Consider the following 91,316-nt stretch of genomic DNA (forward strand, 5'->3'; position numbering starts at 1 on the left):
CTTGATATAACCTCGAACGTCAGTTTTCAAAGCGTTAACTGAATTATAAAAAACTAAAATATAATAATTATGAAATCAATTTTAAAAACAATTTTATTACTAGCAATTACACTTACTTTATTTAACTGTGATAATGATGATGGCAATGCTCCAAACATAAGTGTTTGTAGTTATGAAGGACTTACGGCAGACATACAAGGCACAATAACTTTAATACCAGAATCGGACTTAGTTACAGATTATTTTCCAAATAATGATGGGCCAGGTATTCCCGCAGTTGAGGTATATCACTCGGTCAGTCCAGGAAGTACATTTGTAGTAACAAGAGCACTTACGGTGGGGGCTGTAGATTCAAGTCCACAAATAGTAATTAATGGTACCACTCATTCAGGTGTGGTAACTTGTCAAAGAGCGGGGAGTGCTGTAGGAGATGAGCTTCGATTAGATATTGTACTAGCCTCAGGTGAAGAGGTAGAATTATGTGTTATAATTGATTATGTAGCCCCTTAAAAAAGTAGATTATGAAATTAGGAATAAACACCTTATTAATACTAGTTGTTGCTCTTACTTTTTTTAATTGTGATAATAACGATGATGCGACGTCAGCAGCTTCAACAGATGGATTTACAATAAATTCAACATTTTATGAAACTGTAAATGCATACGTCACTATAGATCAATTAGACAGCAATGCAGATGGTAATCCTGATCATTACAACTTTATTTTTACTGATGGAAGAATCACAGATACTTTTGGAGATGTAGGTCTTGGTTATGCGTATGCCTATTCGGTTAGTACCACTTCAAAATTGGCTTTAATAAAAATATCCGTAGATGATAATGCAAGTTTATCTACGGGTTTAATTTCTACTGGTAATACATATATCGGCTCTAGTTTAAGTACTGGTGTACCTAATTACTCAGCAGATTCTTTAATAGCTTATGATGGAGTCGTTTCTCCGTCCTTCGGAACAGAGAATGGAATTAATTATGGTCACCTTCCTGAAACAAGTGGAGTTTGGTATACTGTAGGAACTATAGGACCGACGGTGATCATAAATGAAATAAACATTGATACAAAATGTGCCAGCAAATAGCACAATCGATGTAGATTATACGTTTTTAGCTTCAGATGGCACCTCTATTACTGGTCATTACGAGGGCACTTTAGGAATAATATTAGATTAAAACAATTACTATGAAATCACTTTTTAAATCGATGCTTTTAATGGCATTAGTACTCTTGAGTTTTAGCTGTAATAGTGACGACGATACAATTACACCAACCTTAAATACGAATGAATATTTTAAATATTCAATAAATAATGGTCCTGACCGTATTTTTGATGCTTACGCTAGAGGACGGTATGAGCCAAATCCCAATTCTACGTTTGAGAAATTTTATTTTAGAGCAGGTGCGGCAACGGCAGATGGTTCGACTGTTATAGTTGATGCCGATTTTACGTTTCAAGACTTTACATCGTTCACAAATACATCTAGTTTTAATTGGGGAGTATCGGATGGTTTAACGGCTAATTTTTATTTCACAGAATTAACTCCTGGTCATACGTTTTTGTCTAGTTGGACGGTCATGCCAAGTAATCCTATTGTGTGCACAATTACCGTGCACCCAGTGAATGTAGGAGACTATATAGAATTTACTTTTCAAGGTGATTATTTACTTGCAACAGATAACTCTATACAAGGATCAATAGTAGGAGAGGGTAGAGTTTTAAGAGAATAAGTGATTCAAATAAATAATAAAAATTATGAAACGAGCATGTTAAAATTATTAATAACAAAGATCTGATTAATAACGAACAGCATGTGACCTTCGGAAAAAATAAACAGATGAAAACATATATAAAAACAATAGTGTCAACATTAGTCGTGTTATTGACTTTTAGTTGTAGTGATAATAGCTCTTCAAGCGGTTCTGGAAGCACAATAAATGCGGAGTATGCCTATATCACAGATGGTACAGATTTAAAAATTATTGATATTACGGTACCAACCGCACCAACTTTAGTAAATAGTATTGCGGTAAATACATCTTACTTTGTAAGTGTATCTCCGGGTGTGGCTTATGTTGCTCAGTATGATGCGACCGAACCTTATTTAAGTATTGTGGATATTAGTAATGTAGCGGCACCAAGTATTCAGGCAGAGATTCAAAAGAGTAATACGCTTGCTTTTAGTTTATTAAGTGATATGTACACGGTTAATAATGTGGCTTATTTAACAGATGTTTATAGAGGTTTACATGTTGTAGATATCGCTAGTTTTAATTTTACTAGTCAATTAAATTCTGGTGGAGATGCTATGAGTCTTACAAAAATTCAAAATGAATTATTTGTCATAGATCAAACTAACGGTCTACATTCTTACGATGTTACAGCACCTGGAACGCCTACGGCAACTGGAATAACAAATACCACAGATATTGATATGGCTTCTTATGGAGATGCCCCTTTTGGTCAATATCATTCATGGGTTGAAACTGATGGAACTTATCTTTTTGTTGCTAATACAATAGATAAGAAAATAAAACAATTCGATGCTGCAACACTTACGTTAGTTAACGAAGTTAATATAGAAGGATATCCTACAGCTTTCGCAATTCATAATGGTAATGCTTATGTAACCATGAAAGCCAGTGCAAATGCACCTCTGCAAAATAGTTCTGATAGTGTTAGAATGTATGATTTGGCAACACTTTCCTTACAAGATATGAAAATACTATCGCGATCAAGTGGTGTAGCATTAAATGGGAATTACGCTTATGTAACAGATGCAAATGGACTTTATATCTACGATATCAGTGCGAATGATTTTGTATTAGAATCGTCATTAGCCATTGGTTTTGGAAACTTTATAGCCCTTGGTCAATAACATTGAATAGGCTTACATAGCATTTTAAACATTTCAAAAACATAAATTATGAAAACAAAATTACTATTATTGGCTTTTCTCAGTTTAGCCTTTTCAGCATATGCGCAAGAAACTTACGTACCAGATACTATTTTTGAAAATTATCTAGAAACGCACAGCCTTAGTGGTGATATTGTAGCTTTAGGCGACCCAACAAGTATGGGAAATGGAATTGCTAACGATAGTTATGTAACCACATCTAAAATTAATAGCGTTGGTGTTTTATATCTCAGTAATCTAGGGATTTCAGATTTAACTGGTATTGCGGATTTTACAGACTTACAAGTGCTCTATTGTGACTATAATGAATTGACGGAATTAGATTTGACACAAAATAGTGCTTTAACGTCTTTAATTTGTTCTTATAATGAGTTAACTACGCTCAATCTTTATTATAATTATTATTTGTATTTTTTAGAGTGTCATAATAATCAGTTGATTACAATTGATGTTCGTCAGAGTTACAATTTAACATATTTATCCTGTTTTAATAATGAAATTATAGGCTTGGACCTTTCATCAAACATGGGTTTACAAACCTTATATGGTTATAATAATGATTTATATAGCTTGAAAATTAAAAATTTCAACAATACCGCTATAATGAATTTTGATGTGACAAATAATCCAAACTTAACCTGTATAGACGTAGATGATGCCAATTATAGTACGGCAAATTGGACTGATATTGATGCAACAGCTGTTTTTAGCGAAGACTGTGATACCTTAGGATTAACATATGTACCAGACGATAATTTTGAGAATTATTTAGAAACGCATACAGCTAGTGGTTCTGCTGTTAACATCGGTGATCCTAATAGTATGGGAAATGGAATAGCAAATGATGATTATGTTACTACTGCTAGTATTGACACGGTTACATATTTAAATATTCACACTCAGAATATTGTAGACTTAACAGGAATTGAGGATTTTACGGCTTTATTGCGTTTTTACTGTTTTAATAATCAAATTACTACCTTAGATTTGAGTTCTAACCTTTTAATAACGAACGTTTATTGTTATAATAATTTAATAACCAGTATCAATGTTACTCAAAATGCAAATTTGAAATTATTACAGGCAGGACAGAATCAACTAACAACTGTAGATGTTAGCCAAAATTTACTACTAGAAAATTTATTAGTAATTATGAATCAGATAACCAGTTTAGATGTTACTCAAAATCCTAATTTAATATCGCTTTCGTGTTCTGGTAATCAACTTGAAGCTTTAGATGTTTCCGAAAATTTGAATTTACTTGCTTTAATTTGTGGTGATAATCAAATTACCAGTTTAGACCTTTCTCAAAATACATTGCTTCAGTCTGTTTTATGTGAAGACAATCAGCTAACAAGTTTAAATGTAAAAAATGGAAATAATAGTAATGTGCTTGGAACAGCATTTAACGCATCAAACAATTCAAACCTTACCTGTATTGAGGTCGATAATGCTGCATGGAGTACCACAAATTGGATACAACTTGATGTAACGAGTAGCTTTAGCGAAAATTGCGATTTTAATGAAACATACGTTCCAGATGATAATTTTGAGAATTACTTAGAAACGCATGATGCTGCAGGTAATATTGTATCTCTTGGAGATTCTAACAGTATGGGTAATGGAGTCGCAGGAGATGATTATGTGACTACAGCTTCTATAAATTCTGTAATTAACTTGAATGTTACGTCGCAAGCTATTTTAGATCTAACAGGAATTGAAGATTTTGAAGCATTAGAAAATTTACACAGTGTTAACAACCAGTTAGCTAGTGTTGATTTAACTCAGAATATTTTATTAAAAAAATTATATTTAAATAATAATCAATTGGTTAATTTAGATGTGTCTCAAAACATCCTTTTAGAATTTTTAGATATAAGTTCTAATGAGATAAGCACTATAGATGTGACTCAAAATATAGATTTAGACCATTTCTATATAACTAATAACCCAATAGCAACTATAGATATTTCACAAAATATAGCGTTAGAATATTTTCACTGTAATAGTACTGAGTTAACGAGTTTAGATTTAACTCAAAATATAGTTTTATTTAGACTTTATTGTCAAAATAATTCTCTGACTAGTTTAAATATGAAAAACGGAAACAATAATAATTTAAACGGTCAATTCTTTAATTCTTCTAACAACCCTTACTTAATATGTATAGAAGTAGATGATGCGCTATACTCTGCAACAAACTGGACAAACAAAGACGCTGCATCAACATTTGTAAATAACCAAACAGAATGTGCTGCATTAAGCACATCAGAGTTTACTCAGACAGAATTTAATGTCTATCCTAATCCTGTAAAGCATGAACTTACGGTTTCAATAATTAATGAAGCTAGTTATAGTTTAATAACGGTAAACGGGCAGGTGATTAAAAGCGGACAATTTACGACTGGTGAAAACACTTTAAATGTCTCTGGTTTCTCAAGTGGTTTATACTTTTTACATGTGAAAACAGAAAGTGGGATTTCAACTAAAAAAATAATCAAAGATTAAATTTACAGTTATATTTAACCTTCATACAACTAAGAAATAGAGACAACTAATTTTATTGAAACATAACAAACTCCATATCACAATTTATTTTCTTCTGATATGGAGTTTTTCATTCGCACAACAATATACCAATTACGCTACAAAGGACGGTTTACCTAGTAATCACGTCTATACTATTATGCAAGATGCTAAAGGCTTTATGTGGTTTTTAACAGATAAAGGCATGGTTAGGTATAACGGAAAAACATTTAAAACTTTTACAACCAAACAAGGTTTACCTAATAATGATGTATGGGATGCGTTTCCTACACCAGATGGTAAAATTTGGTACATGTCTAAATCCGCACGTTTAGGATATATAGAAAATGATAGGGTTTATTCTTTTCCGAGTAAAAATAGGGAAGAGACTTTAAATCCTATATACACTATTCAGTTGAATAATAATGTTTATCCTGGTGGGCCAAAAAATGTTTATCATTTAAAAGACAATGTTTGGCACAGTTATAAAAACACGCCTAAAGCCAATAAACATAAAGATTATACCAGAGTTTTTAATGACAAAGTAGCTTACTTAGGTGTTAGTTTTGAAGATGAAAGTCTGACTGTTTATGATAAAAAAAATAATCTATTAAGCAAGAGCTCTACTAAACATATTATCAATCAAAATAGTACTAAAGGTCAGATAGGGGATAGCTTATTTTTTTGGGTGTCTGAAAAATCATACAGCTTTTTAAATCTAAAAACATTCGTTTTAAAAAGTTTTAAATTCAAAGATGAAGTTGGTATAGAAACACTAAAATATCCTAGAATTAATTTAGTAGGAAATTCAATTCAAATCAGTGGAGACCGTTTTGTTGCCAAACTTAATAAAGGTCTTCATGTAGAAAATCCTTTTATTTTTCCTTTAGAATTAAATGCTCATTTTGGTTTTATTGACCAACAGAATACCATATGGCTATCTACATTTACTAATGGCGTTTATAAATTACCGCATATAAAGCAAAAAATAGCTTACCGGTTTAATAATGAAAAAATTCAGAATTTAAATAGCATAAATAATCAATTATTTGCAAGTGTTTATAATAAAGGGTTCTTTAAATACAATGAGGTAAATAAAACTTTTCAATCTTATATAACATCTAAAGATTACAATTTTGGATCTGTGTATTTAGATAGTCTCAAACGTACTTTTTTCTTAAAGAAGTCTGGTTTAATCTCTGAAAGTAAAGGGAAAAGAGATATTATAAATTTTAATACAAGTGGAAAAGCTTCTTTATTTATTAACTCTTTTGTAAAGAAACTTACATTTTTTAACTCTAACTTATATGGGATTTATTCTTTCGGGATTTTTAAAATAGATTCTAAAACCTTTAATATTAAAAAAGATATTATTCTTAAAGGGTCTAATGATTTTCTAGTTTTTAATTCACGTTTAATTATAGCAACTAATAATGGTTTAAAAGAATTAGAAGATGATACTATTATAAAAGTAGATTTTAAAGATGAAAACTTCAATAAACCTATTTTAAGTATAAAACCACTTTCACAGACCGAAATATTAATTAATACCGATGGTTATGGAAGTTATATTTCAGATTTAAAAACAAATACAGCTTTAGATAATTCAGAGTTTTTAATTGTTCAAGATGCATTTATAAATGAAGATAATATTTGGTTAGCTACTAATTCAGGTATTTTACGTTATCGTAAAATCAATGATAAGTATAAACTTATAAGGTATTACGATGTCAATGATGGTTTGCCAAATAATAATGTTAACACAGTTTATGCTACAGAAAAAGACTTAATTATTGGTACTAATAACGGATTAGCCATTATACCTATAAATCAGACAAGAAAAGATTTGTTAATTGATGTTTTTATAAATGAAGCAACCTATAATCAGCAGCAGATATCTAAAAGTAATTCCATGTTTGATTATGTGAATAATAATACAATACAATTTAAATTTGAAAGTATTGATTTTTCTGAAGATAAGTTAAAGAATGCGGATTATTTATATAAGCTAGAACCATTGCAAACCAATTGGGAGAATACGGCAATTAACACCGTAAACTTTAATAATCTTAAACCAGGTGATTACACGTTTAATATTCACAATAAATCAATTTCTAAAAAAATAAGATTTAAAATAGAAGCCTTGTGGTGGCAAACCTTGTGGTTTAAAATCATAATTGTTGGAGTAAGTGTATTTGTTGTTGCATTAATTTCAAGATTTTTTGTGAAGCGTTCTCAGTTTAAAAAGAATAAAAAGGTATTTGAAGATAAACGACTAATTGAATTACAGTTAAAAGCCTTACGTTCTCAAATGAACCCACATTTTGTGTTTAATTCTTTAGCAGCTATTCAGTTTTATATTAATGAAAATGATTTTGAAGCATCAGAAAGGTATTTGGTGAAATTCTCTAAACTAATAAGACAATTTTTCGAACTCTCTAAAGAAAACGAAATCTCATTAGCTTCAGAAATAAGCTTGCTTCAAAGTTATTTAGAAATAGAAAAACTACGTTTTAAGGAGAAATTGAATTTTGAAATTAATGTAGATAAAAATCTTTATATAGAAGATCTGAAAATTCCAACGATGACACTGCAACCTATTATTGAAAATGCTATAAACCATGGAATATTCAATAAAGAAGACAACGGAATAGTTACCGTTAATTTTAAAAAAGGAGAAGGAGATATTGTAATTGTTGAAATTATAGATGATGGTGTTGGATTTGTAAATACTAAAAAAGGTCATCGAAAAGGAGTGAAATCATCTAGTGTTTTAAAAGATAGACTTCATTTTTTAAATAACTCTAAAAAATGGAATATTTCATATACAGAAGAAGAATTACATCCTGAGCAATACGAAAAAGGGAATAAATCCACATTTATAATGCAAAAACTATGATAGAAGAATTAACAGCTATAATCGTTGACGATGAAATATCGAATATCAAAGGTTTGCAGAAAAAGCTTAAAAACTTATTTCCAAATATAACTATTGTTGGCAGTTACCAAAAACCAGAAGCCGCTATTGTGGCTATAAAAGAGTTGAAGCCACAATTGGTGTTTTTAGATATACAAATGCCTAGAATTAATGGTTTTGAGTTGTTAAAAGCTGTCGATGTGATCGATTTTCAGGTCATATTTGTAACAGCTTACAGCGAATATGCGATACAAGCATTTAAGCAAAATGCGATTGATTATATTCTAAAGCCGATTGACAACATAGAATTAAAGTTGGCCGTTGAGAAAGCGATTAAAAGCGTGGAAGCTCAAGAGAATGTAGAACTGAATTCAAAGTTGTTAAAGTTAATTTCAACTACAGTTACAGAAAATAATAAGCTGATTGTTCCTACCGTTAAGGGCTTATCCTTTATTCCTCAAGATGAAGTTTTACATATTGAAGGCTATGAAGGTTATACTAAAATCCATTTAGAAGATAATTCTACTTTAATGAGTTCTTACAACTTAGGGAAGTTTGAAAAAGTGGTGTCCTCTAATTTTTTTAAATGCCATAAATCGCATATTGTAAATCTTAATAAGGTGAGACATTTTGAAAACGAAGGGTATTTAGTATTAGAAAATAAACAACGTATTCCAATTTCTAGAGCCAATAAAAAAGCGTTTCTAGAGCTATTTAATTAAAGCTGTACTTCAAAATATTATTAAAGCACAATACAATATAAAAGCGTTGATTATAAGGGTGTAATAATAAATTTTTTAAAAAATAGGGTAACAAATCGAAGCTTGTTTTGATATAAGGGTGATAATAAATTAATAACACTCTTAACTCAAAATAATATGAAAACAAGAAAAACTATTTCAAGAATTTCACTAGCATTAGTTCTAGTGTTTAGTGTACTATTTACTTCCTGTGAAAAAGAGGAAGGTTTCAACGATACATCTTCTGGCAGTGACCATAATAACATAGGTGCTATAGATCAAGGCGCAAGTATTCAAAGGGACTTTATAGGTAAAATAATAGATGAATCTTCTATGCCTTTAAGTGATGTAAGCGTCGTAATAGGAAGCAAGATAGCGACAACGGACGCCAATGGTATTTTTATGATTAAAAATGCTTCTGTTAATGAAAGACAAGCTTATGTAACGGCAGAAAAAGCAGGTTTTATTACAGGCTTAAAAACCTTAGTGCCTACAGAGGGTATAAGTAATGTGCGTATTATGCTTGTTGCTAAAAACCTAACAGGTTCTGTGTCTTCAGGAACAAATAGTGAAGTGTCTCTAGGTAACGGTGCTAAAGTAAAGTTCGATGGTGCTTTTAAAGATGAAGATGGAAATGCGTACTCTGGTAATGTTGATGTGTATATGTATCATTTAGACCCTGCGCATGCTAATGTATATGATGTAATGCCTGGAAATTTACAAGCTATAAACAATGACGATGATGAGCAATTACTAGAAACGTATGGTATGTTAAACGTGGAATTAAAAGGTGATTCTGGTCAGAAATTAAACATAGCAGACGGTCATTTGGCTGAAATACATATGCCATTAGATCCTGCACAAAGTGGAGTAGCACCTTCAACAATTCCATTATGGCATTTTGATGAGGTCAATGGGTATTGGGTAGAAGATGGAGAAGCCGATTTAATTGGTGGTGTATATATTGGAGAAGTTTCTCATTTTTCATGGTGGAATTGTGATGCTCCTTTTCCAACGGTATCGTTTTGTTTAAATGTTGTAGATGATGTAAACGTACCAATTTCTAATGTAAAAGTATCATTAGGAAGAGCAGGAGAGGTCTATCCTAGATATGGGTTCTCAAATGCAAATGGTGAAATTTGTGGATTAATTCCAACAAACGAAACCATAACGCTCACGGCATATGATCAGTGTGGAGCAATCGTGTTTTCAACACTTATTGGCCCATTTTCTACAGATACTAATTATGGCGATATTGTGCTTTCAGGTGCTATAACAGAAGTAATATCAGGTAACTTAGTAAACTGTAGTAATGCTAATGTTACGGACGGTTATGTGAATTTAACTTACGGAAATCAGGAGGCATTGGCTGAAGTTACTAATGGAGCTTTTGCAATGAATATTATTAAATGTGCTTCCATAAATACGTTTTCATTAGAAGGAGTAGATTACGATGCGTTTCAATCAACAACCGTTTTACCTTTTAATTTAAGCACTCCTAATGTTGGTAGTATTATGGCTTGTAGTACGGTTACGGAGTTTATTTCTGTGCAAGTAGATAGTGATCCTGCAGAATATCTTTTAATGGATCTCTATGCGTATCAAGAAGGACCAGTAGGTGGCATGTTTGTAGTGTCTAGTCAATCCGAAGATGGTTCAATTGGAGTAGGTGGTGATACAACGACACCAGGCACCTATACAAATCCAGACTTTTGGGTACAATCGTCTATCTTAGATATGGATTATAATGCACCAGATACTCTCCAATTTACTCTATCAAATTTTGGACCAATAGGAGGTTATGTCGATATGACTATAACAGGGACCTATACGGATACGAGCGGTGCCGTAAAAAACTTAGCAATCACTATTCATGTGCTAAGAGATAGTTAATAGAAAAAGAAGAATAATACCTAAAGAGCCATTTCATAGTTTGAAATGGCTCTTTTTGAGTTAACATAAATAGGGTATTGGTTAATAGTTTTAAAAGCGTTTAGGTAGATTCATCCATAATATTTCAGGACTGAATAAAATGACAAAACCAAAACATAAAAAAGCGATCATTGTAATAGCTATTATAATAATCGTTACTGTGCCACTATCATTCTTAGCAAATAGTTTTATTGAACAAAAAATAGGTGAGGAGCTTCAAAATGTTTCCGAATCCACTAAAATCGAGTATACAACTATTAATGCTAATATATGGACAGGTCATGTTGAGGTGGAATCGCCAACAATCCTTGTCTCAGGAGAAACAACTAACAAAACCATTTTAGACGCAAAACTTAAATCTATAGAAATCAATGATGTTGGCTATTGGGATTTACTTTTTAATGATAAAATAACAATAGAATCCCTTGTAATTGATGAGTTGGTAGCAAAATACAAACATAACTCAGTGGTGAAGAATGAGGATTACCAAAGCAGCTTTCTAGATAAAATCAAACAGGTTATTCATGCGGAAAAAATCGCAATTACTAAGGCTGATGTATTAATAACGAATTATGAAAGTGATTCTATAATTTTGAGTATTCCTAACTTTAATTTCGAAGTTCTCGATTTACAAATAGATCCTAAAGCATCAACAGCAAACAAGAAAATTACATATAATAATTTTGAATTAAAGGCTGAAAATCTAAAATGGGCAACCAATACTTATGATGATATTTTAGTTGATGACATTCATTTCACTAATAACAGCGCAATGCTTAAAGGTTTCAAATTAAAAACAAAATATTCAAAATCAGAATATTCTTCTATTTTAAATAAAGAGCGAGATCATTTTAATCTTTCAATTGCAGCGTTGAGGTTTGATCATTTAGACTTTGGTATTGATAATGCAGAGAAGTTTTATTTCAATTCTAAAAAAGTTTATTTAAAATCACCGGATGCGGAAATCTACAGAGACAAATTGGTTACAGACGATGTATCTAGGAAGCTTTTATACGGAACAGCGTTAAGAGCGTTAAATTTCAATTTAGGTTTAAAATCTATAGAGATTGAAGACGGAGCAATTTCTTATTTAGAAAAAGTAAAGACAGATGAGCAAGCTGGGCGATTAGATTTTAGTGAGATGAATGCTAAAATTTCAAATTTAGGAAACACGTTCGGAGATCAAGAAACTACAATCGCTATTCAAACTAAATTCATGAAAAATTCATCTTTAAAAGTTGATTGGAATTTTAAAGTTTCAGATACCACGGATCAATTTATGTTTAAAGCAAATCTTGGATCATTTAATGCAACTCAACTAGCACAGTTTACCAAGCCTAATTTAAATGTAGACTTAAATGGTGAATTAAATCAAACTTATTTTACCATAAGTGGAAATCCATATACATCACGAATAGATTTAAAAATTAAATACGATGATTTTGAAGTTTTAATTCTGAAAAAAGATGGTAGAGAGAAGAATAATTTTTTATCAACTTTAGTTAATTTATTTGTTTCAAAAGATAGTGACGAAGATAAAAGAGATTTTAGGTATGGTCAATCAGATCAAGTAGATCGCGATGTTACAAAATCTGTTTTCAATTTTGTTTGGTTAAATATCAGAGACGGTTTATTATCTGCCATGGCGGGTAATGGAGAAAAAGAGAATTAATATTGTTGCAAGTTTTATAAGATTATTTATAATTAATACCAAATCATTGCGGAAAACTATGAGACAATCCGTAATTTTACATCTTCAAAAAATTTCAGATTGGAAAAGTATCTTAGTCAGCTTAATGAGGCTCAATTAGCGCCTACTATACAGATTGATGGACCAATGATTATCATTGCTGGTGCAGGTTCTGGTAAAACACGTGTGCTTACATTTCGTATTGCTTATTTAATGAGTAAGGGAGTGGATGCCTTTAATATCTTGTCGTTAACCTTTACAAATAAGGCAGCCAAAGAGATGAAAGGCAGAATTGCAGATATCGTTGGTGATAATGAAGCCAAAAACCTTTGGATGGGAACTTTTCACTCGGTTTTTGCTAAAATTCTACGTTTTGAAGGGCACCATTTAGGTTTTCCGAGCAACTTTACAATTTATGATACGCAAGATTCTCAAAAATTAATGGGTTCTATCATTAAAGAATTGGGACTTGATAAAGATATTTATAAAACAAAACAGGTTTATAGCAGAATTTCATCTTACAAAAACAGTTTAGTTACTGTAAAAGCATATTATAAAAATCCTGAATTAATGGAAGCCGATGCTATGGCTCGTCGTCCAAGAATGGGAGAAATTTATAAAGAATATGTAGATCGTTGCTTTAAAGCAGGAGCTATGGATTTTGATGATTTATTGTTAAGAACCAATGAACTTTTAACACGTTTCCCTGCTGTTTTAGCACAGTATCAAGATCGATTTAGATACATATTAGTAGATGAGTATCAAGATACAAACCATTCACAATATTTAATTGTTCGTGCTTTAGCAGATCGTTTTCAAAATATCTGTGTGGTTGGTGATGATGCTCAGAGTATTTATGCTTTCCGTGGTGCAAATATTAGTAACATTTTAAACTTTCAAAAAGATTATGATGGTGTAAAAATGTACCGTTTAGAACAGAATTATCGTTCTACTAAGTGTATTGTAGGAGCAGCGAATTCTGTAATTGAGCATAATAAAACTAAATTAGATAAAATCGTTTGGACCGCAAATGACGTTGGTGAAAAAGTAAAAGTGCATCGTGCTTTAACTGATGCAGATGAAGGACGTTATGTAGCAAGTACCATTTGGGAAACCAAAATGAATGAGCAATTGCATAACAGTGATTTTGCAGTGTTATACCGTACCAACGCTCAGTCTAGAGCTATTGAAGATGCTTTGCGTAAACGTGATATTCCTTACCGTATTTATGGTGGGTTATCATTTTATCAGCGAAAAGAAATTAAAGATTTAACAGCTTATTTACGCTTAATTTTAAATCCTTCTGATGAAGAAGCTCTAAAACGAGTTATTAATTATCCGGCAAGAGGAATTGGTCAAACTACAGTAGATCGTTTAATTGTAGCAGCTAACGGTTATGGTAAAACTATTTTTGAAGTGTTACAGAATCTTGATAAGGTTGATATTAACATTAACGGAGGAACTAAAAATAAGTTAAAAGATTTTGTAACCCTTATAGAAAGTTACCAAGTGATGAATCAGACTGCAAATGCGTTTGATTTAGCAGAGCATGTAACTAAAACAAGTGGGTTAATTAAAGAAATGAACAAAGATGCTACGCCTGAAGGTGTAGTTAAAATAGATAACGTTCAAGAATTATTAAACGGTATTAAAGATTTTGTTGAAGGTCAATTAGAATTGGCTGATGCAGGCGACTCTTTAGCTGAATTCTTAGAAGATATTGCTTTAGCCACAGATTTAGATGGTGACAAAGGAGATCCTAATCATGTTGCTTTAATGACTATTCACTTAGCTAAAGGACTAGAATTTGGTCATGTATTTATTGTTGGTTTGGAAGAAGATTTATTTCCAAGTGGCATGAGTATGAATACGCGTAGTGAATTAGAAGAAGAACGCCGTTTATTTTACGTCGCATTAACAAGAGCAGAAAAACAAGCTTATTTAACTTATACCTTATCGCGTTACCGATGGGGAAAATTAATAGATGCAGAACCAAGTCGATTTATTGAAGAAATTGATGAGGAATTTGTAAATATAGTAACACCACTAAGAAAACAACATGTTAACCCAATGTTAGATGATTCTATATTTGGTGACATTGAACCTAATCGCATTCGATTCGCGAAACCAAAAACAGCAAAAATTTTGAGAAAAGATTCTAAGAAGAAACCTGAGAAATTTCAAATTAGTACACCTAAAAAAATGAAGCCCCTTGCAGAAACAGAAGATGCACCGAGCTCATTTGACACGAAGTTAAAAGAAGGAAACACAGTAAATCATGATAGATTTGGTAGAGGTGAAGTTTTAAAATTAGAAGGCAAAGGCCCTGACGCTAAAGCTGAAATTAAATTTCAAAATGGTGATGTGAAAAAATTATTATTGCGTTTTGCGAAACTAGATATTCTAAGAACAAAGTAAATTTAAAGGTTTTTTTATAAAACATCTTTAATTTTAAAATTATCATCAATACAAAGTCTAACCCAATTTTTGTCCTTTTAAGGATAAAAATTGGGTTAGTTTATATAACTAAATATCGTTACTTTGTATGGCGTATTTGAAAGACATATATTATGGCTGAATTTATTAAAATATATCCTGAAAACCCAAATCCAAGGGAGATTCAGAAAGTGATTAAAGTGTTAAAGAATGGTGGATTAATTATTTATCCAACAGATACTGTTTATGGTTTAGGTTGCGATATAACTAACGTAAAAGCTTTAGAACGTATAGCACAAATAAAAGGTGTAAAGCTCGAAAAATCTAACTTTTCATTCGTATGTGAAGACCTAAGTAATCTTAGCGACTATGTCAAGCAAATAGATACCACTACTTTTAAAATACTAAAACGTGCGTTACCTGGGCCTTATACGTTTATTTTGCCAGGTTCTAAAAATCTTCCAAATCCTTTTAAAAAACGAAAAACAGTTGGTATTAGAGTCCCCGATAATTCTATTACTTTGGCTATTGTTGCTGCATTAGGAAACCCTATCGTTTCTACGTCTATAAGAGATGAGGATGATGTTTTAGAATATACTACAGATCCAGAATTGATTCTTGAAAAATGGGATAATCTCGTTGATTTAGTTATAGACGGTGGTTATGGAGATAATGAAGCATCAACCGTTATAGATCTTTCTACTGATCCTCCTGAAATTATTAGAGAGGGAAAAGGTAGTTTAGATATTTTCTAAATATTATTAGCTTTTTACTCTTAGCGGTTTTTTTACGCTATAGAATAAAATAAGACCAATAATCCCTGTTATAAAAAAGCCTAAAAATAGTGGTAATACTGACGTTGTAATAAAACTGCCTATAAAATTAGCAATAGGTACTGCCATCACTGTAGATATAAATCCATTAAGCGCTGACCCGATTCCTGCAATGTGTCCCATTGGTTCCATGGCTAAAGCTCTATAGTTTCCAAATAAGAAAGCAACACTTGCAAACTGAACCATTAGAAAACCAATTAAAACTCCGATTGGTGGATTGACGCCAGACCAGAATAATATCACGTAAATTAAAGAAGAGATTATAAATACAATTAAGGCAATATGAACCAAATTCCACATACCAAATCGCATAACAATAGTACTGTTTAAAAATGTAGATAAGCCAATTGTTACAGCTAAACTCGCAAAAATATAAGGGAAGTATTCTCCTAAATCATATTGTACTTGAAATATTTGTTGTGAAGTACTCAAATATACCATAAAAGAACCCGTCACCAAACCAGAAAGTAAAGTGTAAACAACTGCAGATTTTATTCTGAAAAATGTAATAGTGCCAGACTTAAATATGGAAAGGTGAAATGTTTTTTGATAGGATTTATGTAGCGTTTCAGGTTGCCTTTGCCAAAACCAAAATATAACTAGAGATCCGAAGATTAAATTCACTATAAAAATAGATTCCCATCCAAAATGCATTAATAAAAACTGTCCTAACATCGGTGCAATTACAGGAACCAAAATAAATGTCATAGTTACAACAGAAAGTATTTTAGCCATATGATCTCCATTATATGAATCTCTAACAATGGCAATACTCATAGTTCTTGGTGAAGAAAGCCCTACGCCTTGTAAGAAACGACCAAATAACATCATTTCAAAATTACGTGTAGTCATACAAATAATGGATGCAATTATAAATATTCCAAAACCAAAATAAACCATAGGTTTACGTCCAAAACTATCGGAAAGTGGGCCAAAAAGAAGTTGTCCAAAACCAATGCCTAAAAAGATAGTGGTTATAAGTTTTTGATTTTCAGTATCTCCTGTGCTATTTAAATAACTTCCAATCTCAGGTAATGCAGGTAAAACGGCATCAATAGCAATGGCAACAATTGCCATCAAGGCAGCCATTAGTGTTACAAATTCTAGTTGCGATCTTTTTTGATTTTGCATTGTGCAAAAGTAGTTTAATTCCTGACGAATTTTTAATAGCTCAGATACTAAAATAAGATTTTTGGTTTATGCGATTAAATACGAACGCTCACTAAAAGATGAAACCCTTTATTATTCGTATAAAACAAATGACTAGAGCTTATATTTGCATAAAAATTAAGCGAAATGCAGCATTTTAAAGAAAGTTCTAAGAGTCCGAAAAATAGGAAACCAAAAGTAACAATGAAATCGGCTTTTAAAACCATTATTTGGCCAAGACGTAAATTGGTATTAATAGGATTAATCCTTATTGTTATCCGCAGTTTATCAGGACTTATTTTACCGTGGCAAAGTAAAGTGCTTTTAGATGATGTGGTACCGAACAAAGATTTCGATGGGCTTTACTCTTTAATTGGTGTTGTTATTGCTGCTATTTTGGTACAATCTGTTACTTCCTTTTTATTAACGCGTATTTTGAGTGTACAGGCGCAATATTTAATTTCAGAATTGCGGGCACAAGTGCAAAAGAAAGTACTTTCATTACCTATAAGCTTTTTTGATAATACAAAATCAGGTGCATTAGTTTCTCGTATTATGAGCGATGTTGAAGGTGTGAGGAATTTAATTGGTACAGGTTTGGTACAGCTTGTTGGTGGTACGTTTACAGCGATAGTATCATTGGTCATTTTAATAAAATTAAATGCATGGATGACTTTGTTTGTCTTTGTACCGCTTTCATTATTTGGAATTGTAGCTTTAAAAGCTTTTAAATTTATACGACCAGTTTTTAGAAATCGAGGAAAAATTAATGCTGAAGTTACAGGAAGATTAACGGAAACCTTAGCAGGTGTGCGTGTTATTAAAGCATTTAATGCTGAGGAGCAAGAAAATAAAACGTTTGAAGTAGGTGTAGAACGCCTATTTCAAAATGTAAAAAAGAGCTTAACAGCAACAGCTATAATGACGAGTTCTTCAACATTTTTAATAGGTGTGGCAACAACCGGAATTATGGGAATTGGTGGTTATTATATGATTATTGGTGATATGACTACAGGTGAATTTTTGTTTTTCACTTTAATTTTAGGTTTTATGATAGCACCAATTGTACAAATGAGTAACATAGGAAGTCAATTAACCGAAGCTCTAGCAGGTTTAGATCGTACGGAGGAGTTAATGAATATAGCAGCAGAAGATGAGCAAGAAGACCGAACGATTCAATTGGATAAAGTTAAAGGAGATATTAAATTTAATAATGTGTCTTTTGCTTATGAGGAAGGAAAACCGGTGCTTCATAATATAGATTTTTATGCACCTTCTGGTTCTGTAACGGCATTGGTTGGAAGTTCTGGTTCGGGTAAATCAACAATTGCAGGTTTGTCAGCTACATTTTTAAATCCAGAATCGGGAGAGATTACAATTGATGGTCAAGATTTATCTAAAGTTGTATTAAGTAGTTTTAGACAGAATTTAGGTGTTGTTTTACAAGATGAATTTTTATTTGAAGGGACTATTAGAGAGAATATTATGTTTCCGAGACCTAATGCAACTGAAACACAATTGCAGAATGCAGTAAAAGCAGCTTATGTTAATGAGTTTACAGATCGTTTTGATGATGGTTTAGAAACGTTAATTGGAGAACGTGGTGTGAAACTTTCAGGTGGACAAAGACAACGTATTGCTATTGCTAGAGCAATTTTAGCAGATCCTAAGATTATTATTTTAGATGAAGCAACTTCTAATTTAGATACAGAAAGTGAAGGTTTAATTCAGAAAAGTTTATCAGAATTAACAAATGATAGAACAACTATAGTTATTGCCCACCGTTTAAGTACGATTAAAAAAGCAGATCAGATTTTAGTGATCGAAGCAGGAAAAATAGCAGAACGAGGAACTCATGATGAACTTCTTGAAGCAAAAGGACGTTATTACGATTTATATACGTTTCAAGCAAAAATTTAAAAAAATAAACCTTTCAGGCTTTTATAAGTCTGAAAGGTTTTAATTATTATTTAATAAGCTTACGATTACAAAGGAATATTTCCATGCTTACGATCTGGCTTCGCAACATTTTTGTTTTCAAGCATACTGAATGCTTTTATTAATTTACGTCTTGTATCTTTAGGTAGAATAACTTCATCTATAAAACCACGTTCTGCAGCACTATACGGATTAGCAAAAAGTTTAGCATATTCAGCTTCTTTTTCTTTCAATTTAGCCTCTTTATCTTCCGCATTAGAAATCTCTCTTTTAAAAATTATTTCAGCAGCACCTTTTGCTCCCATAACAGCAATCTCTGCGTTAGGCCAAGCAAAATTCATGTCCGCACCAATATGTTTAGAGTTCATAACATCATAAGCACCACCATAAGCTTTTCTGGTAATCACAGTAATTCTAGGAACTGTAGCTTCACTAAATGCATATAATAATTTAGCACCATTAACGATGATTCCATTCCATTCTTGATCTGTTCCTGGTAAAAAGCCTGGCACATCTTCTAATACTAATAAAGGAATATTAAAGCAGTCGCAAAAACGAACAAATCGGGCTGCTTTTTTAGAGCTGTTTACATCTAGAACCCCAGCTAAAAACATCGGTTGGTTAGCAACAATACCGACACTTTTTCCGCCTAAGCGTGCAAAACCTACAATGATATTTTCGGCATAATCTTTATGAATTTCGTAAAAGGAATCTTCATCAATAATACCTGTAATAATCTTATGCATATCATAAGGTTTATTTGGGTTTTCGGGGACAATAGTTTCTAAATCATCTCTAAGTTCTTCTTTAAGTTCAAACGGAATGGCTTCTGGTTTTTCCTTATTACTTTGTGGCAAGTAGCTTAATAATTTTTTGATATCTTCTAAACATTCTACATCATTGGTTGATGTAATATGAGCAACACCAGATTTTGAAGAATGCACACTTGCACCTCCTAATTCTTCACTAGTAACCTCTTCATTTGTGACTGTTTTTACAACACTAGGTCCTGTTACAAACATATAGCTTGTATCTTGTACCATCACCGTAAAATCAGTCATTGCTGGTGAATACACAGCTCCACCAGCACAAGGTCCCATAATGGCAGAAATCTGTGGAATAACACCCGAAGACTGAACATTTTTATAAAATATATCTGCATATCCACCTAAAGAGCGAACACCTTCTTGAATACGTGCGCCACCAGAATCATTAAGACCAATTAAGGGTGCACCGACATTAACAGCCATATCCATAATTTTACAGATCTTTTCGGCATGAGTTTCGGATAATGATCCTCCAAAAACAGTAAAATCTTGTGCAAAAACATAAGTTAATCTGCCATTTACGGTCCCATAACCTGTTACTACACCATCTCCATAAAACTGTTGGTCTGCCATTCCAAAATCTTTAGTTCTATGTGTTACTAAGGCTCCGATTTCTTCAAATGAACCTTCATCTAAAAGGTATAATACACGTTCACGGGCTGTTAGTTTTTTCTTTTGGTGTTGTTTATCTATTCGTGCTTGTCCACCTCCAAGCTTTGCTAAAGCAATTTTATCGTTTAATGTTTTTATTTTGTCGTCCATGTTTATTTTATTAGTCCAAAACTATTAAGGAAGAAAAAGTTATATGGTTTTGGTGCTGTTTTAATTAAAATGATTCGATTAAATTTTATTTACTGAGATTAGCAATCATTAACTAGGTAATCGCAGTTTTTTTTGCGCTTTTAAAAAGTGTTTCAATGCAATTTTTGCGGCAATTTCAGACTCTAATAAATGTTGTTCTTTTAATAAATTAAATGAGTAATAATTTTTTACAAAATGGGTGTCAAAATTTCCACTTCTAAAAGCATCATGTTCACAAACAAAACGGCCAAACGGTAATGTGCTGTGTACCCCTTTTATTTGGTAATTATTAATGGCCGTAATCATTAAAGCTATTGCTTCTTCTCTAGTATTACCATAAGTAATTAATTTAGATAGCATTGGGTCGTAATAAATAGGAATATCCATGCCTTCCTCATAACCATTATCGACTCTTATATTGTTTCCTTCAGGAAGTTTATAAATTTCTAAATTACCAACACTTGGTAAAAAGTCATTCATGGTATCTTCAGCATAAACACGAAGTTCTAAAGCGTGACCTTTAATTTGTAAATCCCCTTGCTTGATGTTTAATTTTTCACCTCTTGCTACTTTTATTTGAAGGGCTACTAGATCTACTCCAGAAATCCACTCTGTAACAGGATGTTCAACCTGAAGTCTGGTATTCATTTCTAAGAAATAGAAATTGAAGTTTTCATCTAAAAGAAATTCTACCGTTCCTGCACCAACATAATCACATGAGCGTGCTACATTTATCGCAGCTTGTCCCATTTTTTCTCTTAATTCTGGCGTTAATATTGCAGAAGGGGCTTCTTCAATGATTTTTTGATGACGACGTTGTATTGAACATTCGCGTTCAAAAAGGTGAATTATGTGTCCATGAGTATCTGCCATTACCTGAATTTCAATATGTCTTGGTGAAGCCACATATTTTTCAATAAATACAGACCCATCACCAAATGAAGATGTAGCTTCACTTATGGCTCTATTCATTTGAGATTCAAACTCGGCTTCGTTTTCAACAATACGCATACCTTTTCCTCCACCCCCAGCAGAAGCTTTTATAAGAATAGGAAAGCCTATTTCTTTTGCTATTTTTTTAGCTTTAGGAATATCAGTGATCGCCTCATCTGTTCCTGGTACCATGGGAATATTATAATCTTTTATCGTTTCTTTTGCTGCTAATTTGTTTCCCATTAGCTTGATTGCTTTAGAACGAGGACCGATAAAAATAATATTATTGGCTTCGCATAATTCTGCAAAGTCAGCATTCTCACTTAAAAAACCATAACCAGGATGAATGGCATCAACGTTAAGTGATTTTGAAACTTCTATAATTTTATCGCTTCTTAAATACGATTCGTTTGATGGAGCAGGACCAATACAAACAGCTTGATCTGCATATTTAACGTGAGGGGCATTACGGTCTGCTTCAGAAAAAACAGCCACTGTTTTAATACCCATTTTTTTTGCCGTTTGCATGACTCTTATGGCAATTTCTCCTCTATTTGCTACTAATAATTTTTTCATATTATGCTGAATTTATTTTAGTATCTTATTTTGATATTCCAAATGGAAGTTTTTTATTTTTAATGTAATTTCAAATAGTCATTTGTCATTTAGAGAATGTTAATAATGATACTATTTACTAACAGGTTCTCGATAAATTCTGACAAAAAAAGTCAGAACACTCGAACTGACGACAGAATAATAAATACGGCTTTAGCGTGACTTCTATTGAAATTCTTTTTTGAATTTTATATTTCAAATGCGCAGAGCTGTACTATTGAGATGTTTTTATTGTAAAAAAGAATTTTAGATAATTTTGTTTGCGGTTCACAAAATAATCGTATTAACGCTTAGTTTATTCAAATTCAATTAAAAGCACATTTTTATCAACTGTTTCTCTTTCTTTAACCTGAATAGATTTAATAACACCTTCTCGAGGAGAATGAATTACATTTTCCATTTTCATAGCTTCAAGAATTAATAACGTATCGTCTTCTTTAACGATATCTCCAACTTTTACATTAATTTCTAAAATTAATCCAGGCATTGGTGCTTTAATATCATTGACTTGTTTTGATGCCCCTATTTCAAAACCTAAAGCTTCAATTTGCTGATCTACGGTGTCATAAATCTCAACATCATACGTGTTATTGTTAACTTTAATTGAATAGGTTTTTTTATTAAAGTCGGTTTGTATGATTTCTGCTTTTACAGAAGTGTTATCCTGAAGAACATGATAATGGTTTGTTGATGTTTCAACAACGTCTAATGTTTCCATAATTTCCTCAGATATATTAAAGGTATGAGAAGCATTTACTTTTATTTTATACATAAAGTAGAGATTTTACCTGATTTGTTGTTTATAGTTTAATCTATTGCAAAATAAGAAATTTATAAGGTGATTTACCAAATAATATTAAATATATGATATAGTTTTAATTGTTATTGGTTTGATTGTTATTTTATTACGATTTAAAGTGTGAAATATCTTGATGTGCTTTTATTGCTTTTTTTGATAAAATGATTCCGATAATTAAGGAAATAAATGCACCAATAGAAATACCTGGGATGAAATTAATAAATAAAAAGAAGTCGTATGCTCCGTGAAATAAAACGGCTAATAAAAGCCCTGTTAAGTTGAACATAATTCTATGTTTTGAAAATTTTGCTTTCCCCATAAAATAGCCCATTAAAATACCAAAAACGGCATGTGCCGGAACAGCAGTAAATGCTCTTAAAATTGCGATTTCGTAACCACCACCAATTACATACATAATGTTTTCTGTACAAGCAAAACCCATAGAAACCATCACAGCATACATAATGCCGTCATAAGGTTCATTAAATGCTATCTTTGTTTGTGCATAATATTTTACAATAATGTATTTGCTGAATTCTTCAGCTAGTGCTACCACGATAAAGGCTTGAATAAATTGTTGCCAAATGCTAAATTTATCTGTTAAAGGGATAAAGTGGCCTGTAAAAAAATACAACCCAAATACCATTATTATGCTGACTACAGCTCCTAAAAGAAAGCTTACAATGAGTAATTTTTTAGGCTCTTTTTCATGCTTATCTTGAAAATAAATATAAAATATTATGCTTAAGACAGGCGCAATCGCTAGTAGGAGTAAATTCATGAATCAAAAATAATTAAAAAAGAGATAAGAGTTGAATTCTACTTTTACGATCTAAAAAGACATATAATATATTGGTTATAAAATGGCTTGCTAAGACTGCAATTGCAGCACCAGTAACATGCCAAATAGGAATTAATAAATAACATAAGATGACGTTAGCGATACAACCAATTACAAATCTGTAAACGTTTTTCTGTAGGTCGTTACTGTTTATAAGGTGTTTTTCATAGATCATTCCTATAAAAATAAAAAGTGGTGCCCAACAGAAAATTAGCAGAGGTGTTTGTGCTTCGATATAATTTTCTGTAAAGTAGTGAGTTAAAATTAGGTGTCCTAAAAATGTGTAAAGTACACCAATTGAAAGACCTAAAAACAGCATAATTTTTAATAGTTTTATTATTTTTTTGGTGTAAAGCTTATGATCTTTCTGAAAGGATTCTGCTAAGGAAGGATATAATGCATTTATGATAGAAAAACCAATATTCCAACTTAGTGCAATGACTAAAAATTGTACAGTAGCAAAAATACCATTGGCATGATCGCCCAAGAAATGTTTTAGAAACAATTCGTCTATTGTAATGTAAAACATGATAAGACTATTGGAAATGATTAAAGGGAATGACATTTTTAATAATGATTTTCCTAAAGGCCATGAGAACGTCCATTTTTTGAATGAAAATTGCTTTATAGTGTTTAAAATCAGAAAATAGATTAAGCCTTGTATAAGAACATCTACAACGATAAGTTTTGCAAAATAATTGACATCTAAATGATTTTTTACACCATAATATTGTAGTGCTACAATAATAATTAATGTCGTTATTTTACTAATAAAAATAATTTTGGTCCACTTTTTCGCAAGTAAATAATATTCAAAGACATCCGTGAGTTTAAGGAGGTAACTTAGAGATATTATAATGTATAAACTTGTTAAAGGACTGTTTTCAATGGTTTTAAAGTAAACTAAAACTCCGATAAAAAGAAGCATCCAACTTAAAAGTCTTAAATAAAAGGCAGTTGCTAAAATTTGTTCACTTCGTTTAGGCTTAAAAACAATTTCTCTAATACAAATAGCAGGTAAACCCAAAAAGAATAGAGGTGTAAACATTCCCAGCACGGATTCTACAAATTTCAGTTTACCAATATCTATTGGGCCTAATGAACTAAATATTTGAGGAACTATATATACACCTGTAATTAATTGAATTAATTTTTCAAGGGTAAACCATTTGGTTGCTATAAAATCTTTTTTACTAAAAACGGTTGCCATGATATGTGTTAGGGGGCTCAAATATATAAAAACGGATTACTATAAGTGATTTCAAAGTTTATTATTAAATTCGTTTTTTAAGACGTTTCATGACCCCAGAATTTCTACGCCGCTATTACATCTTACGTATTATTTCAAACCCTAAAGTTTATGGTATTGATAAAAACGGTTATGTGCCTATAGAAGATCTACAAAGCGCACTAGATCATATTCGTGCAGATAATTATGAAGACCTTTTATATGATAAACTTAATCAACATAGCCAAAAAACAATTAAGCGTGATTTAGACAAGATAAGATCATATTACAAAGTGATTGTTTTACTAAAACGAAACTCAGGGTATTATATAGAAGGTTATGAAATAAGTGATGATTTAAAAGAAGTTTACGAAAAAACAGAATTATATCTTTTACATCACCATGCCCATTCATGGAAAAAATATGTAACAACGGCACGTAGTTCGTTAAGTGCACAAGTAGATTTAGTTCCATTAATCAATGCAATTGAGCAAGAGTTTTTGATTGACATTGAATATCAAGGTTGGTACGAAGATAATGGATTTCAAACCATTAAAGGTTTTTTTCAACCTTTACACATTAAAGAAATTAATAAGGCATGGTATTTAATGGCGCATAATGCTGACTTTGGTATTTATGCGTTTTGTTTAGACGATCGAATTAAATCTTTAAAAGTTAGTAAGCAAAAAGTAAGAGAGCCTATAAACTTTGATTCTTCAGAATATTTTAAGAATTCCATCGGTATTTTAAAAACGGATATGGATCCAGTATGGGTTCATATTAAAGTCGCTAATCATCATTTTAAATATTTAGAAATCAATCCGCTGCATCATACTCAAAAAATTGTAAGTCTTCCTAAAAATAAGGATACTAAGGATTTGGATTATGCTAATAAAGATATGTGGGGAGAAGTGAAAATTTATATCGAACCTAATTATGAATTTTTAATGGATATTTTGAAGTATAATCTTTGGGTAAAAGTAGTACATCCACAACATGTCAAAACGTATGTAAAAAGGCATTTAGATATGATAGTTAGCTATTATTAATGTTGTGTCTTATAATCAATAAAAACACATAATAAAATCAATTAAATTTATAAATCTAATTATTAATGATTTAGCTAAGTTTTAATGAGTTTAATTCAATAATAATATATAGTGGACATATTCTGTCTATTTCAAATGTAAATTTGAATGATAAAATAGTCAAACTTATTCTTAAGAATATTAATTTCTTAAGTTTAAGATGAATATTCACGATTTTAAGCCATAAAATTAGATATAGGGGTATAGCTAGTGGTCAAGAGGGGACTATTTGACTTTAATCGTGACTTTCTAATAAATCTCAACCTTTATAGGTTGGGGTTTTTAGTTTTATATCTAGAAATTAAATTAATTATTTAGTTTTTTCGATATAGCCTTTAATACTTTTAGATAATAGTTACGGTTGCTTGCTACAAAGTGCATGTTAGTTTCACTATTAATCAATAAGATATTAAACTCTTCGAGCGATACTAATTTTATAGCTTCAACTTCAGAGTCTTGTATAATTAGTGAATTTAATGGAACTGTTAGCTGAGCAATATATACCTGATGAAATTCATTATCTTGAATCTTACCTGCAGCATAACTAGTTTCATGAAGAAAAGTTCCAATTTTTGTAAGATCTTTTGGTTCTAATTCTAAACCTAATTCTTCTTTTGTTTCTCGTAGAGCTGCTGTTATAAAAGTTTCGCCAGCATCTATATGTCCTGCTGCAGAGACATCCCAAAGTAAAGGGTAGATTGATTTTTTATGAGAGCGTTGCTGTAATAATATTTCACCTTTAGAGGTGTACAGCCATAAGTGAATGGTATTGTGATACAAACCTTTAGAATGCGCTTCAGATTTTAGTGCAGTTCTTCCTGTTGGTGCACCGTTTTTGTCAACGATATCTAGAATTTCATCCATAAAATAAAATAGACCTGTCAGATATTTTAAAACCTGACAGGTCTGGTATTTTCTATTTAAAATAGCTAAAGGTTTCTCCGTCTTCTATTTTTAATAAAGTTTCATAAATTAATTTAATAACATTCTCAACATCATCTCGATGCACCATTTCTACAGTAGTATGCATATAACGCAATGGTAAAGAAATTAAAGCAGAAGCAACACCACCATTACTGTAAGCAAAGGCATCTGTATCTGTTCCAGTAGCTCTAGATAATGCAGCACGTTGAAAAGGAATTTTCTTCTCATCAGCTGTATCCGTAATTAAATCACGTAATTTTTGTTGTACAGCAGGGGCATAAGCAACAACAGGACCTTTTCCAATTTCAGCATAACCTTGCGTCTTTTGGTCAATCATAGGTGTTGTTGTATCATGGGTAACATCTGTTACAATTGCTACGTTTGGCTTAATGGTTTGTGCAATCATTTCAGCTCCTCGCAAACCAATTTCTTCTTGTACAGAGTTGGTAATATATAATCCAAAAGGAAGTGTTTTCTTATTTTCTTTAAGTAAACGCGCCACTTCAGCAATCATAAAACCACCCATTCTGTTGTCTAACGCACGACAAACAAATTTGTCTTTATTTAAGATATGAAATTCGTCAGGGTACGTAATTACGCAACCAACATGAACTCCCATTTTTTCAACTTCTTCTTTATCTTTTGCTCCTATATCAATACAGATATTATCGGGTTTAGGTGCTTGTTCTTTTGCTTTACTTCTGGTGTGTATTGCAGGCCATCCAAATACACCTTTTACAATGCCATTTTTTGTATGAATGTTTACAACCTTACTCGGTGCAATTTGATGATCACTACCACCATTTCTGATAACATAGAGTAAACCGTTATCTGAAATGTAATTCACATACCATGAAATTTCATCGGCATGCCCTTCAATAACCACTTTATATTTTGCTTCAGGGTTTATAACAGCAACAGCAGAACCGTAAGTGTCTGTAATAAATTCATCTGCATAGGGTTTAAGGTAATCCATCCAGATTTTTTGCCCTTCCCATTCGTAACCTGTTGGTGAGGCATTATTTAAATATTTTTCAAGAAAATCGAGTGATTTTTTATTAAGTATGCTCTTAGAAGCCATATGTAGATATTTGATTTATGTAAAAGTAAAAGGATTTATTCAGCTTTAAGAAGCTTTTAGATTTTTTTGTAACAAATTCATCTATTTTAATACTAATAGAATTATAATCTAAAACCATACTTTATGAAGCTTGTAATAAAGAACCTTACCAAAACTTATAAAAATGGTGTTAAAGCCACAGATAATTTAAATCTTGAAATCGGAACAGGAATGTTTGGACTTTTAGGTCCTAATGGTGCTGGGAAATCGTCTTTAATGAGAACCATTGCTACATTGCAGAGTCCGGATTCTGGATCTATTATGTTTGGTGATATCGATGTTTTAAAAGATAAAATGGCTTTGCGTAAAGTTTTAGGTTATTTGCCACAATCTTTTGGTGTGTATCCAAAAATGTCTGCTGAAGATTTACTAGATTACTTTGCAACTTTAAAAGGTATTCGATCTAAATCAGACAGAAAAGCTTTAGTTAAAGAGGTTTTAGATATTACCAATCTTTATGACATGCGTAAAAAACATGTGGCGGGTTATTCTGGAGGAATGAAACAGCGTTTCGGAATTGCACAATTATTATTGAATAATCCTAAATTAATTATTGTAGATGAACCAACAGCTGGTTTAGATCCTGCAGAGCGTCATCGTTTTCTAAATGTATTGCGTGAAGTTGGTACCAATTGTACAGTAATTTTTTCGACACATATTGTTGAAGATGTCAAGGAACTTTGTAACGATATGGCGATTTTAAATGGTGGACGTATTTTAAAACAAGCAACGCCTTCTCAGGCAAGAATAGAATTGCAAGGTCGTATTTGGACTAAAATTATAGATAGAGATGATTTAGAAACGCACGAAGCACAATTCAATGTGTTATCTTCTAATTATAACGAAGATAACTCTCTTAATATCCGTGTGTTTAGTGAGGAACAACCTAGTGAGGATTTTAAATCGATTGAGCCACAGCTTGACGATGTGTACTTTATTGCACTAAAAGAGGACGAACCTGTAACTGCAGTTTAATCCTAAATCATTTAAAAAAAGTACATCTATGTTTTCTACTATATTTTTTCACGAATTAAAGTACTGGTTAAAACGACCAGCGACTTATATTTATATGGCCATATTTTTTATGTTGGCATTGTTAATGGCGGCAACTACGGCTGGTATTTTTGATAGTATTACAGCCACAACTGGCTCTTCTCGGATAGTAAATTCACCTGTTGGAGTAAATGGTCTTTTTAATGGTTTAACAATTTTAATCTTCTTTTTATTTCCATCCATCATTGGTGCTTCAGTAAATAGAGATTTTAAAAGTGAAATGCATTCTATTCTCTATTCTTATCCATTTACAAAAGCGAATTATTTATTTGCTAAATTTTTTAGTGCTATTGTGGTTGTATCACTTATCGTATTTACAATAGGTATCGGTATGTTTATTGGTTTTAGATTGCCTGGTACAAATTCAGATTTGGTAACGGCTTTTAATATTCAATCGTATTTTAATTCGTATTGGCTTTTTATATTGCCTAATATTTTATTGTTTGGCGCTATTGTTTTTGCTGTGGTTACTTTTTCTAGAAATATTGCTGCCGGATTTATAACTGTGATTTTGTTGTTGTTTATTCAAAGAATAACAGATAATTTTTTATACGATCAAGACAGTCGTTACTTAGCATCATTATTTGATCCTTTTGGATCTTCTGCTGTTAGTTATTATACCCGTTATTGGACGGTTTACGAACAAAATGAATTACAAATTCCTATTAAAGAAGTCATCGTTTATAACCGTTTATTATGGTTAGGTGTTGCAACAATTGTATTTGGTATTGTTTTTAAGTTATTTACATTCAGCCAAAACGCAATGTCGTTTTCATTCTTTAAGAAGAAAAAAGGCGAACGTTCTACAAAACGAAACTTTGGTGGTATTACTAAAATCAACCTGCCAAAAGTAGGGTATGATTATTCTTTTATTCAAAACTTAAAAGCCACTTGGAAAATAGCTCATATAGAATTCAAATACATTGTAAAAAGTTGGGCGTTTATTAGTATTGTTTTAGTCGGACTTATTATTGTTTTAGTTGCATTATCTGAAGCCGGAAGCCAAGTTGGTGCATCATCATACCCAAGAACATGGTTAATGTTACAAGGTGGTGGAGTATTTGTGATTGCTATTAATATATGTACATTTCTTTATGCCGGAATGTTAGTAAATCGCAGTAAGATTTCTAATATGAATGGTTTAGAAGATGTAACACCAATTCCAAACTGGTCTCTATTTTTATCTAAGTTTATTGCTATAGTAAAAATGCAGATGTTATTACTTTCTGTCATTATGGTTGCAGGGATTTTATTTCAACTTTACAAGGGCTATTATGATATTGAATTAGGTTTATACATTAAAGAATTATTCGGATTAAAACTGATTAATTACATCATTTGGGCCTTTTTAGCTTTAATGGTTCAGACTTTAATAAGAAATCCATATTTAGGTTTATTTGTATTATTAGTCATTTCTATAGGAATTCCTTTTTTAACTCTAGCAGGTGTAGAGCAGCCTTTATTTAAATATAATGAAGGTTCGGGCTTTAATTATAATGATATGAATGGTTACGGAGATTCTTTGGGTAGGTATTTAGTTTACAAATTCTATTGGGTTCTTGGAGGATTAGTTTTAATGCTTATTGCAGCTTTGTTTTGGGTACGTGGTTTACCAAGTTCATTTGCAGAACGCATTGCAATTGCAAAAGAGCGTTTTAAAACACCTATTGCTATAGCTCTAGTGGTATTTTTAGGTGGTTTCTTAGCGATGGGTTATACTATTTATCATGCTACAAATATTAATAATGATCTTTATTCTTCAAAAGAACGAGAAGAATTACGTGTTAATTGGGAGAAAAAATATAAGAAATACGAAGATTATGCACAACCTAGAATTGTTGCAGTAAACGTTAATTTAGATTTATTTATAGATGAACGAAATTTTGAATCTTCAGGAGAATACACCATGATTAATAAAACCAATCAGGTTATTGATAGTATTTTCTTAAATCATAATGATTACGAGAGTACTTTCAAGTTTAATCGTGAAAACACGCTTGTTTCTGAAGATACACTTTATAATTTCGATATTTATAAGTTAAAACAACCAATGCAACCTGGAGATTCATTGATTTTGAATTTTACAGTAAAAAATAAACCCAATACATTGTTTGTTTCTAATTCACCAGTCATAGAAAATGGAACCTTTATTAATAATACACAACTGTTTCCTAATTTAGGTTATAACGGAGGGGAGCTTTCAGACGATAAAACACGTGAAAAATACGGATTACCACCTAATGAGTTAAGACCTCATCCATCAGATTCTACGGCTTTAGGTAACACCTATATTTCAAAAGATAGCGATTGGATTGATTTTGAAACGACCGTTAGTACAAGTGAAGATCAAATTGCAATTGCGCCGGGTTATCTTCAAAAAGAATGGGTAGAAGATGGAAGACGCTATTTTCATTATAAAATGGATAGTAAAATTTTGAATTTTTACGCTTATAACTCAGCTAAATATGAAGTAAAAAAAGACAAATGGAAGGATGTAGATCTTGAGATTTATTACCACAAAGGACACGAGTATAATTTAGAAAGTATGATGGATGGTATGAAGGCTTCGTTGGCTTACAATAGCGAAAACTTTAGTCCTTATCAGCATAAACAACTTCGAATTGTAGAATTTCCAAGTGGTGGTTTTGCACAATCATTTCCTAATACAATTCCTTTTTCTGGTGATGCAGGTTTTATAGCAGATGTAGAAGATAATGAAGATGGGGATCTAAATTATACCTACGCTATTACCGTTCACGAGGTTGCACATCAATGGTGGGCACACCAAGTCATTGGGGCCGATGTTTTAGGAGCAACAATGTTATCTGAAAGTTTATCGGAATACGTAGCGTTAAAAGTGTTAGAAAAAGAATTAGGTAAAGCACAAATGCGTAAGTTTCTAAAAAAATCATTAGATAGTTACCTTTTCCAAAGAACCTTTGAGCGTAAGCGTGAAAACCCATTAATGTACAATGATGGACAAGGCTATATTCGTTATGAAAAAGGATCATTAGTCTTTTATGCACTTAGTGATTATCTTGGGGAAGCGGTATTAAATGGTGCATTAAAAACTTATGTTGAAAAAGTGAAATTTCAAGAGCCACCTTATACAACCTCTATAGATATGGTAAATCATATTAAAGCTGTTACGCCAGATAGTTTACAATATGTAATTAAGGATATGTTTGAAACGATTACGGTTTATGACAATAGTATTAAGAATGTAACGTCTACCAAACTAGACAGCGGTAAATACAAAGTAGATATTGAATTTGATGTCAGTAAATACAGAAATGACGAAAAAGGGAAACAATTATTTTCTGAAACAGGAAGAGATTCAATTTCATACCTACCAGAAGGTAAAACGAAGCCTATTTTATCATTGCCGCTACAAGATTATATCGATGTTGGCGTATTTACAGAGCATGAAGTTGATGGTGAGATGAAAGAAAAGCAATTGTATTTAAAGAAACATAAAATCACTTTAATCGATAATAAAATTTCTATTACTGTTGATGAAAAGCCTACAGAAGTAGGAGTAGACCCTTACAATAAATTAATTGATAGAAACTCTGGCGATAACCGTCAGAAACTCTAATTTTATTTTATAAATTTTTAGAAAGACCTTTTAAGTGTAATTCATTTGAAAGGTCTTTTTTTATATCTTAATTTTAATGATCTTTAAAGCTTCCATATAAATAGAAGATTTTAAATAATATTAATAGGGATTTAAGCTTATAGATTTTAAATATTAGTAATTTTGAATTTGTATAAAATGAAAGATTGGAACGATTTTAGCGTTAAGTAAATTCATGAAATATATTCTTTATATAACATTATTTTTTTCAGTTGTATTAAATGCACAAGAAGAGAATCCGGTAAAACAAGATTCTACGGCTGTACATTATATGATTATAGAAGGAGACTCTATTCCTGTTACTTCGGTAGATCTTAAAGAAGTTTTAGTATTGCCTAAGTTAAGTTTTGTAGACAGAGAAGCAAGAATTCGTTATATCATTTTAAGACGAAAAACCTTAAAGGTTTATCCTTATGCAAAGCTAGCAGCAGAACGTTTAGAAGCATTACAAAACCGATTAGATAGTTTAGAGCGTAAGCGAGATAAAAAACGATATACTAAAGTTATCCAAAGGTATATTGAAGATGAGTTTTCTGCAGAATTAAAGAAATTAACTAAAACTGAAGGTCAGATTTTAGTAAAGTTAATACATCGCCAAACAGGTAAAACGACTTTTGAACTAATAAAAGAATTACGAAGTGGTTGGCGTGCTTTTTGGTTTAATAGTACAGCTAGTTTATTTAATATTTCATTAAAAAGAGAGTTTATTCCTATTGATGTAGAAGAGGATTATTTAATTGAAGATATTTTACAGCGTGCTTTTCAAATTGAACGATTAAAACGACAAGAACCTGCTTTTGAAATTGATTTTTACGACTGTGTAAGCAAATGGTCTAAACCAAAATCAAAACCTTCAAAATAATAAATATTAACAATGAGAATTCAAACTAAATTCGAAGAAAAACTCAACACTTGGACACATGGTTTTGGTGCTTTTTTAGGAGTTATAGCTTTAGTTTTACTAGTAATTAATGCAGACAATCTTAAGCCTTGGTCTTTATTTAGTGTTATTATTTATGGATTATCTATAATTATTTTATTTTCAGCATCAACGTCTTATCATGCTGTGGTGAACGAGAAACCTAAACGTTATTTAAGGATTGTAGATCATATAAGTATTTATCTGCTTATTGCAGGTACATACACGCCCGTTTTATTATTGCTTTTAACAGATAGCCTCGGTTGGACATTGTTTTGGGTTGTTTGGGGAATAGCAGCTTTTGGTGTTGTTCTAAAACTATTTTTTACAGGTCGATTTGAAGTGTTTTCAACACTTCTTTACTTAATTATGGGGTGGCTTATTATATTCGATTTTACTAATACGTCAAAAGCATTAGGCCCACAAGGTATTCTTTGGTTATATGCTGGTGGATCGTTTTACACCATTGGAATTATTTTTTATTCGCTCAACAAAATATTATACAACCATGTTATTTGGCATTTATTTGTATTAGCAGGTGCAATAAGTCATTTTTTTATGATTTATTTTTATGTGCTATAGAAGAAGGTTTTAAAACATAATTAATCATTTCCATAAACAAGGTCAATGAAATCGGAAGTTTCTAACTTCCCAAAATAATTTTCAATAGATAAGTTTTTTAAGATTTTAGCAATTTCAACTTTATCGTATGGAACACCAATTAATAGATCTTCTAGATCGGTTATAGGTTGTCTTCCAAAAAAGTCTCCAAAGATTTTAAATTCGGAAATCAATCCTTTTTCAACAAAAATACGAAGGTCTATTTCTCCAATAGGAAAACGTTTGGTTCTTTGAATATTAAATTTAGGAGAACGACCATAATTCCAATCCCATTGGTCATATTTTTCAGCTTTTAGTTTATGAACAGCTTTCCATTCAGCTTCAGTTAATTGATAACTCTCAAAGGGTTCGCTAGCCTCGTACAAGCCAACCAATAATTGGTTTTTAAAAGCCTCCATTGAAATAGGATCTTTAAGAAATTCGCTAATATTTGCAACCCGACTTCTTACCGATTTATGACCTTTAGACTGTATTTTACTCATTTTTACTTGAAGCGCTTTCGTAACTTCAGTCATATCAGTATCAAATAATAAGGTGCCGTGACTTATCATTCTTTTTCCTGTAGAAAACTGTGCTGTTCCAGAAATTTTCTTTTCACCTACCAAAATATCATTGCGTCCTTTTAATTCGGCAGTCACCCCCATATCATTTAACACTTTAATTACTGGTGCTGTAAATTTTTTAAAGTTACTGATACTCTTACCATCATGGTTAGTTATAAAACTAAAGTTAAGATTTCCTAAGTCATGGTAAACGGCACCACCACCAGAAACTCTTCGTACAACATGTATATCGTTGGTATCTATATATTCTTGGTTAATTTCCTCTAAAGTATTTTGATTTCGCCCAATGATAATAGATGGAGCATTTATGTAGAATAATAAATAATCGGTAGAAGCGTCAAAATGTCTTAAAATATATTCTTCTAACGCTAAATTTAATTTAGGATCAGTCTGTCCTTCATTATCAATAAAAATCATAAGCTTTATCTTATTTGGTAGTTAACAAAGATAAAAAAATGTGTTGGTTGATTTTAATCTAAATGTATTATCTGTAAACATCACTGATTAGAATAATCTTACTATTATTTCTCGTTTTGACGCTTTTTTAAACCATATGCCGTTATATATGCCACTAAAGCACCGAATACAATAAAACTTACTAAAACTCTTACAGTATTAAAATCTAATCCGTTTTTATAATCAAGACCAGCTATAATACCAGCATAAATGACCCCTCCCAATAAGCCCCCAATAGCAATTAATTTAATTTTTGTAGTCATTTTTTTAGTTTAGTTAACATTATAGATTTTAGAATAATCTGTAGATAATTTTTATAAAATACTTGTTATTAGATATTTAAGCGCGCTTAAATTTAACTATTATATATAGTAATTGCAAATATTATGTTAAAAAGAAGTGAATTTATAATAAAAAGTGACTCTTAATTATGTAGTTTGTTTTATTAAAGTAAGAGTTTAATTACTTTTTTAAAAACTTCAATCAAACCTTTATTGAAGGGGATATTTTGATGTTTATATAAATTTCTTTGAGTTGTATTTCTAAGCCTTTTAGGAATTTACCTAAATTTTAGTTTTGAAACCGACCAGTGAATTTAAAAGCAGCTCAATCACTATCAGATTTAGTAGTTTGATATCTCATAGCAATTATTTTTTTGGATTTAGGAAAAGGATCGCTGTAAATTTAGAACAGTTAAATCTTTTGTGGATTGGCCAACGAAACACTTTAATTTTAAACGATTTGTGACTCCTATTTTATATTGTATGTAAAGTTTATAATATAATTATCTGATATATTTTAGTTATAACAGAATTAAGGTTCGTTCAAGTAATTTGGGTGAAAAAAGAAAAAAAGACTAAGTACTAATTTTGATGTTGTCTTAAAAGCAGATGTATATTTATTTCCATTTGATATTACAGCCCATACTTGGTTTTTGAATGGTATTTATAGGTTTTTTATTTACTAAGGCAGTCATAGCTTCTCTAATATTTTTACCTGTTATAGGTTCATCATTACCTGGTCTAGAATCGTCTAATTGACCCGTGTAAACTAATTCTAAGTTAGAATCGAATAAGAAAAAATCGGGTGTGCAAGCCGCATTGTATGCTTTAGCGATATTCTGAGTTTGATCATATAAATAAGGAAATATATAATCTTCATTTATAGCATGTTTTGCCATTAATTCAGGTCTATCTTGTGGGTAATTAACAATATCATTACTAGAAATTGCAATGCAATTAATACCTTTAGAAATATAGTCTTTTGCTAATTGCGATAACTCAGCGCTTACATGAAGAACAAAAGGGCAGTGGTTGCAAATAAACATTACCAACGTTCCTGTAGTACCTTTTAATTCTTTTAGAGATTTTTTAGTATTATCTACAGTATCTGTTAGTTTAAACTGAGGTGCTATTGTGCCTAAGGGCATCATATTAGATTCTGTCCGAGCCATTATTTCTTTATATTTGTTTTAATTAATCAGTTTTTTGACTTTAATAAAAGGAATGGAAAAGATAGTAACATTTGAAGACTTTACAAAAGTAGATTTACGAATTGGGACAATTATTGAAGTTAATGACTTTCCTAAGGCAAATAACCCTGCTTATCAATTAATTATAGATTTTGGGGTATTGGGTAAGAAAAAAACTTCTGCTCAAATTACCACTCAATATCAAAAAGAAAATTTAATAAACAGGCAAATTGTGGCGGTAATTAACTTTCCTAATAAGCAAATAGCTAATTTTATGAGCGAATGTCTCGTTGTAGGAGCTGTAAAAGCAAACGATGTTTTCTTGTTACATCCAGAGACTAAAGTAAAAAACGGAAGCTCTGTTTCTTAAAAATTAAATTCCATAATGAATAAAATACCCTGATAAAATTTATCAGGGTATTTTATTATAATTAAAATAAGTTATTTTATATATCATCAAAACTGATATCTGTAAAACTTTCTGTAGTTGCAGTATCTTCTGAGGTTTTAGCTTCTTGAGTTACAAATTCATCTTCACGTTTAAAATCTTTTTGGTGACGTTCACTAATTACTTCTTGTCCTTTCTCATTAATAATGTAATCCGTCATTTCTGTTAAGATCTCTTTAAACTCAGTAAAATCTTCTTTATATAAATAAATCTTATGTTTTTTATAGTAGAAAGAGCCATCATCATTCGTGAATTTTTTACTCTCAGTAACCGTTAAATAGTAGTCTCCAGCTTTAGTAGCTCTAACATCAAAGAAATAGGTTCTTCTTCCAGCACGCAATACCTTAGAATATATTTCTTCTTTGTCCGTCATTTCATAATCACTCATAACTCAATCTTTTTTTAATTTCAATCCAAAAATCTAAAAAAAAAGTAACCTAAACAACAAATTATTACTTTTCTTTTTCCGAGCGTTGTTTATGGTATAATTCCTTATAATAACCGTCAGTTTCTATGAGCGTCTGGTGTGTACCTGACTCAATAACTTTTCCATCATCTAATATTATAATTTGATCTGCATTTTTAGCAGAAGAAATGCGATGGCTTACAATTATAGTCGTTTTATCTACCGTTAGTTTAACTAGATTTTTTAATATTTTTTCTTCTGTCTCAGTATCAACAGCAGAAAGGCAATCGTCAAATAATAAAATATCTGGTTGTTTAATAATTGCTCTAGCAATAGAGACACGTTGCTTTTGTCCGCCCGAAAGTGTAATACCTCGTTCTCCTAAAACAGTATCATAGCCTTTAGTAAACCCAACAATGTTTTTGTGAACTCTAGCGTTTGTTGCTGCAGCAATTACTTCTTCGTCGGTAGCGTCTTCTTTACCAAATTTTATATTATTTTTTATGGTATCAGAAAACAAAAAGGCGTCCTGTGGTACGTAACCAATACTATCTCTTAAGCTAAAAAGATTTAGATCTGCGATGTTTTTATCATCAATTAAAAGCAAACCTTTATCAATATCATACAAACGACCAATTAAGTCTAAAATAGTTGACTTCCCTGAACCTGTTTTACCTAATATGGCTAAGGTCTGTCCAGATTTAAGTGTAAAACTGACATCTTTTAATGCTTTTATATTTGTGTCGGGATAGGTAAAGGACACATTTTTAAATTCAATATCACCTTTAATAGGTGTTAAGCTTTTAGCTGCATTTTTTATATCTGGCTCGGTTAGTAAAAACTCATTAATACGTTCTTGAGAAGCTTCTGCTTGTTGTATTAAAGAGGTTACCCAACCTACTGTAGCTACTGGCCAAGTAAGCATATTTACATAGATAATAAACTCGGCAATGGTTCCTATTTTTTCAATTTCGCCATTCATATATTGCATACCACCAGCATATATAACGATAAGGTTACTTACACCAATTAATAGTATCATCATCGGAAAAAATAAAGCTTGTACTTTAGTTAAGTTAATTTGCTTCTGACGATTTTCAGCTGAAAGATGTTCGAATTCTATATTGGTTCTAGGTTCTATACCATAAGATTTTATTACAGAAATACCACTAAAAGTTTCTTGTGAATATGTCGATAATGTCGATAGAGATTGTTGTACAATTGTACTACGTTTATTTATTAAACGGCTTAATTTATAAATTACTACAGACAAAAAGGGTAGAGGGAGTAAAGTGTACAATGTTAACGATGGGGATCTATCTACCATGTATATTATAGCAATAACAAATAAGGTTATGGTATTTATAGTATACATAATAGCAGGACCAACATACATCCTAACCTTACCAACATCTTCACTAATGCGGTTCATTAAATCTCCTGTTCTATTTGTTTTATAAAAGTTTAAAGATAGAATTTGATAATGCTTATAAATTTCATTTTTAAGATCAAATTCGACGTGACGAGACACATTAATGATAGTTTGTCGCATCAAAAAGGTGAATATTCCTGCCACAATTGCAGAACCAACGAGATATAAGATGTAAATTGTTAAATCATTTCTAAATATTTCTTCCGATATTTTACCATCTAATCTATCTGAAACAATATTAATAGACGCACCTACTAAACGTGGAGTAAACAGTGCAAAGACCTTGGCTATTATAGTAATAATGATACCAATGATTAAACGAGATCTATATTTATAGAAGTATTTATTGAGGTGTTTAAGTGCTTTCATTATAAATTTTAATTGCTCAAAAGTATTACGAGAAATGTATTTAATAGTTAATGTTTTGCTAATCCTTTAATTATAATTTACTTTTGCGTGCCGTTTTTAGAACGTCCGTAAACACCCTAAATTAAAAGTAACATGACATCAGAAATTATAAGTTCAAAAGAATTAAAAAAAATGGATCCGGTTTTCGGACAACATTCTTTTGACAATCATGAGCAAATTGTTTTTTGCAATGACAAAGATACTGGTTTAAAAGCTATAATTGGTATTCATAATACAGTTTTAGGACCAGCTTTGGGTGGTACAAGAATGTGGAATTACGCAAACGAGTGGGAAGCTCTTAATGATGTATTACGACTTTCTCGTGGTATGACATTTAAATCTGCAATTACAGGTTTAAATCTTGGTGGAGGTAAAGCTGTTATTATTGGTGATGCCAAAACACAGAAAACACCAGAATTAATGAAACGTTTTGGAGAGTTTGTACATTCATTAAGCGGACGTTATATTACTGCAGAAGATGTAGGTATGACCACCGAAGATATGGATACTGTAAGAGAAGTAACTCCTTACGTCACCGGAATCTCAGAAAGCAAAGGTGGTGCAGGTAATCCATCTCCTATTACGGCTTATGGTGTTTTTATGGGAATGAAAGCAGCATCGAAATTTCAATTTGGTTCTGATATTTTAGAAGATAAAAATGTTTTTGTACAAGGAATTGGTAATGTTGGTGAAGCTTTAGTAGAACATTTGGTTAACGAAGGTGCTAATGTTACAATTGCAGATATTAGTCAAGAACGTTTAGAGGAAGTACGTTCTAAGTATGGAGTTACCATCTATGGCGGTAACGATATCTATAACGAAGATATGGATATTTATGCTCCATGTGCCTTAGGTGCAACCATTAATGACGATACCATTTATAAATTAAATGCAAAAGTAATTGCAGGTGCAGCTAACAACCAATTAGCAGATGAAGATAAGCATGGGTTAATTTTACAAGAACGTGGTATTGTTTATGCACCAGATTTCTTAATTAATGCAGGTGGAATTATTAATGTTTATGCAGAGTTAGAAAACTATGATAGACAAGAGATAATCCGTAAAACAGAGAATATTTACAATACAACTTTAGAAATTTTAGATAACGCAAAAGTTAATAAGTTAACGACAAATGACGCAGCGTTAAATATTGCAAGAGAGCGTATTGAGACACGTAAGCGAGAAAACTTAAAATAGTCTATATTAAATTCTAATATAAAAATTAAATAATAGTATTTTTGCAAGGTGAATCTTTTAAAGATTCACCTTTTTTTAATAATCAAAAAATAAAGTAAGTTCTTACACATGCTAAACAGAAGACACATCAGAATTAAAGTTATGCAATCTATGTATGCTTTTAAAGGTACCGAAAGTGATGATTTAATAAAAGAACAAAAATTTTTATTGCACAGTTTAGATAACATGTACGATTTGTACTTGTCGCTTTTAGCCTTGCTAACCGAGCTGCATAAAAAAAGTAAGAACCATAACGAGAAATTGCAGAAGAAACTCTTAGGTACAGCTGCAGATAAAAATCCTGATTTAAAATTTCAAGAGAATCAACTTCTTAATTGTATTAGTAGTAATACAATGTTAAAGGATGTGATTTCTAGTCATAAATTGAATTTTTGGGATTTAGAATTCGAATATGTCGATATTCTTTTTAAAGAAATTTTGAAGAGTGATATTTACAAAGAATATACTAAAGAAGAAGAAGTGCCTACTTTTAAGAGAGATAAGCAATTTGTTTTAGATATTTTTACTGAAATTATAGCTCCTAACGAGAAGCTTTTTGACTTTTTTGAAGATAAAAAACTAACTTGGGTAGATGATTTACCAGTTGTAAATACAGCCATGTTAAAGGTTTTGAGAAAGTTAAAGTTAACCTCGCCTGAAACAGCTTTATTACCTGAATTGTATAAAGATGAAGAAGACAAAGAATTTGCGATAGAATTATTTAAGAAAACGTTTCTTAATAATTCTAAATTTGCAGAAGAAATTAACGGTAAGACCACTAATTGGGATTCAGAACGTTTGGCAAGTTTAGATGGTGTTTTATTAAAAATGGCACTTTGTGAGTTTCAAAAATTTCCATCTATTCCTCATAAGGTAACAATTAACGAATATTTAGAAATAGCAAAAGAATATTCTACACCAAAAAGTAGCTACTTTATTAATGGTATTTTAGATAAAATAGTTAAAGAATATCAAGCAGATGGTGTGCATATAAAGACCGGAAGAGGCTTAATGTAAATTAAAGAATCTACTTACAACATTGTTGTTTAAGTAGATTTCTTTTTTATAAGTAATAGACCTCATTTATGACTATAGTTTAGTTAAGAGGTGTATTTTAAGAAGGTTATTTCCTACAAATAAAACGTTAACAAGGAGCTAAAAATTTTAATACCTTAAAATAATTATTAACTTCGCTTGCGATAATTAATTTTAATAAAAATTCAATAATAATGAAAAAAGTAATTTTAGGACTTAGTGCTTTATGCATGGTGGCTTTAACGTCTTGTAAGGATGATGCTTCTAGCAAAATTAAAGAAGAAAATGTTGCAGTTGCAGCAGAAAGAGATGCTAATGCAGGAGATTTTGCTGTGCTTTCTTTAGATAAAACAGAACACGATTTTGGAAATATAATGAACGGAACGCCTGTTGAAACTATCTTTAAATATACGAATACAGGAAATTCTATGTTAGTTGTAAGTGATATAAAAAGTACTTGTGGATGTACAGTACCCTCTAATTTTACAAGAGAAGTTCAACCAGGAGAAACAGGTGAATTTACAGTAAAGTTCAATGGAAAAGGTAATGGTAAAGTAACAAAGTCTTTAACAATGACTACAAATACTGAAAAGGGAAAAGTACCTGTTAGAATTACAGCATTTATAGCTGCAGACCCTAATGCACCGGTAAAAGCGGCAGCAAAGACAAATGTTAACCCTTTAGCTACAGATAATGGAGCTGCTGCAGCTGCTGCGCCTAGAAAATATTCTACGCAAGCAGGTCATGAAGGACACAACCACGATTAATAATTTTACATTTTAATAATAAATTACCAAATGGACGCAATAGGATCATTTTTACCGTTTATCGCTATTTTTGCAGTGATGTATTTCTTTATGATTGCACCACAAATGAAACGTTCTAAACAAGAGAAAAAGTTTGCCAGCGAATTAAAACGTGGTGATCGTGTGATTACAAAAAGTGGTATGCACGGAAAAGTTGTAGAATTAAATGAAAAAGATAGTAGTTGTATTATCGAAACATTAGCAGGGAAAATTAAGTTTGACCGTTCTGCAATTTCTATGGAAATGAGTAAGAAATTAAATACACCAGCTGTTGTAAAATAAGCTATATTGTGTGATATAAAAAAGACCATTCAAATTAATTGAATGGTCTTTTTTTGTTTTAAAATAAAATGGTTATATTTATTAAGTCCTATATAAATCTATGCTTCGTTAGCTAATTCCGATAAGACTTGTTTAAAAGTAGTAATTGGTTGGGCACCTGTTATGGCACTTTTTCTATTAAAAACTATTGTTGGTACTGAGCTAACACCTAAATTCTTCCAATAAGCTTGTTCAGTTCTAATGTGTTTGCGAGCTTCTTCATTATCTAGTTTTGCTAAACCTTCATCTGCATTTAAACCAACATCAATTAATGCTTGTTTTAATATTTCTCTTTTAGAGACGTCTTTTTGTTCACTGAAGAAAGCAGTGGTAAGACGCATTTTTAATTCGGTTTGTTTATTAAAATCTTTAGCATAATCTAAAAGAATATGAGCATCAAAGGTATTAACCATGCGCATATCTTCTGAATAGCTAAACGTAAAGTCTAGTTCTTCACCAACGGCTGTCATATGGGCTTGAGATTCTTTTTGTTGTTCTAAAGTAGCACCATATTTTTCAGAGATATGTTCTGTTAAGTTCTGACCATCTTTTGGCATATTAGGATTCAATTCAAAAGGCTGCCATTCAATGTCTACTTTGTCTTGAAGGTTGAGTTCTATAATCGCTTTTTCTAAACGTTTGTAACCAATAGTGCACCATGGGCATACAACGTCTGAAACAATATCTATTTTCATTTTCTCTTTCATAATTTATTGGGATTTAATTGTAAAGTTATTAAAATTAATAAACCTTCCGTTAATTAACGGAAGGTTTAAAGCTATCAATCAATTTGTGGCTATAGGGATTATAATGCCACAGTTTATTTTGACCAAGCGAACTTTTTAAACGGTTCGTCAACAGGTGTGTTTGCAATATGGTTAGTATAATTACTAATTACTTTTTGAGACAGTCCTAAAATGATCTCTAATACTTGTTGTTCACCATAACCTGCAGCATAGAAAGTATCCAAATCTTCTTGTGTTACTTGTCCACGGTTACGAGTAATTGTTAATGTCATTGTACGTAAAGCTTCAAGTTTTGAACTTTCTAAAGGTGTCTCGTTACGTAAAGCCTCTGTAATAGCATCGTCTACTTTCATCATTTTTGCAATACCTGTATGTGCTGGTACACAATAGTGACATGCGTGTTCTACGTTAATTGCTTGCCATACTACGGTTAATTCTTTTTCATTAAAAGAAGTTTGAGTGAACAGCTCGTGTAAAGTTTGGTAAGCTTCGAGAGTCTTAGGTGCACTTGCTAATACGCCGTGTAAACCAGGAATCATTCCGAATGATTTTTGAGAATTTTCTAATAATGGTTTAGAATCTTCTGGTGCATTTTCAATGGTATTAATTTTTAAAGTTGTCATAATTTTTCTTTTTAATTTAATATTTATGTTAATTTTATCTAAACGAACGTTTAGTTATGTTCCAAAAAAATGTTATAAGTTTTTAAATGTTATTTCAATATAATCTTCTATTTCTTCTTTTGTATTTACTCTTGCTGCGGCTGCTAACCCGTGTTTTGCTAATAGTAAATAATTAGCTTGCTTAATGATGGTTTCTTCACTTTTTGAAGGATCCATTTTTAATTTTTCGATAATAATAGTTTTCAAATTGTCCATAAATGAACTCATTTGTTCCTTTATTAGCAAATCTTGACTCTCGGAAAATTCGTTGTAAGTGTTGGTTACCAAACATCCTTTTTCATTTCCGTCTTCAAAATTGTTACTTACAGAATCATAGAAGAATTGTTTAATGTCCTCTAAACCATTATTAGCACTTTTAAATTTTTCAAAAGTACTGCTGATTGTTGATTTGTATTGTTTTAAACTTTCAAGAAATAAGCCGTATTTATTACCAAAACTAGAATATATAGAAAACTTATTTATGCCCATTTCTTTTTCGAGCATTTGCATCGAAGTTGTTTCGTAGCCGTTCTTCCAAAAGAGGTTCATCGCTTTTACTACAACTTCAGTTTCGTTATATTTTTTTTTTCTTGCCATTTCTATTACAATTAGAATAACTTAATTTCTAACTACAGCACAAAACTAACCAATCGTTTAGAAACAAAAAAGGATTTAACATTTATTTAATTTTTGAAAAAAATATTTGTTACTAATTAAGATTGAAGAACCTTTAACGATTGTCTATAATACTTTTTTTTTTTCTATAAACTAATAAATAAAGTGTTGCCGCCGCGAATGAAACGATTGTACCGATATAAATGCCTAACAATGGATATACTATTGAAACGACCAAAGAATAAATTATTAATGAAAACATACCTACAGGTACATTTTTAATAACAGTATGAACATGTTCTTTTGAATATGTAAAATGAATAATTAACATTAAAGGAAATAATGTTGTAGGAAAGGCAGAAAAAAGGCCTGCCCATGTGGGACCAACAAATTTAGGAGCACTTGTAATTAGTAGAATAATTAGAGCTGCAAAAAATGCTCTTACAAAAAGAATTTTGTAATTAAGTTTTGCTTTCGTTTGAATATTAATATTCTTAATATTTTTAAAAAGATAGATGAAAAGAAACGAAAATGTAATTGGTATTAAGATGGCGATATATTTATTTATATCTATAAGATGTAATAAAAATACAATTAGAAAATAGCCGAATATTGCCGTTAAGGAAGATAAAAGGATATTGAATTTAGTTAAGAAATTTGATGCTATGTAATAAATATACACAAAGGATAAAGAGGCCGTTAAACCAATCATATTGTAAACAGAGCTTACCGCTGCAAACTCTGGGCTAACTTCTAACCCGAAGAAAAATAAAGTGATAGCAGAACCTGATGGATAACCTGATAAAATACCAGCAACTTTTGGGCTTACATTTTCTGCAAGTAGAGATAAGCCAATAACAAATGAAATAGCGACAATTAATTTAATTAAGAATAGTAATTCAATCATTTTTATTTATTGGAGCTACGCAATTTTTTTAATCAAGCATAAAAAAATTAGCAGTAAAACTTCATATAGATGAAGTATTTACTGCTAATTGAATATTAAGGTAATATTAATATCTACTTTTTTAAGGCCGTTATCTCAGCTATTTTACAAATAACTTCTACAGCTTTTTGTATACTCTCAACAGGTACGTATTCATATCTTCCATGAAAGTTATGACCCCCTGCAAAAATATTAGGGCATGGTAACCCCATGTAAGATAATTGAGAACCATCCGTTCCTCCTCTAATGGCTTTAATTAAAGGGGTAATACCAACAGCTTTCATGGCCTCTTCTGCAATATCTACAATATGCATTACAGGTTCTACCTTTTCTTTCATATTAAAGTATTGATCTTTGATTTCAATTTTAAAGACCTCACTTTCATATTTTGTATTTAAATCTAAAACGACCTTTTCCATTAAAGCTTTACGAGCTTCAAATTTGTCTTTATCATGATCGCGAATGATATACTGAAGTTTGGTTTCTTCTACATCACCTTCCATATTATGAAGATGAAAAAAGCCTTCGTATCCTTCTGTGTGTTCAGGTGTTTCTAAACGTGGTAATACATTGATAAACTCCGAAGCGTAATACATAGAATTAATCATTTTACCTTTTGCATAGCCAGGATGTACAATTTTACCCTTTACCGTAATTACGGCGCCTGCAGCATTAAAATTTTCGTATTCTAATTCACCAACTTGGCTACCATCCATTGTGTAGGCCCAATCTGCACCAAACTTTTCAACATCAAATTTATGAGCTCCTCTTCCTATTTCTTCATCTGGAGTAAAGCCAACTTTAATAGTTCCGTGCTTAATTTCAGGATGATTAATAAGATATTCCATTGCCGTTACAATCTCTGTAATCCCTGCTTTATCATCGGCTCCTAAAAGGGTAGTACCATCTGTAGTTATTAACGTCTGACCTTTGTACATTAATAAATCTTCGAAATAATCTGGAGATAAAATAATGTTTTGTTCAGCGTTTAAAACAATGTCTTTACCATCATAATTTTCTATAATTTGAGGTTTAACATTGGCACCTGTAAAATCAGGAGAAGTATCAAAATGAGAAACAAAACCAATGGTTGGTACTTTAGAATTTACGTTACTTGGTAAGGTTGCCATAATGTAGGCGTTCTCATCAATTGTAACATCACTTAGTCCAATTTCCTTTAATTCTTCAACTAACTTATTAGCCAAATCCCACTGTTTAGTAGTACTTGGAGTAGTCTCAGAATTAGGATCTGATTCTGTATCTATAGTAACATAGCCTATAAAACGATCAATGATATGCTGCATATGAATATTTTAATTGAAAATTAAAGTTTAAAAGTAATGACAGGAAGCTTAACATGATTTACAACATCTTCAGATATACTACCACCAAAGAAGTGATTTAAGCCTTTTCTACCATGAGTAATAACTGAAACAGCATCAATACTATTTCTTTTTACAAAACTAGAAATACCATCTTCTACACTATGGTCAGAGATGCGTGCTATAGTAATATCATTTTCAGTTAATTTAGCTTTTTCTAAAAATAATGTGATTTTTTCATCGATTTCATCAGTACTTAAGAAACCTAAATTAGGAGTATTGATGTTTAATAAAGATATTTTTTTTCCTAATTTATTTAATAATTCTAATGATTTTTTAATTGAAGGAATACTACCTTCTGAAAAATCAGTAGCTAATACAATACTATTAAAATCAACGTTTTGAGGTTTAGATTTTATAATTAAAACAGGAGTATTACTATGGCGTACTATTTTTTCTGTATTAGAACCTGTAAAAATACCATCATAGTCATTATGTCCTCTAGAGCCCATTACAATAAGGTCTGCATTAACTTCTGTAGCAACTGCTGCAACTTCGTTTAATACTTTAAGGTATTTAACCATTGGAGTAACGGTAAGTCCTTCTAGGTATGGTTGATCTAAAAAGGTGTCAAATTGCTTTTTAGCTACCAATAACATAAATGCGTTTTCGTCATTACGTTCAGTAACAGAGGCTGAAAAGATAGAATCAGACATTTCTAACATATGCATTACAATTAATTCTGCATTGTGCTTTTTTGCTAATTCTGCAGCTGTTTCTAAAGCATATTCTGAATGCTTTGAAAAATCAACAGGGACGATAATTTTTTTCATGATAATTTGATTTTGGTTTGGATTTCAAAGTTAATAAAAATCCTACTTATAAATTATGATATATAACAGTTTCTGATAAAATTAATCGCTTAAATTATGCTTTGTTTTAGAGTTGAGATGCTTATTTTTGCTGAGCAAAATCGCTCTTATGTATAAAGCTATAATCAGACCCATTTTATTTTGTTTCGATCCAGAAAAAGTACATTATTTTACTTTTTCATTAATCCGAACGTTATCTAAAATACCAGGTGTTAAAAATCTCTTTAAATATTTATATGTTGTTGAAAATAAGCGATTAGAACGTCAGTTGTTTGGTCTCACATTTAAAAATCCTGTAGGCTTAGCTGCTGGTTTTGATAAAAATGCAGTACTCTATAATGATCTTGCTAACTTTGGTTTTGGATTTATAGAAATAGGAACAGTAACACCAAAAGCGCAAGAAGGAAACCCTAAAAAGCGCTTATTTCGCTTGAAAGAAGATAAAGGTATTATTAACCGAATGGGGTTTAATAATGAAGGTTTACATGCAGCAATTACTCAACTTAAAAAAAATAAAGGGCAGTTAATTATTGGTGGAAACATTGGAAAAAACACCCAAACACTTCCTGAAGATTATACTAAAGATTACTTAGAATGCTTTAATGCATTGCATCCTTATGTAGATTATTTTGTGCTTAATGTAAGTTGTCCTAATGTAGGAAGCCATGCTAAATTAAATGATAAAGATTATTTATTAGAGTTAATTAGCACAGTTCAAAAAGCAAATACTACATTTAAGAAACAAAGGCCTATTTTATTGAAAATAGCACCCGATTTAAATGATGTTCAATTAGATGAAATTATAGCACTTATTGCTGAAACTAATTTAGATGGAGTTATAGCAAGTAATACTTCGGTAGATAGATCTGGATTAAAAGCGTCTGAAGCGAGGCTAAATGAAATTGGTAATGGAGGTTTAAGTGGTCAGCCAGTAAGGAATAAATCTACAAAAGTGATTCAATATTTAGCAACTAAAAGTAATAAGGCTTTTCCTATTATTGGAGTAGGAGGGATTCATTCTGCAGAAGATGCTTTAGAAAAAATAGAAGCTGGTGCAGATTTGGTTCAAGTTTATACTGGTTTTATTTATGAAGGTCCATCACTAATTAAGCGAATTAATAAGGCTTTATTAAAGTAGGAATTCTTCAAAAAGTATATTTATAATAAATTTAATTCTAATCTTATACTTTATAATTGAATTACGATGTTCTAATATCTTTTGCTTTAGCGACTTCAATTTTGGCCATATCGCCAGGACCAGATAATATTTTTGTTCTAATACAAAGTATCACTAGCGGTAAATCTTATGGATTAGCAACCGTTTGTGGATTAATGTCAGGTTGCTTAGTACATACAACACTGCTTGCTTTTGGTGTTTCTGCAATTATTAAGGCTAATGATCATTTATTTTTTGGTATTAAACTACTAGGTGCTTTTTATCTGTTGTATTTGGCTTATAAAGTTTTTATGTCAGATGCAGAACTAAACTTAGAATCTAATATTTCCTCTAAAAGAAGCTTAAAAGGATTATTTGTACAAGGCTTTTTTATGAATGTTTTTAACCCCAAAGTCGCTATCTTTTTTTTAGCATTTTTCCCTGGGTTTTTATACAGTGAGACACAAAATACTGTAATTCAATTTTATGTTTTAGGTGGTGTTTTTATACTGGTTTCGTTTATTGTTTTTTCTTCTGTAGCATTGTTAGCAGGCCAAATTAAAACCTATACATTAAAACATAAAAACTCTGGTTTGGTTTTAAAATGGCTTCAAATTGTGGTTTTTGTTGGGATCGCGATATTCATACTGTTGTAAAATATGAAAATGCCTATATTTGACCTAATGAACAAAGCCGTTAAAATAATAGAATGTCCTAGAGATGCTATGCAAGGCATTAAGGATTTTATTCCTACAGAAAAGAAAGTTCAGTACATTCAATCTTTACTTCGTGTAGGTTTTGATACTATTGATTTTGGTAGTTTTGTGTCGCCAAAAGCGATTCCGCAAATGGTAGATACTGCCGAAGTTTTAGCGCAATTAGATTTGAGTAAAACAAAAAGTAAACTACTGGCTATTATTGCTAATACTAGAGGTGCAAATGATGCTTCAGCTCACAAAGAAATTGATTATTTAGGGTTTCCGTTTTCAATATCTGAAAATTTTCAGATGAGAAATACGCACAAAACCATTGCACAATCTGTGGTTACACTTTCTGAAATTTTAGAAATTGCAGATAAAAGTAATAAAGAAGTTGTAGTCTATATTTCTATGGGATTTGGGAATCCTTACGGTGATCCTTGGAATGTAGATATTGTAGGAGAGTGGACGGAACGTTTATCTAAAATGGGAGTTCGTATTTTGTCTTTAAGTGATACGGTAGGAAGTTCTGATCCTGAAAATATAGAATATTTATTTTCAAATTTAATTCCGGCTTATTCTAATATAGAATTTGGAGCACATTTACATACCACACCAACATCTTGGTTTGAAAAAGTAGATGCAGCTTATAAAGCAGGTTGTCGCCGTTTTGATGGAGCTATACAAGGATTTGGTGGTTGCCCAATGGCAAAAGATGATCTCACAGGTAATATGCCAACCGAAAGAATGTTTTCATATTTTACGCAGAAAAAAGTGCATGATCTTAATGCCATGTGTTTTGAGAGCTCTTATAATGAAGCGACTAAGATTTTTAAAAAGTATCATTAAAAAGTAAAACCCTCACATATTCTTTGTGAGGGTTTTACTTTTTATTTAATAAAAATAGTTGACTATTTTAAGACTAATTTCTTAGTCACACTAGTATTTCCTGAAGTAAACTGTAAGACATAGATACCACTAGCTAATGAAGATAAATCAAGGGATTTATTATAAACACCAGAGTTAGTATTTAAGCTAGTTTGATATACTTTTTGACCTATGCTAGAATAGATTTTAATTGTATTTAAAGAAGAGCTTAATTGTCCCTCGTCATAAATAAGATTAACAGTTTTATCTGTTGTTGGGTTTGGGTAAATTGATAATTGAGTCTTATTCGCAAAATCATCAATGCTTAAACTTTCTTGCTGGTTAGTATACACTTTTGTTATTGGCTCATTATCAGTGTTAAGACCGCTTAGAACAAAGTCTAAATCTCCATCATTATCGTAATCTGTCCAATCGGCAGAACTAACGTATGTACCATAAATTCCTATTTCAGCATTTGTGTCTTCATATAAAATTCCATTAGTATTTTTATAAAATTTAGCATGTGGAACTGTGTTAGAATCTGCACCAGATAAAAATAGGTCTAAATCTCCATCATTATCATAGTCTACAAAATTAGAAGCTCCCCAATAAAGTTGCTCTAATGTAACTGTAGTATTTTCTGTAAAGTTTCCGTGCTCATCATTGTTATATAATACTGCATAAGGAGCATAAGAAGAATTAAAACCAGATATTAATATATCGATATCTCCATCATTATCATAGTCAGCTGCGCTAGATGTTGAGAAATATACATCCGCTAATACAGCAGTACTTTCGGTAAAAACAGCAGTTCCGTCATTAATGTATAGTTTTGATTCCGGAATATAGTTGCTACTAAATCCCGTAAGTAATACATCTATATTGCCATCATTATTAGCGTCGAATGTGGTAATACTACTATAAGTATTACCAAAAAAGGGAACAGTAGATTCTATAAATTCACCTTCCATATTTTGTAAATATAACTTAGCAATATTATCATAGCTATCATCAGTTCCAGTTATAATTATATCATCTAGTCCATCATTATTTAAATCCTCTATTTTTATTTTTCCATTCGTTGTTCCTGGAATATTTATATTTTGAACTGTATAAGAGCCATTTCCGTCACTTACATATAAACTACTAATACCTTCATCAGATGCGTTATATCCTATGATGATAAAATCGGTTACACCATCATTATTATAGTCTAATTTTCCTATGGATGAAAAGTAATAAGGATCAATGGTAATAGGTAATAATCCTATACTCCCTGATTGATATGAATAGAGTGCTGAAAAAGCCTCATAGTTAGTGTCATATCCAGAAATCAATAATTCATCTTTACCAGTTTTATCTATATCTATCCATTTTGCTTCTCCGTATAAAATACCTGTTAAATTTATTTCAGTATTTTCAGTAAATTGTTGAGAATATGTGTTCTGTAATAGTGTAATGAATGCTATTAGTATGAAGAGTTTTTTCATAATATTAACTTTATTTAGAATGATTCTAAGGTTTGTTTTTTTGAAAAAAAGAGAAGAGTTTGAATTAACTCTTCTCGATTTGTTGATTAATTAATTGAGGTTATTTTAAAATAAGTTTCTTAGTGACACTATTATTTCCAGAAGTAAACTGTAAGACATAAATACCGCTAGCTAACGAAGACAAATCAAGGGATTTATTATAAAACCCTGAGTTAGTATTTAAGTTCGTTTGATATACTTTTTGACCTGTAGTTGAGAAAATAGCGACTTCATTGTTATTTGAAGCTAATGTATTTACATCATAAACTAAATTTACTTTTTTGTCTGTTGTAGGATTTGGATACATTCCGAAAGCAACAGAACTATTTACATCTTCTATGCTTAAAGCATTCGTTACATTTTCAAAAGCAAAAGAAAGATTTCCTGTACCGCTTCCTTCAAAGGCAGTAAAATATAATCTGTAAATAGTGTCGTCTGAATATTTTATGTAATAAGCCTGATTAGAGCTTACATCGTAAGCCCAAGCGTCATTTAATGTTTTCCAGTCGTAACCAATTGTATTTATTTCATCAGAATAAGTTAATGTTGGATTTGCTAGCATACCACTTGGCTCATCGTTCTGCGCTACAGTAACTTCATCACTATGTAAAACACCTGTAACAGGATAAAAAAGACTAGCATCTCCAAAATAATCTGTTGCATATTTCGTAAATACAAAATCCCAATCAGCAATAGCAGGTTCTGCCACAACTTCTTCATCATTTTGTAAAGAATAGTAATTAAATTTATTATCAGGATTGTTTGTATTTGAAAGTGTTACGGTTTGGTCTTCACTCCAAGTTGAAGTTTCGGCATTCCAAGTCGCATATTTAAAGGTGTAACCAGCAGCATAACTTTCATTAATGAATTTTCTATAAGTTCCGTCTGCATATTTTAAAACAAATACAATAGATCCTACCACAGCATGAGTTGCAGGGTTGTATTCACCAAAACCATAAGAGGCTGAACCTTGTTCAAAAGCACCAGCACTCCAAGTGGTTTCACTGTTTTGAAGTGCTGTCCAATTAGCTTCGTTTGTTACATCAATAGAACTATAGCTTGTGGCAGTGTTTGCCGCTTCAAAGACTTCAATACCTGCACCACTGTTTACACGCATTCCAAAATCAAAAGCACTTGTCCTTAAAAAAGCGATATCCCAAGAGCTTGCTGTAAATGAGGTTGCTGTTTCTGTACTTAACTTATAATAAACTTGATCTGAATAAGATGGTTGCATTGATAAATTAACAACGGTTTCTTGTGCGTTAGCAGAAATACAGAGTAATACTACGGTTAAAAATTGTAAAATTGTTTTCATGATATTTATTTTAATTATTTATAATGATTCTAAAGTTTGATTTTTTTGTTAAAAAAAAGAGCAGCGAACTACTCTTTTTTTAATATAGAAAAGGTTTATTGTAATAAGCTGTAGATAAATTTTGGATGACCACGTTCTCCTGCTTCATTTGTTAAAGCTAAAAACTGGACTTTATAATAATTTCCGAAGGAATCATTTACGATATAAAACACATTATCTTTTAAAGTAGGTAAACTGTCTGGTCCACCACCATTTCTCCAAGAACTACCAACATTTCGTTGATCGCTATCAAAGGCAATATTCGTAATATTTGCTAATGTGAAGTTGTCATAAGTGTAATCGGTAGTTTCAGTATCAATCATGTATGAAAGAGCTCCACCTTTAGTATTTGTAACCACAAAATCAGAATAGCCATAAGAGCCATAACCTTCAATTTCATTTGTGAAAACAGTAAAGTTTAAATCCCAATCGTTTTTAATAGGTTCAACATTCACTTCATTTTCTGTATTAAAGCTAAAGAAGGTGAAATTGTAACTACTATTTTTAGAAATATTGACCTCTTGATATGTTGTGTCATCTAAATCTGCATATTGCAAAACATAGTCATCGTCATTTCTTAGAACTCTAATTTTTTTCCATCCTCTAGCATCTCCTGCTACAGCAACACTTCCTGTTGAAGCAGCTTCTGTACCAACTTCAAAACCTAAGTTGACTAGGTAAACGGGATTACTTTCATCTGTTTCAGATATATTTTCAATTGCAGTTTCTGTTATTTGACCATAAGGTGCATCAACAAACTCAATATTTTCAGCATCAAAAGTTCCTACAGCTACCTGTGGTTGTAATTCTTGTACCTCTACAGAAGTAGAGTTTACACTATTAATATCTGTAGAAGATAGTGCTGCAGTTGCCATGTAAATAGAACCATTAATTGCAACTCTAAAATCTGAGCCTGAGTAAAATCCTAAATCCCAAGAATCACGTTGTACAACAGTTGTAGCACTTGTACTTAGGTCTACATAAACTTGATTTTGCTCATTAGAGCCTCCAATTTCAGGTTCTATTGTAGCACCCTCAATAACAATAGTTATTGGACCAGACGCATTATCATCATCACTGCTGCAACTAGAGAGTGGAATAATACAGAGGCATAATGCCAATTTTAAAAATTTATTTATCATAATGTTAGTGTTTAAAAATTTAAATTATATAAAAGTTTGAGGTAAAAAGATCTTCCATAACCCAATAAAAGAGAGCTGCTATCTGTTGTGTGTGTGCCACCACTAGACGCATTATTTACATTAACAGAGGTAACATCTAAAAGGTTTCTACCTCCTAGTGTAACATCAAGTTTATTATTATAGAATGATTTTCTTACAGAGGCATCTAACCAACTGTAAGGATCTGTTTTAGCTTTAGAGAATATAGAATTTCCATCTGTATCAACGTCAGTAGAAAGGTATTGTTCTTGCGCTCCATTATATTTTAATAATAATGAAAAAGAGGTATCCCAAGGTTCAATAAAATAAGAAGCACTTGTATTAATTTGAATGTTGTAAAGAAAATCATCGTTACCATTAACTTCGTCACTATTTATTCTAGAAATACCTTGAAAAGTAGCGCCTAAACTTATTGAAAGTTGATTTGCTCTAAGGGTGTTTTCTAGAGTAGTACTCCAAAGTTTAAATTTGTCTATGTTTATATATTGATACTGAAGAGGTGTTGCATTAACAACAGCTAAATCTATACGATCTGTAACATCAACATAACTGAATTTTAAATTGTTGACTAAAGAATAATCGTTGATCCAACTTCTTTTTTTTAAATTAATAAAAGCAGAAAAACCATTTTCGGGCTTTAAGTTTTCATTTCCTTGAACATCGTGATTAGAGTCTACAAAATAATAATATAATTCTTCAAAATTAGGGACTCTGTAAGATGTTCCAATATTAGCTCTAAGTTCAAAACCATTGTCCATTAGGTACCTCGCATTTAGTGACCCCATTAATTTCGATTTAAACATGGTATTATATTCATAACGTAAACCAGGTCTTAGTAAAAACTTGTCGGAAAGATTTAATTCCGAAGATCCAAAAAAGGCCGTATTTGTTTGTGTGTTGGTTTTGTCTTCTTGTGTTACATTCCCCGTGGCTTGTGTATCAAAACCTTCAATAAAACGTGCTTCGTAGCCTAATTGAAAATCATAAAAATCGCTTTGTATTAAATTTCCAATAGTACCCTTAGAAAATAGAACTTTACTAGACTGATAAGTTTCATCAGTTTCATTACTTCGTTGTTGACTTAAGATATAATAGTTAAATTCATTTAAATCACGCTCTTGTTGTTGATAAGATAGTGATGCATTGTAATGCGCACCAGAATTTAATTGTCCATCAATGTTAAGGTTATTTATAAATCTATTAGTTGTAAAAATGCGGTCTGTAGCAGAAGGATTGCTTGTTTGAGCATCTGTATCTATATTGGCTCTTACTGATGAATCATAATAATTAATTTGCTCATTAAAGTATTCAAATTTGTAGACTAAATTAAAGTTGTTTCCTTTGTAATTGATTAGAGCATTGGTGTTTAATTGTTGTTTTGGCAACCATTCGTAACCTCTTAATCCATCATTTTGATAGTAACTTTTGCCTTCACGATTATTTAAGAAACCTGTAAAATCATTTCGGTTAGCACCAATTTTCACCATCCATTTTTCATTGATATTATGTCCAACACTTAAAGATTGTATGTGCCTACCTTTATTAAATAATTCATATTCATCACTAACAGTCTCTTCTTGTACATAAGCGCTAATACTCCAGTTATGGTCAATTGCTTTTTTAGTAATAATATTTATAACACCAGAAACAGCATTTGCACCATACTCAACTCCCATAGCACCTTCTACAATCTCTATACGCTCTATGTCATCGAGATTTATTTGTGTTAAGTCTATAGCGTTCCCAAAACTGTTGTCACCGACCATTGGGATATTATCTATTAAAATATTGAAGTATTGTGAGTCTAAACCAAAGAAAGAAATTGTAGAACGTCCTGTTTGGGCATTCGGAATAATATTAAGATTTAAATTAAAATTTAAAAGATCTGCAAGATTGTTTGCAGCAACTTGATCAATTTGTTTTCTATCAATAACAATGACGTTATGCACTGATTTTTTAATAGAAGTTGGGTTGTATTGTCCTGTAACAATTACCTCTTCCAAAGATTCTGTTTTTGTACTATCTACTGTGGTCTCTTTTTTTTGGGAGAAAGACCACGAAAAGAAAATAATTGAAAAATAAATGGATATTTTATTTTTATTTAGACTCATTCTTGATAAATTTGTCGCAAATATATAATCTTATTTTAATTGATTCTAAATAAGAATAGTTTTTTTTAATTTTTTTCAAACTCAATAATAAAATCTAAAAGATGAAGAAATTCGTTCCAGTATTATCTATTATTCTTGCATTCTCTTTAAGTGTTAATGCTCAAAAGAAGAAAACACAAGACAAAGAAGCCATTAAAGAAATGTGTGGTTGTTTTGAAGTAACTTTTAATTTTACAGAGACATTTAATTATAGTAATGATTCTCTTTATAGACCTTCAGAAACTAAGGTGGATAAAGGCTTAGAATATGCATTGGCTATTGAAGATGAGGATAATAAAATTTCTATTCAACATTTATTACAAGTAGGAAGACCAGATGATCCAATGATTATTAAACACTGGAGACAAGATTGGTTGTTTCAAAACCAAGATTTCTACATGTATAATGGCGATAATAATTGGACGTTTGAAAAAAAATCTAAAGACGATGTTAAAGGGCAATGGACACAAAAAGTGTATCAAGTAGATGACAGTCCACGTTACGAAGGTTCTGGAACTTGGGTTCATGTAGATGGAAAAGACTATTGGGAAAATACAACAACAGCACCATTACCAAGACGTGAATACACAAAACGTAATGATTACAACATCACTTTAAGAGGTAACCGCCATGAAATTACTAACTTTGGCTGGGTACATGACCAAGACAATGAAAAAGTAGTACGTGTAGCAGGTTCTGAAGATGTAATTTTAGCTAAAGAAAAAGGTTATAATACCTATAAAAGAGTTGACGAAAGCAGATGTCAGGCTTCAAAAGATTGGTGGAAAGCACAAGAAGGAAAATGGAAATTGGTAAGATCTAAATGGAATGATGTATATGGAAGAGATAAAGATCTAACATTAGAAGAGAAAGTAGATAATAAAGTATTGTATAAATACTTATTTGATGATGAAATCACTGCAGAAAAAGAAATTAATAGTATTATTGAATCTTTTGTAAAATAAGATTAGAAACAAATATTTATATATGAAAACAATTAAGACCGTAGTAGTATTACTTCTTGTCATATTGGCATTACCTGCTTTTGCCCAGAAGAAGAATAAGAAGAACGAAAACATCTTTTTAAATCGTGATTATTGGGGAACAAAACCAAGTGTAGAAACGGTTAAAGCAAAGATAAAAGAAGGGAATAATCCATCAGAATCAAACGGAGCTAGTTTTGATGCCGTTGTTTTTGCAACGTTACAAGACACACCATTAGAAACTATTAAATTTCTTTTAGCTCAAAAAGGTAATGATGTAAATAAACTGACGCACGATGGTAGAACATACATTTTTTGGGCAGCATATCATGGTAACGATGAATTAGTTAAATACCTTTTAAAAACAGGAGCTAAAACAGATGTCACGGATGATAAGGGAAACTCTATCATTAATTTTGCAGCTTCGGCAGGGCAACAGAACACTAAAGTTTATGACCTTATTTTAGAAAAAGGAGTAAACTTAAAAACAGACTTAACGCCAGATGGTGCAAATGCTTTACTATTAGCAGCACCAAGCGATAAAGATTTTAAGCTTGTAGCTTATTTTCAATCTAAAGGATTAGATATTAAAAGTGTTGATAAAAATGGTGACGGAATTTTTAATTATACAACGAAAACAGGCCATATTGATGCTTTAAAATCTCTTGTAAAAAAAGGATTAAAAGGTACTGATCAAGCTTTTATTTTTGCAGCTAATGGTGCAAGAAGATCATCTAATGGAATAGAGGTTTATGAGTATTTAGAAAGTATTGGTTTAAATCCAAATACAACCAATAAAGAAGATATTACACCATTACATATCTTAGCGTCAAGAAGTAAGGATGTAAAAATAATTAAATATTTACTTGAAAAAGGATTAGATGTAAACCAAGAAGATCACAAAGGAAATACACCTTTTATGAATGCCGCTTCAGGTAATAATTTAGAAGTTGTAAAGGTATTGGCTTCAAGTTTAAAAGATATAAACGATACAAATAAAAAAGGGCAAACGGCTTTAAGTTTGGCTGTTGCTGGCAACGATGTAGATGTTGTAACGTTCTTAATTGAGAATAAAGCGAAAACAACTTTATTAGATACAGACGGAAATAACTTAGCATACTATCTAATTGATTCTTACTCAGAAAGAAACAAAAAGCAATTTTACAGTAAAAAAGAGTTCTTGAATAAGAGTAAAGTAGATTTAACTGCTACTCAAAAAAATGGAAACACATGGTTTCATTTAGCTGCCGAAAAAAATAGTATGGAGTTATTAAAAATAGCTTTAGATATGAAACAAGATATCAATGCTAAAAACAATGAGGGAAATACAGCATTACACTTAGCGGCTCTAAAAGCTAAAGATGACAGTGTTTTAAAATTTCTATTAGAAAACGGAGCTAAGAAAGATGTTGTAACAGATTTTGAAGAGTCTGCTTACGACTTAGCTAAAGAGAACGAGTTGTTAGCTAAGAATAACGTTTCAGTTGAATTTTTAAAGTAATATAATTTTAAATATGAAGAATATAAAACTTATAATTTTAGTCTTTACTATAGCTTTTGGCTTAGTATCTTTTAATACCTTATCTGAATCTTCAAAGTATAAATGTATGATTCAAATGACCAATTATACAGGTGAAGGCGCCTATATTGTCATTTCATTATTAAATCCTGAAGGTGAATATGTAGAAACCCTAAATGTTATTGGAGACGATGATGAATGGTATAATACCATAGAATCTTGGTGGGATTTTTACGGAAAAAAAAGAAATGATATTGATGCGATTACTGGAGCAACCGTAAGTGGTGGTCAGCGTACTATAAATGTTATTGAAATAGATAACGATAAATTAGACAAAGGTTATAAACTTAGGTTTGAATCTGCAGTTGAAGACCAAGAATATTACGAAAGTGATGTAGAAGTAGAGTTAACTTCAGCTAATGTAAAAAGTAAAGTAGAAGGTAAAGGATTTATCCGTTACATACGTATGATGCCTCAATAAAAGCAATGCATATGACCCTTTCTATTTGGAGATTTAGTCACCTTATGTTGGCTTTGGTATCTTCTCTTTTTATTGTTTTAGCTTCCATAACTGGTACCATTTTGGCTTTCGAGCCTATTTCTAATCAGTTGGAATCTTATCAAATTAATGAGGACACAACTTTAGCCACAACGATAGAAAGTTTAACTAATAACTATGACGAAATTATTACCATCTCAACGGATGAAAATGATTTTGTCATAGCATCGGTTATTACAAAGGAAGGTGATAGTGAAACCTTTTACATCAACCCAGAAACAGGGGAGAAGTTAGGTGAGCTTATTGAAAAATCACCACTTTTTAAGTTTACCACTAATTTACACCGTTCTTTATTTCTAAAATCTACAGGACGTTTTATTGTAGGTTTGGTGTCGTTTTTTTTAATATTAATGGCTATTACAGGTTTGGTATTAATAGCCAAAAGACAAGGCGGAATTCGTCGGTTTTTCTCTAAAATAGTTAACGAGAATTTTGAACAATATTATCATGTAGAATTAGGACGTTGGTTTCTAATTCCTGTGATCATTGTCGCATTTACAGGCGTCTATTTATCATTAGAAAAGTTTTCCCTTTTACCAGAATCAAATATTACGCATACTTATCCTGAAGATGTATCTGAGGATATTGATAAAATACCATTTTCAGATTTTGAAGTTTTTAAGGCCACACCAATCTCTGAAGTTAAAAATTTAGAATTTCCTTTTTCTGATGATGTAGAAGATTACTTTTTTATCACATTAAAAGGTAGCGAACTTTTAGTCAATCAGGTTTCTGGCGAAATTGTAAGCGAACAAACGTATCCTTTGGTTCATATGTTATCGCAATGGAGTTTGTTTCTGCATACAGGCCAAGGCACTTTTTTATGGTCTATAGTTTTAGCATTGGTTGGTGTTGTTTTGTTATTCTTTATTTATTCTGGTTTTGCTATGACTTTAAAACGTAGAAAGTCAGCAGTAAAAATTAAGAATAAATTTAAAAAAGAAGACGCAGAATATATTATTCTAGTAGGTTCAGAAACAGGAAGTACATTTCGTTTTGCAACCTTATTTTACAAAGCTTTATTAGCGGGAGGAAAGAAAGCTTATATCACCGAATTAAATCAATATACAACATATCATAAAGCAAAAGAACTCATCATTTTTACAGCAACTTACGGAGAAGGAGATGCACCAATAAATGCAACTAAATTTGAAAAGTTATTGGGAACAATTGAAAATTCTAAGCTAAATTATTCAGTATTAGGCTTTGGTTCTTTGTTATATCCTGAATATTGTAAATACGCAGAAGAAGTAGATAATTTACTAAATGCACATTCAAATTTTAATCGAAAATTAGAATTAATAAAAATCAATAATCAATCTTTTGAAGCCTTTAAAAATTGGATTTTACAATGGAATACCGTTTCTAATCAAAATCTAATTATCACACAACCAACGGAGAAATTAAATTCAAAATATACACGGACGTTTAAAGTGGTAAAACGAACGGAGTTAAATATAGATGATACTTTCTTGTTGCAGTTAAGGCCATTAAAGAAGATTAAATTTCAGTCGGGTGATTTATTAGCATTTAAGCCTAATGAAGATGAAGCTGCCAGAGAATATTCAATTGCCAAAGTAGAAGGAGATATTCTTTTGAGTATTAAAAAACATGACAAAGGACTGTGTTCTACCTATTTCAGCACACTAAATACCGCTGATACTATTACAGCAACGATAAGTGAAAATAAAGAATTTCACTTACCTACTAAAACAAAAGATGTCATTTTAATAGCCAACGGAACCGGTATTGCACCATTTCTTGGGATGATTAACGACAATAAAAAACAGAAAAATATACACTTGTTTTGGGGAGGACGAACCAAGACATCTTTAGAGTTGTATGCTGGTTTATTAGAAGAAGCAAAAAAGCAAGATAAACTAAACCAATTGCAAACAGCATTTTCTCAAGAACAAGCAGAGAAAATTTACGTCCAAGATCTTTTATTTCAAAATGAAGAATTTATTGCAAAGCACTTTCAGCAAAATGGAGTAGTCATGATTTGTGGGGCTATAGCCATGCAGAGTAGTGTTTTAGAAGTCTTAAATAATATTACCACAGAACAACTCAACAAACCATTAAGTGCGTTTGAAAGTAATGGGCAAATTAAAATGGATTGTTATTAAAAAAGAGAACTTATGTGTCATAATATAAAAGTTTTATCAAAAGTTAGTAATGGTGAATTATCTATATGTAATGGCTGTAATATTTATCATTTAGAGTTTAATAATATCTACTTTGAATTCACACTAGAGCAATACCATCGATTTAAAACTTATTTATTAGCGATAGAAGAAGATTATTGGGAAGAGATGTATGCAGATGCAAAAGTGAAGCGAAAAATTCCCATACCATCTATTCAAGAGAATTTGGTTTTAATGTTTAATAAGCAAGAAATACTAGAACTTAAAGTACTTTTTTGTCATAGAGGTAGTGTTTATGAAAATAAAATAACCTTAATTGATATTGATTATACTTTTATTTTGAACTAATAAGGTGTCAATTTTCATGCTAACTACAAGAGAATTTGTGCTTAACAATAAAATAATCTTCAAAACTTCATGTAAGCGTACTTGGTTGATATTAAATCCTTACCTTTGTGCGCAATTATATCTTAATTGCCATGACAGCACACGAAAATAAAATTGTTGGAGAAGGTCTTACTTACGATGACGTACTCTTAGTTCCAGCATTCTCAGAAATACTTCCTAGAGAAGTTAGTATCAAAACAAAATTCACACGAAACATTACCATTAACATTCCTGTTATTTCAGCAGCAATGGATACGGTTACGGAAAGTAAAATGGCAATTGCCATGGCGCAAGAAGGTGGAATAGGAGTGTTACATAAAAACATGACTATTGCACAGCAAGCCGATAAGGTAAGGCGTGTAAAACGGGCAGAAAGCGGAATGATTATCGATCCTGTAACATTACCAATGACGGCAACTGTTTTTGATGCAAAATCAAATATGGCTGAGCACAGTATTGGAGGAATTCCTATTGTAGATGAAGACGGAAAATTAAAAGGGATTGTTACTAATAGAGATTTACGTTTTGAACACGAAGGAACAAAACCAATTATTGAAGTAATGACCAAAGAAAATTTGGTAACTGCTGCTGTTGGTACGTCTTTAAAGGATGCAGAACAAATTCTACAACAAAACAAGATTGAAAAATTATTAATTGTTGATGATAATTTTAATCTAAAAGGACTTATTACGTTTAGAGATATTACCAAAGTAACTCAAAAACCAAATGCGAATAAAGATTCTTTTGGTAGATTAAGAGTTGCTGCAGCTATTGGAGTTACTGCAGACGCTGTAGAACGCGCCTCTGCTTTAGTAAAAGCAGGTGTAGATGCTGTAATTATAGATACGGCTCATGGACACACTAAAGGTGTGGTGATGGTATTGAAAGACATAAAAAAGAAATTCCCAAAGCTTGATGTTATTGTTGGAAATATAGCAACAGGTGCTGCTGCTAAATATTTAGTAGAAGCTGGAGCAGATGCTGTAAAAGTAGGAATTGGACCAGGTTCAATCTGTACAACTAGAGTTGTGGCAGGTGTTGGTTTTCCTCAGTTTTCTGCGGTGTTAGAAGTTGCTGCAGCAATTAAAGGTTCTGGTGTTCCTGTCATTGCAGATGGAGGTATTCGTTATACAGGGGATATTCCTAAAGCGATAGCCGCTGGTGCAGATACGGTAATGTTAGGATCACTTTTAGCTGGAACAAAAGAAAGTCCGGGAGAAACCATTATTTACGAAGGACGTAAATTTAAGTCTTATCGTGGAATGGGGTCTGTTGAAGCTATGAAACAAGGAAGTAAGGATCGTTATTTTCAAGATGTAGAAGACGATATTAAAAAATTAGTACCGGAAGGAATTGTTGGTCGTGTGCCTTATAAAGGTGAATTGGTTGAAAGTATTCATCAATTTATTGGAGGCCTTAGAGCAGGAATGGGGTATTGTGGTGCTAAAGATATCGAGACTTTAAAAGAAACGGGACGCTTTGTGAAAATCACAAGTTCTGGTATTAATGAAAGTCACCCTCATGATGTGACGATTACTAATGAATCACCTAATTATTCTAGATAATATGTAGTGTAAAAACGACATCTAAATTATATTAAATAAAAAGAGCATCTCATTGAGATGCTCTTTTTATTAATAGGGCTTTTATATTAAGCCTTGCTCGCTTTTACAGGACATCCTATAGCTTTTGTGAAATTAGGGTTTGGCTTTTTACCTTTTTCTAAAGCCTCAATAGCATCTTTAACGTAGTTTACTTTGACGTCTTCTGGTGATTTTGAATTATCATCAATAGTACCAATGTATTGTACTTTACGCTCAGCATCTAATAAAAAGACATGTGGTGTTCTTACCGCACCATATTGAGGATATATTTTTTGTCCTTCATCTACTAAATATGGAAATGTAAATCCTTTGTCTTCCGAACGTTTTTGCATCGCTGCATAACCTTCTTTTTCATTATTTGGACTGTTTGGATTAATAGCAATTACAGGATAACCTTTAGGTGCATATTCATTATTTAATGCAATTAAACGGTCTTCATATAATACTGAAAATGGGCATTCGTTACAAGTAAAGGTTACAATATAACCTTTTGCATTTTCAATATTGGTTAAAGATACCATTGAACCATCAACATTTTTTAAATTAAAATCAGTTGCAACATCACCAATCGCGTAGCCACCAATTTCTTCTAATGTTCTAGTTTGTTCTGGTAGACCTCCTTTTGGTGGTCCTTTGCGATCACCTCTATGTGGTGGTTCTTTTCTATCACCATCATGAGGGGGGCGTTCACCTTTATGTTCTTGGTTTTCAGCAGTAGCATCTCCTGTTTTATTTTCTTCATTTTTACACGATACAAGTACACTTGCAGATAAGCCAATTATGGCAAATAACACACTGATTCTTTTCATGATTTCTTAATTAAGTTTTTTTATTTGGTTTTCTAAGTCTTCTAAATTTTCAAAAGAGCGTTCATAAAATAAACGTTCGTTTTTGTTAAACATAATTGTAAATGGAATTGCACCAGACCAGTTAGGATCTATTTTATCTATCCATGCGTTAGCATCCGCATCATCCAATAGTACAACTTTTTGGGTTATGTTATTTTTCTTTAAGAAAGGTTTTAGTTTCGTTTCAATACCTTTAGGAAAATCTAAGCTTACCAAAATCACTTCTACCTCTGGGTGTTTTGCGGCAAATTTTTCAATGTATGGTAGCTCTTTAACACAAGGAGCACACCACATAGCCCAAAAATTAACGAGATAAGTTTTATCAGATTCTGTGTAAATTAGACGTTCAAATTCATTAAAATCGTAAACAGGAATTTCTTTATTTATATCCGTTACGTTAGTACTTTCTACTTTTTTTTCTGATGTTGTATTATTACAACTAGTAGCAAGTAAAAAGATAAAAAACAATATAAATATTGAAAATTTAGAGTATTTTGATTGCTTAATTTTGAGCATGTTTAAAAATTTGTATTCAATATATCAAAGTTAGACTAGATAAAATAACAAAGGTTTAATTAAAAATTAGATTTTTTAGTTAGACCATACTGCATAGCCTTCTCGTCTCAATTCTAATGTAATTTGTGATTCAGCTTTTAAAGCTTCTGCTCTTGCGACAAAAGGGTCGATATGGTTGAATAGGCTTGGACGTAAATAAGTTCCATATTTCTCAACAATATTTGCTGAGATTTTATAACCTTTTTTATTTCTATGTCCTGTTTTATGTTGATGAAAACGTTCTTTAGGTGTTTTAGATGTCATACCTACATACAAGCATTCTAAAACACCATTGAACTGTGGATTAGCATTTCTAAACTTTGTGTTTTCTGTAAAAACACGTTTAGATAACTCTATGACATATATGGTATAGAGCGTTTTTGCCATAAAATAGATGATTTAAGTTCTTGAAAAACATTTAATTATTTAGTAAAAAACTTTTTAACTCCCCATAAGAATCAATTTGTATAGACACCTTTTCTTTGTGCATTACCGATTGAATTTGTGGTGGTAAATCTACATTTTCTTTAATGACATCTGTAACAACATCTAAAAACTTAGTAGGATGCGCTGTTTCTAAAAAGATAACATGAGCATCATTTGATTTTAAGTATTCTTTGGCACCTAAATAACCAACAGCTCCATGAGGATCTGCAATATAATTCCAATCATGATAAATTTCTAAAAGCGCAGCTTTGGTTTCTTCATCAGTAAAACTATAAGAAGATAAATTAGCTTTTAAAGTATCATAATCATTATTATGTAATTCTTGTATTCTAATAAAATTACTAGGATTACCAACATCCATAGCATTACTTATGGTTTGTACTGAAGGTTTTGGATTATAAGATTCGGTAAGCATATAATTTACAATCGTATCATTGGCATTATTGGCGGCAATAAAATGTGTAATAGGTAAACCTAATTTTTGGGCTACCATACCAGCACATATATTTCCGAAGTTTCCACTAGGTACTGAAAATACTAGATCTTTATGTTTAGATTTTAATTGTTTGTAGGTAAACATAAAGTAAAATAATTGTGGTAACCAACGTGCAATATTTATGGAGTTTGCAGAAGTTAATTGCATTTTACTCGTTAATTCGGTGTCCATAAATGCTTGTTTCACCATATCTTGGCAATCGTCAAAAACACCATCAACTTCTAGAGCTGTAATATTTTGACCGAGTGTAGTTAATTGCTTTTCTTGAATATCGCTCACTTTTCCACTTGGGTAAAGGATAACAACATTCACACCTTTTACACCTAAAAAACCATTAGCCACCGCACCTCCTGTATCACCTGAAGTTGCAACTAGAACGGTAACATCTTTAGTATTTGTTTTGTTGAAATAGCCCAAGCAGCGTGCCATAAAACGAGCACCAACGTCTTTAAAAGCCATCGTTGGTCCATGAAACAATTCTAAAGTAGAAATGTTTTCGTTGATTTTAACTACTGGAAAGTCAAAGTTTAATGTTTCTTCAACAATCGTTTTTAAAACGTCTTCAGGAATCTCTGGTACAATGAATTGTTTAATTGCTTCAAAAGCAATTTCTGTATTTGATTTATCTTCAATCGTTTCGAAAAATGAAGGGTCTAAGGGCGCTATTGATTCGGGAAAATATAAACCTTTATCAGGAGCAAGACCTCTAATAACAGCTTCTTGAAAAGATGTGTTTGGTGCTTTTTTATTTAAACTATAGTAATTCATAATATTTTTATTCTAAATTATTATATGCTTCAACTTAGTTAACTGTTTAGAGAAAACTTTTTGTGAATCCTCGTACTTATTCTGTGAAGCTTTGTGTTATGGTTTTTTGCGTTAAGTTTTCTGAATGTTTCTAAATCACCCGAATCCCTTCAACATTAATCTTAGAAACATAAGTTTCAAATTTTATATCTGTTGTTGCGTATACTTTTCTTATCGCTTTTTCGACTTCTTTAGCTATAACTTCGCTTTTACTCAACATGAAAATTGAAGGCCCAGAACCAGAAATAGCACAACCTAATGCACCTGCTTTTAATGCTGCGCTTTTTACGTCATCAAAATGCGGAATTAATTGCTTACGGTAAGGTTCAATAACCACATCAATTAATGAGTCTTTTATTAAATCGTAATCAGACGTATGTAAGGCATGTACTAAACTTCCAACATTTGCCCATTGTGCTATGGCATTACTTAGAGGAATCTCTTTTGGTAAAATAGCTCTAGATTCAGATGTTTTAATTTCAATCTGTGGATGAATTAACGTTGCGAATAAATCTGTTGGCGTAGGTAACTCTAAAATCTGCAAAGGACAGGCACTTTTAACCAATGTAAATCCACCAAAAATAGCTGGAGCTAAATTATCTGCGTGTTCACATTTACTAGCTAAGGCTTCGCCTTTCATGGCAAAATTGGTTAATTCTGTTTTATTTAATGGATAACCCAATAAGGCATTCATCCCAAAAACACTTCCAGCTGCACTAGCAGAGCTACTGCCAATACCACTGCCTGGTTTTATTTTTTTATAGATTTCAATTTCAAAACCACAGTCGGGCTGTAAGTCATTATACATCGCTAAAGCCGAAACTCCAGCCACATTCTGTTCGGCATCGAATGGTAAATCGTAACCTTCAATTTTTGTGATTTTAATACCTTTTTCTTCTGTTTTTCTGATGACCATTTCGTCTCCGATAGTATCTAAACAAAAGCCAAGTACATCAAATCCGCAAGCTACATTAGCTACTGTTGCAGGTGAAAATATCTTTATTTCTTTACTCATCATTTAATTATTAGCGATTCTTATGATATCTGCAAATAATCCTGAAGCCGTAACATCTGCACCAGCACCAGCACCTTTGATTATTAAAGGCTGCTCTGGGTAACGTTGGGTATAGAACATTACAATATTATCCTTTCCTTTTAAGTTGTAAAAAGGATGTCCTTCTGGGATTTCTTTTAATCCAACTTTAGCTTTACCGTCATTAAATTCAGCAACAAACTTAAGTTGGCTATTTTTTTCTTGAGCTGATTTAAAGAGACTTTGATAGTATGCTTCATCTTCTTTAAGTGTTGCTAAAAAATCATCTACACTATCTGAATTTAGAGCTTTTTCTGTTAAGAAATTATCACTTTCAAGTTCTGATAATTCAATTTGATGACCACTTTCTCTAGCTAAAATTAAAACTTTTCTAGCAACATCAATTCCACTTAAGTCAATGCGAGGATCTGGTTCAGTATAACCTTCCTCTTGTGCTTGTTTTACAACATCATAGAATGTAGTTTCAGCATTGAAGTTATTGAATATAAAATTAAGACTTCCTGATAAAACTGCTTGAATAGTATTTACTTTATCTCCGGATGTAATTAAATGACTTAACGTATCTATGACAGGTAATCCTGCACCAACATTGGTTTCAAACAAAAATGAAGCATTGTATTGTCTTGATAAAGCTTTTAATTCATTGTAGTATTCAATGTTTCCTGAACACGCTATTTTATTACAAGCAACAACAGAAATGCTTTGTTTAAGGTAATCGCTGTAAATATTAGAAACGGCTGTGTTTGCTGTAATATCAACAAAAACAGAGTTTCTTAAATTCAAATTCTTAGCATGGTTTAAGAAGCCATTTAAACTTGCTTTTTCACCATTTTCAAGCTCTTGTTTCCAGTTTTTTAAATTAATTCCATCATCGTTAACAACCATGGTTCTAGAATTAGATAAACCGGCGATTCTTAAATTAATTTTAAACTGCTCTTTAACGTATGCTTTTTGTTGTTTTATTTGCTCAATAAGCTTTTCGCCAACATTACCAACACCAGTTATAAATAAATTGATTTGTTTTGTCTTTATTTCAAAGAATTGTTCGTGAAGACTGTTTAATGCTTTTTTTACATCATTTTTATGAATTACAGCAGAGATGTTTCGTTCTGAAGCGCCTTGTGCAATAGCTCTAATATTGACATTATTTTTACCCAGTGTACTAAACATTTTTCCACTTATGCCTTGGTGATTTTTCATTTTATCACCAATAACAGCAATGATAGATAAATCAGTTTCAACAACAATAGGATCTATTTTATGCAATGAAATTTCATATAAAAAAACAGCATCAATCGCAGATTTTGCGCGTTCTGCATCATTTTCAGAAATTCCGAAACAAATGGTATGTTCTGATGACGATTGTGTGATTAAAATGATGTTAATCCTTTCTTGAGCTAAAGTTTCAAATAAACGTTTGCTAAAACCAGGAACTCCAACCATACCATTTCCTTGTAAAGTTAATAGCGCAACATTTTCGATGTTACTAATACCTTTTACAGGTGAATTTCCGTTAGGTGTAACATGTTTTGTTATCGTGGTGCCAATAGCTTCTGGTTCTAAAGTGTTTTTTATAACAATAGGGATTTTCTTTTTCAAAACAGGCATTACCGTTGGCGGATATAAAACTTTCGCACCAAAGTGAGATAATTCTACAGCTTCTTGATAAGACAACTCTACTATTGGAGATGCTTGCTTAACTAATTTAGGATTTGTTGTAAACATACCACTAACGTCGGTCCATATTTGCAATTCTTCAGCTTCAATAGCAGCTGCAATTATGGCAGCTGTATAATCAGAACCTCCACGTCCTAGAGTCGTTACTTCTCCATTAATAGATTTTGATACAAAACCTGGTAAAAGAACAATTTGACTAGAGTTTGAGTTGAAAAAGGACTGAATATTTGCATCCGTAAGGTGAAAATTTACTGTAGCATTATTAAAATTAGAATCTGTAACAATTAATTCTTGCGAGTTTTTTAAAACAACATCTACAGATCTTGAGCATAATGCATGATAAATTAAAGTAGATGATAATTTTTCGCCAAAACTTAATAATTTATCTTTTGTTTTAGGGGACAATTCATTTATGAGGTAAATACCATTTAGAAGACTTTTTAATTCATTTAATTTATCAGAAATTAACTCCTGTAAATCATCTTGTTGCTTTTTTAAAGCTTTATCGCTTTCAGTATTTGAAAATAATCCATCTATGATAGAGTTGTGTAAAGACCAAATAATATCGTATTTGTTTTTATAGTCTAGATTTTTATCACAAGCTAAATTTCCTGCTTCTAATAATTTATCAGTAATACCGCCAACAGCAGATACAACAACTGCTATAGGTGTTGATTGAGATTGTTGATCTAATATAGCTATCACTTTATTTATGTTTTCGGCTGAACCTACAGATGTTCCACCAAATTTGAGAACTTTCATATAATTTAAAATTTAAAAAGGAATAAAAAATGTCTAAATAGACAAAAAAGGGACGGAGAGATTATTACATATTACCCCAAAGGGTAATAATCATTGAAATAATAAACATAGACATAGACACGAACATTGTTTGCGTTAATAATTTTTGTGTTATGTTAATTTCTTTCTTCATTACATCTCAAATGTATTATTTTTATAACAATAAAAAAACAATTCATTTCTTTTTAGTGATTTATTAAAAATACGGCTTCTTATTATTGAAAATGGAACAAAACCTGTTATTTGTAAAATATTTTAAGGTAATATGTGTGACATCGGTAACAGAGAGTTGGTTTTTTAGTGGAATCATTTTTAGGATTTTACAAATAGTATTTATAAATGAACAGTATTAATTAAAATAGTTAAATGAAATTATTTTCTAAAGAACAAATTTACGAAGGCGATAAGTTAACTTCTGAACGTCAAAATATAGCCTCAACAGAGTTAATGGAACGCGCAGGAACGCAAATTTTTAATTGGATACATGCACGTATGCAAGGAGCACAAGTTCCAATTCATGTGTTTTGTGGTATCGGTAATAATGGGGGTAATGGATTAGTATTAGCGAGACATTTAATAACGCATGGATATAATGTGGTAACCTATATTGTTAATTGCAGTGATAAACGAACACAAGATTTTTTAATAAATTACGATCACATTAAAAATGTCACAAAAAAGTGGCCAGAAATGCTGAGTTGTAAAGATGATTTTAAAGCAATTGAAATTGGCAAAGATGATATAATTGTAGATGCTGTTTTTGGTCTTGGTTTTAATAGAGAGCCCAACAATTGGGTTGCAGAATTATTTCAAAAATTTAAAGCATCAAAAGCTTTTACATTAGCTATTGATATTCCTTCAGGGTTATATACAGATGAAGCTATCGAAGATGAAAGTGCAGTGGTTTTTGCTAATTATACATTAAGTTTTCAGTCACCAAAATTAGTATTCTTCTTACCTGATACAGCAAAATTCATTGGGCAATGGGAAGTTTTAGATATAGGAATAGATCGTGAATATTTAGTGCAGACCGAAACTAAAGCTGAATTAATCTCTAAGCTAGAAGTATTGCCATTATATAAACCTAGAGAAAAATTTTCTCATAAAGGTGATTTTGGACATGTAATGATTTTAGGAGGCAGCTACGGAAAAATAGGTGCTGTAAATTTAGCAAGTAGAGCAGCTTTTAGTTCTGGGGCGGGTTTAGTAACTGCTTTTGTGCCTAAATGTGGTTATCAGAGTTTGCAATCTTCTATTCCTGAAGTTATGGTTCTTACAGATAGCACGGAAACACATATTTCTGATATAAATTTTAATTTAGAACCAACAGTTATTGGAATCGGCGTCGGTTTAGGAACTACAGAGAAAACCGTTAAGACTTTTAAAGAGTTCTTGAAAAATAATAAAACTCAGTTAGTTATAGACGCGGATGGTTTAAATATTTTATCTCAACATAAAACGCTTTTAAAACACTTGCCTAAGCAAACGGTATTGACACCACATCCCAAAGAGTTAGAAAGATTGGTTGGTAAATGGTCTAATGACTTTGAAAAATTAGAAAAAGTACAAGCGCTATCAAATGAATATGATGTTGTTGTATTAATTAAAGGGGCGAATTCTATAACCGTTTATAAAGATAAATTGTATATAAATACCACAGGGAATCCAGGTATGGCAACAGCGGGAAGTGGAGATGTTTTAACAGGAATAATATCTGGTTTAATAGCTCAAGGTTATACGCCATTATCAGCAACAATTTTTGGTGTTTATCTTCATGGTAAGTCTGCCGATATTTCTTTAAAAAATTGTGGTTTTGAAAGTTTAATGGCTAGTAACATTATTAAAACTATTGGTGAGGCTTATATCGATTTATTTAAAGAGCCAGAGCAACCTAAAAAGGAACAAGAAGAACAAAAGTGATGATATATTAGAAAAAAAAAGCCAGTCTAAATAACTAATTTAGACTGGCTTTTTAATTTAGAGTAATCTAAACTTAAATGCTTAATTGGTCAAGTAACTTAACCAATTCAGAACTTGAAGGTCTAGGTGCGTCAGCAGTTATAATATTTCCGCTTGGATCAATTAAAATAAATCTTGGAATACCAGTAACTTTATAGTCTTGAACAAACTGAGACATGAATCCATTATCAGCCATTAATTGAGTACCACCTAAATCTTTATCTGCAATCATTTTTTTCCAAGCAGAATAAGCAGCGGCTTTATCATTTTTATGACCTCTACCATCATCAATAGAAATGCTTACAAATTCGATGTTTTTTCCTTCATATTGCTTTTCAATTTTTTTAAGAGACGGGATTTCTTTAAGACAAGGAGCGCACCAAGTAGCCCATAAGTCGATGTAAACATATTTTCCGTTTAAATCAGAGAGAGATGTTTTTCCTCCTTTATAATTTTCATAATTTTCAAAATCAGGTGAGGGTGAGCCTTTCGGAAAAGCATTATTAGTCGCTACTTTAGATTTTACAAAGCTAGAAAGTTGGTTTACTGTTCTGTCAATATTAGTATCCATCATGGCTAAATGTGTAGAATCTACGTCTGTATATTTAACTTTTAAATCTTCATATGAAGATTTATAATTTTCAATCGCTTTATTAATAACATCGATATCATTAGATGCAACTAATTCATTAGAAAAATGGGCTTTACCTAATAAAAATGATTTTACGCTAAAATTATTAAGATCAGAATCATCTCCTTCAAAAACTAAAGAATCTATAAAAGAATTATTATCTGTCGTAAAAGAAGTTGTATTGTCGTTCTCTAAATAAATTTGGCCGTATTCTTTTCCGTGTTGAAAGTTGTAATCACCAGCAATGACGTTTAAAGTATCTTTAAATGTACCATCTTCATTTAGGGTAATAATCTTTTCATAACCTTTGCCTCTAAAGACTTTCACAATTTTACTTTCATCAGGATTAGATATTTTTCCCGAAAGTGTAACATATTCTTTAGGCTCTCCTTTGCATGCAAATAAAGAGGTTGCAATACAAAGTAATAATAATCTTTTCATAAATAGTATTTTTGATTGCTTCAAAAATAAACAATATATAGGAATCCTAATTCTAAATTTTTTATAAAGTTTAACCCGTGTTTTAATACTTTTTTTTGAAATGATTATAATAAAAAGTCAACGTTCTAGATTATAATTTTTAGGCTGAGATTTGTAGAAGGAATTATAATTCATAGATTTTATTTGTAATTAAAGAATTGAATATTTACATGGTAAAACCCAAAATAATCCTCAATTTTGAATACTAATTAAACTAAACGATAATGGACAACTACCATATCATCTCTTCAGATGCTTTAGATATTGTAACGATTTATAATATTTTTTATGAAAATAAAAAATTGAAGCTTTCAGAAGCTTCTGCAAATGAAATTCAAAAATGTAAAACTTATCTCGATGCTAAACTAGCAAGTGAAAAGAAGCCTATGTATGGTATAAATACAGGTTTTGGTTCATTATATAATGTAAAAATATCAGATTCAGATTTAAGTCAGTTGCAAGAGAATTTAGTAATGTCTCATGCTTGTGGAACAGGTGATCGGGTTCCAAAAACGGTAGTAAAAGTGATGTTACTTTTAAAGATTCAGTCACTGAGTTATGGTCATAGTGGGGTGCAACTTGCAACAGTAAATAGGCTTATTGACTTTTTTAATAATGATATATTTCCTTTTGTATTTACGCAAGGTTCTTTAGGTGCATCGGGTGATTTAGCTCCATTGGCACATTTGGCTTTACCCTTATTAGGAAAAGGAAAAGTGGTGCACAATAGTAAAGAATATGATGCTAAAACACTTTTAGAAAAATTTAATTGGGAACCTGTAAAATTAGAAGCAAAAGAAGGTTTAGCTCTTTTAAATGGAACACAATTTATGAGTGCTTATGGTGTTTACTTATTATTAATGTCTCATAAAACATCTTATTTAGCAGATATTATAGCAAGTATTTCATTAGATGCTTTTGATGGACGTTTAGATCCTTTTCATGATTTGGTTCATGCTGTGAGACCACATCCAGGGCAACGAAAAGTAGCAAGACGTTTTAATGAATTTTTAAAAGGAAGTGAACTTATTGAACGTGAAAAAGAACACGTACAAGATCCTTATTCTTTCCGATGTATTCCTCAAGTTCATGGAGCAACAAAAGACACTTTAGATTTTGTTGAAAAAGTAATTTTAACAGAAATTAATTCGGTAACCGATAATCCTAATATTTTTCATGAAGAAGATTTAATAATTTCAGGAGGAAATTTTCATGGTCAACCTTTAGCTCTGGCTTTAGATTATTTAAAGATTGCAATGGCAGAAATAGGAAATATTTCGGAACGTCGTGTTTTTCAATTAGTTTCAGGTTTAAGAGGTTTACCTGCATTTTTAGTGGATAACCCTGGACTAAATTCTGGTTTTATGATTCCGCAATACACAGCGGCAAGCATTGTTAGTGCCAATAAACAAATGGCTTCACCAGCAAGTGTAGATAGTATTGTGTCTAGTAATGGTCAGGAAGACCATGTAAGCATGGGTGCAAATGCTGCCACTCAAGCCTATACTTTGGTTAAAAATGTAGAGCGAGTTATTGCTATAGAATTAATGAATGCATCACAAGCTTTAGAATTTAGGAGACCATTAAAAACATCTCCTTTTTTAGAGTCTTTTTTAGAGCAATTTAGAAAATTTGTCCCTTTTATAAAGGCAGATGAGGTGCTACATGACTCTATTGAAGCATCAATTCAATTTTTAAAAGATGTTGATGTTGAGATTGATGAGTTATTTTTAAATCATTATGATTTAAAATAATTTTATAAAAGGCAGCGTGGTATTTTATCACTCTGTCTTTGTTATTTTATGAGCCCATACTATGGCTTCTTCTAATTCTGAAAAAATTTCAAAAGGCTTTTTAAAAAACATTTTTTCAATCTCGGCATTCACTTTTGCTTGGTAATTGCTCGAAACTATTGCTAATCCTTCTAAGTTTTTAATTTTTGAAGTCTTTAAATAGACTTTTGGGTCAACAGAGTAGGAGTTTATTCTGTTTGAAATATAGACAAATGGTTTGTTTAAAAAGTATGTTTCAGTAATATCTATTAATGTGTTATTTCTGTCAGGTGTAACATTAATACCTTCTTTAATATTAACAATAATGTAGTTGTCAAATACAGTTAAGTTACAAAAGTCGAACTTTAAAGATTGGCTCATAATTTTTATTCTTGGCTAGGGGTATAATCTAATTAAATAAAAAAACTCTTTCGGTTAAGAAAGAGTTTCTATTTTAATAAATTAGAAAAAATTAAGATTCTGTAGTTTTTTCAGAAGATTTAATTTTAACACTAAGTTCATTATTTTCTTCTTCCAAATCCATTACGATGGTATCTCCTTCATGAAGTTTAGAGTTGATGATTTCTTCAGCAAGAGCATCTTCAACATATTTTTGAATGGCTCTATTTAAAGGTCTTGCTCCGTACTGTTTATCAAATCCTTTTTCGGCAATATAATCTTTAGCTTTTTCAGAAAGCTGAAGTTCGTAACCTAAGTCTTTAATTCTATCAATAAGCTTAATCAACTCAATATCTATAATTTTACTAATATCTGCTTTTTCTAAAGCATTAAATACAATCACATCATCAATTCTATTTAGGAACTCTGGAGCAAATGCCTTTTTAAGAGCATTTTCTATTACACCTTTGGCATAATCAGTTTCTTGTGCTTCTCTAGCAGATGTTCCGAAACCTACACCAGTTCCAAAATCTTTTAGTTTTCTGGCACCAATGTTAGAAGTCATTATTATAATTGTATTTCTAAAATCAATTTTACGTCCTAAACTATCTGTTAAATAGCCATCATCCAAAACCTGCAACAGCATATTAAAGACATCCGGATGCGCTTTTTCAATTTCATCTAAAAGAACAACAGCGTATGGTTTACGACGTATTTTTTCAGTTAACTGACCGCCTTCTTCATAACCAACGTATCCTGGAGGAGCACCAACTAAACGAGAGATTGCAAATTTTTCCATGTATTCACTCATGTCAATTCTCACTAAAGAATCGTCACTTTCAAATAACTCGCGAGCTAATACTTTTGCTAACTGTGTTTTACCAACACCTGTTTGTCCTAAAAAGATAAATGAACCAATTGGCTTATTAGGGTCTTTAAGTCCAGCTCTGTTTCTCTGTATAGCTTTTACAACCTTAGCAACAGCCTGATCTTGCCCAATTACTTTTCCTTTAATAAGTTCTGGTAATTTAGATAATTTATTGATTTCAGTCTGTGCAATTTTATTTACAGGAATCCCTGTCATCATAGAAACAACATCTGCAACATTGTCTTCTGTTACAATTTCTTTATGGAGTTTGGTTTCTTCTTCCCAAGTTTCTTGAGCGGTAGCAAGTTCTTTTTCTAGGCGCTTTTCATCATCTCTAAGTTTTGCAGCCTCTTCGTATTTTTGCTTCTTAACAACACTATTCTTAGTTTCTTTAACTTCTTCAAGTTTATTCTCTAATTCAAGAATTTTTTTAGGAACATCAATGTTTGTAATATGAACACGAGAGCCTGCTTCATCTAAAGCATCTATAGCTTTATCTGGTAAGAAACGTTCCGTCATATAACGATTAGTTAATTTAACACATGCCTCAATAGCTTCTTGCGTATAATTAACGTTATGGTGCTCTTCGTATTTGCCTTTAATGTTATTAAGAATCTCAATTGTTTCTTCAACAGAAGTTGGTTCAACAATTACCTTTTGAAAACGACGCTCTAAAGCTCCGTCTTTCTCAATGTATTGTCTATATTCATCTAAAGTTGTAGCTCCAATACATTGTATTTCGCCTCTAGCTAAAGCAGGTTTAAACATGTTAGAGGCATCTAAGCTTCCAGTTGCTCCACCAGCTCCAACAATGGTATGAATTTCATCAATAAAAAGAATAATATCATCATTCTTTTCCAGCTCGTTCATAACGGCTTTCATACGTTCTTCAAACTGTCCTCTGTATTTTGTGCCTAAAACTAAACTTGCCAAATCTAAAGTAACTACACGCTTATTAAATAAGGTACGCGATACTTTACGTTTTACAATTCTTAGAGCTAGACCTTCTGCAATAGCAGATTTACCAACACCTGGTTCTCCAATTAATAGAGGATTGTTTTTCTTTCTTCGACTTAAAATTTGAGACACACGCTCTATTTCTTTTTCTCGTCCTACAACTGGGTCTAATTTGTCCTCTTCTGCAAGTACGGTTAAGTCTCTTCCAAAATTATCTAAAACTGGTGTTTTAGATTTTTTGTTTGTCTTGTTAGACTGACCACCAAAAGGATTCTGCTTTGCTTCATCTTCTTCCTCGTTAATATCGTCATCAGAAAACGATTCAGCTTTCGGAGTGTCTAAGTAATCATCTTCGTTAGTAATCATAGATTTGAATTCTTCTTTTACGTTATCATAATCAACCTTTAGCTTATTTAAAAGCTTGGTCGTTGGGTCATTTTCATTTCTTAAAATACACAGTAATAAGTGCGCTGTATTAATTGAAGTACTTTGAAACAACTTTGCTTCTAAAAAAGTTGTTTTTAGAGCGCGCTCAGCTTGCCTTGTTAAATGTAAGTTCTTTTTTTCGTTAGATGTTGCAAGAATATTAGGGTTAGCTGGACTTAAAATCTCAACTTTGCGCCTCAGGTGATTTAGATCTATGTCTAATGCACTTAAAATATCTATTGCTTTACCATCGCCATCCCTTAATAGTCCGAGCATTAAGTGCTCAGTTCCTATAAAGTCATGACCTAAACGTAAAGCTTCTTCTTTGCTATAAGCTATAACATCTTTAACTCTTGGGGAAAAATTATCATCCATAGTGTATTCCTTTCTCTTTCTGCATTAAAAATAATAAAAACATATTGGGTATAGGTCAAAAACTGTACCTAAACCAAAAGAATTTTTAAAAGAGTTCTAAAAATTTGAATAATATTGTACTTGAAATCAATAATAAAATAGAATTTTAGCTCCTGAACTAAAGTTTTATTTTCTAAGTGAAATACAAGTAAATAGAAACGAATTGTATAGAAAATTTTAAGGATTCTCTTAGTGTCCCTTAAATGGTGCAAACGAAGAGAATAAAAAACCATTTTATATCAAAGTAAATAGAGAGATACTTATTAACTAAAAGGGGGGTGTATATTGTTAATAAAAAATCCCAAAAATGATAATGTTTTAGGCTAGAAACAGTACTATTTTGGTTATATTAGCATGTTATGAAAACTTACAAAAAAACTAATTAATTTTATATATGGCAGAAGGAGAAAAGCTCATTCCAATTAACATTGAAGATGAAATGAAATCGGCTTACATTGATTATTCAATGTCAGTCATCGTGTCACGTGCGTTACCAGATGTAAGAGACGGTTTAAAACCAGTACATAGACGTGTACTTTACGGTATGCATGAACTTGGAATTAGAGCAAATTCGGCACATAAAAAGTCAGCAAGAATTGTCGGTGAAGTTTTAGGAAAGTATCACCCACATGGAGATACCTCTGTTTATGATGCAATGGTGCGTATGGCTCAAGAATGGAGTTTGCGTTACATGTTGGTTGATGGTCAAGGTAACTTTGGATCTGTAGATGGTGATAGTCCGGCAGCAATGCGTTATACTGAAGCTAGAATGCGTAAAATATCTGAGGACATGTTGGCAGATATTGACAAAGAAACGGTAGATCATAAGTTAAACTTTGATGATACGCTTGAAGAACCAACTGTTTTACCAACACGTATTCCAGGACTTCTTGTGAATGGTGCCTCAGGTATTGCTGTGGGTATGGCTACTAACATGCCACCACACAACTTAACAGAAGTAGTTAACGGTACTATAGCTTACATTGAAAATAATGATATTGAAATAGACGAGTTAATACAACACGTTAAAGCACCCGATTTTCCTACAGGGGGAACTATATATGGTTACGATGGTGTAAAGGAAGCTTTTCATACAGGTCGCGGACGTATTGTAATGCGTGGTAAAGCTATTATAGAAGAGGTACAAGGAAGAGAATGTATTATTGTTTCTGAAATTCCTTACCAAGTTAATAAGGCAGATATGATTAAGAAAACTGCTGACTTGGTTAATGAAAAGAAGATGGAAGGTATTTCTTCTATTCGTGATGAATCAGATAGAAATGGTATGCGAATTGTTTACGTTTTAAAACGTGATGCTATTCCAAATATCGTACTTAATAAACTTTATAAATATTCAGCTTTACAAACCTCTTTTAGTGTTAATAATATAGCATTAGTAAAAGGACGTCCGCAGCTTTTAAATTTAAAAGAACTTATACAATATTTTGTAGAGCATAGACATGACGTTGTTGTAAGACGTACTAAATATGAATTAAGAAAAGCAGAAGAAAGAGCTCATATTTTAGAAGGTTTAATTATTGCTTCAGATAATATTGATGAAGTAATTAAAATAATTCGTGCATCTAATAATGCAGATGAAGCGCGTAATAGTTTAATTGAACGTTTCAAACTTTCAGAAATTCAAGCAAAAGCGATTGTTGAGATGCGTTTGCGTCAGTTAACAGGTTTAGAGCAAGATAAATTGCGTTCTGAATATGATGAGATTATGAAGACAATAATCGATCTAAAAGATATCCTAGACAAGAAAGAGCGTCGAATGGCTATTATTAAGGAGGAATTAGAAGTTGTTAGAGATAAATATGGTGATGAGCGTCGTTCAGTAATTGAATATGCAGGTGGTGATTTAAGTATCGAAGATATGATTCCTGATGCGCAAGTTGTAATTACAATTTCGCACGCAGGTTATATCAAAAGAACTTTACTTAGCGAATATAAAACTCAGAATAGAGGTGGAGTTGGACAAAAAGCAACAACAACTAGAAATGAAGATTTCTTAGAACATTTATTTGTAGGTACAAACCACCAGTATATGTTATTCTTTACTCAAAAAGGAAAATGTTTTTGGATGCGTGTTTACGAAATACCAGAAGGTTCTAAAACATCAAAGGGTAGAGCAATTCAAAACCTTATTAATATAGAGCAAGATGATAAAGTAATGGCTTTCATCTGTACTCAAGATTTAAAAGATGAAGCCTATATTAATAGTCATTATGTAATTATGGCTACTAAGAAAGGTCAGGTTAAGAAAACATCTTTAGAACAATATTCTAGACCAAGATCTAACGGTATTAATGCTATAACTATTAAGGATGATGATGTTTTATTAGAAGCAAAATTAACGACTGGTGAAAGCCAAGTAATGTTAGCTTTAAAATCTGGTAAAGCAATTCGTTTTGAGGAAGCTAAAACTAGACCAATGGGAAGAGGTGCTTCAGGAGTCCGTGGTATTCGTCTTCAAGATGAAAATACAGACGAAGTTATAGGTATGATTGCTGTAGATGATATGGAAAGCAATATCTTAGTGGTATCTGAAAACGGTTACGGTAAACGTTCTAGCTTAGAAGATTATAGAATTACAAACAGAGGAGGGAAAGGTGTAAAAACTATTTCTATCACTGAAAAAACAGGTAGTTTAGTATCTATAAAGAATGTTACAGATGAAGATGATTTAATGATTATTAATAAATCTGGAATTGCAATTCGTATGGCAGTTGCCAATCTACGTGTTATGGGAAGAGCAACTCAAGGGGTTAAATTGATTAATCTTAAAGGAAATGATTCTATAGCAGCAGTCGCTAAGGTGATGAAAGATGATGAAGAGGTGATAGAAGATATTGAGGCTGAGGCAGTCGAAGGTGATGTTGTTGACGGTGAGGGATCTACTGAAGATGGCACAGCTATTGATGATAATGAAACAGAAAACTAAAAACTAAAATTAACAAATAAATTATTTATTACAAGATGAAAAAATTAATGACATTAGTGCTGCTCTTGGCAATTTCGTCAATTACCTTTGCACAGAAAAGTGAAGTAAAAGCAATTGAAAAAGCTCTTAAAAGTTCAAATTATGGTGATGCTAAATCTGCAGTTTCTGCAGCAGAAGCCTTAACAGGTAGTATGGATGATAAACTTAAAGCTAAGTTTTATTATTTAAAAGCCCAAGCATTGTATGCTGAAGGTCAAGGAACAGATGCTAATATTGATGAAGCCATAACAAGCTTAAATAACGTAAAAGAATTAGAATCTAAGATGGGTAAATTGAAATATACCGAAGAGGCTAATGTGATGACGACTAATATGATGAATGCTTATTTAACAAAAGCAAATACTGCTTTTACGAATAAAAATTACAAAGTAGCAGCGAAAGGTTTTGATAAGGCTTATAAAATGTCTCCAAAGGATACTTTGTATTTATATTATGCAGCATCTTCTGCTGTTTCAGAACCAGATTTCGATACGGCTTTAGACTATTATATACAGTTAAAGAATTTAGGATATACTGGTGAAAAAATGAATTATTCAGCAATTAATGTTGAGTCAGGTGTAGAAGAAACTTTCGCTGATAAAACGCAACGTGATTTTTCTGTAAAGGCAAAATTACATAAAGAGCCTAAAGATTATAAAAGTGAATCAAAAACAGCTGAGATTGTAAAAAATATAGCCTTAATATATGTGTCTCAAGGGGATAATGAAAAAGCTTTAGGAGCTATGGCAGACGCAAGATCAGAAAACCCTGATGACATCGGATTGTTATTATCTGAGGCTAATGTGTATTTAAAAATGGGTAATAGAGAGAAGTTTAGAGCTTTAATGGAGGAAGCAACTCAAAAAGATCCAGAGAATTCAGAATTACAATATAATTTAGGTGTGTTAGCAGCTGAAGGAGGTAACTCTGAAGCGGCTATTAAGTATTATGAAAAAGCTATTGCTATTAACCCTAATTATGTAGATGCATATAACAATTTAGCTGTCGTTATTTTGGGCGGCGAAGCTGCAATTGTTGAGGAAATGAATGGTCTAGGTACAAGCTCTGCTGACAATAAAAAGTACGATGCTCTTAAAGATAGCCGTACTCAGTTGTATAATGATGCTATACCTTATTTAGAAAAAGCTTTAGAATTAAGGAATACAAATGTAGACGCAGCAAAAACTTTAATGAACATTTATAGTGCATTGGGTGAAACTGATAAATTTAAAGCTATGAGAGCTAAAGTTGAACAGATGGAAGCTTCTGCAGCTGGAAATTAATATTATGATAATACATAAAAAAAAGCGACTTAGAAATAAGTCGCTTTTTTTTATATGATCTTTTTAATAACTCTTAGTTTATGAGTATGTATATTCTTTTCAATATTATAAATACCACTGTGATCTAAACGATCAATTCGTACTTTTCCGTGTGCATGAATAATATAATTGTCTTCCATTATAATTCCTACATGAGTAATAATACCTTCTGCATTATCGAAAAAAGCTAAATCGCCAGGTTCACTCTCTTCAATAAAACTTAAAGCTTCACCTTGCTTTGCTTGCTGAGAAGCATCGCGCAGAATTTTATAACCATTTAGTTTGTAAACCATCTGGGTAAATCCAGAACAGTCAATACCAAAAGGTGTTTTTCCTCCCCATAAATATGGAGCATTCAAATATAAAAAAGAAGATTTTATAATATTATCCTTTGCTCTTTTAGAAGTTGAAGCAATTCCATCAAAATGGTGATTAAGTAAAGACAAACCATTTAAATTAGAACCTGCAGGAATAGGGTAAAGGTTATCGGCATCATCGGATACAAATTCTATTAAATCTTTAGAAAGATTCATTTCGGATTTAGATAAATCAATATAATTAGATTCTTCAATTTCTAAATACTGCTTATTATCTATCCAACCTTCATATTTATCGTATGCAAAACGAATACGACTCCACTTCTTACGTTGCTCTAATACTTTAAAATAGTCGCCATATAAAGCCTGCGTTACCATTTCACTGGTATCGCTAGGTTCAAATCTGATAGGTACAATTCCAAGATTGCAAATGCCGTATTGCATAGGGTTTTGTTAAGCGCGTTCTAAAATCATTGCAGAAGCACCGCCACCACCATTACAAATCGCTGCAGCTCCTAATTTTGCATTATTTTGATGTAGTACGCTAATTAGAGTCACTAAAATTCTAGCTCCAGAACAACCTAAAGGGTGCCCTAAAGAAACAGCTCCTCCATTCACGTTTACGTTATGATCATCTAATCCTAAAATTTTCATATTAGCTAAACCTACTACAGAAAATGCTTCGTTAAATTCAAAGAAATCAATAGCGTTAATATCTAAGCTAGCTTTTGCTAATGCTTTTGGTAATGCTTTAGCAGGTGCGGTTGTAAACCATTTTGGCTCTTGTGCAGCATCTGCATATGATTTTATAGTTGCAATAGGTGTTAATCCTAATTCTTCAGCTTTTTCTCTACTCATTAATATTAATGCAGCGGCACCATCATTAATTGTAGATGCATTTGCAGCAGTAACAGTTCCATCTTTAGTAAAAGCAGGACGTAAAGCTGGAATTTTATCCATTCTTACATTTGTATACTCTTCATCACTATCAACTATAACTGGTTCTCCACGACGTTGTGGTACTTCAACACTAATCACTTCATCTTTAAATTTACCAGCTTCCCAAGCGGCTTTAGAACGCTCATAAGATTGAACAGCAAAAGCATCTTGATCTTCTCTCGAGAATTTGTATTCCGTAGCACATTCATCAGCACAAACACCCATGGCGTTTTTATCATAGGCATCTACTAAACCATCTTTTTGCATACCATCTTCAAGAGTTGCAGGTCCAAATTTGGTAGCAGATCTAGCATGGTAATAATGAGGAATTAAACTCATGTTTTCCATACCACCAGCAACAACAATATCTGCATCACCTAATTGAATAGCCTGAGCAGCTTGCATAACAGCTTTCATACCTGATGCACAAACTTTATTAACGGTAGAACAAGGTACTGTATTGGGTATACCAGCATAAATTGCAGCCTGTCTCGCAGGTGCTTGTCCAGTACCAGCTTGTACTACATTTCCCATAATAACTTCATCTACCAATTCTGGTTTCAAGTTAATTTTTTCTAAAGCTCCTTTAATAGCAGCAGCTCCTAATCTTGTTGCTGGTACCGTAGATAGGCTTCCTAAAAAACTTCCAATTGGAGTTCTTACAGCTGAAACGATAACGACGTCCTTATTCATAATAAATATGTTTGATTGTTGTTTAGTGCGAATTTAAACATTTTTTGAGAGATTTGAGAATGTATTAATGATATTAGCGGTGTAAAATTCTAATATTTCTTACATTTGATTGTATATGAATGTATTCTACAATAAGTGGTATAAGAACCACGCTCTAGTGTATAAGGTTTTGTTGTTTATCGTAACAACATTGTTTATTGTGTATGTATTTCCGAAGACAGGAAAGTTTAGATATTCTTTTGAAAAAGGAAAGCCATGGCAGTCTGAAAACCTCTATGCTCCTTTTAATTTTGCGATTAAAAAATCTCCTAAAGAAATTGAAAAAGAAGAGTTAGAAATTAAAAGCCAAAGTCTTGTTTATTTTGAATTAAATAAAGAGATTGAAGAAGAAGTATTATCTGAATATTTAACAAGGTTTAATCAGGTGTTTAAAGATTCAACTAATTTTAATATTCAAAATTCTGAATTATATAAAAAGGGACGGTCAATAATTAAAAGCCTGTATAATAAAGGAATATTAGATTCGGACTATAATTACGATGTTGATAGAGCTGTAAAATTAGCGACTTCTAATAAAGTAGAAAAAGAGGTTCAATATGGTACTTTTCTTGAAATCAGTAATTTAAGGCTTCGTGTGGAAGCAGACATGGGGAATTCAATGCCTAAAAATGCCAAGAAACGTATGATATCGGTGTTTTTTGATGTTATAAAACCGAATATAAAACTGAATGAAATCTTAACCAAAAAGGCTTTAGAGGAAGACCTATCAAGATTGTCTTTAACAAGAGGGCGTGTTGAAAAAGATCAGCTCATTATTTCAAAAGGGCAAGTAATCGAAGAAGCTCAGTATGATATTCTAAGTTCTCTAAAATCTGAATACGAATCTCAAGTTTGGAATACTACCAATTATAATTGGGTTCTTATTGCCTACACGTTATTAGTAGCTTTAACACTTTTGATGCTATTATTATTTTTAAGTAAGTATAGAAAAGAGGTGTTTTTAAACAATACTAAAGTTACGTTTATCTTTTTTAATATCTCTTTAATGATATTAATTACCTCTTTAGTTGTAAATATTAATTCGCAATTTATTTATATCGTTCCACTGTGTATTATGCCTTTGGTTTTAAAAGCTTTTTTTGATGCAAGATTAGGATTGTTTACACATGTACTTACCGTTTTACTTTTAGGCTTTGTAGTGCCAAATAGTTACGAGTATATGTTTCTTCAAATTATTGCAGGTATGGTAACCATATTAACGGTTTCTGAATTGTATAAAAGAGCTAATTTATTTATTTCGGTGGGACAGATTACTTTCATTTATATCATTGCTTATTTTGCATTTTTCGTTATTCATGAAGGGCAATTAACAGGCCTTAAATTAGAAACTTTTGGATTATTCATATTATGTGGTTTAGCAACACTTTTTGTACAACCGTTAATCTATATATATGAGAAAATATTCGGTTTAGTTTCTGATGTTTCACTATTAGAGCTTTCAGATACTAATACCAAATTATTGAAAGAGTTATCTAACAGAGCGCCTGGTACATTTCACCATTCACTTAATGTTGCAAATCTAGCAGAGTCATCAGCAAATGAAATTGGTGCAAATGCCATGTTAGTGAGGGTAGGGGCTTTATACCATGATATTGGTAAGATGAATAACCCAACGTATTTTACAGAAAATCAGAGTACCGGAATTAATCCGCACGACGAATTATCAAGTATAGAAAGCGCAAAAATAATTATAGAACACACCTTAAATGGCATTGAGATTGCTAAGAAGTATAATCTACCAGACCGCGTCATTGACTTTATTAGAACTCATCATGGCACTAGTCTTGTATACTATTTTTATATGAAGGAAAAAGCAACAAATGAAAATGTAAATATAAAGGACTTTATGTATCCTGGCCCGACACCATTTAGTAAAGAAACTGCAATACTAATGATGTGCGATAGCTTGGAGGCGGCATCTAAAAGTTTAAAAGAACCAACAAGTACAAAGCTTAACGAATTTGTTGAAAATATAATAAATAAGCAGATGGAAAGTGGTCAGTTTTTAAATGCAGATATTACATTTAAAGAAATTCAAGCTATTAAAAAAGTATTGAAATCTAAGTTGGCTAATATCTATCACTTAAGGATTGAATACCCTGAATAAATAAAAAGTTAGCTTAAACTATTTTAACTAAATTATGTATTTATTTCACATATAAATAAGCCATATTTATAATAGCTACTAATCCTGTAAGACAACCTAAAATTAAATTCATCTTGTGTGCTATAGTGGTGAGTTTGTGTTCAATTCTACTCGCAATAATTGCGTACAATGCATATAACGAGAATGAGCCTAATGTAGAGCCAATGGAAAAGTATAAGCTGTTTAATAAAGAGTATTCAAAATAATCTAAACTAATTAATAAAGAAATTGACGTAAAGTAGAATGGAATTGCAAAAGTATTTAACAGCGACAAGCCTATACCACTGAAATATGCTTTTGATTTTTTTATTTCAATTTTCTTTTTTTTGTTTTTTGAATTGATATGTAATCTAAAAAAATTAAGAGATAAGAGTAGTAAAATCCCTGTACCTACTTTTTGTATAAGTGTAATATATTCTGAGTTTTTCATTAAAATATTGGAAAAGTAGGCTCCAACATTTGCTTGAAAAAATAAAACTGTAGCAAAACCTCCAATGAGATAAAAGGCAGAAATTTCACCACTTTTTAGACTGTACTTAACAACCGTTAGATTTAGATAACTAGGTACAATACTACCAGATGTTGCTACAAGAAATCCTAATAATAAACATGTAATGAAGTTCATTTATTTTTTTTAGCAATAAACAATTTAATAAGTCCTCTTGCTATTCCATTCAACCATTAGATTAGCTCAAAAGGTAAATAGTTGAATCTATTTTGAGAAAATCAATTTAAAGGTTGTAAAAATTAAAAAATATCCTTTTCAGACTAACCATAATTTTTTTAGCGTAAAAAAGCGTTACTTTATCTCGTAAGATTTTTTTGTGATTGCACCAGGATTTTAACCTAGCACCGCCTGCTTAGATGACCAAAAAAATCGACTATTTTCACTAGTAATATTATTTGTAAATCTTTGATTTTCTGGTGTTTAGTTTGTTTTGAGATTGTTTGATATGAATTGTACTCAAAGAGAAGTGTGCGCAAAGTGTGCGTAATTTTTGCTAACTTTATATCTAAAATTACTGAGAAATGGCACGAGCAAAATTAATTTTGGATACCAGAGCTAAATCAAAAACTGCGAATGAAGGGTTGTTTCCAATCGTAGTTAGAGTTTTTCATAAGAGACCTAGAATGATTCGTCTTCCTTACAAAACGTCTAAAGCTGGATGGGATGCAAATAACATGACAATGAAAAAATCAGTTTCAGTAAATAAGGATTTGGATTGTGATGAGATTAATAAAGCGTTATATGAAAAACTTCATTCAGCAAAGACTTTGATCAATGAACTTGGTGATACTCTTAATCAGATAACAGTTGATACGTTAGTTCAAAATATTAAAAAGTTATGGGACGATAAATTAGATTCAAAGATTAAGAAAGACCTGTCTAATGAAATTACCCTAGAGGAATGGGGTAAAGTTTTAATAAACCGAAAACTGAAATCTAACAAGCCTGCAACGGCTAATTGGTACAAAAATGCAATAACAGCTTTTGAAAAATTCAATAATAATTCTCCTGTAAAGTTTCATCAGATTACAGTAACTTTTTTAACTGATTTTGAGATAGAACATTTATCAAAAGGAAATTCTAAAAATTGTATAAGTTCATACGCTAGAGCAATAAGAGCTATTTATAATAGTGCAATTAAAGAAGATCTGTTTATACCATTTAAACATCCTTTTTCTAGTTATAAAATTCCATCTACAAGAAGAACAAAAAAAAAGGCATTGTCTAAAGAAAAAATAATTGCTATTCGAAATTTGAAATATGAGGAAAACAGTAGTCTTTGGCATACAAGAAATTATTTTTTAGCCATGTTTAACTGTAGGGGTATGAATTTAATTGATCTTGCTAAATTGAAATTAGGTGATATAAAAGGAAATAGAATATTTTATGGCAGAAGTAAAACCAACGATCCTTTATCAATTAGAATTACCACAGAATTTTCTGAAATACTTAAGAAGTATACTCAGGATAAGGATCCAAATGACTTTGTTTTTCCAATAGGTTACGACGGCTCGGTTGAAACATTTAAAAAATATCGCTCAGACAGAAGATTAGTTAACAAATTATTGAAGAAAATTGCAAAAGATGCAAATAAAGAAGAAAAAATAACCTCTTATTATATACGACATTCTTGGGCAACTATCGCAAAAAAACATGGGCATTTCTACGGAAATCATAAGTGAAGGGCTAGGGCATCAATCTATTCGGACAACTGAGGTTTATTTAAAAAGTTTCGAAAATATAGTTTTAGATGAAGCAAATGATTTTATAGTAGGTTAATAAATATAGACTAGTAATGATAATAGAATATTTTGATATATATTTTAAGTTTAAAATTATGTAGCCTTTATTTAGGACGGTGTATTATGTCACGTCCTAAAATACGGCTACAGATTAATACTTGTTTTTAAGCGGCATATTGATGCACGTAATTAGGTGTTTTATAGTCTAAAGATAAATGTAATCTTTTATTGTTGTACAATTTGATTGCATTTTTCGTTGCTTTTTTAGCTTGAACCACGCTAGCAAATGTTTGGTCGAGATAGAATTCATCTTTGAGTATTCCGTTAAGTCTTTCGGCTATTGCGTTTTCATAGCAATGATTTTCTTCTGTCATGCTGATATTAATATTTTTTCTTTTTAAAATTTGCGTATAAATATTGCTACAGTATTGAATACCTCTGTCCGAATGATGAATAAGTTTCGAGGTGTCTTCAGCATTGTAAATGGCTTTATTGAGCGCTCTTACACAGCCTTTTAGTTCTAAACTATCACTAAGGTCGTAGCCCACGATTTTTCTGGAATACAAGTCCGTAATCAAGGCTAGGTAACAGAACCCTTTTATGGTTCTAATATAAGTAATGTCAGAAGCCCAAACTTGATTAGGTCTATTGATTTTGAGGTCTTTTATGATGTTGTTGTACTTGTAGAACCTGTGATATGAATTGGTAGTTCTAGAAGAATATTTTTTTCTTCGAACGAGCAGTTCATTATCTCTCAAGATACTGAATAGCCTATCTCTACCTATTTTTATGTGTAGATTTTGAAACTCATGATGTAATGATTTCATGAGTTTTCTAGTCCCTTCTCTGGGTAGCGTTCTTCTGCTTTTTCGCACAAGTTGAACAACAGTTCGTTCTACCTCTTTTTTGGCTATGTAGCGTTTGTGGTATTTGTAATAGGCATCCCTTTTTAAGGAAAAAGCATCACAAATAACAGCTATAGAGTAGTGTCTATTATTTCTGTTTTTCGGTGCTGATTTCATTAGGGCTCGATGTTTAAGTTTTTTTTTAATTCTTCAACATCTTTGTATCCTAAGTTTTCAGCAGCTACTTCGAGATAAGAGTCATTAACAAGCTTATCTAAGTCCTTTTTTGATAAGAAGGTCTTTGAGTTGTTTTAGCTCTTTCTGAAGGGCTTTAATACGGCTTAATTCATCGTCTGTTTGCACGGTTACACGGGTATTCATTAAATTTTTACGATCATATTTTTTAATCCATACATTGATTGTACTGGATTGTATTCCGTAAGTTAAGGCAATTTGTCTTTTGGAATGGTTTCCTTTGGTAAGTTCTGCTAATATTTTGAGTTTAAAACTCTCACTATAACGTCTTACATATCCATCATTTTTATACATATACATTTGGTTTAGTGTATACATATTTCAGGACGGGTCATAATGACACACAACGTTGTTGTATATGGTTTGTTGCGTGTTTTAAGCACCTAATTTAGCAAATAAAAACCGAATAGAAAATCCGCGAGGATTTTCGTAAGTAGGCTAGAACTAGTAATAAATTATATACGGCTTAAGTTAGCATTTTAATAAAAACACTAAATTTAAGCTATATAATTAGAAAGAACAAAAGAGAGGAATAAGG

General features: G+C 31.5%; 74 protein-coding genes. 37 read left to right on the forward strand and 37 right to left on the reverse strand.

Going from position 1 to position 91,316, the window contains the following annotated elements; all coding sequences use genetic code 11:
• Positions 1–69: 69 nt before the first annotated feature.
• The 11 genes from HM985_RS14615 to HM985_RS14665 all read left to right on the forward strand — a co-directional run bounded on the left by HM985_RS14615 (position 70) and on the right by HM985_RS14665 (position 15,927).
• Entirely contained in the window at positions 70–510 is a 441-nt protein-coding gene (locus HM985_RS14615; RefSeq protein WP_179376961.1) for a hypothetical protein, read from the forward strand.
• 11 nt (positions 511–521) lie between these two features.
• Positions 522–1,097 (forward strand): hypothetical protein, encoded by a 576-nt coding sequence (locus HM985_RS14620; RefSeq protein ID WP_179376962.1) that lies wholly within the window; start codon positions 522–524, stop codon positions 1,095–1,097.
• Positions 1,098–1,198: 101 nt separating this feature from the next.
• Entirely contained in the window at positions 1,199–1,744 is a 546-nt protein-coding gene (locus HM985_RS14625; protein ID WP_179376963.1) for a hypothetical protein, read from the forward strand.
• Between the two features lie 107 nt (positions 1,745–1,851).
• Positions 1,852–2,892 carry an LVIVD repeat-containing protein gene (locus tag HM985_RS14630; protein ID WP_179376964.1) on the forward strand — a complete coding sequence of 347 codons (1,041 nt, stop codon included), beginning with the start codon at positions 1,852–1,854 and terminating at the stop codon, positions 2,890–2,892.
• 48 nt (positions 2,893–2,940) lie between these two features.
• On the forward strand, positions 2,941–5,439 hold the full coding sequence (locus HM985_RS14635) for a T9SS type A sorting domain-containing protein (RefSeq protein WP_179376965.1): 2,499 nt from the start codon (positions 2,941–2,943) through the stop codon (positions 5,437–5,439).
• A gap of 55 nt (positions 5,440–5,494) precedes the next feature.
• Positions 5,495–8,356, forward strand: coding sequence for a sensor histidine kinase (locus tag HM985_RS14640; RefSeq protein ID WP_179376966.1), 2,862 nt, complete (start codon positions 5,495–5,497; stop codon positions 8,354–8,356).
• Positions 8,353–9,096 carry a LytR/AlgR family response regulator transcription factor gene (locus tag HM985_RS14645; protein WP_217363306.1) on the forward strand — a complete coding sequence of 248 codons (744 nt, stop codon included), beginning with the start codon at positions 8,353–8,355 and terminating at the stop codon, positions 9,094–9,096. The genes HM985_RS14640 and HM985_RS14645 overlap by 4 nt, the downstream gene beginning before the upstream one ends.
• A 156-nt stretch (positions 9,097–9,252) precedes the next feature.
• On the forward strand, positions 9,253–11,007 hold the full coding sequence (locus HM985_RS14650; RefSeq protein ID WP_179376967.1) for a hypothetical protein: 1,755 nt from the start codon (positions 9,253–9,255) through the stop codon (positions 11,005–11,007).
• 139 nt (positions 11,008–11,146) lie between these two features.
• Positions 11,147–12,718: a hypothetical protein gene (locus HM985_RS14655; protein WP_179376968.1), complete on the forward strand. Its 1,572-nt coding sequence runs from the start codon at positions 11,147–11,149 to the stop codon at positions 12,716–12,718.
• A gap of 99 nt (positions 12,719–12,817) precedes the next feature.
• Positions 12,818–15,154 carry an ATP-dependent helicase gene (locus HM985_RS14660; protein ID WP_179376969.1) on the forward strand — a complete coding sequence of 779 codons (2,337 nt, stop codon included), beginning with the start codon at positions 12,818–12,820 and terminating at the stop codon, positions 15,152–15,154.
• A 152-nt stretch (positions 15,155–15,306) separates the two neighbouring features.
• The gene (locus HM985_RS14665) at positions 15,307–15,927 is read left to right on the forward strand and encodes an L-threonylcarbamoyladenylate synthase (RefSeq protein WP_179376970.1); all 621 of its coding nucleotides are present in this window, start codon (positions 15,307–15,309) and stop codon (positions 15,925–15,927) included.
• Positions 15,928–15,933: 6 nt separating this feature from the next.
• Here the strand turns inward: HM985_RS14665 and HM985_RS14670 are convergent, their stop codons facing one another.
• Complete coding sequence (locus HM985_RS14670) at positions 15,934–17,136, reverse strand: multidrug effflux MFS transporter (protein WP_179376971.1); 1,203 nt, start codon at positions 17,134–17,136, stop codon at positions 15,934–15,936.
• Positions 17,137–17,301: 165 nt separating this feature from the next.
• Between HM985_RS14670 and HM985_RS14675 the strand changes: the two genes are divergently transcribed.
• Positions 17,302–19,074, forward strand: a complete 1,773-nt coding sequence (locus HM985_RS14675; RefSeq protein ID WP_179376972.1) for an ABC transporter ATP-binding protein — start codon at positions 17,302–17,304, stop codon at positions 19,072–19,074.
• 65 nt (positions 19,075–19,139) lie between these two features.
• Here HM985_RS14675 and HM985_RS14680 read toward each other — a convergent pair whose 3' ends face one another.
• The 5 genes from HM985_RS14680 to HM985_RS14700 form a co-directional block, all read right to left on the reverse strand.
• Positions 19,140–20,681, reverse strand: coding sequence for an acyl-CoA carboxylase subunit beta (locus HM985_RS14680; RefSeq protein WP_179376973.1), 1,542 nt, complete (start codon positions 20,679–20,681; stop codon positions 19,140–19,142).
• A 108-nt stretch (positions 20,682–20,789) separates the two neighbouring features.
• The gene (gene accC / locus HM985_RS14685) at positions 20,790–22,229 is read right to left on the reverse strand and encodes an acetyl-CoA carboxylase biotin carboxylase subunit (RefSeq protein ID WP_179376974.1); all 1,440 of its coding nucleotides are present in this window, start codon (positions 22,227–22,229) and stop codon (positions 20,790–20,792) included.
• Positions 22,230–22,563: 334 nt separating this feature from the next.
• Positions 22,564–23,040 carry an acetyl-CoA carboxylase biotin carboxyl carrier protein subunit gene (locus HM985_RS14690; RefSeq protein ID WP_179376975.1) on the reverse strand — a complete coding sequence of 159 codons (477 nt, stop codon included), beginning with the start codon at positions 23,038–23,040 and terminating at the stop codon, positions 22,564–22,566.
• 133 nt (positions 23,041–23,173) lie between these two features.
• Positions 23,174–23,848 carry a PrsW family intramembrane metalloprotease gene (locus tag HM985_RS14695; RefSeq protein ID WP_179376976.1) on the reverse strand — a complete coding sequence of 225 codons (675 nt, stop codon included), beginning with the start codon at positions 23,846–23,848 and terminating at the stop codon, positions 23,174–23,176.
• A gap of 13 nt (positions 23,849–23,861) precedes the next feature.
• Positions 23,862–25,139, reverse strand: a complete 1,278-nt coding sequence (locus HM985_RS14700) for a flippase (protein ID WP_179376977.1) — start codon at positions 25,137–25,139, stop codon at positions 23,862–23,864.
• Positions 25,140–25,207: 68 nt separating this feature from the next.
• On the opposite strand from HM985_RS14700, the gene HM985_RS14705 reads away from it, so the two are divergent.
• On the forward strand, positions 25,208–26,185 hold the full coding sequence (locus tag HM985_RS14705; RefSeq protein ID WP_179376978.1) for a helix-turn-helix transcriptional regulator: 978 nt from the start codon (positions 25,208–25,210) through the stop codon (positions 26,183–26,185).
• Between the two features lie 345 nt (positions 26,186–26,530).
• Here the strand turns inward: HM985_RS14705 and HM985_RS14710 are convergent, their stop codons facing one another.
• Together HM985_RS14710 and HM985_RS14715 are read right to left on the reverse strand one after the other, a co-directional pair.
• Positions 26,531–27,088, reverse strand: a complete 558-nt coding sequence (locus HM985_RS14710) for an NUDIX hydrolase (protein ID WP_179376979.1) — start codon at positions 27,086–27,088, stop codon at positions 26,531–26,533.
• Positions 27,089–27,140: 52 nt separating this feature from the next.
• Positions 27,141–28,229: a M42 family metallopeptidase gene (locus HM985_RS14715; protein WP_173589144.1), complete on the reverse strand. Its 1,089-nt coding sequence runs from the start codon at positions 28,227–28,229 to the stop codon at positions 27,141–27,143.
• A gap of 123 nt (positions 28,230–28,352) precedes the next feature.
• On the opposite strand from HM985_RS14715, the gene HM985_RS14720 reads away from it, so the two are divergent.
• The 4 genes from HM985_RS14720 (at position 28,353) to trhA (ending at position 34,459) form a co-directional block, all read left to right on the forward strand.
• Positions 28,353–29,243 carry an ABC transporter ATP-binding protein gene (locus tag HM985_RS14720; protein ID WP_173589143.1) on the forward strand — a complete coding sequence of 297 codons (891 nt, stop codon included), beginning with the start codon at positions 28,353–28,355 and terminating at the stop codon, positions 29,241–29,243.
• Between the two features lie 28 nt (positions 29,244–29,271).
• Entirely contained in the window at positions 29,272–32,919 is a 3,648-nt protein-coding gene (locus tag HM985_RS14725) for an ABC transporter permease/M1 family aminopeptidase (protein ID WP_179376980.1), read from the forward strand.
• A gap of 214 nt (positions 32,920–33,133) precedes the next feature.
• Complete coding sequence (locus HM985_RS14730; RefSeq protein ID WP_179376981.1) at positions 33,134–33,820, forward strand: DUF4294 domain-containing protein; 687 nt, start codon at positions 33,134–33,136, stop codon at positions 33,818–33,820.
• Positions 33,821–33,832: 12 nt separating this feature from the next.
• Entirely contained in the window at positions 33,833–34,459 is a 627-nt protein-coding gene (gene trhA, locus HM985_RS14735) for a PAQR family membrane homeostasis protein TrhA (RefSeq protein ID WP_179376982.1), read from the forward strand.
• 20 nt (positions 34,460–34,479) lie between these two features.
• Here trhA and HM985_RS14740 read toward each other — a convergent pair whose 3' ends face one another.
• The 3 genes from HM985_RS14740 to HM985_RS14750 form a co-directional block, all read right to left on the reverse strand.
• Positions 34,480–35,478 (reverse strand): lipoate--protein ligase, encoded by a 999-nt coding sequence (locus HM985_RS14740; protein ID WP_179376983.1) that lies wholly within the window; start codon positions 35,476–35,478, stop codon positions 34,480–34,482.
• Positions 35,479–35,582: 104 nt separating this feature from the next.
• Complete coding sequence (locus tag HM985_RS14745) at positions 35,583–35,780, reverse strand: hypothetical protein (protein WP_179376984.1); 198 nt, start codon at positions 35,778–35,780, stop codon at positions 35,583–35,585.
• A 635-nt stretch (positions 35,781–36,415) separates the two neighbouring features.
• Complete coding sequence (locus HM985_RS14750) at positions 36,416–36,970, reverse strand: thioredoxin family protein (protein ID WP_179376985.1); 555 nt, start codon at positions 36,968–36,970, stop codon at positions 36,416–36,418.
• Positions 36,971–37,022: 52 nt separating this feature from the next.
• Between HM985_RS14750 and HM985_RS14755 the strand changes: the two genes are divergently transcribed.
• Positions 37,023–37,358 carry a tRNA-binding protein gene (locus HM985_RS14755; protein WP_179376986.1) on the forward strand — a complete coding sequence of 112 codons (336 nt, stop codon included), beginning with the start codon at positions 37,023–37,025 and terminating at the stop codon, positions 37,356–37,358.
• Positions 37,359–37,434: 76 nt separating this feature from the next.
• Here the strand turns inward: HM985_RS14755 and HM985_RS14760 are convergent, their stop codons facing one another.
• Together HM985_RS14760 and HM985_RS14765 are read right to left on the reverse strand one after the other, a co-directional pair.
• Entirely contained in the window at positions 37,435–37,824 is a 390-nt protein-coding gene (locus tag HM985_RS14760) for a PUR family DNA/RNA-binding protein (RefSeq protein ID WP_179376987.1), read from the reverse strand.
• 64 nt (positions 37,825–37,888) lie between these two features.
• The gene (locus HM985_RS14765) at positions 37,889–39,643 is read right to left on the reverse strand and encodes an ABC transporter ATP-binding protein (protein WP_179376988.1); all 1,755 of its coding nucleotides are present in this window, start codon (positions 39,641–39,643) and stop codon (positions 37,889–37,891) included.
• 132 nt (positions 39,644–39,775) lie between these two features.
• On the opposite strand from HM985_RS14765, the gene HM985_RS14770 reads away from it, so the two are divergent.
• The 4 genes from HM985_RS14770 to yajC all read left to right on the forward strand — a co-directional run bounded on the left by HM985_RS14770 (position 39,776) and on the right by yajC (position 43,041).
• Entirely contained in the window at positions 39,776–40,879 is a 1,104-nt protein-coding gene (locus HM985_RS14770; protein WP_179376989.1) for a Glu/Leu/Phe/Val family dehydrogenase, read from the forward strand.
• Between the two features lie 108 nt (positions 40,880–40,987).
• Positions 40,988–41,935, forward strand: a complete 948-nt coding sequence (gene nusB / locus HM985_RS14775; protein WP_246285028.1) for a transcription antitermination factor NusB — start codon at positions 40,988–40,990, stop codon at positions 41,933–41,935.
• Between the two features lie 212 nt (positions 41,936–42,147).
• A complete protein-coding gene (locus tag HM985_RS14780; RefSeq protein ID WP_179376990.1) occupies positions 42,148–42,720 on the forward strand; it encodes a DUF1573 domain-containing protein in 573 nt (190 codons plus the stop codon).
• 30 nt (positions 42,721–42,750) lie between these two features.
• The gene (gene yajC, locus HM985_RS14785; RefSeq protein WP_179376991.1) at positions 42,751–43,041 is read left to right on the forward strand and encodes a preprotein translocase subunit YajC; all 291 of its coding nucleotides are present in this window, start codon (positions 42,751–42,753) and stop codon (positions 43,039–43,041) included.
• Between the two features lie 98 nt (positions 43,042–43,139).
• Here yajC and HM985_RS14790 read toward each other — a convergent pair whose 3' ends face one another.
• The 6 genes from HM985_RS14790 to HM985_RS14815 form a co-directional block, all read right to left on the reverse strand.
• Positions 43,140–43,787 carry a DsbA family oxidoreductase gene (locus HM985_RS14790; RefSeq protein WP_179376992.1) on the reverse strand — a complete coding sequence of 216 codons (648 nt, stop codon included), beginning with the start codon at positions 43,785–43,787 and terminating at the stop codon, positions 43,140–43,142.
• A 113-nt stretch (positions 43,788–43,900) separates the two neighbouring features.
• Positions 43,901–44,449, reverse strand: a complete 549-nt coding sequence (locus HM985_RS14795; protein WP_179376993.1) for a carboxymuconolactone decarboxylase family protein — start codon at positions 44,447–44,449, stop codon at positions 43,901–43,903.
• A gap of 72 nt (positions 44,450–44,521) precedes the next feature.
• The gene (locus tag HM985_RS14800) at positions 44,522–45,085 is read right to left on the reverse strand and encodes a TetR/AcrR family transcriptional regulator (protein ID WP_179376994.1); all 564 of its coding nucleotides are present in this window, start codon (positions 45,083–45,085) and stop codon (positions 44,522–44,524) included.
• 133 nt (positions 45,086–45,218) lie between these two features.
• On the reverse strand, positions 45,219–46,010 hold the full coding sequence (locus tag HM985_RS14805) for a hypothetical protein (RefSeq protein ID WP_179376995.1): 792 nt from the start codon (positions 46,008–46,010) through the stop codon (positions 45,219–45,221).
• Positions 46,011–46,123: 113 nt separating this feature from the next.
• Complete coding sequence (gene pepT / locus HM985_RS14810; RefSeq protein ID WP_179376996.1) at positions 46,124–47,353, reverse strand: peptidase T; 1,230 nt, start codon at positions 47,351–47,353, stop codon at positions 46,124–46,126.
• Between the two features lie 20 nt (positions 47,354–47,373).
• A complete protein-coding gene (locus HM985_RS14815) occupies positions 47,374–48,204 on the reverse strand; it encodes a universal stress protein (RefSeq protein WP_179376997.1) in 831 nt (276 codons plus the stop codon).
• 148 nt (positions 48,205–48,352) lie between these two features.
• On the opposite strand from HM985_RS14815, the gene HM985_RS14820 reads away from it, so the two are divergent.
• From HM985_RS14820 to HM985_RS14830, 3 genes are read left to right on the forward strand one after another with little or no spacing between them, the layout of a single operon-like run.
• Positions 48,353–49,381 carry a quinone-dependent dihydroorotate dehydrogenase gene (locus HM985_RS14820; RefSeq protein WP_179376998.1) on the forward strand — a complete coding sequence of 343 codons (1,029 nt, stop codon included), beginning with the start codon at positions 48,353–48,355 and terminating at the stop codon, positions 49,379–49,381.
• Between the two features lie 56 nt (positions 49,382–49,437).
• On the forward strand, positions 49,438–50,055 hold the full coding sequence (locus HM985_RS14825; RefSeq protein ID WP_179376999.1) for a LysE family translocator: 618 nt from the start codon (positions 49,438–49,440) through the stop codon (positions 50,053–50,055).
• A 27-nt stretch (positions 50,056–50,082) separates the two neighbouring features.
• On the forward strand, positions 50,083–50,946 hold the full coding sequence (locus HM985_RS14830) for a hydroxymethylglutaryl-CoA lyase (RefSeq protein WP_179377000.1): 864 nt from the start codon (positions 50,083–50,085) through the stop codon (positions 50,944–50,946).
• A gap of 62 nt (positions 50,947–51,008) precedes the next feature.
• Here HM985_RS14830 and HM985_RS14835 read toward each other — a convergent pair whose 3' ends face one another.
• The 4 genes from HM985_RS14835 to HM985_RS14850 form a co-directional block, all read right to left on the reverse strand.
• Positions 51,009–52,454, reverse strand: coding sequence for a T9SS type A sorting domain-containing protein (locus tag HM985_RS14835; RefSeq protein WP_179377001.1), 1,446 nt, complete (start codon positions 52,452–52,454; stop codon positions 51,009–51,011).
• A 100-nt stretch (positions 52,455–52,554) separates the two neighbouring features.
• On the reverse strand, positions 52,555–53,808 hold the full coding sequence (locus HM985_RS14840) for a T9SS type A sorting domain-containing protein (RefSeq protein WP_179377002.1): 1,254 nt from the start codon (positions 53,806–53,808) through the stop codon (positions 52,555–52,557).
• Between the two features lie 95 nt (positions 53,809–53,903).
• Positions 53,904–54,989, reverse strand: coding sequence for an HmuY family protein (locus HM985_RS14845; RefSeq protein WP_179377003.1), 1,086 nt, complete (start codon positions 54,987–54,989; stop codon positions 53,904–53,906).
• 11 nt (positions 54,990–55,000) lie between these two features.
• Complete coding sequence (locus HM985_RS14850) at positions 55,001–57,139, reverse strand: TonB-dependent receptor plug domain-containing protein (protein WP_179377004.1); 2,139 nt, start codon at positions 57,137–57,139, stop codon at positions 55,001–55,003.
• Between the two features lie 101 nt (positions 57,140–57,240).
• On the opposite strand from HM985_RS14850, the gene HM985_RS14855 reads away from it, so the two are divergent.
• The 6 genes from HM985_RS14855 (at position 57,241) to guaB (ending at position 64,335) form a co-directional block, all read left to right on the forward strand.
• Complete coding sequence (locus HM985_RS14855) at positions 57,241–58,143, forward strand: DUF6607 family protein (RefSeq protein ID WP_179377005.1); 903 nt, start codon at positions 57,241–57,243, stop codon at positions 58,141–58,143.
• Between the two features lie 22 nt (positions 58,144–58,165).
• Positions 58,166–59,662, forward strand: coding sequence for an ankyrin repeat domain-containing protein (locus HM985_RS14860; protein WP_179377006.1), 1,497 nt, complete (start codon positions 58,166–58,168; stop codon positions 59,660–59,662).
• A 13-nt stretch (positions 59,663–59,675) separates the two neighbouring features.
• Positions 59,676–60,161 carry a DUF2271 domain-containing protein gene (locus HM985_RS14865; RefSeq protein WP_173586907.1) on the forward strand — a complete coding sequence of 162 codons (486 nt, stop codon included), beginning with the start codon at positions 59,676–59,678 and terminating at the stop codon, positions 60,159–60,161.
• A gap of 11 nt (positions 60,162–60,172) precedes the next feature.
• Positions 60,173–62,365, forward strand: a complete 2,193-nt coding sequence (locus tag HM985_RS14870) for a PepSY domain-containing protein (protein WP_179377007.1) — start codon at positions 60,173–60,175, stop codon at positions 62,363–62,365.
• Positions 62,366–62,377: 12 nt separating this feature from the next.
• The gene (locus tag HM985_RS14875; protein ID WP_179377008.1) at positions 62,378–62,731 is read left to right on the forward strand and encodes a DUF6686 family protein; all 354 of its coding nucleotides are present in this window, start codon (positions 62,378–62,380) and stop codon (positions 62,729–62,731) included.
• 131 nt (positions 62,732–62,862) lie between these two features.
• On the forward strand, positions 62,863–64,335 hold the full coding sequence (guaB, locus tag HM985_RS14880; protein ID WP_179377033.1) for an IMP dehydrogenase: 1,473 nt from the start codon (positions 62,863–62,865) through the stop codon (positions 64,333–64,335).
• Between the two features lie 86 nt (positions 64,336–64,421).
• Here the strand turns inward: guaB and HM985_RS14885 are convergent, their stop codons facing one another.
• The 6 genes from HM985_RS14885 to thrA form a co-directional block, all read right to left on the reverse strand.
• On the reverse strand, positions 64,422–65,183 hold the full coding sequence (locus HM985_RS14885) for a thioredoxin family protein (protein ID WP_179377009.1): 762 nt from the start codon (positions 65,181–65,183) through the stop codon (positions 64,422–64,424).
• 6 nt (positions 65,184–65,189) lie between these two features.
• Positions 65,190–65,738, reverse strand: a complete 549-nt coding sequence (locus HM985_RS14890; protein ID WP_179377010.1) for a TlpA family protein disulfide reductase — start codon at positions 65,736–65,738, stop codon at positions 65,190–65,192.
• A gap of 75 nt (positions 65,739–65,813) precedes the next feature.
• Complete coding sequence (locus tag HM985_RS14895) at positions 65,814–66,164, reverse strand: ribose-5-phosphate isomerase (RefSeq protein ID WP_179377011.1); 351 nt, start codon at positions 66,162–66,164, stop codon at positions 65,814–65,816.
• A 31-nt stretch (positions 66,165–66,195) separates the two neighbouring features.
• Positions 66,196–67,488, reverse strand: a complete 1,293-nt coding sequence (gene thrC, locus HM985_RS14900; protein WP_179377012.1) for a threonine synthase — start codon at positions 67,486–67,488, stop codon at positions 66,196–66,198.
• 130 nt (positions 67,489–67,618) lie between these two features.
• A complete protein-coding gene (locus HM985_RS14905; RefSeq protein ID WP_179377013.1) occupies positions 67,619–68,542 on the reverse strand; it encodes a homoserine kinase in 924 nt (307 codons plus the stop codon).
• A gap of 3 nt (positions 68,543–68,545) precedes the next feature.
• Positions 68,546–71,020, reverse strand: coding sequence for a bifunctional aspartate kinase/homoserine dehydrogenase I (gene thrA / locus HM985_RS14910; RefSeq protein ID WP_179377014.1), 2,475 nt, complete (start codon positions 71,018–71,020; stop codon positions 68,546–68,548).
• 405 nt (positions 71,021–71,425) lie between these two features.
• On the opposite strand from thrA, the gene HM985_RS14915 reads away from it, so the two are divergent.
• Positions 71,426–72,979: an NAD(P)H-hydrate dehydratase gene (locus HM985_RS14915; RefSeq protein WP_179377015.1), complete on the forward strand. Its 1,554-nt coding sequence runs from the start codon at positions 71,426–71,428 to the stop codon at positions 72,977–72,979.
• Positions 72,980–73,052: 73 nt separating this feature from the next.
• Here HM985_RS14915 and HM985_RS17310 read toward each other — a convergent pair whose 3' ends face one another.
• Positions 73,053–74,090: a TlpA disulfide reductase family protein gene (locus HM985_RS17310; protein WP_246285030.1), complete on the reverse strand. Its 1,038-nt coding sequence runs from the start codon at positions 74,088–74,090 to the stop codon at positions 73,053–73,055.
• Positions 74,091–74,353: 263 nt separating this feature from the next.
• On the opposite strand from HM985_RS17310, the gene hutH reads away from it, so the two are divergent.
• Positions 74,354–75,883: a histidine ammonia-lyase gene (gene hutH, locus HM985_RS14925; RefSeq protein WP_179377016.1), complete on the forward strand. Its 1,530-nt coding sequence runs from the start codon at positions 74,354–74,356 to the stop codon at positions 75,881–75,883.
• A gap of 27 nt (positions 75,884–75,910) precedes the next feature.
• Here hutH and HM985_RS14930 read toward each other — a convergent pair whose 3' ends face one another.
• Positions 75,911–76,282, reverse strand: a complete 372-nt coding sequence (locus HM985_RS14930) for a hypothetical protein (protein WP_179377017.1) — start codon at positions 76,280–76,282, stop codon at positions 75,911–75,913.
• Positions 76,283–76,373: 91 nt separating this feature from the next.
• Positions 76,374–78,926: an ATP-dependent Clp protease ATP-binding subunit gene (locus HM985_RS14935; RefSeq protein ID WP_179377018.1), complete on the reverse strand. Its 2,553-nt coding sequence runs from the start codon at positions 78,924–78,926 to the stop codon at positions 76,374–76,376.
• A gap of 433 nt (positions 78,927–79,359) precedes the next feature.
• On the opposite strand from HM985_RS14935, the gene gyrA reads away from it, so the two are divergent.
• Positions 79,360–81,912 carry a DNA gyrase subunit A gene (gene gyrA / locus HM985_RS14940; RefSeq protein ID WP_179377019.1) on the forward strand — a complete coding sequence of 851 codons (2,553 nt, stop codon included), beginning with the start codon at positions 79,360–79,362 and terminating at the stop codon, positions 81,910–81,912.
• Positions 81,913–81,947: 35 nt separating this feature from the next.
• Complete coding sequence (locus HM985_RS14945; protein WP_179377020.1) at positions 81,948–83,234, forward strand: tetratricopeptide repeat protein; 1,287 nt, start codon at positions 81,948–81,950, stop codon at positions 83,232–83,234.
• A gap of 50 nt (positions 83,235–83,284) precedes the next feature.
• Here the strand turns inward: HM985_RS14945 and HM985_RS14950 are convergent, their stop codons facing one another.
• Both HM985_RS14950 and HM985_RS14955 read right to left on the reverse strand, forming a co-directional pair.
• Positions 83,285–84,034 (reverse strand): C40 family peptidase, encoded by a 750-nt coding sequence (locus HM985_RS14950; RefSeq protein ID WP_179377021.1) that lies wholly within the window; start codon positions 84,032–84,034, stop codon positions 83,285–83,287.
• 9 nt (positions 84,035–84,043) lie between these two features.
• Positions 84,044–85,222, reverse strand: a complete 1,179-nt coding sequence (locus HM985_RS14955) for an acetyl-CoA C-acyltransferase (protein WP_179377022.1) — start codon at positions 85,220–85,222, stop codon at positions 84,044–84,046.
• 115 nt (positions 85,223–85,337) lie between these two features.
• Between HM985_RS14955 and HM985_RS14960 the strand changes: the two genes are divergently transcribed.
• Positions 85,338–87,389, forward strand: a complete 2,052-nt coding sequence (locus HM985_RS14960; RefSeq protein ID WP_179377023.1) for an HD family phosphohydrolase — start codon at positions 85,338–85,340, stop codon at positions 87,387–87,389.
• 40 nt (positions 87,390–87,429) lie between these two features.
• Here the strand turns inward: HM985_RS14960 and HM985_RS14965 are convergent, their stop codons facing one another.
• A complete protein-coding gene (locus HM985_RS14965) occupies positions 87,430–88,053 on the reverse strand; it encodes a LysE family transporter (RefSeq protein ID WP_179377024.1) in 624 nt (207 codons plus the stop codon).
• 404 nt (positions 88,054–88,457) lie between these two features.
• On the opposite strand from HM985_RS14965, the gene HM985_RS14970 reads away from it, so the two are divergent.
• Positions 88,458–89,618: a tyrosine-type recombinase/integrase gene (locus HM985_RS14970; RefSeq protein WP_179377025.1), complete on the forward strand. Its 1,161-nt coding sequence runs from the start codon at positions 88,458–88,460 to the stop codon at positions 89,616–89,618.
• A gap of 224 nt (positions 89,619–89,842) precedes the next feature.
• Here the strand turns inward: HM985_RS14970 and HM985_RS14975 are convergent, their stop codons facing one another.
• Both HM985_RS14975 and HM985_RS14980 read right to left on the reverse strand, forming a co-directional pair.
• Positions 89,843–90,700 carry an IS3 family transposase gene (locus tag HM985_RS14975; protein WP_179377026.1) on the reverse strand — a complete coding sequence of 286 codons (858 nt, stop codon included), beginning with the start codon at positions 90,698–90,700 and terminating at the stop codon, positions 89,843–89,845.
• 93 nt (positions 90,701–90,793) lie between these two features.
• Positions 90,794–91,072, reverse strand: coding sequence for a transposase (locus HM985_RS14980; protein ID WP_246285036.1), 279 nt, complete (start codon positions 91,070–91,072; stop codon positions 90,794–90,796).
• Between the last annotated feature and the right edge of the window lie 244 nt (positions 91,073–91,316).

The organism is Winogradskyella wichelsiae (genome assembly GCF_013403925.1).
Classification (GTDB): domain Bacteria; phylum Bacteroidota; class Bacteroidia; order Flavobacteriales; family Flavobacteriaceae; genus Winogradskyella; species Winogradskyella wichelsiae.

Coding starts and splice junctions, on each gene's coding strand:
- HM985_RS14615 (WP_179376961.1), top strand. CDS start 70: ATGAAATCAATTTTAAAAACAATTTTATTACTAGCAATTACACTTACT.
- HM985_RS14620 (WP_179376962.1), top strand. CDS start 522: ATGAAATTAGGAATAAACACCTTATTAATACTAGTTGTTGCTCTTACT.
- HM985_RS14625 (WP_179376963.1), top strand. CDS start 1,199: ATGAAATCACTTTTTAAATCGATGCTTTTAATGGCATTAGTACTCTTG.
- HM985_RS14630 (WP_179376964.1), top strand. CDS start 1,852: ATGAAAACATATATAAAAACAATAGTGTCAACATTAGTCGTGTTATTG.
- HM985_RS14635 (WP_179376965.1), top strand. CDS start 2,941: ATGAAAACAAAATTACTATTATTGGCTTTTCTCAGTTTAGCCTTTTCA.
- HM985_RS14645 (WP_217363306.1), top strand. CDS start 8,353: ATGATAGAAGAATTAACAGCTATAATCGTTGACGATGAAATATCGAAT.
- HM985_RS14650 (WP_179376967.1), top strand. CDS start 9,253: ATGAAAACAAGAAAAACTATTTCAAGAATTTCACTAGCATTAGTTCTA.
- HM985_RS14655 (WP_179376968.1), top strand. CDS start 11,147: ATGACAAAACCAAAACATAAAAAAGCGATCATTGTAATAGCTATTATA.
- HM985_RS14665 (WP_179376970.1), top strand. CDS start 15,307: ATGGCTGAATTTATTAAAATATATCCTGAAAACCCAAATCCAAGGGAG.
- HM985_RS14670 (WP_179376971.1), bottom strand. CDS start 17,136: ATGCAAAATCAAAAAAGATCGCAACTAGAATTTGTAACACTAATGGCT.
- HM985_RS14675 (WP_179376972.1), top strand. CDS start 17,302: ATGCAGCATTTTAAAGAAAGTTCTAAGAGTCCGAAAAATAGGAAACCA.
- HM985_RS14680 (WP_179376973.1), bottom strand. CDS start 20,681: ATGGACGACAAAATAAAAACATTAAACGATAAAATTGCTTTAGCAAAG.
- accC (WP_179376974.1), bottom strand. CDS start 22,229: ATGAAAAAATTATTAGTAGCAAATAGAGGAGAAATTGCCATAAGAGTC.
- HM985_RS14690 (WP_179376975.1), bottom strand. CDS start 23,040: ATGTATAAAATAAAAGTAAATGCTTCTCATACCTTTAATATATCTGAG.
- HM985_RS14695 (WP_179376976.1), bottom strand. CDS start 23,848: ATGAATTTACTCCTACTAGCGATTGCGCCTGTCTTAAGCATAATATTT.
- HM985_RS14705 (WP_179376978.1), top strand. CDS start 25,208: ATGACCCCAGAATTTCTACGCCGCTATTACATCTTACGTATTATTTCA.
- HM985_RS14710 (WP_179376979.1), bottom strand. CDS start 27,088: ATGGATGAAATTCTAGATATCGTTGACAAAAACGGTGCACCAACAGGA.
- HM985_RS14715 (WP_173589144.1), bottom strand. CDS start 28,229: ATGGCTTCTAAGAGCATACTTAATAAAAAATCACTCGATTTTCTTGAA.
- HM985_RS14720 (WP_173589143.1), top strand. CDS start 28,353: ATGAAGCTTGTAATAAAGAACCTTACCAAAACTTATAAAAATGGTGTT.
- HM985_RS14725 (WP_179376980.1), top strand. CDS start 29,272: ATGTTTTCTACTATATTTTTTCACGAATTAAAGTACTGGTTAAAACGA.
- HM985_RS14730 (WP_179376981.1), top strand. CDS start 33,134: ATGAAATATATTCTTTATATAACATTATTTTTTTCAGTTGTATTAAAT.
- trhA (WP_179376982.1), top strand. CDS start 33,833: ATGAGAATTCAAACTAAATTCGAAGAAAAACTCAACACTTGGACACAT.
- HM985_RS14740 (WP_179376983.1), bottom strand. CDS start 35,478: ATGATTTTTATTGATAATGAAGGACAGACTGATCCTAAATTAAATTTA.
- HM985_RS14745 (WP_179376984.1), bottom strand. CDS start 35,780: ATGACTACAAAAATTAAATTAATTGCTATTGGGGGCTTATTGGGAGGG.
- HM985_RS14750 (WP_179376985.1), bottom strand. CDS start 36,970: ATGGCTCGGACAGAATCTAATATGATGCCCTTAGGCACAATAGCACCT.
- HM985_RS14755 (WP_179376986.1), top strand. CDS start 37,023: ATGGAAAAGATAGTAACATTTGAAGACTTTACAAAAGTAGATTTACGA.
- HM985_RS14760 (WP_179376987.1), bottom strand. CDS start 37,824: ATGAGTGATTATGAAATGACGGACAAAGAAGAAATATATTCTAAGGTA.
- HM985_RS14765 (WP_179376988.1), bottom strand. CDS start 39,643: ATGAAAGCACTTAAACACCTCAATAAATACTTCTATAAATATAGATCT.
- HM985_RS14770 (WP_179376989.1), top strand. CDS start 39,776: ATGACATCAGAAATTATAAGTTCAAAAGAATTAAAAAAAATGGATCCG.
- nusB (WP_246285028.1), top strand. CDS start 40,988: ATGCTAAACAGAAGACACATCAGAATTAAAGTTATGCAATCTATGTAT.
- HM985_RS14780 (WP_179376990.1), top strand. CDS start 42,148: ATGAAAAAAGTAATTTTAGGACTTAGTGCTTTATGCATGGTGGCTTTA.
- yajC (WP_179376991.1), top strand. CDS start 42,751: ATGGACGCAATAGGATCATTTTTACCGTTTATCGCTATTTTTGCAGTG.
- HM985_RS14790 (WP_179376992.1), bottom strand. CDS start 43,787: ATGAAAGAGAAAATGAAAATAGATATTGTTTCAGACGTTGTATGCCCA.
- HM985_RS14795 (WP_179376993.1), bottom strand. CDS start 44,449: ATGACAACTTTAAAAATTAATACCATTGAAAATGCACCAGAAGATTCT.
- HM985_RS14800 (WP_179376994.1), bottom strand. CDS start 45,085: ATGGCAAGAAAAAAAAAATATAACGAAACTGAAGTTGTAGTAAAAGCG.
- HM985_RS14805 (WP_179376995.1), bottom strand. CDS start 46,010: ATGATTGAATTACTATTCTTAATTAAATTAATTGTCGCTATTTCATTT.
- pepT (WP_179376996.1), bottom strand. CDS start 47,353: ATGCAGCATATCATTGATCGTTTTATAGGCTATGTTACTATAGATACA.
- HM985_RS14815 (WP_179376997.1), bottom strand. CDS start 48,204: ATGAAAAAAATTATCGTCCCTGTTGATTTTTCAAAGCATTCAGAATAT.
- HM985_RS14820 (WP_179376998.1), top strand. CDS start 48,353: ATGTATAAAGCTATAATCAGACCCATTTTATTTTGTTTCGATCCAGAA.
- HM985_RS14830 (WP_179377000.1), top strand. CDS start 50,083: ATGAACAAAGCCGTTAAAATAATAGAATGTCCTAGAGATGCTATGCAA.
- HM985_RS14835 (WP_179377001.1), bottom strand. CDS start 52,454: ATGAAAAAACTCTTCATACTAATAGCATTCATTACACTATTACAGAAC.
- HM985_RS14840 (WP_179377002.1), bottom strand. CDS start 53,808: ATGAAAACAATTTTACAATTTTTAACCGTAGTATTACTCTGTATTTCT.
- HM985_RS14845 (WP_179377003.1), bottom strand. CDS start 54,989: ATGATAAATAAATTTTTAAAATTGGCATTATGCCTCTGTATTATTCCA.
- HM985_RS14850 (WP_179377004.1), bottom strand. CDS start 57,139: ATGAGTCTAAATAAAAATAAAATATCCATTTATTTTTCAATTATTTTC.
- HM985_RS14855 (WP_179377005.1), top strand. CDS start 57,241: ATGAAGAAATTCGTTCCAGTATTATCTATTATTCTTGCATTCTCTTTA.
- HM985_RS14860 (WP_179377006.1), top strand. CDS start 58,166: ATGAAAACAATTAAGACCGTAGTAGTATTACTTCTTGTCATATTGGCA.
- HM985_RS14865 (WP_173586907.1), top strand. CDS start 59,676: ATGAAGAATATAAAACTTATAATTTTAGTCTTTACTATAGCTTTTGGC.
- HM985_RS14870 (WP_179377007.1), top strand. CDS start 60,173: ATGACCCTTTCTATTTGGAGATTTAGTCACCTTATGTTGGCTTTGGTA.
- HM985_RS14875 (WP_179377008.1), top strand. CDS start 62,378: ATGTGTCATAATATAAAAGTTTTATCAAAAGTTAGTAATGGTGAATTA.
- guaB (WP_179377033.1), top strand. CDS start 62,863: ATGACAGCACACGAAAATAAAATTGTTGGAGAAGGTCTTACTTACGAT.
- HM985_RS14885 (WP_179377009.1), bottom strand. CDS start 65,183: ATGAAAAGAATCAGTGTGTTATTTGCCATAATTGGCTTATCTGCAAGT.
- HM985_RS14890 (WP_179377010.1), bottom strand. CDS start 65,738: ATGCTCAAAATTAAGCAATCAAAATACTCTAAATTTTCAATATTTATA.
- HM985_RS14895 (WP_179377011.1), bottom strand. CDS start 66,164: ATGGCAAAAACGCTCTATACCATATATGTCATAGAGTTATCTAAACGT.
- thrC (WP_179377012.1), bottom strand. CDS start 67,488: ATGAATTACTATAGTTTAAATAAAAAAGCACCAAACACATCTTTTCAA.
- HM985_RS14905 (WP_179377013.1), bottom strand. CDS start 68,542: ATGAGTAAAGAAATAAAGATATTTTCACCTGCAACAGTAGCTAATGTA.
- thrA (WP_179377014.1), bottom strand. CDS start 71,020: ATGAAAGTTCTCAAATTTGGTGGAACATCTGTAGGTTCAGCCGAAAAC.
- HM985_RS14915 (WP_179377015.1), top strand. CDS start 71,426: ATGAAATTATTTTCTAAAGAACAAATTTACGAAGGCGATAAGTTAACT.
- HM985_RS17310 (WP_246285030.1), bottom strand. CDS start 74,090: ATGAAAAGATTATTATTACTTTGTATTGCAACCTCTTTATTTGCATGC.
- hutH (WP_179377016.1), top strand. CDS start 74,354: ATGGACAACTACCATATCATCTCTTCAGATGCTTTAGATATTGTAACG.
- HM985_RS14930 (WP_179377017.1), bottom strand. CDS start 76,282: ATGAGCCAATCTTTAAAGTTCGACTTTTGTAACTTAACTGTATTTGAC.
- HM985_RS14935 (WP_179377018.1), bottom strand. CDS start 78,926: ATGGATGATAATTTTTCCCCAAGAGTTAAAGATGTTATAGCTTATAGC.
- gyrA (WP_179377019.1), top strand. CDS start 79,360: ATGGCAGAAGGAGAAAAGCTCATTCCAATTAACATTGAAGATGAAATG.
- HM985_RS14945 (WP_179377020.1), top strand. CDS start 81,948: ATGAAAAAATTAATGACATTAGTGCTGCTCTTGGCAATTTCGTCAATT.
- HM985_RS14950 (WP_179377021.1), bottom strand. CDS start 84,034: ATGCAATACGGCATTTGCAATCTTGGAATTGTACCTATCAGATTTGAA.
- HM985_RS14955 (WP_179377022.1), bottom strand. CDS start 85,222: ATGAATAAGGACGTCGTTATCGTTTCAGCTGTAAGAACTCCAATTGGA.
- HM985_RS14960 (WP_179377023.1), top strand. CDS start 85,338: ATGAATGTATTCTACAATAAGTGGTATAAGAACCACGCTCTAGTGTAT.
- HM985_RS14965 (WP_179377024.1), bottom strand. CDS start 88,053: ATGAACTTCATTACATGTTTATTATTAGGATTTCTTGTAGCAACATCT.
- HM985_RS14970 (WP_179377025.1), top strand. CDS start 88,458: ATGGCACGAGCAAAATTAATTTTGGATACCAGAGCTAAATCAAAAACT.
- HM985_RS14975 (WP_179377026.1), bottom strand. CDS start 90,700: ATGAAATCAGCACCGAAAAACAGAAATAATAGACACTACTCTATAGCT.
- HM985_RS14980 (WP_246285036.1), bottom strand. CDS start 91,072: ATGTATAAAAATGATGGATATGTAAGACGTTATAGTGAGAGTTTTAAA.